The sequence below is a fragment of the Paraburkholderia antibiotica genome (genome assembly GCF_012927125.1).
GTDB classification, from domain to species: Bacteria; Pseudomonadota; Gammaproteobacteria; order Burkholderiales; family Burkholderiaceae; genus Paraburkholderia; species Paraburkholderia antibiotica.
In genome coordinates this window covers 55496-169074 of record NZ_JABBFZ010000016.1, presented here as the reverse complement: position 1 = coordinate 169074, position 113579 = coordinate 55496, and the positions used below count along the sequence as shown (strand labels likewise).

Here is a 113579-nt window from a genome sequence, read left to right as displayed (position 1 = left end):
TGATGGCCGACAACGCCCAGGCCTTTGACTTCCTGCACGGTGTTGTCGCTGTCGGTGATGATCCAATGACGCGCGATCAATTGCGCGGGCACCTGGCCGGTATTGCGGATGGTCAGCGTGTAGGCAAAGGCGTACTGGCGACGCTCCGGGTCCGATTCTTCGGGCAGATATTGCACCTGCGCCGAGACGCTGAATTCGTACTGGCTCATCCTGATTCCGGTGTGGTCAAACGCGAGTGAAAAATCGTGGAAGGCCCCGAACGCCTATGGTTTTGTGGGTACAGCGGCGACTCGGGCGCTCATGGAGTGGCATTCTGCTTGATGCGCGTCATGGCCGCAACAGGGCAAAACCTTTGGCCAGGGCTGCTTCGGACGATAGGACAGACGCGCTTCGCCGCACCGCCTTTTCATGTCGTTTCGCTTACGGCTTTCGCTGCGTTTTGTTCCGCCGTTTCATCATGCCGTTCCGCCATGCCGCTTCGTGCCACTGCCCCGCTTTGTCCACGCGTCGTCCACTCTCTTCGTCCACTTTCACCGCGGGCCGCCTCCTGCGCCCCAGTCCACCCGCCAGCCCAGCCGAAGCTCAACCGGGAACCGCCCGCCGCCGCTCGCCGGCCGACGCCCGCAAAACGGTAAAATGGCGCTTTCCCGCTCGCATCCGCCTCCTGTCATGACGCAATTTCGCATCGCTCCCAGCATTCTGTCCGCCGATTTCGCCCGCCTGGGCGAAGAAGTCCGCAGCGTGGTCGCCGCCGGCGCCGACTGGATCCACTTCGACGTGATGGACAACCATTACGTGCCGAACCTGACCATCGGCCCGCTCGTGTGCGAAGCAATCCGCCCGCACGTCGACGTGCCGATCGACGTGCACCTGATGGTGCGCCCGGTCGACCGCATCGTGCCGGACTTCGCCAAAGCCGGCGCGAACCTGATCAGCTTTCACCCGGAAGGCTCGGATCACATCGACCGCACGCTGTCGCTGATCCGCGACCACGGCTGCAAGGCCGGTCTCGTGTTCAATCCGGCAACGTCGCTGAGCTACCTCGATCACGTGATGGACAAGGTCGACCTCGTGCTGATCATGTCGGTGAACCCCGGCTTCGGCGGCCAGTCGTTCATCCCCGAGGCGCTCAACAAGCTGCGCGAAGCGCGCAAGCGCATCGACGCGTATAAAGAGCGCACCGGCCGCGACATCCACCTCGAAGTGGACGGCGGCGTGAAGGTCGACAACATCGCGGAAATCGCGGCAGCCGGCGCGGACACGTTCGTGGCCGGCTCGGCGATCTTCGGCCAGCCCGATCACAAGGTCGTGATCGACAAGATGCGCGCCGCCCTCGCCGCCGTTCAGCACTAACACCATTCAGCACTAAAACTCCGCATCCGAGCCCGCGCCTCATGACCGCTCCGTACCCCGCCCCAACCTTCACCGGCCCACGCCTCGAAGCCGCGATCATCGACCTGGACGGCACGATGATCGATACCGCCGACGATTTCACCGCCGGCCTGAACGGCATGCTCGCGCAACTCGACGCGGAAGAAACCACGCGCGAGGAAGTGGTCGGCTATGTCGGCAAGGGTTCGGAGCATCTGATCCGCAGCGTGCTCGCGCCGCGCTTCGAGACCGAACATGCGCAGGAGCGCTTCGACGAAGCGCTGGCGATCTACCAGGCCGAATACGCGAAGATCAACGGCCTGCATACCCGCCTTTATCCGGACGTTGAAGCCGGTCTGCGCGCACTGCGCGACGCCGGCGTGAAGCTCGCGTGCGTGACCAACAAGCCGCACCGCTTCGCAGTCGAGCTGCTGCAACAGTACGGACTCGCGCCGTATTTCAGCGTCGTGATCGGCGGCGACAGCCTCGCGAAAAAGAAGCCCGACCCACTGCCGATGCTCACCGCCGCCGCGCAACTGGGCGTCGAACCGCGCGCCACGGTCGCGATCGGCGACTCGGAAAACGATGCGCTGGCGGGCCGCGCGGCCGGCATGGCGACGCTGACCGTGCCCTACGGCTACAACCATGGCCAAGCTATACAAACAATAAAATCCGATGGTATAGTTGCCTCGCTGCTCGACGCCGCCAAGGCGATCGCAGCGCACCAATCCACGACTTAACAGTCCTTCATCCTCATGTTTCTGAACAAAAAACGGAGTCTGATTAGCATCGACCGGGGAGCTTGGCCCTGGCGTCGCTGGTCGCGCTAACCTCGCCTGAGGTACGCTGAAGCCTGTCTTCGGCAACCGTTTTTTGCTTCGCTGCGCTCACGCGCTTTTTCCATCGTCTGATTTTTCGCTGCGGCATCGGCCGATTCGCCTGCGCGTACCCGCAAAGTACCGCTGCGCACTCGCACCGCTTGCACGCGTCGATGGGAGACTCGCGCCGGTCAGTATCATCGTGTCGAGAACGTCGACCCACGCCCTGACCGGAGGCGCCTAGCCCCGCTTTGTCCGACGACCGCTGCCGCCGGACCACCGTACAGGATCGGAACATGACCGAACTCGAATTCCAGTCCCTCGCCAACGAGGGTTTCAATCGCATCCCGCTGATCGCCGAAGCACTCGCCGACCTCGAAACGCCGCTGTCGCTGTACCTGAAGCTCGCGCAAACCGAGCGCAACGGCGCGAACTCGTTCCTGCTCGAATCGGTGGTGGGCGGCGAACGGTTCGGGCGCTATTCGTTCATCGGCCTGCCAGCGCGCACCGTGCTGCGCACGCGCAACGGCGTGTCGGAAGTGGTGCGCGACGGCAAGGTCGTCGAAACGCACGAAGGCGATCCGCTCGCGTTCATCCAGCAGTTCCAGGCACGCTTCAAGATCGCGCAACGCCCGGGGCTGCCGCGCTTCACCGGCGGTCTCGCCGGCTACTTCGGCTATGACGCGGTGCGCTACATCGAGAAGAAGCTCGCGCACAGCGCGCCGAAAAACGATCTGAACCTCCCGGACATCCAACTGCTGCTGACCGAGGAAGTCGCCGTGATCGACAACCTCGCGGGCAAGCTCTATCTGGTGGTCTACGCGGACCCGACCCAGGCCGAGGCCTACACGAAAGCGAAGCACCGTCTGCGCGAATTGCGTCAGCGGCTGCGCGTGACGGTGGAGCCGCCGGTCATCTCGTCCAGCGTGCGCACCGAGATCTACCGCGAATTCGCGAAAGACGATTACCTGGCCGCCGTGCGCAAGGCGAAGGAATACATCGCCGCCGGCGAACTGATGCAGGTGCAGGTCGGCCAACGCCTGACCAAGCCGTACCGCGACAATCCGCTGTCGCTGTATCGCGCGCTGCGCTCGCTGAATCCGTCGCCGTACATGTATTACTACAACTTCGGCGACTTCCACGTGGTCGGCGCGTCGCCGGAAATTCTGGTGCGCCAGGAAAAGCGCGGCGAGGACCGCATCGTCACGATCCGTCCGCTCGCCGGCACGCGTCCGCGCGGCAACACGCCCGAGCGCGACGCCGCGCTCGCCACCGAGCTGCTGAACGACCCGAAGGAAATCGCCGAGCACGTGATGCTGATCGACCTCGCGCGCAACGACGTCGGCCGCATCGCGCAGATCGGCTCGGTCGTCGTGACCGACAAGATGGTGATCGAAAAGTACTCGCACGTGCAGCACATCGTCAGCTCGGTCGAAGGCAAGCTGAAGCCCGAGATGACCAATTTCGACGTGCTGCGCGCGACCTTCCCGGCCGGCACGCTGTCGGGCGCGCCGAAGGTCCGCGCGATGGAACTGATCGACGAGCTCGAACCCGTCAAGCGCGGCCTGTATGGCGGAGCGGTCGGCTACCTGTCGTTCACCGGCGAGATGGATCTGGCCATCACGATCCGCACCGGCGTGATCGCGAACGGCAATCTGTATGTGCAGGCGGCCGCGGGCGTGGTCGCCGATTCGGTGCCGGAATCCGAATGGCAGGAGACCGAGAACAAGGCGCGCGCGGTAATGCGCGCGGCCGAACAGGTTCAAGACGGCCTCGATAGCGACTTCTGACCGGAGACCCACCATGCTGCTCATGATCGACAACTACGACTCGTTCACCTACAACCTGGTGCAGTACTTCGGCGAACTCGGCGAGGACGTGCGCACCTATCGCAACGACGAAATCACACTGGACGACATCGCGAAGCTCAACCCCGAGCGCATCTGCCTGTCGCCCGGCCCGAGCAATCCGCAACACGCGGGCATCACGCTGGACGTACTACGCGAATTCGCCGGCAAGACGCCGATTCTCGGCGTGTGTCTCGGCCATCAGGCGATCGGCGAGGCGTTCGGCGGACGCGTCGTGCGCGCGCAGACCATCATGCACGGCAAGGTCAGCACGATCGAAACCGACTGCAAAGGTGTGTTCGCGGACCTGCCGAAGCACTTCGTCGTGACGCGCTATCACTCGCTCGCGATCGAACGCGAATCGCTGCCCGACTGCCTCGAAGTCTCGGCCTGGACCGACGACGGCGAAATCATGGGTGTGCGTCACAAGGAACTGGCCGTCGAAGGCGTGCAGTTCCACCCCGAATCGATCCTGTCCGAACACGGCCACGCGCTGCTTGAAAACTTCGTCAAGCAATCGAAGCTCGCGACCTCCCGCCACGCCTGATAAGAAGAGAGACGAAAATCATGTCCATTACGCCCCAGGACGCCTTGCAGCGGACCATCGAGCACCGCGAGATTTTCCACGACGAAATGCTGCACCTGATGCGCCTCATCATGCGCGGCGAGCTGTCGCCCGTGATGTCGGCGGCGATCCTCACCGGCCTGCGCGTCAAAAAAGAGACCATCGGCGAAATCACCGCGGCCGCCACGGTGATGCGTGAATTTGCCCGGCATGTGCACGTGCAGGACAACTCGAACTTCGTCGATATCGTCGGCACCGGCGGCGACGGCGCGCACACCTTCAACATTTCCACCGCGACGATGTTCGTGTCGGCCGCGGCCGGCGCGAAGGTCGCGAAGCACGGCAATCGCGGCGTGTCGAGCAAGTCGGGCAGCGCGGACGTGCTCGAAGCGCTCGGCGTCAACATCGATCTGCAACCGGAACAGGTCACGGCGTCGATCGCGGAAACCGGCATGGGCTTCATGTTCGCGCCGAACCATCATCCGGCGATGAAAAACGTCGCGCCGGTGCGCCGCGAACTCGGCGTGCGCACGATCTTCAACATCCTTGGGCCGCTCACCAATCCGGCCGGCGCGCCGAACCAGCTGATGGGCGTGTTCCATGCGGACCTCGTCGGGATTCAGGTGCGCGTGATGCAGCGCCTCGGCGCGAAACACGTGCTGGTGGTGTACGGGATGGACGGCATGGACGAAGTGTCGCTCGGCGGCGCCACGCTGGTCGGCGAGTTGCGCGACGGCGAGATCCGCGAGTACGAGATCCATCCGGAAGACTTCGGCATGCAGATGGTGTCGAACCGCACGCTGAAAGTGGCCAACGCGGACGAATCGAAGACGATGCTGCTCGACGCGCTCGACAACAAGCCGGGCGTCGCGCGCGAAATCGTCAAGCTGAACGCGGGCACCGCGCTCTATTCGGCGAACGTGGCGGACTCGATCGCCGACGGCATCGTGCTCGCGCGCGAAGCGATCGCGAGCGGCAAGGCGCGCGCGAAGGTCGACGAACTGGTGCGCTTCACCCAGCAATTCAAGCAGTAATCACGTAACGAGACATTTATGAGCGATATTCTCGACCGCATCATCGCGGTCAAACGCGAAGAGATTCGAGCGGCCGAACAGAGCGCGCCGCTCGAAGAATTGCGGCTCGAAGCGTCGTCGCGCGATCTGCGCGACTTCGTCGGCGCGTTGCGCGCGAAGCACGCGGCCGGACTGGCCGCGGTGATCTCCGAAGTGAAGAAGGCGAGCCCGTCGAAGGGCGTGCTGCGCGAGAACTTCGTGCCGGCCGAGATCGCGCGTTCGTACGAGAAGCACGGCGCCGCGTGTCTGTCCGTGCTGACCGACGTGCAGTTCTTCCAGGGCAGCGTCGCGTATCTGCAGGAGGCGCGCGCGGCGTGCCAGTTGCCGGTGATCCGCAAGGACTTCATCGTCGATCCGTATCAGGTCGTCGAAGCACGCGCGATGGGCGCCGACGCGATCCTGCTGATCGCCGCCGCGCTGGAGACCGCCGAGATGCAGGACCTCGAAGCGCTCGCGCATTCGCTCGGTCTCGCGGTGCTCGTCGAAGTGCACGACAGTGATGAGCTCAAGGAAGCGCTGACACTGAAGACGCCGCTGATCGGCATCAACAACCGCAATCTGCGCACCTTCGAAACCTCGCTCGACACCACCCTCGGCATGCTCGACGCGATTCCGGACGACCGCATCGTCGTGACCGAATCGGGCATCCTGTCGCGCGAAGACGTCGAGAAGATGCGCGCGCGCGACGTGCATACGTTCCTCGTCGGCGAGGCGTTCATGCGCGCTGAAGAGCCGGGCGTGGAACTTGCGCGGATGTTTTTCTGAGCCTGACGTTTCGTCGTCAGGCAGGAGCAAGGAATTACATCATGGGCATGGAACGCGAAATCAAGCTGGCGCTGCCGGCCGCGCAGGTGCGCTCGGCGACGCAGTGGTTCATCGCGCGCGCGGGCAAGGACGGTGAGGCCATCGAGCTCGTCAATATTTACTTCGATACGCCGCAGTTGACGCTGGCGTCGTCGAAGAGCGCCTTGCGTTTGCGGCAAACGCCGCACGGTTGGCTGCAGACCTTCAAGACCGTCGGTCAGGCGACGAACGGTTTGCATAGCCGGCACGAATGGGAATTGCCGGTGGCGGGCGCGAAGCTCGAAATCGACGCGCTGCTGAACGCGTGCGACGAGCCGGCTGCCGCGCAGGCGCTGAAGCAGGCGGCGCCGTCGCTGATCGAGCTGTTCCGCACCAATTTCACGCGCACGCTATGGCAGCTCGACGTGGACGGCGCGCAGATCGAAGCCGCGATCGATCAGGGCGACGTGTTCGCGAACGTGGATGGCGAGACGCGCCGCGCGCCGATCTCCGAGATCGAACTCGAACTGAAGTCCGGCGACGAAGCGGCGCTTCACACGCTCGCCGCAGAACTCGGCAAACAGATTGCCGGCCTCGCACCGGACAACGTCAGCAAGGCGCAGCGCGGGTATCAGTTGCGGGCGCGAGCGTAGTTGACACTGGCTGGGTCGGGCTTCAGCCTTGGCGGGCGCTTCCAGCACCGCTTTGCGCGGCAGGAAGCCGGATGCCCTGGCAAGCGTCCCTTGGCGCGTGGCCCTTGACGCTCACCAAACTAGAGTCGCTCGGCGCGTTGATGACGGCCCGCGAACTTGAGCCTGGCCGCGTTTGCTGCGACACTTCCCCGCCATGACCTCCGCATCCCGTACCCGCTCCAAGTCGTCGCAGGCATCGTTGTTCGACGATATCGCGCCCGTCTCCACCGACGCCGCCAGCGCCACGACCACCGCGCCCAAGCAGCCGGCAAACGCCGACGCCCCTCCCACGCTCGAAGCCCAATTCGCGGCCCTCCCCGCGGCATGGCGTGCGCACCTGAAACCGTTCATCGACAGCGACGCTTATGCGCCGCTGTGCCGCTTCGTCGACGGTGAGCGCGCGGCCGGCAAAACCATCTACCCAGCCGACGTGTTCCGCGCGCTGCGCCTGACGAGCCCCGACGAAGTCAAAGTCGTGATCCTCGGCCAGGACCCGTACCACGGCGAAGATCGCGGCACGCCGCAGGCACACGGCCTCGCGTTTTCGGTCGCGCCGCACGTGCGCCCGCCGCCGTCGCTGCGCAACATCTTCAAGGAAATCGCCGCGAGCCTCGGCTATGAAGCGCCGCCGCACGGCTGTCTCGACAGTTGGGCCAAACAGGGCGTGCTGCTTTTGAACACGGTGCTGACCGTCGAGCGTGACAGCGCCGCGAGCCACGCGAAGCGCGGCTGGGAGAAATGCACGGACACGCTGATCCACGAACTCGCGACGCGCCACGACGGCCTCGTGTTCATGCTGTGGGGCGCGCACGCGCAGGCCAAGCGCGCGCTGCTCGGCGGCAAGTCGCATTACGTGCTGGAAGCGCCGCATCCGTCACCGCTATCCGCGCATCGTGGCTTTCTCGGCTGCGGGCATTTTGCGAAGGCCAACGAGTATCTGATGCAGCACGGCCACGAGCCGATCGACTGGCGTCTGCCGGACGAAGCGCAAATGCTGGCCTAAGTGCTTGCCAGCGCGCTTGCCTGAGCGGTCAATCCAGGCCGCGATAAAAAACGAAAACGCCACGGATGGGTGCACCATCCATGGCGTTTTTCATTTCACCGCGCGGCGCCGCATCGAAGCGGCACACGCACTGTGCAGCGATTCGACTCGCGCGGCTTAAACCGCGGCGATCGCTTCGCGCGCTGCGCTCAGCGCGGCCGTCGCCGCGTCCGGGCCCATGTTCAGGCCTTCGGCGTAGATGAAGTTCACGTCGGTCATGCCGAGGAAGCCGAGGAAGCTCTTCAGGTACGGCGTCTGGCTGTCGTTCGGGGTACCGAGATACTTGCCGCCGCGAGCCGACACGACGTAGACCTTCTTGCCCGTGACGAGGCCTTCCGGACCGTTCGCGGTGTAGCGGAACGTGATGCCCGCGCGCGCGATGAAGTCAAAGTACGTCTTCAGTTGCGACGAGATGCCGAAGTTGTACATCGGTGCGCCGATCACGATGATGTCGGCGGCTTGCAGTTCGGCGATCAGCGCTTCGCTGCGCGCGGCGATCGCGGCCTGTTCCGGCGTGCGCTGCTCGGCCGGCGTGAAGAACGCGCCGAGCACGGCGTCGTCGAGGTGCGGCAGCGGCTCCGCTTGCAGGTTACGGACGACGACTTGCGCGCCCGGGTTCGACTGTTGCAGCTTCGCGGTCAGCTCGTTCACGAGCAGCGTCGAGTTCGCGCCTTGCGAGCGGGCTGCCGAGTTGATTTGCAGGATCGTGGTCATGGTTTGACTCCAGTAGGGGGCGCGCAGTGTTGCGCGAGTGGAGCCATTGTGTTTTTTTACCGGCCGCCGAAAAAGCCATCCGGCGGCGACGGATTGTTGCATAGGTAGAACAATCCGCCGCCCTCGCCCGTCGATTGGTAACGACAGGGACGACGATCGGCGCCCCGTCACACGGGCCGCGCGGGCCGCGCCGTCCGTCAATCAGTCCGTCAAGCAGCCCCTCAGTCAGCCCAAATCAATCAGCTCGCCAGCCAGCGCTCGCGGGCCTTGCGGCTGGCCGGACGGTTATCGCCGATCGCCAGTTTGTAGCGTGCCACCTCGGGGCCGTCGAGCTTCAGCTGGGCGATGCGCAGCTCGTCGCGGCGGAACGCGTGCACCTCGACTTTCGCGCCCGGCTGATAGCGGCTCAGCAGCGCATCGAGATTGCCGCCGGTCACGCGCAGGCCGTCGAGCGCGATCAGCAAGTCGCCGGCCGAGAAACCCGCCTTCTGCGCGGCGCTGCCCTCGTGCACCGCCGCCAGCGCGCAATCCGCGCCGCCGCGCAACCGCACGCCGAGCGACGGCTTGCCGCTCTTGTCGACGTCCGGCGCGAGCGTCATGCCGAACGGCACGAGCAGCTCGGCGAGCGGCAGATCGCGGGTACCGCGCACGCCCTCGGCGAACAGGTGGGCCAGTTGCGCGCCGGTCGCTTCGGCGAACAGCGCCTCGATCTCGCTTTCCTCGACGCCGACCGGCTTGCCACGGTAAAAATCGCGGCCGAAACGCTGCCACAGCAGACGCATCACATCGTCGAGCGATTTGCGGTTACCGGTCTGCGCGCGAATCGTCAGATCGAATGCGAGCGCGAGCAGCGAGCCCTTCGTGTAATAGCTGACGATCGCGTTCGGCGCGTTCTCGTCCTGCCGGTAATACTTGACCCATGAATCGAACGAGCTTTCGGCGACGCTCTGCTTGAGCCGCCCGCTGCCGCGCTGCACGCCGCCGACCACCTTGCCGAGCAGACCGAAATAGTCGTCCGGCGAGATCACGCCGCTGCGCACGAGGATCAGATCGTCGTAATACGACGTGAAGCCCTCGAACAGCCACAACAGCGACGTGTAGTTCTCGACGCTCAGGTCGTACGGCGCGAACGCGGCCGGCTTGATGCGCTTCACGTTCCACGTGTGGAAGTATTCGTGGCTGCACAGGCCGAGATAGGTCCGATAGCCATCGCTCATCGCGTCGCGGCCCAGCACCGGCAGATCAGTGCGGTTGCAGATCAGCGCGGTCGACGCGCGATGCTCGAGCCCGCCATAGCCATCGGTGACGGCCTGCGTCATGAACACGTAGCGCTCGACCGGCGCCTTCTTCGACTTCGGCTCGAACAGCGCGATCTGCGCCTCGCAGATGCGCTTGAGGTCGCGGCACAACCGCTCCATGTCGAGCCCGATCACGCGTCCGCCGATCACCACATCGTGCGGCACGCCGTGCGCCTTGAATGTCGCCAGCGCGAACTCGCCGAGTGTCACAGGATGGTCGATCAGTTCGTCATAGTTCTGTGCGCGGTACTCGCCGAAACCGTAGCGCTTCGTGCCGCGAGCTTCCGGCAGCGCGGTCGCCACGCGCCAGTTGCGATACGCGGGGCCCTGCGGTTTCTGGATGTCCACCACGCACGGCGCCTCTTCGTGACCGAGCGGTGAAAGAAACACGCTGGTGCCGTTGAAAAAGCCGGTCGTGTCGTCCAGATGCGCGGCGCGTACGGACAGATCCCACGCGTACACCTCGTAGCGCAGCGTCAGCGCGCCTTTCACCGGCGCGGCCTGCCACGTGTACTTGTCGATCTTCTCGACGCGCACCTTGCGGCCCGCGTCGTTCACCGCGCGCAGCGTGACGATGTTGCGTGCGAACTCGCGCACCATGTAGCTGCCCGGAATCCACACCGGCAGCATGAAGCGCTGGCCGGCCGGATCGGGATCGGCCACGGTCACGGTGACTTCGAACAGGTGGGCGGCGGGTTGACTCGGAACGATGGTGTAGCGGATCGGCTTCATCGGCGGCGATTGGGAGTGATTGGGAGAGGTCAGAGAGTGAGGCGAAGAAATGCGGAGCTTGATGCGAAAGGAGGCGCTACGCGCGCCTCCCTTTTTGTCCATGTTGCGCGCCCAGCGGCGTGCAGCGTGACATGCCCTGCCGTGCGTTCAGTGCACCGTGGACAATTCGCGGTCCAGCCGGTCGGCCGGCACCGCGCCGGGCAGGCGGCGACCGTCGGCGAGGAACACCGTCGGCGTGCCTTCCACGTTCATCGCGCGGCCGAGCGCAAGATTCTTGTCGATCACGGCGGTGTCGCAGGTGGCGGCCGCGGTCGGTGCCTGATGGTTCTGCATCCACGATTCCCACGCCTTCGCGCGGTCGGTCGAACACCAGATCGACTTCGACTTGGCGGTCGAATCCGCCGACAGCACCGGGTACAGGAACGTGTAGACCGTCACGTTATCGATCGACTTCAGCGTGGTTTCGAGCTGCTTGCAGTACGGGCAGTTCGGGTCGGAGAACACGGCGATCTTGCGCGAGCCGTTGCCCTTCACCACCTTCACCGCGTTCGCGAACGGCAGGCTCGCGAAATCGATGCGGTTGGTCTCGGACAGGCGCGCTTCGGTCAGGTTCTTGCGCGTCTTCGCATCGACCAGGTCGCCGAGCATCAGGTAATCGCCGCTCGCATCGCTGTAAATAATCTGCGAGCCAAGGTTCACCTCGTAGAGGCCGGCAATCGGCGACTTCGTGATGCTCTTGATCGTCACGTCGGCCAGACGCGTTTGCAGCGTGGCCTTGAGCTTGTCGGTGGTCTGGTCGGCCTGGGCCGAGCAACCGAGCGTGGCGACAGCGATCGCGAGCGCCGCGGCTGCCATGCGGAAGGTCATTTTCATGCTGGAGTCCTGATTCAGTCGCGCATCGTGCGCTTTTTTCACGTTCGGCCGCGCTTTTCCGCCGCGCCTTTCATCGGTGCCGGGGACGGATTGCAACCCGGCGATCCGCTCATGATACCTGCCCCGGCCGTCGTTGGCCGGCCATCGGCTATCTTCACGCCGCCGCGCGCCGACCTGCCTGCGCCTGAATGCTTGACCGAACGCTTAACCGAGCGCGGCCGACACCAGCCAGCGCTTGATGAACGGCTGCGCGCCGACGAACGCCATCCCCGTGTTGCGCACGGCCCGCGCGAGCGGACCGGGCACCGAGAACAGTTTCTGCAAGCCGTCGGTGGCAATCATCAGCGCGCGGATGTCTTCGCGGCGCGCGCGTTCGTAGCGGCGCAGCAGCACCATGTCGCCGAGATCGCGGAACGCTTCCTTGCCAGCAACCGTGCTGGCGAGCGCCGCGACGTCGCGCAAACCGAGGTTCATGCCCTGGCCGGCGAGCGGGTGGATCAGATGCGCGGCGTCGCCGACCAGCGCGACGCGCGGCGCGACCAGCCGGTCCACCGTCTGCAGCGCGAGCGGGAAACCTTGCGCGGGCGTCACGCATTCGAGCGCGCCGAACTGGCCGCCGGTCACGTGCTCCACTTCAGCCGCGAGCCGTTCGGGATCGAGCGCGAGCAACTGCTCCGCGTGCTCGGTGCGCGCCGACCAGACCAGCGAGACATGACCGTCCGGCATCGGCAGCAGCGCGATGATCTCGCCGTCGCGGAACCACTGGTAAGCGGTTTCGCCGTGCGGCTTCGCGGCCTTGAAATTGGCGACCACGCCGGTCTGTTTGTAGTCGCGCCGCACCATCTTCGAGCCGATCTGCGCGCGCACCCACGAATGCGCGCCGTCCGCGCCGACCAGCAGATCGGCGGCCAGCACATTGCCGTTCGCGAGGCCGACGCTGGCGCTATCGGCGCTGAAGTCGAGCGCCTGGGCGCGCGTGTCGATCCACGTGAGGTTCGGCTGGAAGCGCAGCGCCGCATCGAGCGCGCGTTCGATCACCGACGACTCGACGATCCACGCGAGCTGCGGCACCGAAGCCTGGAAGGCGGAGAAATGCAGTTCGGCATGCGCATCGCCGTACACACGCATGTCGTAGACGGGACCGAGCCGCGCATGATCGAGCGCCTGCCAGACCCGCAGCCGCTCGAGCAACGCCTGCGAACTCGACGACAGCGCGTACACGCGCGAGTCGAAGGCCGCGCCGGCGGGCAGTGCCGCGCACGGTTGCGCGAGCAGCGCGACGCGCAGTCCGCCTTGTGTGAGCGCGAGCGCCGCGGTCTTGCCGACAAGCCCGCCGCCGATCACGGCGACATCGAAGGTCTGGTGGTGTGCGTTCATCCGCGCATTATAGCCGCGGGGTTTGCGGGGGACGGATCGACTGGCGCGGCATTTGCGCCTGGATCTGACGAGGCGCATAGCCCCCGTGGCAGGGCTGAAATGGAGTGGCCGGTCTTAATGCGCGGCGGCGCTCGCGGCCAGCGCCGCGTTGGCTTCGCGCGTGCGCATGAAATCCGGATCGGACGACAGGATGCGCCATGCGGCCGCTTCAAGCTGTGCCTTGCGATCGCGCTGATCGCCGCGCACCGCGCAGTCGGGGAACACGCGGTCGAACACGAGCCACAACGAGTCGGAGTCGTTTCTGTCGGCAAACTGCGCGAGATTCGCCCGATCTTCGCTCGACAGGTGGCTCGTCAGGCAATCGATCGTCTGCCGGTCCGTGGTGGCTTGGGCTTCGTCGAAATTCGGCGCCACCCATGCAGCGACCACGCCCACCACGAGCGCAACCACGACCGCGGTTCCCACCCATCCAATCATTCGCACGCTGTTTCCCCGAAAAGTAAGCTCTGCCGGCCTTGGTCTAACGATTCTACAGTGGCTACGGGCAAATGCGCCGACCGGTTCGCCCGGACGAACGGGTTACAATTGCGCCTTCCGTGAAAACGCGCACCCAATCGTCGAGCCCACGCCCCGATCGGGTGACGTGTCCGCTCCGCTGAGCCAGCCGCGCGCCCCGCGCAAAGGCTTTCCGAATCCGCGCGCAGCGTCGAGCGCATCACGCAACCTACATCGATTTACTGAAGGATTTCCATGAGCCTCAAATGCGGCATCGTCGGCCTGCCCAACGTCGGCAAGTCCACCCTGTTCAACGCGCTGACCAAGGCGGGCATCGCGGCTGAAAACTATCCGTTCTGCACGATCGAGCCGAACGTCGGCATCGTCGAGGTGCCGGATGCGCGTCTGAAAGCGCTCGCCGAAATCGTCAAGCCGGAGCGCATCATGCCGGCGGTGGTGGAATTCGTCGACATCGCCGGTCTGGTGGCCGGTGCGAGCAAGGGCGAAGGCCTCGGCAACCAGTTCCTCGCGAACATCCGCGAAACCGATGCGATCACGCACGTGGTGCGCTGCTTCGAAGACGAGAACGTGATTCACGTCGCGAACAAGGTCGATCCGCTGTCGGACATCGAAGTGATCAACACCGAACTCGCGCTGGCTGACCTCGCGACCGTCGAAAAGGCGCTCGCGCGCTACTCGAAGGCCGCCAAGTCGGGTAACGACAAGGAAGCCGCGAAGAACGCGGCGGTGCTCGAAAAAGTCCGCGCGCAGCTCGACCAGGCCAAGCCGGTGCGCGCGCTGCAACTGTCGGAGGAAGAACAGGCGACGCTCAAGCCGTTCTGCCTGATCACCGCGAAGCCGACCATGTACGTCGCCAACGTGAAGGAAAACGGCTTCGAGAACAACCCGCACCTCGACGCGGTCACGAAGTTCGCGGCCGCCGAAAACGCGCCGGTCGTGGCCGTGTGCGCCGCGGTCGAAGCGGAAATCGCCGATCTCGACGAAGCCGACATGGAAGTGTTCCTCGCCGACATGGGCATGGACGAGCCGGGTCTGAACCGCGTGATCCGCGCGGGCTTCCGCCTGCTCGGCCTGCAAACCTACTTCACGGCCGGCGTGAAGGAAGTGCGCGCGTGGACGATCCACGTCGGCGACACGGCGCCGAAGGCGGCCGGCGCGATCCACACCGACTTCGAACGCGGCTTCATCCGCGCGCAGACCATCGGCTTCGACGACTACATCGCGTACAAGGGCGAGCAAGGCGCGAAGGAAGCCGGCAAGATGCGCGCGGAAGGCAAGGAATACGTCGTGCACGATGGCGACGTGATGAACTTCCTGTTCAACGTCTAAGCGCAGCGTCTATCGGGTATTGGCTATCGGGGCCGCCATCGGTGCGGCCCTGTCAGCCGCCGGAAGCCGGCGCGCGCTGCAGCGAGTTTCCTGTCTGAACGATGTGAAATTCAGCCGCGAAATTCAGATGCGGAATCCGCGCTCGCCCGGCCGCACCGGCTCATCTCAAAGCTTCCTCCAGCGCCACCCCGCTGCACTCCCCGCACTCACTTCTGCGGTTCGATGAGCGACCAGCGATCGCTTCCCGCCACGGCTTCTTTCGTCAGCCTGATAAACAGTTGAGTCGCCAGCGAAAGCGGCGCCTCGCTGCGCGTGACCAGTCCAACGGGCGGCATGATCAGATTCATCTCGGTGTGCACGATCCTGAGCGCAGAGAGGCGGTCGAACTCCTCCGCGACCGGTTGAGGGAAGAAACACAGCAGATCCGAGTTCTGGATCAGCGACAGATTCGCCATCACGCTCACCGATTCGACCGCGGGCTGCGGCATCGGCAAACGCTGCGCCGCGAAAAAGCGGTTAATCGACTCCCGCATCGGCGCGCCACGCGCCGGCAAGATCCACTCCGCTTCCGTGAGTTCCTGCGTGGAGGCGACCGGCGTATCGAAGATCGGATGACCGACTCTCGCGACCGTCGCAACCCGCTCGTCATAGAGACTGTCTCTCGTGAGTTTCGGCGACGACGTGTGCTCGGACAGTCGCGCCAGCACGCAATCCACCACGCCGCTCAATAGCGCCTCGATCAGCCACGTGAGGGAACCCTCCTGAAGCTCGATCGTCACTCGCGGCGCCTCTTCCCGCATGGTGCGAACCACGGTACTCAGAAGCGTCGACGTAGCGACAGCCGCCATGCCGACGCGGACCCGTCCGCTCACCCCGAACGCGGCTTCGTCGACATCGGACTTCATGAGGCGAACCTCGCCCAGCATGATCCGGGCGCGATCGATCAGCCGCTCCCCCGCGGCCGTCGGTTCGAGCCCGCTGGCGTCTCTGACGAATATCGGCGCCTCGAACAGGGCTTCGAGCTCCTGAAGCATCTTGCTCGCCCCCGGCTGACTCATCTGCAGCCGTTGGGCTGCCTTGTGGACGCTGCGCTCCTCCGCCAACACCAGCAGAAGCTCGAGATGCTTGATTCGCAACCGAGCAATGACATGCCGTTCGTTCATTCGTCTCCTAATAACCCGTCGTTATCACCCAATAAAGATTGAGTATTTTTGTGTTCCGCAGCGCGCGTTAGATTCCTTACATTCCGCTATCAACCGCATACAGGGACGCCCGTAGACCTGGCAGCATACCCGGCGGCGCTCGCGGAATTCATCGTTCGAATCGTTTCTCCGCAAGACGTTTCGAGCCCTTCGACGCAACCATTCTATACATCCAGTCATGAGAAAAGCCGCGCTGATCCAATCTATCGCCGTGTCGTTCGCGGTGTGCCTGAGCCTCGTTTGCGCCGCCCCCGCCAGCGCCGCCGAAAACGAAATTGCCGTCACGCTCCTCGGCACCGGCACACCGATCCTGAACGTCAACCGGTTCGGCATGAGCACGCTCGTCGAAGCCGGCAAGCAGAAACTGCTGTTCGACGCGGGACGCGGCGCGGCGATCCGCCTTCATCAGATCTCGACGCCGTTGCGCGACCTCGACGCGATCTTCATCACGCATCTGCACTCCGATCATTTGACCGGGCTGCCGGACATCTACGCGAGCGCACCGCTACCGACCGACGACGGCCGTCGCACCAAACCGTTGGAGCTTTACGGCCCGGAAGGCATCGACTCGGTCGCAAACGGCATTCAGACCATGTTCGTCGAGAACAACCGGATTCGCGAAACCGGCAAGGAGGTCGACCCTGCCGCGACGTCGATCAATGCACACACGCTCGCCGCGAAAGGCGGCGTGGTCTACGAGAAAGACGGCGTGGTCGTACGCGCTTTCCTCGTCGATCACGGGCATGTCCACCCGGCCTACGGCTACCGTATCGACTATGCGGGTCGCTCGGTCGTTCTGTCCGGCGACACGACCTACGCGCCGAATCTGGTCGAGAACGCGAAAGGCGCCGACCTGCTAGTGCACTGCGTTTCGGTCGGTAGCCGCGAACTGGAGGCCGCGCATCCGGAGTACGTCAAACACTTTTACGACTATCTGGCGAACCCCGAAATGGTGTCGCGCATCCTCAACGAAACCCATCCCCGCGACGCGGTGCTCTCGCATATCTCGCTGTACAGCCGCGGCAACATCGCGCGAGCGACGGACCAGGAAATCATCGAGCGCATCGGCAGGAAATACGACGGCAAGTTCGTGGTCGGCCAGGACCTGATGCGCTTCGTGGTGTCGGCCAACGGCGTCGCGCGCGTGGCGTACCAACCGGCACAGCGCCAGCTCGAACCCGCCAACTAGGCCATAACGTTCACGGTTTTTTCTGAACGGAAGGAACCGGATCGGCAACGCGAACAGAGCCGCCCTCGTCAGGGGCGGCTTTTTTATGGCTCGCGACAAATTCCGAAGGACTCCTCAGGCGTTGACGAGCGTCGGCCCCGCGTCGGCCCCGCGTTGGCCCCACGTTGACACGCGTCGACCCGCATCGTCGCGATCCGCACACCGCGGCGCACGGGGTTCGTCAGCGCGCATAACAGCGCGTTATCACCTGATGAAAATTGAATATTTTTACGGCTTTTTCCGATCGGTAGATTGCTCGTCATTCCCCATGACACGAGAGAACTACCATGCACAAAGCAGTAAAACTCGCGGCGGCCCTAGTTCTGAGCGCAGCGGCCGCGTCGTCCGCGTTCGGTCAATCGATCAAGGTGACGCTGCTCGGCACCGGCACGCCCATCCTGAACATCAATCGCTTCGGCATCAGCATGCTGGTCGAAGCCGGCGGCCAGAAGCTTCTCTTCGACGCGGGCCGCGGCGTGGCCATGCGGCTGCACCAGGCCAAGGTGCCGCTGAAAGATCTCGACGCCGTGTTCATCAGCCTGATGAACTCCGACCACGTCACCGGCCTGACCGACCTTTACGCATCGGCGCCGCTCCCCACCGACGACGGCCGGCGAACCCAACCCGTCGTCATGTACGGGCCGGACGGCATCGATAACGTCGCCGCCGGTCTGCAGTTGATGCTCAAGGACAACAACCGACTGCGCCTGCTGCAACAGGAAACCAATCCGGGCGCGATCCGCATCGAGGCACACACGACCCATCCGGGCGTGATCTACGAGAAAGATGGCGTCACGGTCAGCGCGTTTCTGATTCAGCACGGCGTTACCCAGCCCGACTACGGCTACCGCGTCGAGTATCAAGGTCACTCGGTCGTCGTCACCGACGACTGTACGTACTCCGAAAACCTCACGCAGCACGCCAAGGGCGCCGACCTGATGGTGCAAAGCGTCGCCATCGCGAGCAAGGAGCTCGAGAAGGCGGACATGGACTACGCCAGCCACTTCTACAGCTATCTCGCCAACCCCGCGACGACCGGGAAGATCTTCACCGAGTCGCGTCCCAAGCTCGCCGTGCTCGCGCACATCTCGCTCTATAGCCGTCACGGGATTCCACGCGCCAGCATGGACGAACTGCGCAGCCGGATCGCCGAGCACTACGACGGCCCCTTCGTGATCGGCGACGACCTGATGTCCTTCGTCGTCGACGCGAGCGGCGTGCATCAGTTGCCGTACGACGCGAACGCCAAATTCAAAGAACCGGCCTGATCGGCTCGCAACCCGCCACCTACTTCAGAGCGTACCAACATGCGAACTTCCTTCACGCCCACTCGCGCGGCCGTGGCCGCCGTCGGCCTCGCCATCGCCTCCTCGGCTCATGCGCAATCGTCGGTAACGCTGTATGGCGTCGCGGACATCGGCATCAACTACTCGTCGAACACGCAAACCTCGGTCGGCGCGAACGGTGTGCCGGTGGGTCACAGTCAGACGTTTATCGCCGACGGCCTGAACGCCGGCAAGATGGGGAGCCGCTGGGGCATCCTCGGCAAAGAAGACCTCAGCGCCGGCCTGCAAGCGGTGTTCAATCTCGAGAACGGCTTCTCGATGGCGAACGGGACGTTCGCACAAGGCGGCGCAGAATTCGGCAGGCAGGCCTGGGTCGGTTTGAAGTCCGACACGCTCGGCATGCTTTCCGCCGGACGGCAGTACGAGTTCACGACCGAGTACGTGGGCGTGCTGTCGGCGGTAACGACATTCGGCGGCGAGTTCTCCACGCACCCGGGAAACGCCGACGGCCTGCTGAACATTCGCCGCGTGAACAATGCGCTCAAGTACCAGAGCCCCGATTTTCACGGCATCAGCTTCGGCACGCTCGTCGGCCTGGGTGGCGTACCTGGCTCGATCTCGCAGAACTCGGTGTTTGGCGGCGGGTTGCGCTACAACGCCGGCGGCTTCGCGGCCGCGGTGAGTTATCTCAACGCACGCAACCCCAATATCTCGGCCTACGGGATCAATCCCAACGCGGGCGGAGTCACGAGCAACAACCTCGGCTCGGCGGGCTCGGCGACGTCGGCGCAATCGGCGCCCATCATCGCGGGATTCGCGTCGGCGAATACGCTGGAGGAAATCGCCGTCGGCGGCACGTACAAGTTTGCCAACGAACAGGTCGGCGCGGTGTTCACCCGAACCGCCTTCAAGGGGCTGGGCAACACGAGTCAATCCGGACCCAATCCGCTGCATTTGCAGGGCAGCGCCAACGTCAGTAACGCGGAAGTCAGCTTCAAGCACAATTTCACGCCAACCCTGTCGGCGGCGGCCGCTTACGACTATGCGTGGGTGTCGAGCGTGGGCAACCTCGGCACGTCGCATTACCACCAGGTCTCCGCGGGTAGCGACTATGCGTTGAGCAAGCGAACCGATCTGTACGTGCTCGCCGCGTGGGAACAGGCGAACGGCACCAACTCGCTGGGCAAACCGGCGGTGGCGCAAATCGGCTTCATGAGCCCGTCGGCGACGAATCACCAGGTTGCGCTGACTGCCGGTATCGCGCATCGGTTCTGAAGGACTGCGCCGCTCTTTCGAGCTTAGGCGCTTCGACCGTTCGGAGTTCGATGCGAAGAAGCGGCGTGGCTTCGATGCGAGAAAACCAGTGACATCGTCATTACGTTAGCGCGCGTGGCCGACCCCAACCCAACGCGCGCAGGCAAGGCGTCCCGGCAGGCGCGGCAGGGCAAACCCAGCCACGCCTGCCCTGTCCGCAAACCCTCAAGGTTTGCGGGCTTTTTTGTTTCCAGACCGGGGCAATGCCACGCGGTGCGCAGCCCTCTTCGTCCCTTGCCGCGAGCTTGCGCACTACTCGCACTACTTCGTCTGCGCGTCGCCTTGCCCGTTCCACGCCTGCGGCGCCGCCTCCTTGCCCGCCACCGAATACAACGCCCCCGGCGCATTCCGCGTGCGTTGAAACTGTTCGAGCGTCTCGCCGCGCATCGCCGCATAGATGTGCAGGTTCGACACGCCCACCACGGCCCCGACCTTTTCCAGCAGGAAGAAAATCACGCCGTAGTGCAGCAGACCCTGCCAGTCGCGACGTCGGAGCAGATCGCGCTCTTCGTCCGAAAGTCCCGCCGCCGCGAAGCTCGCCTCCTGATCGGCGACGAACTGCGCGCGATGCGCGGGCTCGATCATCCGATGCAGATACTCGTTGATCCGCCACGCCTTGACCGCCGTGCCGACCGAAAACGGATGCGTGCCGGCGAGCTTCTCCACGCCGGCCGTCTGCGCGGCCATATGCGCAAGATGGCGCGCGGTGATCGCCGGGTCGGTCGGCGTGTCGTCGAGCGGCTCGTAGATCGCCGTGGCGATGCCGGTCATCGACGGCAAGTAGTACGCACGATGCCGGCACACGATGTTCGCCGGCAGCGCACCGCGCATCGCCAGCCACATGATGACTTCCGCGCCTTCATAGCCACCGCGCGTCGCATATTCGGCGAGCGTGAGCTGGCTCAACTGCTCCGGATCGCGCTCGAACAGATCGAGAAAGCGCGCGTCCCATTCGGTGTTGTTGAACCCCGAGCGCTCGCCATGCACCTGATGCGAAAGGCCGCCGGTCGCCACGATCGCGACCTTCAGGTCTTCCGGATAGCTCTCGATCGCGCGGCGCAGCGCCTGACCGAGCTTATAGAAGCGCTTCGCGCTGGGCACCGGCAACTGCAGGATGCCCATCTGCAACGGCACCAACCTGACCGGCCACGCGGGCTCGTGCGGACACAGCACCGACAGCGGCGAGAAGCAGCCGTGATCGAGCGGCTTGTTCTGGAAGAACGACATGTCGAACTCGTCGGCGACGAGCGACTGGCCGATGTGCGCCGCGAGTCCGGGATGACCGTCGATCGGCGGCAGATCGCGCGCGCCGCCGCCTTCGTCGGCGGTCTGCCATTGCGCGCCGACACCGAGCGCGAACGCCGAGTAATGATCGAAAAAGAACGACGTGATGTGATCGTTGTAGATGTACAGCAGAACGTCCGGGCGCTTAGCCGCGATCCATGCGGTCAGGGGTGCGAAGTTCTCGAAGATCGGGGCCCACGCGGGATCGTTGCGTTTGTCCTTGTCGTAGGCGAAGCCGATCGTCGGCGTGTGGGAGGTGGCGAGGCCACCGATGATGCGTGCCATGCAAAAGCTCCTGCGTCATGTGCTTCGCCGGTGGGCAACCGGCTTTCTCCCGCCGGTCGGGCCGACCGGGCGCAAGCGGGCTGTTTCTGGCGAACCGTTTATCGATGCCCGCACGGTATAAACCCGCTCCAACGCGAGCCACTCAGGGCTATCCCTGGGATGCCTACAGATAGTTTTGACACAGGTCAAACGTCTCGCCGCGTGCCTGGATGAAGCCCCGCGCCTCAAGGCTTTCCGGTCACTCATCGGCGCTTGCACTGAGCCCAGGCGCTGGCACCCGATAAACAGATCGCATGGCCGGATAAGACCGGGCGATGAAAACAGCATATTTCCGTTTCATGACAGCCGATGTTAAATTGCGGCTTCCGGCGCCGGCCATGAGCCGCTAGCGCTGCCCGGCGACCGACGCCGGAATGTCATCGAACACAAATAGAATCGCGCGATTCGCGTCCGCGCCCTTCCGAACCGGAGACAAATCGATGAATTACAAGCCGCTGTTCCGTTCGCTTTCCGTTGCCGCCGTCCTCAGCGTCGGTCTTGCCCAGACCGCTCACGCGGCGACCGAAATCCAGTTCTGGCATGCGATGGAAGCCGCATTGGGCGAACGTCTGAACGACATCGCGAACGACTTCAACAAATCGCAAAGCGACTACAAGATCGTGCCGGTGTTCAAGGGCACCTACGACCAGACGCTCGCGGCCGGCATCGCCGCCTATCGCAGCGGCAACGCGCCAGCCATCCTGCAGGTCTACGAAGTCGGCACCGCGACGATGATGCAGGCCAAAAAGGCCGTCATTCCGGTCACCGAAGTGTTCAAGACCGCCGGCGTGCCGCTCGACCAGAAGGCCTTCGTGCCGACCATCGCAAGCTACTACAGCGACTCGAAAACGGGCGAGCTGATCTCGATGCCGTTCAACAGCTCGACGCCGGTGCTGTACTACAACAAGGACGCGTTCAAGAAGGCCGGGCTCGATCCGAACCAGCCGCCGAAGACCTGGGGCGAACTGCATGCCGACGCGCAGAAGCTGAAGGCCTCGGGCATGTCGTGCGGCTATTCGTCGGGCTGGCAAAGCTGGATTCAGTTGGAGAACTACAGCGCGTGGCACGCGGCGCCGTTCGCGTCGAAGAACAACGGCTTCGACGGCCTCGACGCGCAGCTCGAATTCAACAAGCCGCTGCAGGTCGCGCACATCCAGTTCCTGCAGAGCATGTCGAAGGACGGCACCTTCACCTATGTCGGCCGCAAGGACGAACCAGTGTCGAAGTTCTATAGCGGCGACTGCGGGATCATCACGAATTCGTCAGGCTCGCTCGCGACGATCAAGAAATACGCGAAGTTCAATTTCGGCACCGGCATGATGCCGTACGACGAGAGCGTGAAGGGCGCGCCGCAGAACGCGATCATCGGCGGGGCGAGCCTGTGGGTGCTGTCGGGCAAGGACCCGGCCGTCTACAAGGGCGTCGCGAAGTTCCTCGCGTATCTGGCCACGGCGCCGGTTGCCGCGAAGTGGCATCAGGACACCGGCTATCTGCCGATCACCACCGCCGCGTACGACCTGACGCGCCAGCAGGGCTTCTACGACAAGAACCCCGGCAGCGACACCGCGATCCGCCAGATGATGAACAAACCGCCGCTGCCGTTCACGAAGGGCCTGCGTCTGGGCAACATGCCGCAGATCCGCACCGTGATCGACGAAGAACTCGAACAGGTGTGGGCGGGCAAGAAGACGCCGCAACAGGCGCTCGACTCGTCGGTTGCGCGCGGTGACGACCTGCTGCGCCGCTTCGAGAAATCCGGCAGCAACTAAAGCGGCAAGCCGGGCCCGCAACCGCAGCCGCCCCGTCCGGACGACCCCGCCGGGGCGGGCCAAACGGAGCGGCCCACCAGCCATCACCTGCCAACGATCGATGCCGGCGCGAACGCATCAGCATCGATCGTCGCAGCACACCGTGGAAACTTCGATGGAAAAGCGCTCCCGTTTCGGCACCAGCGCGCTGCCCTACCTGCTGGTCGCGCCGCAGCTGCTCATCACGCTGGTCTTCTTCCTGTGGCCGGCAGGCGAAGCGCTCTGGCAATCGACACAAAGCCAGGACGCGTTCGGCACCTCCAGCGAGTTCGTCGGACTCGCGAACTTCAAGCAGCTCTTCGCCGATCCGCTCTATCTGGCGTCGTTCAATACGACGATCGTGTTCTGCGCGCTCGTCACCGTGTCGGGCCTCGTGATCTCGCTGCTGCTCGCGGTCTGCGCGGATCGCGTGACGCGCGGCAGGAAGGCCTATCAAACGCTGCTGATCTGGCCGTACGCGGTCGCGCCGGCCATCGCCGCGGTGCTGTGGACGTTCCTGTTCAACCCCAGCATCGGCCTCGTCACCTATGCGCTCGCGAAGCTCGGCGTCACGTGGAATCACGCGCTCAATCCGGGCCAGGCGATGTTCCTCGTGGTGCTCGCGTCGGTGTGGCAGCAGATCAGCTACAACTTCCTGTTCTTCTATGCGGGCCTGCAGGCGATTCCGCGCTCGCTGATCGAAGCGGCCGCGATCGACGGCGCGGGCCCGGTGCGGCGCTTCTTCGGTATCGCGTTGCCGCTGCTGTCGCCGACCACGTTCTTCCTGCTGGTGATCAACATCACCTACGCGTTCTTCGACACCTTCCCCGTGATCGACGCCGCGACCGGCGGCGGCCCCGGCCAGGCGACCCGCACGCTGATCTACAAGATCTTCGCCGAAGGCTTCCAGGGGCTCGACATCGGCAGCTCGGGCGCGCAGTCGGTCGTGCTGATGGCCATCGTCGTCGCGCTGACGGTCGTGCAATTCCGCTTCATCGAACGCAGGGTGCAATACTCATGATCGAGAACCGACGCGGTTTCGACCTGTTCTGCCACGCGGTGCTGATCGTCGGCGTCGCGCTGGTGGTGTTCCCCGTGTACGTCGCGTTCTGCGCGGCGACGATGAACTCGCACGAAGTCTTCACGGTGCCGCTGTCGCTCGTGCCGAGCACGCATCTGTTCGAGAACATCGCGACCATCTGGACCCAGGGCACCGGCAACGCGGCGGCGCCGTTCAACCGCATGCTGTTCAACAGCCTCGTGATGGCGCTGGTGATCGCGATCGGCAAGATTTCGGTGTCGATGATCTCCGCCTACGCGATCGTCTACTTCCGCTTTCCGTTTCGTACGGCCGCGTTCTGGCTGATTTTCATCACGCTGATGCTGCCGGTCGAAGTGCGGATTTTCCCGACCGTGCAGGTGGTGTCGTCGATGCATCTGAGCAATACGTACACCGGTCTGACGCTGCCGCTGATCGCGTCGGCCACCGCGACGTTCCTGTTCCGCCAGTTCTTCAAGACGCTGCCGGACGAATTGATGGAGGCTGCGCGCATCGACGGCGCGGGTCCGCTGCGGTTCTTCTGGGACGTCGTGCTGCCGCTGTCGCGCACCACGATGGCGGCGCTCTTCGTGATCACCTTCATCTACGGCTGGAACCAGTATTTGTGGCCGATCCTGATCACGAGCCAGCAGTCGCTGACCACGGCGGTGATCGGCATCAAAGGCATGATCGCCTCGGGCGACACCGCCACCGAATGGCATCTGGTGATGACCGCGACGCTGCTCGCGATGCTGCCGCCGCTCGTCGTCGTGCTGACGATGCAGCGCTGGTTCGTGCGCGGCCTCGTGGATTCGGAGAAGTGAGCGGGCACGTGTCGTCGTTACGTTCGGGCAACGGCGACGCGCTGCGGACGACTTCACGCACTTTCAGACACCTTCAAGCACTCAAGGCAAAGGTTGGAACGGCATGGCTGCACTGACTCTACAAGGCGTCAAAAAAACTTACGACGGCAAACAGTTCATCCTGCACGGCATCGACGTCGATGTGGCCGACGGCGAATTCGTCGTGATGGTGGGACCGTCCGGCTGCGGCAAATCCACGTTGCTGCGGATGGTGGCCGGGCTCGAACGCATCTCCGACGGCAAGATTTCGATTGCCGGCAAGGTCGTCAACGAGCTGGAGCCGAAGGATCGCAACATCGCGATGGTGTTCCAGAACTACGCGCTCTACCCGCATATGAGCGTGGCCGAGAACATGGGCTACGCGCTGAAGATCGCGGGCGTCGAGCGCGCGCAGATCGCCAGACGCGTGGAGACCGCCGCGCAGATTCTCGAACTCGAACCGCTGCTGCAGCGCAAGCCGCGCGAGCTGTCGGGCGGGCAACGGCAGCGCGTCGCGATGGGCCGCGCGATCGTGCGCGAGCCGGCGGTGTTTCTGTTCGACGAACCGCTGTCGAATCTCGACGCGCGTCTGCGCGTGCAGATGCGCCTCGAAATCCAGCGTCTGCATGCGCGCCTCGCGACCACGAGCCTGTACGTCACGCACGATCAGATCGAAGCGATGACGCTCGCGCAGCGCGTGATCGTGATGAACAAGGGCCACGCCGAGCAGATCGGCGCGCCGACCGAAGTCTACGAGCGGCCGGCCACGGTGTTCGTCGCGAGCTTCATCGGCTCGCCGGGGATGAACCTGCTCGACGGCCGCATCTCCGACGACGGTTCGACCTTCGACGTCGCCGGCAACGGTCCGAAGCTGCCGCTCGCGGGCGTGCCGTCGATCGGCCGCGAAGTCGCGCCGGGCCGCGAATGGACGCTCGGTATCCGCCCCGAGCATCTGAGCCCGGGCACGCCGAACGCGCCGCACGCAACGCTCACCGTCGACTCCTGCGAACTGCTCGGCGCGGACAATCTCGCGCATGGTCACTGGGGCAAGCACGACGTGACCGCGCGGCTGCCGCATGCGCATCGTCCGGCAGCGGGCGAGGCGCTGCAGGTCGCGCTGCCCGCGCAGCATCTGCACTTCTTCGATCCGCAGACGGGACGGCGGGTGAATTGATATGGGCGCGGGATGCTATCGGGGTGTCCCGCGTCGCACACGCAGACGCAGTCGCCGCGATCCAGAACAACGAATCACCCACGCCTCAGGGACATCATGACAAGCCTCGCGCCGCGCGCGCTTCGCTCCTATGCGGTCATCGCGGCGCTGCTGCTGGGTGCATCGCCGGCCTTCGCCTACGTCGCGCCGGGCACGAACCCCGACGAATCGAACCTCAGCAACCACAACACCTACACGAATCGCGACGGCAACACCGTGCACGCGCCGGCCCGTTCGCTATCGGGCCAGGTCCCGGAAGGTGCGACCGCGCGCTGCCGCGACGGCAGCTACAGCTTCAGCCGGCATCACAGAGGCACCTGCTCGCGCCATGGCGGCGTCGCACAATGGCTGTGACTGGTGGCAAGACACGCGGTGAGACAAGCCGGGAAGCACGAGCGCGTGAGCGCCGCAACTGAGCCTTCGCAACTGAGCCCCTCCAGTTGAGCCCCTGCAGCGGGACATCTGAGCCTGCACGTAACCAGGCGCCAAACACACCCGCGGCGCGCGGGCCACGCGCAAACCGCCCGCCAGCGCGAGCGCCCCCTGCCGCCCCGCCCCCGCCGCGAAGTACAATGCCACCTGAACCACTGCCGCGCGCGCGAACGTCGTCGAAATCCGCTGCCGCGCCGGCCGGCGCCGGGCACTCAGCCCGGCCCTGACACACCGATTACCCATTCACCCTCGACTGCCCGCCCGCACGCGGCCGGCGTCGTCAACGTCTACTGCAAGCAAATGGCCCAATACGTTTTCACCATGAACCGGGTCGGCAAAATCGTGCCGCCCAAGCGCCAGATCCTCAAAGACATCTCGCTGTCGTTCTTCCCCGGCGCGAAGATCGGTCTGCTCGGCCTGAACGGCTCGGGCAAGTCGACGCTGATTCGCATCATGGCCGGCGTGGATACCGAGATCGAAGGCGAAGCAACGCCGATGCCGAACCTGAACATCGGCTATCTGCCGCAGGAGCCGCAGCTCGATCCGCAGAAGACCGTGCGTGAAGCGGTCGAGGAAGGTCTCGGCGACGTCTTCAACGCGCAGAAGAAGCTCGACGAAATCTACGCGGCCTACGCCGAGCCGGACGCCGACTTCGACGCGCTCGCCGCCGAGCAGGCGAAGTACGAAGCGATCCTCGCGACCTCGGACGGCAGCGCCGAGCAGCAGATCGACATCGCCGCCGACGCGCTGCGTCTGCCGGCCTGGGACGCGAAGATCGAACATCTGTCGGGCGGCGAAAAGCGCCGCGTCGCGCTGTGCAAGCTGCTGCTGCAAAAGCCCGACATGCTGCTGCTCGACGAACCGACCAACCACCTCGACGCGGAATCGGTCGAATGGCTCGAACAGTTCCTGACGCGCTTCCCGGGCACCGTGGTCGCCGTCACCCACGATCGCTACTTCCTCGACAACGCCGCCGAGTGGATTCTCGAACTCGACCGCGGCCACGGCATTCCGTGGAAGGGCAACTACAGCAGCTGGCTCGATCAGAAGGAAGAGCGCCTGAAGCAGGAAGAAGCGTCGGAATCGGCACGCCAGAAGGCGATCAAGAAGGAACTCGAGTGGGTGCGCCAGAACCCGAAGGGCCGTCAGGCGAAGTCGAAGGCGCGTATCGCCCGCTTCGAGGAGCTGAACAGCCAGGACTACCAGAAGCGCAACGAGACGCAGGAAATCTTCATCCCGGTCGGCGATCGACTCGGCAATGAAGTGATCGAGTTCAAGAACGTCAGCAAGTCGTACGGCGACCGTCTGCTGCTCGATAACGTCAGCTTCAAGATTCCGGCCGGCGCGATCGTCGGCATCATCGGGCCGAACGGCGCCGGCAAGTCGACGCTGTTCCGCATGCTGACCGGCAAAGAGCAACCCGATTCGGGCGAGATCGTGAAGGGCCCGACGGTCAAGCTCGCTTACGTGGATCAAAGCCGCGAAGCGCTCGAAGGCACGAAGACCGTGTTCGAGGAAATCTCGGGTGGCGCGGACGTGCTGACGGTCGGCAAGTACGAAACGCCGTCGCGCGCGTACATCGGCCGCTTCAACTTCAAGGGCGGCGACCAGCAGAAGATCGTCGGCAATCTGTCGGGCGGCGAGCGCGGTCGTCTGCATCTGGCGAAGACGCTGATCGCGGGCGGCAACGTGCTGCTGCTCGACGAACCGTCGAACGACCTCGACGTCGAAACGCTGCGCGCGCTCGAAGACGCACTGCTCGAATTCGCGGGCTCGGTGCTGGTGATCTCGCACGATCGCTGGTTCCTCGACCGGATCGCGACGCACATCCTCGCGTTCGAAGGCGACTCGCAGGTCACGTTCTTCGACGGCAACTACCAGGAATACGAAGCCGACAAGCGCGCGCGTCTCGGCGAGGAAGGCGCGCGGCCGAAGCGTCTGCGCTACAAGCCGATCTCGCGTTAAGCGGGTCGCGGGCCTCGTCGTCTGTCCCGCGTTATGGCGGATGGACGGTGAGGCATGCGCGTTGCTTGGGGTCGCGTGGGGCCGGGGGTTCACGCGACCGCTCGCGCGCAACGTGCGCGCAACGTCAGCGCACAGCCCGCGCAAAAGCGGCGCGACGCCCGCCGCCAGGTCGGAAGATGCGCCATTCGCGCAGGCCTGAGCCGGTCATCGATCGGCACACCGCGCGACGCGGTCACGAGGAGACAAGCATGGCGATGTCGAAGGGCAGACGCTGGATCGTCGTCGTGGGCGGCACGTTGCTGGCGTTGCTTCTGATCGCCATCGGCGCGCTGCAATTCGCGCAACAGGAAGTCAAGGATCGCATCAGCGCCGCGCTCGGCCCACTCGGCAGCGCCGAGCGCATCGACGTCGGCCTCACCTCGGTTCACCTCTCCCACGTTCTGCTGAAAGCGCCGCCCGGCTGGCCCGCGGGCGAGCCGCTGCGCGCGGACGAAATCATCATCACGCCCGATGTGCGCGCTCTGCTCGCGCGGCGCATGCATATCCGCGAAGTCGTGGTGCGCGGCTTCGACATGGCCGTTTTGCGCAAGCAGGACGGTTCGCTGAACCTGCTGCCGAATCTGCGTCAGTCGGTGAACAACGCCGATCAGCCGAACCGCGGCGCGCCGGCGTCGGTGCCGAGCGAAAAACAGGTCGACCGGATCCGTTTCGAGCAAGGTAATTTCCATTTCTACGACATGACCGTCGGACCGCCCGCCTTCAAGGTGACGGTCAGCAACGCCAACGCGACGGTCGACAACCTGCATCTGCCGTCGCTCACCGAGCCGACCCAGGTCAGCGTCAACGGCTCGATCAAGGGGCCGACGCATACGGGCACCGTCACGTTCGACGGCTGGATCAGGATCGCCAGTCGCGATTCGCAGACCACCAGCAAACTGCACGGCGTCGACATCGCGATGCTCGATCCGTATCTGCTGAAGAAGGCCGGCACGCGCGCGCAGGTGACGGGCGGCACCGTCGACCTGACGGTCGAATCGACAGTGCGCAACTATCATCTGCACGCCCCCGGCACGGTGACGGTCCACAATCTGCAACTTGCTGAAACCGACAACCCGCTCGAGACCTTCCTCGCGATTCCGACGCACGCGGCCGTCGCCGCGCTGAAGAAGCACAACGGCGACATCACGCTGCATTTCGTGCTCGACGGCGATTTGCGCGATCCGAAGTTCTCGGTGCGCGAAGGTATCCTCACGCGGATCGGCGCGGGGTTTGCGCAAGCGCTGGGGGTGAGCGTGGAAGGGGTCGCGAAGGGTGCGGGCGAGACTGTCAAGGGTCTCGGCAATGCGTTGAAGAATCTGCTGGGGCAGTAGCGGGCGGCTTCAGTTGGTTGAGTTCGAGCCGTCGAATCTGGGCCGATGAGCCGGAGCCGTTGAATCAGGCCGTTTAATTACGGCCCAGGTCCAATCCGGCCCGCCCCGCTCAAACTGGCAGGCCCAACGCCCGCAACCGCGTCGCCGTTTGTGCGGCACTCGTGTGATGCACGCCGTGCCAGCCGAGCGCCGTCGCGGCTTCGGCGTTCTTCGGGTTGTCGTCGATGAAGACCAGTTCGGCGGGCGCGATGCCCGGCAGTTGCGCATCGATCCGGCGACGCATCTCCGCGAAGATCGCCGGATCGGGCTTCACCAGCTTTACCCGCCCCGACACGACAATGTCGCGAAACCGCCGCAGCACCGGATAGTGCTCCCACGCATACGGAAACGTCTCGGCCGACCAGTTGGTGAGCCCGAAGAGCGGCACCTGCGCCGCTTCGAGCCGTTCCATCAGCGCGACGCCGTCGTCGAGCACACCCGCCACCATCTCGTGCCAGCGCTCGTAGAACGCGCGGATCAACGGCGCGTGATCGGGAAACTTCGCGACCAGTTCGTCGGTCGCTTCGACGATCGGCTGACCGCCGTCCTGGCGGATCACCCAGTCCATCGAGCAGACATGCGTGAGGAACCAGCGGCGCTCGGCTTCGTCGGGAATCAGCTGGCCATACAGATACTCGGGATTCCAGTCGATCAGCACGCCGCCGAAATCGAACACCACCGCCTTGATCGCCATGCGCTCTCCATTGGTTCGCCAGTTCAGCAGTTCGCGAGATCGTTTTCCCGTCGCGCCGCTCAGATCGGTTGGGTACGCAGTTCGAGCCACGCCTTCGCGTCGCCCGTCACATGCGGCGCGATGCGCGCGCGCACCGTCTCGTGATACGTGTTGAGCCACGCGCGCTCGTCGTCGCGCAACAGCGACAGCTCGATGCAGCGCGTGTCGATCGGGCAGAGCGTGAGCGTTTCGAACTTGAGGAAATCGCCGAATTCGGTTTTTTCGGCGGCCACGTTCAGCACGAGGTTTTCGATCCGCACGCCCCACTTGCCCGGCCGGTACAGACCCGGTTCGTTCGACGTGATCATGCCCTCCTCCATCGCGGTCCACGGTTCGGCCGGCGCGTAGTGCGAGATCACCTGCGGGCCTTCGTGCACGTTCAGGAAATAGCCGACGCCGTGGCCGGTGCCGTGGCCGTAGTCGGCGCCTGCCTGCCAGATCGGCGCGCGCGCGATCGCGTCGAGCATCGGCGAACGGATGCCGCGCGGGAATTGCGCGCGCGACAGCGCGATCATGCCCTTCAGCACCACGGTGAAATCGCGCCGCTGCTCCGCGCTCGGCGTGCCGACGGGGACGACCCGCGTGATATCGGTCGTGCCGCTCAGGTACTGGCCGCCGGAGTCGATCAGCAGCAGGCCGTTGCCCTCGATCACCGAATGCGACTCTTCCGTCGCGCGGTAATGCGGCATCGCGCCGTTCGCGTTGAAGCCGGCGATCGTCGCGAAGCTCAGCGACACAAAGCCGGGCCGGCGCGCGCGGGCAGCCGTCAGACGTTCGTCGATGGTGAGTTCCGTGATGCGCTCGCGGCCCAGCGCGCTCTCGAACCACGCGAAGAATTCGGCCAGCGCCGCGCCGTCCTGCTCCATCGTCGCGCGCACGTGGGCGGCGTCGGCGGCGGTCTTGCGCGATTTCAGGAAAGTCGACGGATTGACCGCCTCGACAACCTTGACCGTCGACGGCACCGCCTGCAGCGAGCCGTAGGTGATGCGGCGCGGGTCGATCAGCAGCGTGCTGTCGGCCGGCAGCGCGGCGAGCGCGGCGGCGGCTTGCGCATACGGCTCGACGCGGATGCCGTCGCGCGCGAGCACGTCGGCCAGCGCCGGCGACACCTTGCCGTCGGCGATAAACAGCGACACGCGGTCCGCGCCGATCAGCGCATGCGCGACGAATACCGGGTTGTAGCTGACGTCGGCGCCGCGCAGGTTCAGCAGCCACGCGAGATCGTCGAGCGTCGAGATGAAGTGCCACTGCGCGCCCTTGTCGGCCATCGCGCGGCGCACCTGCGCGAGCTTCTCCGCACGCGCGACGCCCGCTTGTGGCACCGCGTGCTCGAACACCGCGTCGGCGGGCAGCGTCGGGCGTTGCGCCCAGATCGCGTCGAACAGATCGACGTCGGTGCGCAGCAGCACGCCGCGCGCGCCGAGCGTCGAACTCAGGGCCCGCGCCGCCGCGACGCCAAGCACCGCGCCGTCGACGCCGACCGTGCCGCCGCGCGCGACGTTCTGCGCGAGCCAGTCGAAATGCGGCGTGGTCAGCTGGCCGCCGGTCATCTTCATCAGCTCGACGCCGGTGCCGGCCAGTTGCGCGCTCGCCTGCTCCCAATAGCGGCTGTCGGTCCAGACGCCGGCGAAGTCGGCGGTCACGACCAGCGTGCCGGCCGAGCCGGTGAAACCCGACAGCCACTGGCGACCCTGCCAGCGTCCGGGCAGATACTCCGACAGATGCGGATCGGCGGACGGCACGAGGTAAGCGGCGATGCCTTCGCGCGCCATCGCGGCACGCAGGCTCGCGAGACGCTCGGGAATGGAGGAGGTTTCGGGAAGTCGGGCGTTCATGGAGTTACCTGCAAAGAATTCATCGATGACTTGAGCGACGGGAAAGGAGGCCGACCGTCACGGCGACGGCAATCAGCGCGACGGCGGTGCACACCGGCCATTCGAGCAGATCGCCGTCATGAAAGAGACCGGTGATGTTGCCGGCCATGCGCGCGACGCTCGCGCCGAGCACCCCGGCAAGCAGCGCAACCCACCAGCGGGCGCGGCTCGCGCGCCGCAACGGATGCAGCCACCAGCCCGCGAGACCGATCGTCACACCGAGTACGAGAATGCCTGGCCAACCCATCAGAAAGGGGCCTCAGAACACAGCAAAAAATTCAACAAAACCAAATTCGGATTCGTCTCATAGGCGAAAGAAGCCGGCAGGGCTAGCATTTTTGCCTCATTAACTATAGAAGTTCAGCACGGCGCTTTCCGCATAGCGGTTGAGTTTAGGGGTCGGGAGTGTGCTTAGGCAAGCTGTAAGGCTTACGAAAAAGCCGGGCTCCCGCTCGTTGCCAGGCTGACGCCCGCCATGCGCATCGCCCTTATCGAGCCAGACGTGCAGCACGCCAAACTGGTCGACCGGCTCATTTTTGCCGGCGGCCATGTCTGCCAGCACTTCACCACGAGTGCTACGTTCCTCCAGCACGCCACGGACGAATTCTTCGACCTGTTGATCACCGAAAGCTGGGCCGGTGACCATTGCGCCGAAGATGTGATCCCGCGCGCACGCTCCATTTTGCCGGGCCTGCCCGTCATGATGCTGATTGCGACACCACGCGAAAGCCAGATCGTCGCCGCGCTGCATGCCGGCGCCGACGACTGCCTGAGCAAGCCGGTGCGCGGCCCCGAAATGCTCGCGCGGGTCGAGGCGCTGCAGCGCCGCGCGGGCCTGCGGCGACCAGCCAATCGGCGCCGCGACGTGATCGGCGGTTATACGTTCGACGCCGCGAGCTTCGCCGTGTCCTTCCGCGACCTCACCGTGATCCTGACGCCGAAGGAGTTCCGCCTCGCGCTGCTGCTGTTCAACAACCTCGCCCGGCCGGTGTCGCGTGCGCACATTCTCGAAACCGTGTGGGCGCGCCGCCGCGACGTGAAGTCGCGCACCATCGACACCCATGCGTCGCGGGTACGCAGCAAGCTGCAACTGCGTCCGGAGCTTGGCTACGCGCTGACGCCGGTCTATGGTTACGGTTACCAGCTCGACGCGATTCCGTCGGAAAGCCTGACCGGCACAAGCTGACGCATGCCCGGTATGTGGCCTGCAGGATGTGAAAATCGTGAAAACGCTATAATATCGGCCTGAACGATAGCACCCCACCATGCAGCTTCTAACGATCGGAATCAACCACCACACTGCGCCTGTCGCCTTGCGCGAACGCGTGGCGTTTCCGCTCGAACAGATCAAGCCTGCGCTGGACACGTTCAAAGGCATCTGGCTGGGCCGCATGGCGCCCAACGCGCCCGAAGCGGCCATTCTGTCCACCTGCAACCGCACCGAACTCTACTGCGCGACCGACGACCTCGCGGCGCGCGAAGCCGCGATCCAGTGGCTGTCGAAGTACCACAATCTCCCGATCGACGAACTCGCACCGCACGTCTACGCGTTGCCGCAGTCCGAAGCGGTGCGCCATGCGTTCCGCGTCGCGTCGGGTCTCGATTCGATGGTGCTCGGCGAAACGCAGATCGTCGGACAGATGAAGGATGCGGTACGCACCGCGTCCGAAGCCGGCGCGCTCGGCACCTATCTGAACCAGCTGTTCCAGCGCACCTTCGCCGTCGCGAAGGAAGTGCGCAGCACCACCGAGATCGGCGCGCAGTCGGTGTCGATGGCCGCTGCGGCGGTGCGCCTCGCGCAGCGCATTTTCGACAAGATCGCGAACCAGCGCGTGCTGTTCATCGGCGCGGGCGAAATGATCGAGTTGTGCGCGACGCACTTTGCCGCGCAGCATCCGCGTGAGCTGGTCGTCGCCAATCGCACCGCCGAACGCGGGCAACGGCTCGCCGAGCGCTTCAACGGCCGCGCGATTCCGCTGTCCGAACTGCCGGCGCGCATGCACGAATTCGACATCATCGTGTCGTGCACCGCGTCCACGCTGCCGATCATCGGTCTGGGCGCGGTCGAGCGCGCGGTGAAGGCACGCCGTCACCGGCCGATCTTCATGGTCGACCTGGCCGTGCCGCGCGACATCGAACCCGAAGCCGGCCAGCTCGAAGACGTGTTCCTGTACACCGTCGACGACCTCGGCGCGATCGTCCGCGAAGGCAATGCGTCGCGCCAGGCCGCGGTCGCGCAGGCCGAATCGATCATCGAAACGCGCGTGCAGAACTTCATGCAGTGGCTCGACGCCCGCAGCATCGTGCCGGTGATCCGTCACATGCACACGCAGGCCGACGCGCTGCGCCGCGCGGAAGTCGAACGCGCGCAGAAAATGCTCGCGCGCGGCGACGATCCGGCCGCCGTGCTCGAAGCGCTGTCGCAATCGCTGACCAACAAGCTGATCCACGGTCCCACGCACGCGCTCAACCGCGCGGACAGCGACAACCGCGACAAGCTGATCGAGCTGATGAGCGGTTTCTACAAACACTCCGGTTCTTCGGAGCGTTAGCGGCGCCTTCCTCGCCGCAGCGTGCGCGCCGCTGTTACGCGGCTCGCAACGTGCTTTCAGTTGGGCCCCTGCCCGTTCCCCTGGCCGCATCCTTTCCGGAGTCCGCTCCGCTACCGCCCGATGAAAACGAGCATGCAACGCAAGCTCGACCAGCTGACCACCCGGCTGGCCGAACTGAACGACCTGTTGAGCCGCGAGGACATCACCGCCAATCTCGACCAGTACCGCAAGCTCACGCGCGAACACGCGGAGCTCGGCCCGGTGGTCGAGCAGTACGGGCTCTGGCGTCAGGCGCAGAACGACGCGGACACCGCGCAGGAGCTGCTCGCCGACGCGTCGATGCGCGATTTCGCCGAAGAGGAAATTCGCTCGGCGCGCGATCGCATGGAAACGCTCGGCGTCGAGCTGCAAAAAATGCTGCTGCCGAAAGACCCGAACGACGAGCGCAACATCTTCCTCGAAATTCGCGCGGGCACCGGCGGCGATGAATCCGCGCTGTTCGCGGGCGATCTGCTGCGCATGTATCTGCGCTATGCGGAGCGCAACCGCTGGCAGGTCGAGATGATGTCGGCAAGCGAATCGGACCTCGGCGGCTATCGCGAAGTGATCGTGCGGATCGCCGGCGATGCCGCGTACTCGAAGCTCAAGTTCGAATCGGGCGGGCATCGCGTGCAGCGCGTGCCGGCCACCGAAACGCAGGGCCGCATCCACACGTCGGCCTGCACGGTCGCGGTCATGCCGGAAGCGGACGAGATCGGCGAAGTCGAGATCAATCCAGCCGATCTGCGCATCGACACATTCCGCGCGTCGGGCGCGGGCGGCCAGCACATCAACAAGACCGACTCGGCGGTGCGCGTCACGCACTTGCCGACGGGGATCGTCGTCGAATGTCAGGACGACCGCTCGCAGCACAAGAACAAGGATCGCGCGCTGAAGGTGCTGGCCGCGCGCATCAAGGACAAACAGACTCACGAGCAGCAGACGAAGGAAGCGGCGACGCGCAAGAACCTGATCGGCTCGGGCGACCGCTCGGAGCGGATTCGCACGTACAACTTCCCGCAGGGGCGCCTCACCGATCACCGCATCAACCTGACGCTGTATCGACTCGACGCGATCATGGACGGCGATCTCGAAGAACTGATCGCGGCGCTCGTCAGCGAGCATCAGGCCGAGCTGCTGGCCTCGCTCGGCGACGCGGACTGACGCGCCGGATGCCTCGATGACGACCCGCGCCTCCACGCCTGCCCCCGTCACGGCCGACGCGCTGCTGCGCGCGTCGCCGCTGCCGCCGCTCGAAGCGCGGATTCTGCTCACGCATGTGCTCGGCTGGCGACGCACGCAGTTGATCACGCGCGGCGACGAGCCGCTGGAATGCGCTAGCGTCGAGCGTTATCGGGCGCTCGAAGCGCGTCGCGCCGCCGGTGAGCCGGTCGCGCAACTGGTCGGCGCGCGGGAGTTTTTCGGGCTCGAATTCGAGGTGACGCCGCATGTGCTGATTCCGCGTCCCGAAACCGAATTGCTGGTCGAGACCGCGCTGGCGGCGCTCGAACATCGCCCGCGTCCGCGCGTGCTCGATCTCGGCACCGGCACTGGCGCAATCGCCGTGGCGCTCGCATCGACGCGGCCCGACGCGCAGGTGTGGGCGCTCGACCGCTCGGCCGACGCGCTCGCGGTCGCCACCCGCAACGGCGCGCGTCTGCTCGACGCCCAACGCCCGGGCGGCGCCATCACGTTCCTGCACAGCGACTGGTACGACGCGCTCGACACCGCGCCGCGCTTCGATGCGATCGTCAGCAACCCGCCGTATATCGCGAGCGGCGATCCGCACCTGCTCGAAGGCGATCTGCGCTTCGAGCCGCGCGGCGCGCTCACCGACGAAGCGGACGGCTTGAGCGCGATCCGCGCGATCGTCGCCGGCGCGCCCGCGCGGCTCGCGGCCGGCGGCGTCTTGTGGATCGAGCATGGTTACGATCAGGCCGAGGCCGTGCGCGCGTTGCTGGGCGCGGGCGGCTTTGCGCAGGTTCGTTCGGAGCGCGACCTCGCCGGCATCGAGCGGATCAGCGGCGGTGTGCTGAGAGAGGATGCGGCCTGAGCGCGACCGTCGCGTTGCCCGGCTGCCTCGTCCGGTAGCTTCGCGAACAAATCCAGCGCCCCGCGACAAGCCCTACAGAAACCCCGCCGCGCGAAGCGGCATCGGCCGTTTGTAGCGAAATCCGCTATCATTTCAGCCTATTCCCTACATATATCGGAACCGCAAGGTCAGTCATGGATACGCAAGAACGCATCAAGCAAATCGTCGACGGCAACAACGTCGTTCTCTTCATGAAGGGCACGGCCCAGTTCCCGATGTGCGGCTTTTCCGGCCGCGCCATCCAGATCCTGAAAGCGTGCGGCGTCGGCGAAATCAAGACCGTCAACGTGCTCGAAGACGACGAAATCCGTCAGGGCATCAAGACGTTCTCGAACTGGCCGACCATTCCGCAGCTGTACGTGAAGGGCGAATTCATCGGCGGCTCGGACATCATGATGGAGATGTACGAATCCGGCGAACTGCAGCAGCTGTTCGCCGCGGCCTGAGCGCCCGGCTTCGCTCCGTTCGCTTCATCAGGCGCCGCCAGCCATGCTGCACACCCGCGCTGCGGCGCCCCGCCGGCTGATCATCGCGATCACCGGCGCCACCGGCGCCATCTACGGCGTCCGGCTGCTCGAAACGCTGCGCCGGCTTGGCGGCGTCGAGAGCCATCTGCTGGTATCCGGCGCAGGCTGGCTCAACATCCAGCACGAACTCCAGTTGAGCAAGGAAGACGTGCATTCGCTCGCGGATGTGGTCCATTCGGTGCGCGATGTCGGCGCGAGCATCGCGTCCGGCTCGTTCGCGACCGACGGCATGGTCGTCGCCCCGTGCTCGATGAAAACGCTGGCGAGCGTCGCGCACGGTTTCGCCGACAACCTCATCACCCGCGCCGCCGACGTCACGCTGAAGGAACGCCGTCGTCTGGTGCTGCTGGTGCGCGAAACGCCGTTCAACCTCGCGCATCTGCGCAATATGACGGCCGTCACCGAAATGGGCGGCGTGATTTTCCCGCCTCTGCCCGCGTTTTATAACCAGCCGGCGTCGATCGACGAAATGGTCGATCACACGGTCGCGCGCGTGCTCGACCTGTTTGCGCTCGGGCCGGCGCTGTCGCCCGCCTGGCAAGGTCTGCGCAGCGCACAAGATTGACAACACCGGCGACACAATCAATTCCGTAGCCGCGCGTTTATGAAATACCCGTGCGGACCTATATTGGTAGCAACCTAATCTCGATGCCGCGTCCGTCCGGCCGCGTTGCTGCCATGAATCGCCTACCTTCCCTGTTCCTGTCTCACGGTGCGCCGACGCTGCCGATCGATCCGTCGATGCCGTCCGCCGAATTCGGCTCGCTTTCCACCCAGCTGCCGCGTCCCGAAGCCATCCTGATGCTGTCGGCGCACTGGTGCACCGCGCAGCCGCTCGCGAGCGTTGCCACGGCGCCCGAGACCATCCACGATTTCTACGGCTTTCCGCGCCAGCTCTACGAGATCCAGTATCCGGCGCCCGGCGCGCCCGATGTCGCGCGTCGCGCCGCCGCGTTGCTCGGCGCGAACGGCATCGCCACGGACGTGGAGCCGCACGGGCTCGACCATGGCGCGTGGGTGCCGATGCTGCTGATGTTCCCGCACGCCGACGTGCCGATCGCGCAACTGTCGATCCAGCCGTATGAAGACGCCGCGCATCACTTCCGCGTCGGCCGGGCGCTGCGCGCGCTGAAAGACGAAGGCGTGATGGTGATCGGCTCGGGCCAGATCACGCACAATCTGCGCGCCGCCGATTTCTCCGCGCGTCCGGAAGACGCCGATCCGCGCGTGAGCGAATTCACCGACTGGTTCGAGCAAAAGCTCGCCGCGCGCGACATCGACGCGCTGCTCGACTATCGCCGTCAGGCGCCGCACGGGGTCCTGATGCATCCGACCGACGAGCATCTGCTGCCCGTCTTCGCCGCGCTCGGCGCCGCGGACGACGACTACTCGCTCGCGATCCAGTCGCTCGGCACCTATCAGCGCTCGCTCGCGATGACGAACTACGTGTTCGGCACCGCCTGATCGAAGCCGGCCGGCGCAAGACAAGCCAAACGCCCCAACGCCCAACAAAAAAGCCCGCCTGATCGCTCAGGCGGGCTTTTTATTTGCCGGACCCTCTACCGCAGGTCCGTCAGAACGACACGACGCTCAGTGCGCGCCGATGCCTTCGAGCACTTCGTCATGCTCTTCACGCTCGTTCAGGTACTCCGAGCGGTAGCCGCTGTTCACGCCCCAGTAGTAGAACACCAGCGAGAAGGCGATCACGACCAGCATGTCCCAGCCGTACGGCAGGATACCGAAGCCGCCGAATTCCTTGCTGCCGATCAGCGACAGCACGGCCATCACCGGCAGATACGCGACCAGCCACCAGGCGGCCTTCAGATCGCGGCCCCAACCCTCGAAACCCGACTTCGCCTGGAAGTAAAAGTACACCGGCAACGCGACGACCATCAGCAGAATGATTTCGCCGGTCAGCGGCCACTTCGCCCAGTACAGGATCAGCGACGCGCAGACGAACGCGAACGGCGCGATCACCTTCATGCCGGCGATCTTCAGCGGGCGTTCGAGATCGGTTGCCGCGCGGCGCAGCGCCATCAGGCTGATCGGGCCGGTCAGGTACGAAATCACCGTCGCGACCGAAATCACCGCCGCGAGCGAGCTCCAGCCGCGGAAGAAGAACAGGAAGATGAACGACACGAACAGGTTGAACCACATCGCCGGACGCGGCACGCCGTAGAACGGATGCACCTGACCGAAGATCTTCGGCATCGTGTTGTTGCGCTCCATCGCGTAGATCATTCGCGTCGTGGTCGCCATATAGGTCGTACCGGTGCCGCTCGGGCTCACGAATGCATCGACGTACAGCAGGACCGCGAGCCAGTTCAGGTTCAGCGCGATCGCCAGTTCCGCGAACGGCGAAGCGAAATTGAAGTGGCGCCAGCCCTTCGCGACGTCGGCCGGGTTCACCGAGCCGATGTAGGCGATCTGCAGCAGCACGTAGATCACCAGCGCGAGCAGGATCGAGCCGATCACCGCGAACGGCACGCTCTTCGCCGGATTGCGTGCTTCACCGGCGAGGTTGATCGGGCTCTGGAAGCCGTTGAACGCGAACACGATGCCGCTCGTCGCCACCGCCGTCAGCACCGCCGACCAGCCATACGGCGCGAACGTGGTGGTCTCGCCGAAGTTCTCGGTGTGAACGCCGGTCGCCATCAGGCCGATGATCGTCGCGCCCGGGATCAGGAACTTGAAGATCGTGATCGCCGAGTTGGCGCGCGCGAACAACTTCACGCCCCAATAGTTGAGCAGGAAGTAAATGACCACGAGCACGGCGGACAGCAATAGCCCGTTCGTGGTTAATGACTCGTTGACAAAGAGCGCACGCGCCCAGTCATAGGGCCATGTACTCATATATTGAATGGATGCTTCGGCCTCGATTGGAATCACCGATACGATCGCGATCCAGTTGGCCCACGCGCTGATAAAACCGACCAGCGCGCCATGCGAGTAGCGCGCGTAGCGCACCATCCCGCCAGATTCCGGAAACATCGCACCGAGCTCCGCGTAGGTCAGCGCAATCGCCAGAATCACGACCGCGCCGATGATCCATGCGCAAATAGCGGCGGGACCGGCAATCTTGGCGGCCTTCCACGCGCCGAACAGCCAGCCCGATCCGATGATCGAGCCCAGACCGGTCAGCATCAGCGCGAATGGCCCGATGTTCCGTTGTATAGAACTTTTCACGTCTTCTCCTAAATCAGAACCATGTCGGCACCGCGTGACATCGCTTGTGGCGGTGGAGACGGGTGGCGCGCATGAAAGCGCGTCGAACGATGCAGAAATAGGTGCAACCGACGCGCGGCGCGTAGTTTAACGGTTGCACCGTGTTACTGCAGCGAAACTGCGGCTCAACTAAGGGTTCTCCCTAGCAAAAAAGTAGTGAGGTCCGCAAGCTTTGTAAGAAACATTCACATCCATCTGGCAAAGTTTCGAGCAGACGGTTGACGTTCGGCCCGATTCGCCGTATAACGTTCGGGCAGGATTTCAAGTGGCGAGTGAAGTGGTTCTTTCGTAGGTCGCCCATCAACGGTACTCCGGTTGGTCCCATTACCCCTTCCTTGATTTTCATGCACCCCGGGCTTCGGCCTTATTTACCATTTTTAGGAACAAGTAATATGGAAACCGGTACCGTCAAGTGGTTCAATGACGCAAAGGGCTTTGGCTTCATCACTCCGGACGGCGGCGGCGAAGATCTGTTCGCGCATTTCTCGGAAATCCGCACGGAAGGCTTCAAGACGCTGCAAGAAAACCAGAAGGTCACGTTCGAAGTGAAGACGGGCCCGAAGGGCAAGCAAGCAGCTAACATCAAGCCGGTGTAAGCGCAGCGCTCCTTCGGGACGCCACAAAAAACCCCGCTTCGGCGGGGTTTTTTATTATCCGTTGTATTTGAGAATCCGCCGATTAACTTTGTCCGGCTTCGCAATACGCGGCGGATTATCGACGGATTATTTTTGATTAACCGAACAGACGTCGGGCATGGATGCCGAGGCCCGTCGCGACGCTGGCAAGACGGTCGCCGAATACCGCTTTCGCGTCCGGAAACGCCGCAGCCAGCGCGCCCGACAGAAACGCGAGGCCGGTCGAGCCGCCGGTGAAATAGATCGCGTCGACATCGCGTGGCGCGACACCCGCTGCCTGCACCGTGTCGCGCGCGGCCTGTACGATACGACGCGTTTCGTCTTCGCCCGCGCCGATCAGTTGCGCTTCGTCAAACGCAAGTCGCAAATCTTCTTCGACTTCGTCGAGATCGATCACCGTCTCGCCGCCTGCCGCCACGCCGATCTTCGCCTCTTCCGCATGCGCGGCGAGCGCGTGGCCGAGACGCTGCTCGACGACGCGCATCAGCCGGTCGTGATGCCGGGTCTCGGAAAAAAGGTGCCGCATCAGGCCCAGTTCGCTGACCCGCTTGGGCGTATAGACGGTATTGATCAGGTGCCAGGTCGCGAGGTCGAAATAGATCCGGTTCGGAATTTCGCGTCCTTGCGGGTCGAGCGTCTGGTAGCCCAGTTCGCGCAGGATCGTCACCAGTTCGACACGGCGGTCGAAATCCGTGCCGGCGACGTGCACGCCATGGTGCGCGAGCACATCGTCCTTGCGCTCGACGCGCTGCATCCGTTCCGGCCCCACACGCACCAGAGAAAAGTCCGACGTACCGCCGCCGATGTCGGCAACCAGCACCAGTCCTTCCTGAGTCAGATGCGATTCGTAGTCGAACGCGGCCGCGATCGGTTCATACTGAAAGTGGATCTCGCGCAGCCCGACGGTGCGCGCGGCGGCTTCGAGCTGCTGCTGTGCCATCTGGTCGGCGCGCGGATCGTCGTCGACGAAAAACACCGGGCGGCCCAGCACCGCGCGGTCGATCGCACCGCCCGCGCTGGTTTCGGCGCAGCGCTTCAGATGATTCAAAAAGGTCGCGATCACGTCGGTGTATTTGATCGCGCTGCCGTCGCCGAGGTCGGTCGTGTTCTCGGCGAGAGGCGAGCCGAGGATGCTTTTCATCGAGCGCATCAACCGGCCGTCGAAGCCGTCGATATAGGCCGCGAGCGCCGCGCGCCCGAATTCGGTGGTGTCTTCGTCGGTATTGAAGAACACGGCGGTGGGCAGCGTCGTGTACGCGCCCTCGACCGGCGCCAGCCTCAGTTGTGCACCGTCCGGAATCGCGACAGCCGAGTTGGAAGTGCCGAAATCAATCGCGCAATAGTTCATGGCAGGAATCGCCGCTCACGGCTGGCGCGGACAGAAAGGGGAGCGGCTTTGTATCACGAAAACTCCGACGGTATCAACTGAGGCGGCCAGGACCGCGGCGGTATCGTTTGAAATCTGGCCGGCGGAACGGCGATTGCTTGCCCGCACATTCCCGCCCGAATACGCCGCCAGCGTTTGCCAACAAGGAGACTTTGCGCAATGAGCGTGCCGCCGACCGCCGCCATGAACGATACGACCCGCAACCCGACCGCCACGCTCATCGAAACCGATCTGCCGTCGCGGCTCGACCGTCTGCCGTGGGGACGCTTTCACACGCTGATCGTCGTCGCGCTCGGCGTGACATGGCTGCTCGACGGGCTCGAGGTGACGCTGGCCGGCGCGGTCGCGAGCGCGCTGAAAACGAGCCCGGCGCTGCGCTTCTCGAATGCCGACGTCGGCCTCGCCGGCAGCGCGTACATCGCCGGCGCGGTGCTCGGCGCGCTTGGCTTCGGCTGGCTGACCGACCGGCTCGGCCGCCGCAAGCTCTTTTTCATCACGCTGGCGCTGTATCTGGCCGCGACCGCGGCGACCGCGCTGTCGTGGAATCTCGCCAGCTTCATGCTGTTCCGCTTTCTGACCGGCGCGGGCATCGGCGGCGAATACACGGCGATCAATTCGACGATCCAGGAATTCACGCCGGCGCGCGTGCGCGGCTGGACCGATCTCGGCATTAACGGCACCTTCTGGGTCGGCGCGGGACTCGGCGCGGCCGGCTCGCTGGTGCTGCTCGATCCGAACCTGCTGCCCGCCGACTGGGGCTGGCGCGCGTGCTTTTTCATCGGCGCGGTGCTCGCGCTGGCGATCCTGCCGATGCGCATCTGGGTCCCCGAAAGCCCGCGCTGGCTGCTCACGCATGGCGACGAACGCGACGCGCGCGCAATCGTCGAGGGCATCGAGACGCGTTTTCGCGCCGACGGCCACAGGCTCGCCGACGACGCCCTCACCCGCCTGTGTCTGCGCGCGCGTCAGCACACGCCGTTGCGCGAGGTGTTTCACACGCTTTTCAACGTGCACCGACGCCGCGCGCTGGTCGGTCTCACGCTGATGACCGCGCAGGCGTTCTTCTACAACGCGATCTTCTTCACTTATGCGCTGGTGCTGACCGACTTCTATCACGTGCCGGGCGACGACATCGGCTGGTATCTGCTGCCGTTCGCGCTCGGCAATTTCCTCGGGCCGCTGGTGCTCGGCCGGCTGTTCGACGTGATCGGGCGGCGCAAGATGATCGCTACGACCTACGCGATGTCGGCGCTCCTGCTGACGGTGTCCGGCTATCTGTTCGAGCAGCAGTTGCTCACCGTCGTCACGCAGACGATCGCGTGGATGGTGATTTTCTTCTTCGCGTCGGCAGCCGCGAGTTCCGCGTACCTGACGGTCAGCGAATCGTTCCCGCTCGAAATCCGCGCGCTCGCGATCGCCGTGTTCTACGCGTTCGGCACCGCGCTCGGCGGCATCATCGGGCCGGCGTTTTTTGGCCGGCTGATCGATACGCAGCAGCGCAGCGAAGTGTTTTCGGGTTATCTGGTAGGGTCCGCGCTGATGCTGGCGGCTGCTGTCGTCGCGGCGATCTGGGGTGTCGACGCGGAGCGCAAATCGCTCGAACACGTGGCGGCGCCGCTATCGAGCGTGGTCGACGATGTGGACGATGCGGCCACCAGATAAAAAACGCGCGGACCGGGCCGCGCGTTCATCGGCGTTTGAGGCCCTGCTTTGGCGGCCGGCTCGCCGTTCGCAAAGTCACGCGGCCCGTGCCGCGCGCCCATCGCTCAAAACGCCTTCTTCCAGCCGCCGCCGTACGCGATTTCCGCGAGCGCCGCGCGCTGACGCGGCGCCTTCTCTCGCTCGCGCAATACCGGGTCCAGCTTATCGACGTCGCCGTAATGGCCAAGCGAAATCATCGCGATCGGTTCGACGTCGTTCGGCAGTTCGAAGCTCGTGCGGAACGCGTTCACGTCGAAGCCGCTCATCTGGTGCGCGGCGAGGCCGAGCGCGTGAGCCTGCAGCACCAGCGACATCGCCGCCGCACCCGCATCGTATTGCGCGCAGCGATTCACGTCGCCCTTGTTGGTCAGCGTGTGCGCGGTCACCGCGATCAGCACCGGCGCGGGCGCGTTCCAACCCTGGTTGAACGGCACCAGCGTAGCGAACGCCTTCTTGAACGCCACTTCGTCGACGCTGCGATCGAACACCAGGAAACGCCACGGCTGCGCGTTATACGAAGACGGCGCCCAGCGCGCCGCTTCGAGCACGGCACGCAACTGGTCGCGGCTCACCGGTTCGCTCGAATACGCGCGCGGGCTCCAGCGGCCTGCGATCAGTTCGTGAATGGCAACTTCGGTTGAGGCGGGTTTATTGGTCATGCGCTTCTCTCGATGGAAATTCATGATCGCCGGGCGGCTGCCCGGGGCCACATAGGATAACGGGCTTCGGCGCGCGCTCCAACCCGCGGTGAGGCGCGATGCGGGCGGTGGGGCAAAAAAGGACGGCCCCGTTGTGGGGCCGTTTGTGATTGCGTCTGCCGTTGCGTCATTCGTGCGATCGTTGCGGCGCCAGCGGCTCCGCGTGCGTCAGATCGCCTGCGGCGTCGGCACCTTCGCCGGACGGTTGATACGCAGCACGATCACCGCGGCCACAAGACACAAGCCGCCGGAAATCATCGACGCCACCGTGTAGGTGCCGAGACTCGCGCGCAGCATCCCCGCGCCGAGCGCCGCGAACGCCGCGCCGAGCTGGTGGCCGGCCACCACCCAGCCGAACACGATCGGCGCCGACTCCTTGCCGTAGACGTCGGTGGCAAGACGCACGGTCGGCGGCACGGTGGCGATCCAGTCGAGGCCGTAGAACACCGCGAACAGCGGCAACCCGAAGAAGTCGATACCGAACGCGTGCGGCAGATACATCAGCGACAGCCCGCGCAGCCCGTAGTACCAGAACAGCAGCACGCGGCTATTGAAGCGGTCCGACAGCCAGCCCGACAGCGTCGTGCCGAACAGATCGAACACGCCCATCGCGGCGAGCAGCGACGCGCCCTGCACTTCGGTCATCCCGTAGTCGCCGCACATCGCGATCAGGTGCGTGCCGACATAGCCGTTGGTGCTCGCGCCGCAAATAAAGAAGCTGAAGAACAGCAGCCAGAAGTCGCGCGTCTTGCTCGCCGACGCGAGCGTGCCGAACGCGATCGCGAGCGGATTCTGCTTCGTCATGGTGGTGGTGATCGGCGCGTCGTGCGGCTCGCCGTACGGACGCAGCTTCATGTCGGCCGGATGCTCGGGCAACAGGAACGCGACGAGCGGAATCACGACGGCCGCCGCGAGCGCGACGACCCACACCACCTGGCGCCAGCCGTAATGCTCGGCGATCGCCGCGAGCAGCGGCAGGAACACCAGCTGGCCGGTCGCCGAACTGGCGGTGAGGATACCCATCACGAGGCCACGGCGCGTGGTGAACCAGCGCGTCACAACCGTCGCCGACAGCGACAACGCCGCCACCCCGGTCGAGCCGCCGACCATCACGCCCCAGATCAACACCATCTGCCACGGGTGGCTCATCAGCGAAGACAGCGCGACGCCCGCGGCCATCGTGCCGAGCGCGGCAAGCAGCGTCGGCCGCACGCCGAAGCGCTGCATCGCGGCGGCCGCGAACGGCCCCATCAGCCCGTACAACGCGATGTTCACGGAAATCGCGAGCGAAATCGTCGCGCGACTCCAGCCGAATTGGTGTTCGAGCGGCACCATCATCACGCTCGGCGTCGCGCGCGTGCCCGCCGCCGCGAGCAACACCAGGAACACCACGGCGACGGTCAACCAGCCGTAGTGAAAACGTCCGCCTATCAGTCTCGCAGCCCAGTTCATCGGTTCTCCAATCGACGCATCATGGTGGTGACGTCGTTCGTATTATTACGGCTTCGGTAAATGACTTGTGACTGGTCTGTCACAATAGTGTTGCGATCTTAGTTACCGCTCGGTAACATGTCAAGGCGTCAATTTTATTCGGGTGACTTTCCATGTCCGACAACGAAACCCTCAAGCCGGCCGTCCCCGGTGCCCCCCGCGCCCGGCGTGCGCGCGGCGCCCAGACCGCCGGGCCGGAAGCGCAGCAGCATCTGTTGCGCGCCGCCAGCGAATTGTTCTATCGCGAAGGCGTGCGCAGCGTCGGCGTCGATGCTGTGGTCGAGCGGGCGGGTGTCAACAAGATGAGTCTGTACCGGCAGTTTTCGTCGAAGGACGAACTGGTGATGGCTTATCTGGAGCGTAAGGACGAGCAGTTTTTCGGCTACGTCGAGGCGAGCTTCGCGAAGCATCCCGGCGAGCCGGCGAAGCAGCTTCAGCAGTATTTCGACGACCTCGCGGCACGCGCGTCGATCGAGGATTACCGCGGCTGCCCGTTCGTGAACGTATCGGTCGAATTTCCGGACACCGCGCATCCGGCGCGGCAGTTCGTGTTCCGCAACAAGCAGCGTCTGATGGCGCGCCTGCTCGAACTGGCGACAGCCGCCGGCGCCGACGCGCCGGACGCGCTCGCCAACGCGCTCGGCTTGCTGATCGAAGGCGTGTACGCGGCGAGTCAGACTTACGGGCCAGGTTGCGGCCCGATCCTCGCCGCGCCGAAGGTGGCCGCGCAACTGATCGCGGCGGCTTGCGGTGGTGCGTCGGCGCGCTGAGGCGGATCGCTGAACCACCTCGTTAAGCGACTCGCCAAGCGACCCGTTAAACGGCTTGCCGAACCGCCTCGATTAAAATCACGCTTTTCCCCGCCGCGTCCGTCCGCCATGCCGTTGCCCGCCGAATCCCACGATGCCGTTATCGCCGCGACCCGTCACTGGCTGACGGAGGCCGTGATCGGACTGAACCTGTGTCCGTTCGCGAAGGCGGTGCATGTGAAGGGGCAGATCCGCTACGCGGTCAGCGACGCCGACACGCTCGAAGCCGTGCTGACCGATCTGGAAGCCGAGCTGCAGACGCTCGTCGCAGCCGATCCCGCCGCCGTCGATACCACGCTGCTGATCCTGCCGCGCGCGCTCGGCGACTTCCTCGATTTCAACGATTGTCTGTACTTCGCCGATCGGCTGATCCGGCAACTGCGGCTCGAAGGCATCGTCCAGATCGCGAGCTTTCACCCGCAGTACCAGTTCGAAGACAGCGCGCCCGACGATATCGAGAACTACACGAATCGCGCGCCCTATCCAATCCTGCATCTGCTGCGTGAGGACAGTATCGAACGGGCGGTGCAGGCGTTTCCCGATGCGGAAGATATCTACGAGCGCAACCAGGAGACGTTGCGGCGCATCGGCCGCGCAGGCTGGGATGCGCTGATGAAGCGGGAAGACTGACAGCGGTAGAACTGCTCGCGGCTAACGCTTCAGGCCGGCGCGAAGAAGCGCTCTTTCAACGCGTCGAGCCCGAGCGTTTCCAGCACTTCGCCGAGCCGCTCGGTCGGCCGACGCCGCGGCAGATCCTTGTACTGCGCAATGATCAGCTCGTTTTTCATCGAATGTTCCCAGCCGACCAGCTCGGTCACGCTGACCTGATAGCCATGCGCTTCCAGTTGCAGGCAGCGCAGCACGTTGGTGATCTGGCTGCCGAACTCGCGCGTATGCAACGGATGCCGCCAGATTTCCGTCAGCGCATTCTTCAGCGACCGGCCCTTGTTCTGGCGCAGCACACCCGCGACCTCGGCCTGGCAGCACGGCACGACGACGATGTATTTGGCGTGTTTTTCGAGCGCGAAGCGGATCGCGTCGTCGGTGGCGGTGTTGCATGCGTGCAGCGCGGTCACGATGTCGATTTCGGCGGGCAGACGCGTCGACGTGATCGAGTCCGCGACCGACAGATTCAGGAACGACATCCCCTTGAAGCCGAGCCGCGCGGCCAGCTCTTCTGACTTCGTCACCAGCTCTTCGCGCGTTTCAATGCCGTAAATGTGCGACGCCCCACCAGCGGCATCCTGAAACTCCTTGAAAAATAAGTCATACAGAATAAAACCGAGGTATGACTTGCCGGCGCCGTGATCGACGAGCGTCAGCGCGCCCTGCTGGTCCTTCAGCTCCTTGAGCAGGGGCTCGATGAACTGGAACAGATGGTAGACCTGCTTGAGCTTGCGACGGCTGTCCTGATTCATCTTGCCGTCGCGCGTGAGGATATGAAGCTCCTTCAGCAGTTCGACGGACTGGTTGGGACGGATTTCGTGGGTTTTACCGGACATCGTGTTGGATCGGCATCAATCGCAGCGCGAACGTGCGACAGATGACGGAAAAAGAGAAAAGTTACTGTCAGTTTACCCAAAGTGCGGCCCTCCCAGCGAGCGAGCCGTGCGGATCGTGCGAGACAGGCCTTCAACCTGGAACACTTCCTGCTCGAAAAGCTTCACGCGGAAACGGTTTCGGGACTGACCGAAGCCAGCCTGCGCACCGGCCCGAAGCGCGAGCACAGGCCGTGTCGCCGAAAAAAGGAGGCGGTCCGGCCCGCGACGCCGGACCAGCATGTGGGGAGGGCGACCCCGGAACAAGGGTCGAATGTTACGTAACCAGCCGTGCGCCGAGATCGCAACCGGACGCGCGCAGGGATGATGAAAGAAGAGGCGGCGATGGATACGGTACCGAACGGAAACGTCGAACAGAAATTTCAGGAAATGATGGCGAAGCTCACCGCGACGCCGGCCTGGTCGGAGAAGCAGCAACTCGAACTGGAGATGGCGCGTGACATCTCCACCGAAATGCTGCGGCTCGCCGAGGTGATGCGCGACGGCAACGTCGACCTCGAGACCTGCCTGACGATGCTCAAGTACGCAAAAGTGCTCGACTTCGTGATGACGACGCTCGCGTCGCGGCGCGATATCAAGCCGCAAACGCTGCGGGTCATCTTCAAGCTCGCCGGCCTGAAGGTCGACGAAGCCTATCCGGGTTAGTTGACGGGTAGCCGACTGCGAATGCTTGCCAACTCCGCTCGGGATCGCCTGGTCGTGTGCACGGCCTGATCCCGAGATCACCGCGCGCGGGCGGCCGCCTCAAGCCGCTCGCAACGCGGACTACTCCTTCCCTCTCCCCTCTCTTCGCAACGATTTCCTACGCACGCGGCGCCTCGACGGGCGGCGTCCCGTCATGAAACAGCGTCTTCAGTTGCGCGCGCAATTCCGGCGAATCCGCATGCTTGTGCACGCTCACCGCGTGCTGGACGGCGGCTTCGAGCAGTTCGCCGTCGCTATCGGCCGATAGCGCGACGGTGCAGCCCATTTCGCTCGGAAACTCGCGACAGTCGATGTATTTGCGGGTCATGGCAACCTCCTTGATCAGACGATCGACCCTTCCATCGATTTAAATGCGCGCGAGACGCGTCGACCGCCCGATAGGAGCGGCAGCGTGATGACGGCCGCGTATCGGGAGGCCTGCACGGATACGGGATTTAACGCGGGAAGCGACGCGAACGGCGTCCGATGAAGGGGATTCGAAAAGTATAGTTCGCGGGTTTGACGGGCGGCGTCGTGCCGCTAATCCTCGACGACGCCACGCACGCCGGAATCGAGTCTTTTCCGGCCTGGGCGTGTTGCCGGCATGTTTGCAGCGTGTTGCGCGCCGCGTAGTGCCTTGGCTCGGCCGTGAGGTCCGGTCGCGAAGTCCGGCGCAATCCGCCCGGCTTCGGCGCCGTTTGCCCCGTGCCGCGCACGGTGTGACAATAGCGCCCTTCGCGCCGCCCGCTCATCCAGTCGGTCCGACGCGCCGTCTGTTCCTCCGCCCGATCCGCAGAACCCCATGTCCTCCTCGCTCGATTTCGCCCGCGTCGCCGTGATCGGCGGCGGCCCCGCCGGCCTGATGGCCGCCGAGACGCTCGCCCGGCGCGGCGTGCAAGTCCACGTGTACGACGCGATGCCGTCGGTCGGCCGCAAGTTCCTGATGGCGGGCAAAGGCGGCATGAACATCACGCATTCGGAGCCGCTCGCACCGTTTCTCGATCGCTATGGCGCGCGCCGCGACCAGATCGCGCCGCTGCTCGATGCTTTCGGTCCCGATGCGTTACGCGCATGGCTGCACGAACTCGGTGTCGAGACGTTCGTCGGCAGCTCGGGGCGCGTGTTTCCGTCCGACATGAAGGCCGCGCCGATGCTGCGCGCGTGGCTGCATCGGCTGCGCGAGGCGGGCGTGCAATTCCATATGCGTCACAAGTGGATCGGCTGGAGTGAAGCGGCTGACGACGACACTGCCGCGCACGTGTTGCGCTTCGCCACGCCCGACGGCGAACGCACGGTGAGTTGCGACGCAGTCGTGTTCGCGCTTGGCGGCGCCAGCTGGCCTCGCCTCGGCTCCGACGCCGCATGGGTCCCGCTGATGGCCTCGCGCGACGTGCCCGTCGAGCCACTGCGACCCGCGAACTGCGGCTTCGACGCCGACTGGAGCCCCTATCTGCGCGAGCGTTTCGCCGGTCAGCCGATCAAGCCGGTCGCGATCTCACTCATCGATATAGACAAAAAAGTCCACAATCGACAAGGTGAAATACTTCTGACCGAAACGGGCCTCGAAGGGAGTCTGATCTACGCGTTGTCGGCGCCGATCCGCGAGCGGATTCTGGCCGACGGAGCGGTGACGATCGCGCTGGATCTCGCGCCAGGCTTACCGCTCGAACGCGTCGTCGAGGAAGTGACGCGGCCGCGCGGTTCGCGCTCGATCGCAAGCCATCTGCATGGCCGGATCGGGATTGGCGGCGTCAAGCTGGCGTTGCTGCACGAGATTTTGCCGAAGGACGCATTCGCCGACACGCTCCGTCTCGCGCACACGATCAAGGCGCTGCCGGTGCAGCTGCTGCGCGCGCGGCCGATCGACGAGGCGATCAGCACCGCCGGCGGAATTCCGTTCGAGGCGCTGAGCGACAGTCTGATGATCGAGCGGATGGCGGGCGCGTTCTGCGCAGGCGAAATGCTCGATTGGGAAGCACCGACGGGCGGTTATCTGCTGACCGCGTGTTTTGCCAGTGGGTTGGTGGCTGGGCGTGGCGTGGGGGCGTATCTGGAGGCGCGTGCTTGAGAGGTGACGCGGGGTGTGACACGCTCGCGCGGTTTCTGGAAGTGATGAGCGCTGTTTAAGGCCGGAGGGCGGCGAAGCTGCGACGCTGTTTAGCTGCTATGCGGTACGGCCCTGGAGCCATGAAGCCCCAACCTCACGAAGCCTCCGCAATCGTAAAACCTCAAAGCCGCACAACCGCGAGGCAGCGAGGCGTTTTTCATCCCGCCCCGCCACCCACGCCCACCCTCACCGCACCTTAAGCCGCCACAACGACGTCACCTCCGCGGCCCGCGCCGTATGCAGCGGATCGTTCTGATCGCTCGCCTTCGGATGGCGCGGCCGGATGTCCTCACGCCCCGCGACGCTCAACCCCGCGTTCTCGATCGCCGCCAGCAGCCACTCGCGCGTGCGCAGGCCCAGGTGCTCGGCAAAATCCGAAATGATTAACCAGCCCTCGCCGCCGGGCGTCAAATGATCCGCGAGTCCGTTCAGGAAGCCGAGCAACATGCGGCTGTCCGGATCGTAGACGGCGTATTCAAGCGGCGACGCCGGCCGCGCCGGCACCCACGGCGGATTGCAGACGACGAGCGGCGCCCGGCCGTCGGGAAACAGGTCCGTCTGCACGACCTCGACCTGCGCACCATAACCGAGCCGCGTGAGATTCTCGCGAGCACATGCGAGCGCGCGCGGATCCTGATCGGTGGCGACGATCCGCTGCACGCCGCGTTTGGCTAGCAGCGCGGCCAGCACGCCGGTACCCGTGCCGATATCGAACGCCAGATCGAGCGACGGCAACGGCGTGCGCGCAACCAGATCGACATACTCGCCGCGCACCGGCGAAAACACCCCGTAGTGCGGATGAATGTGCTCGCCGAGCGCCGGAATCTCGACGCCCTTCTTGCGCCACTCGTGCGCGCCGATCAACCCCAGCAGTTCACGCAGCGACACCACCGACGCCTCACCGCTCGCCGGACCATACGCTTCGACGCAGGCCTGCTGCACGTCGGGCGCGCGGCGCAACGGAATGGCGTAAGCGCCGTCGAGCGGAATCAGGATCATGCCGAGCGTGCGCGCGCGTTGCGACTGCGCCTGACGATGCAGGTTGAACGCATCGAGCGGCGTCGCGCCGTGCTTGCGCGGCTTGCGTTCGAGTCGGCGCGTGACCGCCTGCAGCAGCTGGCGCGCGTTCTGGAAGTCGCCGTGCCACAGCAGCGCGGTGCCTTCGCAGGCGAGTCGATAGGCCGAATCGGCGGTGGTGCGGTCATCGGCAACGACGACGCGCTTCGGCGGCGGCACGGCCGCCTCGGAACGCCAATGCGCGGTGCGCGGGCCGTCGGCTTCGGGCCAGGTGATAGATGCGGGGCTGGTCATGGTGAGATGAGATCGATGTTGCGTTGCCGGCGACAGAAGCCGCGAGAGCGGGCCGGCACGTCCGCTAGCCACATGGCCATAACGGACGACGCCCGAATGGTACCGCACCGAAGCCACGCCGATTCACGCTGATGCATGCGCTGGCGCACTCTCAATGGTGAGACACAAATTCCATAAATTCAGACAATATTGTCTATAAAAGACAAGGTGAAATAGATAGCGTGATTTTTAGAGCCTTCTGCTGCCTCACCTCTCCGAAATAATTTGTCGACTGTCAAATGTAAAAAATTAGGCATGCCTAAAAATAGACAAAAATATCTACGATAGACAAGGTGAAATAGATAGCGTGATTTTTGGTCCTTTGCGAGACTCACCCTCCCAGGGTGAGCCCGCCCAGTAAGGGTTTCGCACCGATCGACCATTTCGCGCGGGCGCCAGAAACGCAAAAAGCGCCGTCGAATCCGATGGCGCTTTTTATTGCGCGTGGCTGCTTCGGCCACGCGGACACCACGCCGACGGGCCCAGGCCCGTCGGCGCCGAACCGCATCAGCCGGTCAACACCGAGTTGTAGGTGGTCCCCGCGATCACCACGTTGTTCAGCGTGATGCCGTTGGTGTTGACCACGAACAGCGGCCCCGGCACCGTCGACGATGCCGGCCCCGTGCAGACCGGTGTGCCCAGGTTGCAGTCGGAAATCGTCACGCCGGTAATCGGCGACACCGTCGGCACGGGCAGCGGGCCGTTGTAGTCGGCGGACACCGGGCCTTGCGCGACGATCGCCTGGAAGCACGAGTTCGAGCCAGCGGTGAAGCCCGACGTCATCGCATACGTGACGCTGCCCGACACGTTGGTCGCGTTCACGTTCGAGATGTTGACGTTGTTGATGGTCGCCGGATTCCAGCGCACCGCGTCGCCCGACGGGCTGTAGTCGCAGTCGAACGTGATGAGGCCGCCCTGCCCCGTCGACGGATTGCTCACCAGACCGACCGTGCCCGAGCCCGCGACCGAACCCGGCACGCCCGAACCCAGCGCGCCGCCGCCGAACTTGCCCGCGAGGTTCACGCCATTGGGCAGCGTCACGCCGTTGATCCACACGTTGTTGATGAAGCCGCCGCGATTCATGTTGGTCTTGAAGCGCAGCGCGATATTGAGCGGATTGCTCGCCCAGTTTTCGTTTTGCATCGTCAGGTTGCGCGCGTAGACATTCTCGACGCCCGCGCTCATTTCACTGCCGATCGTCAGACCGCCGTGGCCGCTTTGCATCGTGCAATTCTGCACGACGATGTTCTGCATCGGGCCGTATTCGGTGTCGAGGCACTTGCCGGATTTGATCGCGATGCAGTCGTCGCCGGTGTTGAACTGGACGTTCTGCACCAGCACCGTGTTGCACGCGTCCGGGTCGAAGCCGTCGTTGTTCGGGCCGACGCTGTCGGCGAACACACCGTCGATCACCACGTTCGAGCAGGCGGTCGGATGGTGCTGCCAGAACGGCGTGTTCTGCGTGTGGTAGTTCTGCAGCAGCACATTGGTGCAGCCGATCAGCTCGACCATGCACGGGCGCAGGTAGTGGCCGTTGCCGAACACGCGGTTCAGCACCGGCACGCCGAGTTCGGACAGCGCCGGCAGATAGTTCTGATCCTGCTGCCAGCTCGAGCTGGTCAGCAGCGTCATCAGCGTCGTCGTCAGGCCGTCCTGGTTCGTGAACGACACGTTGGCCTTCGGATTGGTGATCTGCGACGCCGGCAGGCTCGTCAGCGCGACGTTGTTCGTGTTCGTGAATGCCTGCGACGGCGTCGACGAACCGGCGCAGCCGTATTCGCTAGTCGTGCCCTTGAAGGTCCACCAGCACGAAGTCGGCGCCTGGGTGCTCAGCTGGATCGGCGTCATCGCCTGGCCGTTCAGCACGCAGGTGTTGTCGTCGGCGGTGACGGCGATGTTTTTCTGCTGATACGCGTAGATCGGCGAACCGAAGTTCAGGCAGTCGTTGGCCTGCCAGCGGGTCCAGTACAGATTGCCGTTGGCGGTCGGGTACGGGCCGCTCTTCGCGTAGTCGGCGGGGTTCGGGCTGAAATAGATCGTACAGCCCGAGCTCAGGTGGAAGTTCACGTTGCTCAACAGCACGATCGGGCCGCCGCAATACCAGTTGCCGGCCGGCACGACCACCCGGCCGCCGCCGGCCTGGTTCGCGGCGCGGATCGCGGCATTGAACGCGGAGCACGAGTCGTACGCCGACGACGTGTAGTCGCACGGCACCATGATGTTCGAGCCGGGACTTTGCAGGTCATTGGTCGGATGCGCGGTCTGCTCGGAGCCGCCCGTCACCCACGGAATCGTGCCGCCCGGCCAGGCGGTCGACTGGATCAGTGCGGCCGCCGGCAGCGCCTGCGCGCCATAGGTCGCCACCTGGAAATCGACTGACGGGAACATCGACGGTGTGATGTTCGCGAGTTTGTTGATGATCGCGGTGGCCTGGCCGTTGGTGCCCCAGATCGGATCGGCGTCCACGGTGGTCGGCGTGCTCGTGGTGGGCGGCGTGCTGCTGCCGCCGCTCGCGGCCGGCGCGCTCGTCGAGCCGCCGCAACCGGGCAAGCCCGCCAGCAGCCCGGCGCCCGCCGTGACGCCGGCGAACGCGAGAAAGCTGCGCCGAGCCGGCGATTGCGGATGTGCCTGCTGCGCGTCGTTGCGTGAATCTTCGACTTTCCTCGACATGAACCCTGTCTCCTATGAGCCTGCGTGTTGTGACGCGCCGCAGTCGTTGCCAGCGCGGGTATCTTTACCGCCATCTTGTAAGACGACGTACAAATTCTCTCTATTTTTCGTCTCAGAAAACGCGATGAGGACAGCGTTTTCTCTCGGCAAAATTTTCTGTTTTCCTGGTAAATAGAGGGTATACGGATTTTCCCTCGGATCTTCGCTGATGTAAGACATACGATAACTTAGAAGGAAATCAGTGCAGGAACCTGTATTTTCAAAACCGAAGGAAGATAGAATTTTTTTGAAAGAAATACGAAAGATAAGGTCGAGAAAAACGGGAAGCGGCACGCGCAGGAAATTGCGTCGTTGAATGCGCAATTGCAGGCGACGCACGCTCAGCTCGCCGCACAAAACGCCCAGATGCTCAATTCGGTCCGGCAGCACGCACCGCCTCAGGTCACGCCGATCCAGCAGCCGGGTAGCGGAGACGTTCGCTGCATCAGCACGGGTATTTATACGAACTGCCGGTATTAAGGGGCGTGATTTCCCTGAGCCCCTACGGGGAAAAAGCGGCGCCAGAAACAAAAAACCCCGTCAGACGATGTCTGACGGGGTTTTCGGGTAATGCTGGGTACAACTGAAAACTAACTGGTGCCGGCTGCAGGACTCGAACCCGCCACCTCATGATTACAAGTCAAGCGCTCTACCTGATGAGCTAAGCCGGCATGAGGCCGTGATTCTACTTCATTTCACGATCTTAAGGCGAGCCCTTCCGCCGCCTTTCGAGCCGTCGTCATCGGGCTGCGGCTTGCTCACCGTTTCGCCGTCGCTGTCCGCGGCCGGTTCGGCCGGCACACTCTCGAGCGCGCGCGGGGCGGCCGGCGTGTCGGCTTCGTCGGTAGCGTCCGCGCCGGAATCCTGTGCCTCACCGCCCGCCGATTCGACCGGGAACGCCATCCCCTGGCCGTTCTCGCGCGCGTAGATCGCGAGAATATTGGCGATCGGCACTTCGATCTTGTGCGACTTGCCGGAGAAGCGCGCGTTGAACTCGATCCATTCGTTGCCCATCTGCAGCTGGCTGGTCGCCTCGAAGCTGATGTTCAACACGATCTCGTTGTCGCGCACGAACTGGCGCGGCACGCGCGTCTGATTGTCGACGCGGACCGCGATGTGCGGGGTGTAGCCGTTATCCGTGCACCATTCGTAGAGCGCGCGCAGCAGATAAGGCTTCGTGGAAATCTCTTGCATCAACAGTCCTCTTGCGGGCGCGGGCACGCATCAGGACGATGCGGCGCCCGCGCTCCAAAGCCAAACTCAACGACGCATCACCTTTTCCGACGGCGTCAGCGCTTCGATATAAGCCGGGCGGCTGAAAATGCGCTCGGCGTACTTCATCAGCGGCGCGGCGTTCTTCGACAGCTCGATGCCGTAGTGATCCAGACGCCACAGCAGCGGCGCGATCGCGACGTCGAGCATCGAGAATTCTTCGCCGAGCATGTACTTGTTCTTCAGGAAGATCGGCGCGAGTTGCGTCAGACGATCGCGGATCGCGAGACGTGCCTTCTCGTGATTCTTTTCCGCAGCCTTGCCCTTTTCGTTTTCGAGCGTGCCGACGTGGACGAACAGCTCTTTCTCGAAGTTGAGCAGGAACAGGCGCGCGCGCGCACGCTGCACCGGATCCGCCGGCATCAGTTGCGGATGCGGGAAGCGCTCGTCGATGTACTCGTTGATGATGTTCGATTCGTACAGAATCAGGTCCCGTTCGACGAGAATCGGCACCTGACCATACGGATTCATCACGGCGATGTCTTCCGGCTTGTTGAACAGGTCGACGTCGCGGATCTCGAAGTCCATGCCCTTTTCGAACAACACCAGGCGGCAACGCTGGGAGAACGGGCAAGTAGTGCCGGAATACAGAACCATCATGTTTACATTTCCTCAAAAAGCTGAAGGGCCAGCGCGCGGAAAAACCGTTCAGCAGGTCTTTCCTGGCGCCGGCCCCACGCCGTGATGCGGCGTGATTATTTGATATGTTTCCAGTACGCGGCGTTCAGTCGCCAGGCGAAAAAGCTCAGGATACCGAGGAACATCAGCACCCACACGCCAAGTTGCTTGCGGGTTTGCTGAGTCGGTTCGGACATCCATGACAGGTACGACACGAGGTCGGCCACAGCAGAATCATAATCTACCGGCGACATCGTTCCCGGAGTGAGCTGCTGGAAACCAAGGAATTTGTGTACCGTTTCGCCGGTTTTTTCGTCGGTTTCGTCGCCGAACTTCGCCGCACGCTGCCCCTGAAGCTGCCACAGCACGTGAGGCATGCTCACGTTTTCATACACCAGATTGTTCCAGCCGGTCGGCCGCGTATCGTCGCGATAGAACGTGCGCAGATACGTGTACAGCCAGTCCCGTCCGCGCGCCCGCGCCTCCACCGACAGATCCGGCGGCGTCGCGCCGAACCACGTTTTCGCGTCGTCCGGGCGCATGGCCACGGTCATCGTGTTGCCGATCTTGTCGGTGGTGAACAGCAGATTCGCCTGGATTTCGTTCGGCGAAATGCCGAGATCGGTCAGGCGGTTGTAGCGCATCAGGTTCGCGCTGTGACAATTCAGGCAGTAGTTTACAAACAATTGCGCGCCACGCTGCAAAGAAGCGAAATTGTTCGTGTTGTCGGGTGCGCGGTCGAGCGGAAAATTCTCGTCCGCGTGGGCAGGAGCGGCCAGCAGCGCGAGCACCGTCGCGCCGACCAGCGCGCACGTCGAAAGCAGTTTTTTCATCTTCGTGTTCTCCTGGCTCGCGATTAGTGAGGCTTGAACCGCACCCGCTCCGGCGGCTGCTTGAACGTGCCAAGCCTCGTCCAGAACGGCATGCCGAGGAAAAACGCGAAGTAAATCAGCGCGCAGACCTGGGCGATCAGCGTGGCGACCGGCGATGGCGGCCGCGTGCCGAGGAAGCCGAGCGTCAGGAACGCGATCACGAAGATGGCGTAGAACACCTTGTGGAAAAACGGCCGGTAGCGAATCGACCTGACCGGCGACTGGTCGAGCCACGGCAGGAAGAACAGCGAAATCACCGCGCTGCCCATCACCACCACGCCCCAGAACTTCGACTCGGTGAAGGCCATCGCCAGAATCACCAGCACCGCGAGCACCGGCAGGCCGAGCTTCCACTTGCCGCGCGCCTTCACCAGCGCCAGCAGGCCGAGCAGCCCGATCACAATCATCAGCACAATCTTGAACGGGTCGGTGGTCGCGCGCAGCATCGCATAAAAAGCGGTGAAGTACCAAACCGGCGCAATTTCCGGCGGCGTTTGCAGCGGATTAGCGGGAACGAAGTTGTTCGCTTCGAGGAAGTAGCCGCCCATTTCCGGCGCGAAGAAGATGATCGCCGCGAAAATCAGCAGGAACACCGTCACGCCCATGAAATCGTGCACCGAGTAGAACGGGTGAAACGGGATGCCGTCGAGCGGCTTGCCGTCCGGGCCCTTCTTCGCCTTGATCTCGATGCCGTCCGGGTTGTTCGAGCCGACTTCGTGCAGCGCGACCAGGTGCGCGATCACGAGGCCGACCAGCACCAGCGGAATCGCGATCACGTGAAACGCGAAGAAGCGGTTCAGCGTGACATCCGAGACCACATAGTCGCCGCGAATCCACAGCGACAGATCCGGCCCGATGAACGGAATCGCCGAGAACAGGTTCACGATCACCTGCGCGCCCCAGAACGACATCTGGCCCCACGGCAGCAGGTAGCCGAAGAACGCCTCGGCCATCAGACACAGGAAGATCAGGCAGCCGAAAATCCACACCAGCTCGCGCGGCTTGCGATACGAGCCGTACATGAGCCCGCGGAACATGTGCAGGTACACGACGACGAAGAACATCGACGCGCCCGTCGAGTGCATGTAGCGGATCAACCAGCCCCACGGCACCTCGCGCATGATGTACTCGACCGACGCGAACGCGAGCGTCGCATCGGGCTTGTAGTTCATCGTCAGGAAGATGCCGGTGACGATCTGGTTGACCAGCACCAGCAGGGCAAGCGAACCGAAGAAGTACCAGAAGTTGAAGTTCTTCGGCGCGTAGTACTCGGAAACGTGCTTCTTCCACGTCGCCGTCATCGGGAAGCGCTGGTCGATCCAACCCGCCAGCCCGGTCGTCTCTACTTCGTGTTCGCTCGCCATTACGCTTCTCCTTTCTCGTCTTTCCCGATCACGAGGGCCGTCGGCGACGTGAACATGAAGCGCGGGATGTCGAGGTTTTGCGGGGCGGGTTTGTTCTTGAAGACGCGGCCGGCCATGTCGTAGGTCGAGCCGTGGCAAGGACACAGGAAGCCGCCGGGCCAGTCGTCGGGGAGATTGGGCTGCGGGCCCTCCTGAAAGCGCGGCGTCGGCGTGCAGCCCAGATGCGTGCAAACGGCGACGGCGACGAGCAGGTGCTTGTTCTCGGCACGCGAACGGAATTCGTTGTTGCAGTAGTCCGGCAACGGCATCGAGAACGGATTCAGCGAGTGGGGATCCGCCAACTGGCTATCGGCTTTCTGAACATCGGCGAGCATGCGGTCCGTGCGGTTGATGATCCACACCGGCTTGCCGCGCCAGGCGACCGTCATCATGTCGCCGGGCTTCAAACTGCTGATATCGACTTCGACCGGGGCACCGGCTGCCTTGGCCTTTTCGGATGGTGCAAACGAACTAACAAAGGGTACGACAACGGCAACACCTCCTATGCCGCCTGCTACGGTCGTCGCTACCAGCCAGTTACGGCGGCTGCCATCGACGCGTTCCTCTTCTTTGTCTCGCATCACACGCCCCACTTCTGAGTTGGATTTTTCCTTCACGTCGCTTCTACCGCCGCTAGTTTGCTCGAATGGAGTCGCCATTTACAAGGGCCGATTGCCAAAAACCGTGCGAAGCCCTTGATAACTCAGGGTTTGTCCGTACCGATCGCAAACTTTTTCGCACCTCCTTTTAAGCGCCTTCTTCGCTATTCATGCGCTTTTCTTCGTTAATGCAATTTGCAATTCAAACGGGATTGGGGATATCGATAAAGAGGTGTTCGATATCGAACGATTCGGACAGGTGCTTGCCCACCGCCTGCACGCCGAAGCGCTCGGTCGCGTGGTGGCCGGCCGCGAGAAACGCGACGCCGCTCTCCGCCGCCGTGTGCATCACCGACTCCGACACTTCGCCGGTCAGATAGACGTCGGCGCCGGCGTTGATCGCCGCGTCGAACATGCCTTGCGCGGCACCCGTGCACCAGCCGACACGGCGCAGCTCCATGTCCGGATCGCCGAACACGAGCGGCGCGCGGCCCAGCGTCTGCTCGATTTCCGCGGTCAGGTGCGACAGCGTGATCGGCATCGGCAGGGTGGCGAGCCAGCCGAGGTCGTTGTCGCCGAAACGGGCATCGCTGATCCAGCCCATCTTCTCGCCGATCTGCGCGTTATTGCCGAGCTCGGGGTGATCGTCGAGCGGCAGATGGTAGGCGAACAGGTTCAGGTCGTTCGCGATCAGCAGCTTCAGGCGCGCGTGTTTGCGGCCGGTGATCTGCGGCGCCTCGTTGCGCCAGAAGTAGCCGTGATGGACCAGCACGGCGTCCGCGCCCCACTCGAGCGCGGCCTCGAGGAAGGCCACCGAAGCGGTCACGCCGGTCGCGAGTTTGTTGACCCGGCGACGTCCCTCGACCTGCAATCCGTTCGGGCAATAGTCCTTGAAGCGCGCGGTTTCAAGGAGATTGTTCAAGTACAATTCAAGTTCGATCCGATCCATATAGACCTCTAGTCTTCAGATGCTTAGACGCTTTTGGCTGTTATTTGCCCAAGCGGTGACTGTGCTGTTGGCGCTAATGTTCATCATTGCGACCCTCAAACCGCAGTGGCTGCAGCGTCAAGGGCAGTTCGGCAAGCAGCTCGCCGAACCGATCGTCGCGCTGCGGGAAGTGGCGCCGGGCATCAGTAACGGCCATGCCGAAGCGTCCTATGCGGACGCGGCGCAAAAGGCCATGCCCGCGGTCGTCAACGTGTTCTCCAGCAAGGACGGTTCACTGCCTCCGGACCCCCGCGCGAAAGACCCCCTGTTCCGCTACTTCTTCGGCGATAGAAACAATCGCAAGCAGCAGGAGCAGCCGGCGTCGAATCTCGGCTCAGGGGTGATAGTGAGTTCGGAAGGTTACATTCTAACGAACCAGCACGTGGTGGACGGCGCCGATCAGATCGAGGTTGCGCTGGCGGATGGCCGCACCTCCAGCGCGAAGGTGATCGGCATCGATCCCGAAACCGATCTGGCCGTGCTGAAGGTCAACCTGACCCATCTGCCCACCATCACGCTCGGCCGGATGGACCAGGCCCGTGTCGGCGATGTCGTGCTCGCGATCGGCAATCCGTTCGGCGTCGGCCAGACGGTGACGATGGGCATCGTCAGCGCGCTCGGGCGCAACCACCTCGGCATCAATACGTTCGAAAACTTCATCCAGACCGACGCGCCGATCAATCCCGGCAACTCCGGCGGAGCGCTGGTCGACGTGAACGGCAATCTGCTCGGCATCAACACCGCGATCTATTCACGCTCGGGCGGCTCGCTCGGCATCGGCTTCGCGATTCCGGTATCGACCGCGCGCAGCGTGCTCGAAAGCATCATCACCACCGGCACGGTCACGCGCGGCTGGATCGGCGTCGAACCGCAGGACGTGACGCCGGAAATCGCCGAGTCGTTCGGGCTCGAGCAGAAGTCCGGCGCGATCGTCGCGGGCGTGCTGAAGAGCGGCCCGGCGGATCGCGCGGGCATCAAGCCCGGCGACGTCCTGATGAGCGTGAACGGCCAGGAAATCACCGACACCACGCGTCTGCTGAACGTGATCGCGCAGATCAAGCCAGGGACGTCGGCGAAGGTGCATCTCGCGCGCAAGGGCCGTCAGCTCGATCTCGACGTCACCATCGGCAAGCGCCCGCCGCCGCCGAAGCAGGCGGAAGACGACAACGGCGGCGACCAGCCGGACGACGAAGGCGGTTGATCCGCTTGCAGCGGTCGTCACGAACGAAGAAACAGCGCCAATGAAAAAGGGCAGTCCGTAATGGACTACCCTTTTCGCTTGCGCCACGCCGCCTCAATTTACTCGCGCAATGCCTATCGGTTTTCCGGTCGGGAGTTCAGGTCGGCGGCGGACTCGCATCCTCGACCACCGGCGGCTGCTTGCCGATGAACAGACGCGCGGCAATGATCCCGGCCTCGTACAGAATGATCAGCGGCACCGCGAGGATCAGTTGCGAAAACACGTCCGGCGGCGTCACCACCGCCGAAATCACGAACGCGCCGACGATCACGTACGGCCGGATTTCCTTGAGCTTCTTCAGCGTGACCACGTTCATGCGCACCAGCAGCACGACGACGATCGGCACCTCGAAGGTCACGCCGAATGCAATGAACATCGTCAGCACGAAGCTCAGGTAATTGTCGATGTCGGTGGTCATCTCCGCGCCGAGCGGCGCGTTGTAGTGCGCCATCACGCGGAAGATGGTCGGAAACACGACGAAGTACGCGAACGCCATGCCGCACAGGAACAGCGTATAGCTGCTCGCCACCAGCGGCGCGACCAGCTTCTTTTCGTGCTGATACAGCCCCGGCGCGACGAACGCCCAGATCTGGTACAGCACGACCGGCAACGCGATCACGAACGCGACCAGCATGGTCACCTTCATCGGCACGAAGAACGAGCCGGTGACGTCGGTGACGATCATCTTGCCGTCTTTCGGCAGGTTCTGCATCAGCGGTCGCGCGAGCAGCCGGAAAATGTCCGGCGCCCAGTACACGAGCCCGATGAACACGACGATGACCGCGAGACCCGCCCGGATGATGCGGTCACGCAATTCGACGAGGTGGGAAATGAAGGTCTCTTCGGCGCCTTCGTTCTGGGATTGCTGGGGGTCGCTCACACCGGCCCTCGGTTAGAGATTGTCGCTCTGATCATCAGAAGAACCGCGTCGGACGACGCAGGTTGACGGGCGTGTGACGCGCGACGCGCGCGGCACCCGACTGCACGCGCGTGCGGCGCAGGCTCGCACGCTTGTACCAGGTGGGCATGGCGCTCTGCCTGACGCGCCAGTTCTTGCGTTTGGGTGCCGCAGCCGGCGTGCTGATCGGCCACGACGTGCCGCTCGCGCTGCCGCTGCCGACATCCTCGAGCGTGCCGCCGGCGATGCTCGGCGAGACCGACGAGCCGCTATTCCACGCGTCGTTCAGCTCGCTCTCATGTTTGCGCAGATTGTCGTGCACCGTGCTTTCGACGTTGCTCGCGGCTTTCTCGAACTCGGTCTTCATGCGCCGCAGTTCGTCGAGTTCGATTTCGCGCGTGACCTCGGCCTTCACGTCGTTGATGTACCGCTGCGCGCGGCCGAACAACGCGCCCGCCGTACGCGCGACACGCGGCAGGCGCTCAGGTCCGAGGACGACCAGCGCGACGACGCCGATCAGCGCCATCTTGGTGAGACCGAGATCCAGCATGAAGTGGAATGTCCGTCAGTAACGCGGGAACGGCGTGAACGCCGCGGCTTAGCGGAAGTCGCTCGATTGCTGCGTCTTTTCCTTCGCTTCGACGTCCACCGCGCCGTTGCGCGGCAGTTCGCGCTGCTGCTGCGAATCAGCCGACGGCGACTCCGCTTCCTTCATGCCTTCCTTGAAGCCCTTCACCGCACCACCCAGATCGCTGCCGATGTTGCGCAGTTTCTTCGTGCCGAACACGAGCGCCACGATCAACAACACGATCAACCAATGCCAGATGCTCAACGAACCCATGACTACTCTCCTTAACCTCGGCACCGCGTTGCGATGCGATCAATTTCGTGCGCCTTGCGGCGTAATCCGAAGCGCGAGCGCTTCTCGTCCCCATCTATTCCTACGTTACCGCAGACCGCGTCGCCTCGCAGGCAACGCATCCGTCGGCACCACTCCCGCCATTGTGGCCGGCCATCGCGTCGAGGTTATTACACTGCGGTAAAAACAACGGCTGCGTTATTGTGGCCGACCAAAAATTCGTCGCGGTTCGCGCGCATGACGCGCATCACGCGTTGCGCGCCGGACGAACCACGCGCGGCGCTCAGCCCATGCGTTGCCAGGGGCGCGGTCCCGCGAGAATGTGCGCGTGCAGGTGATAGACCTCCTGCCCGCCGCCCGGACCGGTATTGATTACCGTGCGAAAACCCGTCTCGCCGCCGGTGTACGCGACGCCCAGCTGATCGGCCAGACGCGCGGTCAGGACGAGCATTCTACCAAGCAGAGGCGCGTCGCTTTCGGTGCAGTTCGACAGCGTCGCGATGTGCTTGCGCGGAATCACCAGCACATGGGTTTCGGCCGCCGGGCGGATGTCGCGGAAGGCGACGAACTCGTCGTCTTCATGAACTTTGGTAGACGGGATTTCGCCAGCGGCGATCTTGCAGAAAAGGCAGTTCGGATCGTGACTCATCGTATTCCTGACGCGGTATGACTGAAGCGCAAAGCCTCACGCGACGTGGTCCGACCCGAGAGCCGGCCCGCTGAAACGGGCCGGAGGGCGCTCAGACCCAGCCACGCGGATTCGCGAACGGCTTGTTATCGTACAGATACAGCCAGCCTTTGATAATACGGTACAACATCCAGATGCTGACGGCCCACAGCACCGGAATGCCGATCAGAACGAGCAGCAGCAACGCGCCGATCGCATAACCGACGAGGCCCAGCCAGAACGTGCGGATCTGCCATTCGAAGTGGGCTTCGTACGGCGTGCCGGCTACGTCCGGGCGCTTGATGTAGTTGATGATGATCGCAATCAGAATGGTCAGCCCACCGGTCAGCCAGTGGACTGCATAGAGCGCGTACAGCACGTGCGTCAGCGTGCGCAGGCTCCGTTCGCGCTCAGGTTCCAGCGCGTTGCGATAGACCGGCGGCGGATAGCTTCCTTGCGACTGTTCCATGCTTGCATCCTCCCAAAGGTGCGTTTATCGCAATATGGGTGCCGGCGCGCGCGACTTCAAGCGAAAACAGGCCCGAACGCGCGCAAACGGCAGAAGCCGCCCCGCCGCACCCGGCACGGCGCCGCTGCCTCCGTGCGTGCTCAGTCGCCGTTCTGCTCGCGCTCGCGGCTCTTGCGCAGCGCCTTTTCCTCGATCCCCGACAGCCCCTCGCGACGCTCGAGTTCGGCGATCACTTCAGCCGGGCTCAGATCGAAATGCGACAGCATCACGAGGCAGTGAAACCACAGATCCGCGACTTCGCCGACCAGCGCCTTCGGCGCGCCGCCGTGACGCGTATCCTTGGCCGCCAGCACGACTTCGGTGGCTTCTTCGCCGATCTTCTTCAGGATCGCGTCATCGCCCTTGTGGAACAGGCGCGACACGTACGAAAGGTCCGGATCGCCGCCTTTGCGGCCGTCGATCACCGCCGCGAGGCGCAGCAGCGTGTCCTTCGTGGAGGCGGACGAAGTGTCGGACAGGTTTTGCGTGGATTGCGTCATTTGTAGATGTGTTCGGGGTCTTTCAGCACGGGATCGACGGCATGCCAGTCACCGTCGTCCACCGAGCCTTCGAATTTCTGGAAAAAGCACGAGTGGCGGCCGGTATGGCAGGCGATGCCCGACACCTGCTCGACCTTCAGCAGCACGACGTCTTCGTCGCAATCGAGCCGCACTTCATGCACGTGCTGCACGTGGCCCGACTCCTCGCCCTTGAACCACAGGCGCTGGCGCGAGCGCGAGAAGTACACCGCGCGGCCGGTCTCGATGGTCTTCGCCAATGCTTCGCGGTTCATCCACGCGAACATCAGCACGTCGTTGGTCGACGCTTCCTGCGCGATCACCGGCACGAGGCCGTTCGCGTCCCACTTGACCTTGTCGAGCCAGTTCACTGCCGAGGGATTCGTCACGTCACAACCTCACCGAAATGCCCTGGTCGGCCATGAAACGCTTGGCCTCGCCGACCGTGTGTTCGCCATAGTGGAAAATGCTCGCGGCGAGCACCGCATCCGCGTGGCCTTGCGTGATGCCGTCGGCCAGATGCTGCAGGTTGCCGACGCCGCCCGAGGCGATCACCGACACCGGCACCGCGTCCGACACCGCGCGCGTGAGCGCGAGGTCGAAGCCACTCTTGGTGCCGTCGCGATCCATGCTGGTCAGCAGGATTTCGCCGGCGCCGAGCTCGGCCATCTTGCGCGCCCACTCGACTGCATCGAGGCCCGTAGCCTTGCGACCGCCATGCGTGAACACTTCCCAGCGCGGCGTTTCGCCGTCGGCCGACACGCGCTTCGCGTCGATCGCGACGACGATGCACTGCGAGCCGTATTTGTCGGTGGCGTCCTTCACGAGCTGCGGATTCGCGACCGCCGACGAGTTCATGCTGATCTTGTCCGCGCCCGCGTTCAGCAGGCGTCGCACGTCTTCGACCGCGCGCACGCCGCCGCCGACCGTCAGCGGAATGAACACCTGCGAGGCGACCGCCTCGATGATCGGCAGGATCAGGTCGCGCTGATCGGAGGTCGCGGTGATGTCGAGGAAAGTGAGTTCGTCGGCGCCCTGATCGTCGTAGCGACGCGCGATTTCGACCGGGTCGCCCGCGTCGCGCAGTTCGACGAAGTTGACGCCCTTGACCACGCGGCCGGCGGTAACGTCGAGACAGGGGATGATGCGTTTAGCTAGAGCCATGATCTTGCAATTCTGCCAATACCGCTGATGAGGCCGCCTGCTTGCGGGCAAGCGGCACGGTGTCGGCGCGACAGGTTGCGTCGCGCCGCGAGTGGAATGCAGGCCGGAGGCTGGCCGAATGCCGGCGAAGACCGGGTCCGTGATCGGGCGACGTGCAACGCGGACAGGCTAGCGTTCGGATGAGCGCCGCGAGCCCGCAGCAGCGCCACACCCACACCGCAACCCGGCCCAACGGCTCAATGGGCCAGCGCAGTCAGCCCGACGCGCCCAGCCGTCGAGCGAAGTCCTCGCTCGACCCGGTCACACGCTTAAGCGTCGTCCGCTTCGCGCAGCTTGTCCGCGAGCGTTTGCGCGGCCGCGAAATCGAGGTCGCCCGAGTAGATCGCACGACCGCAGATCACGCCTTCGATGCCCTCGCCTTCGACTTCGCACAGCGATTCGATGTCCGCGAGGTTCGACAGACCGCCGCTCGCGATCACCGGAATCTTCACCGCGCGCGCGAGGCGCACCGTCGCTTCGATGTTGATGCCCTGCAGCATGCCGTCGCGGCCGATGTCGGTATAGATGATCGACTCGCAGCCGTAATCCTCGAACTTGCGCGCGAGGTCGGCCACTTCGTGACCGGTCAGCTTGCTCCAGCCGTCGGTCGCGACCTTGCCGTCCTTCGCGTCCAGACCGACGATGATGTGACCGCCGAACGCCGTGCAGGCGTCCTGCAGAAAGCCGGGGTTCTTCACCGCCGCGGTGCCGATGATCACGTACGACAGACCGTCGTCCAGATAGCGCTCAATCGTGTTCAGGTCGCGAATACCGCCGCCCAGCTGAACCGGAATTTCGCCGCCCACTTCGTCGATGATCGCGCGGATCGCATCGCCGTTTTTCGGCTTGCCGGCGAACGCGCCATTCAGATCGACCAGATGCAGACGACGCGCGCCGCGGTCGACCCAATGTCGGGCCATTGCCGCCGGTTCCTCGGAGAAAATCGTCGCCTGGTCCATATCGCCCTGTTTGAGGCGTACACACTGACCATCTTTCAGGTCGATGGCGGGAATCAGCAGCATAGCAATCGGGTGTTGTCTGGGAGTGGGTTGAGGGTCGGCGGCAGCGGCTGGAGAGCCAGCCCGCTATCGCGCCGTTTCGCTAGTTTAGTACAAGTCTTTCGGCGCTCTAGCGACGCGCCGGTCTGAAACGAAACCGCGATGCCGCGCTTTTGACGCGGGGCAACGGGATGCGGGAAAGGGTTCACGGGTTCCAGTGCACGAAGTTGCGATACACGCGCAAACCCGCGTCGGCGCTCTTTTCCGGGTGGAATTGGGTGGCGAAGATGTTATCCCGCGCTACCGCCGAGGTAAAGGGCACGCCGTACACCGTTTCGCCCGACGTATGCGCCGGGTTGCCGGGCACCACGTAATAGCTGTGCACGAAGTAGAAGAACGCGTTGTCGGCGACGCCGTCCCACAGCGGATGCGGTTGCGCCTGACGCACGCGGTTCCAGCCCATCTGCGGGACCTTGAAGCGCGAGCCGTCGTCCTGCACCTGGCCTTCGAGCTCGAAGCGCACCACCTTGCCGGGCAGCAGGCCGAGGCCCGGCGTGTCGCCTTCGGCGCTCCAGTCGAACAGCATCTGTTCGCCGACGCACACGCCCATCAAAGGTTTGCTGCGCGACGCCTCGACGACCGCTTCCTGCAAGCCGGACGCGCCGAGACTGCGCATGCAGTCGGGCATCGCGCCCTGCCCGGGCAATACGACGCGGTCGGCCGCGCGGATCGCTTCGGGCCGGTCGACGATGGCCACGTCCGCTTCGGGCGCGGCCTGGCGCAACGCCTGGGCCACCGAGCGCAGGTTGCCCATTCCGTAATCCACAATCGCTATCGAAGTTTTCATTTCAGGTTTGGCCGCCCGGCCTTCAATCCATCGACGCCGCCGCGCGGCGTCGAGCGACACTGGCCGGCCCGCATGATGCTGCCGGACGGCCCCGTTCGAGGTGAATGGCTGAAGACGCTAACGGCGCTGAAAAACGTTAGAGGCTGATTAAAGGCTGCCCTTGGTCGACGGAATCTGTCCGGCCGCGCGTTCGTCCATCTCGACGGCCATGCGCAGCGCGCGCCCGAACGCCTTGAACACGGTCTCGAGCTGATGGTGCGCGTTGATGCCGCGCAGATTGTCGATGTGCAGCGTCACGCCGGCGTGGTTCACGAAGCCGCGGAAAAATTCGATCGACAGGTCGACGTCGAACGTGCCGATGCGCGCACGGGTGAACGGCACGTGGAATTCGAGGCCCGGACGGCCAGAAAAATCGATCACGACGCGCGACAGCGCTTCGTCGAGCGGCACGTACGAATGGCCGTAGCGGCGGATGCCCTTGCGATCGCCGATCGCCTTCGCGACGGCCTGGCCGAGCGTAATGCCGGTGTCTTCGACCGTATGGTGGTCGTCGATATGCAGATCGCCATGCGCTTCGATCTCGAGGTCGAACAGCCCGTGGCGGGCGATCTGGTCGAGCATGTGGTCCAGGAACGGCACACCGGTGGCCAGCTTCTGCTGACCGGTGCCGTCCAGGTTGATCTTCACACGGATCTGCGTTTCGCTGGTGTTGCGAACGACTTCCGCAAGGCGCATGGTAATTCCTCGAATCTGACTAGAAAGCGCTAGTAGTGTGGGATGGAAAAACGACCGGCCGCGCGACGATTGGGGATCGGCGCGGCCGCCTCGCGCCGCCGCTCAGCGCAGCACGAGTTTCAGGCCGGCGAGCAACTGGGCGTTTTCGTCCGGCGAACCGACGGTCAAACGCACGCAATTAGCCAGCAATGGATGCATTTTACTCACGTTTTTGATCAGAACCCGCGCCGTCAGCAGGGTTTCGAACAGCACGGACGCATCGGGCACGCGCACCAGCAGGAAGTTGCCGGCGCTCGGGAACACTTCGGCGCCCGGCAGCGCGGCCACGGCCTGCGCGAGTTTCGCGCGTTCGTCGCGCAATTGCGCGGCCTGCGCGTCGAGCACGCCGACGTGGTCGAGCAGAAAATCGGCGGCGGCCTGGGTCAGCACGTTGGTGTTGTACGGCGGACGCACCTTGTCGAATTCGGTGAGCCACGCGGGCTTGCCGACCAGATAGCCGAGGCGGATGCCGGCGAGGCCGAGCTTCGACACCGTGCGCATCACGACGACGTTGTCGAACTGATCGGCGCGCGGCAGCCAGCTCTTCTGCGCGAACGGCTGATACGCCTCGTCGATCACGACAAGGCTCTTGTCCGCGGCGGCAATGATGCGCTCGATGTCGGCATCGTCGAACAGCGTGCCGGTCGGGTTGTTCGGATACGCGAGATAGATGATGGCCGGCTCGTGCTCGGCGATCGCCGCGAGCATCGCGTCGGTATCGAGCGTGAAATCGGCCTTGAGCGGCACGCCGACGAATTCGAGATTCGCGAGCTTCGCCGACATCTGATACATGACGAACCCCGGCACCGGCGCGAGCACCTTCGCGCCCGGCTTTGCGCACGCAACCGACACGATGCTGATGATTTCATCCGAACCGTTGCCGAGCAGCACGTCGCAGCCCGCCGGCACGCCCATCACGTGGCGAATCCGTTCGATCAGCGCTTCGGGGCGCGGCGCCGGATAGCGGTTCAGCGCGACGCCGGCCAGACGCTCGCCGAGATGCGCGGCGAGTTCCGGCGGCAGCGGAAACGGGTTTTCCATCGCGTCGAGCTTGATGAAGCCGGTGGCGTCCGGAACCGGGTAGCTCGTCATTGCGAGCACGTCGCGGCGGATGATGTCTTGAGGTGTCGTCATAGTTCGGGGGCCGGGCCGCGCGGAAAACGCCGGCCCGGTTGTCGGCGGCACGGGGCCGCGCTGGTTGGTCTCTGGTCTCTGTTGTCGTTATTGAACGGGCGAACGGTGCGCGATCCGTCGCACGGGCGGGAACCCGCGCGACCAGCATGGGCAGTGGTCCGCGCTGGCGGTGGGCGCACGGATCATGCTCGACGCATGTTTTGCCGCTACCCTCGCCGCTTGCGCGGCTTCCCGCTGGCCGCTAGTGCTTCACGCGCCGCCGCTGCCGGTCATGCGCGTCAACCGCGTTCGTTGTTGTTCTGCCGCATCCGGTATTCGGCGCTGCGCGCATGCGCCTGCAGACCTTCGCCGTAGGCGAGTTCAGCAGCGATCTCGCCGAGCGTCTGCGCGCCTTCCGCGCTGACTTCGATCAGGCTCGAACGCTTGAAGAAGTCGTAGACGCCGAGCGGCGACGAGAAGCGCGCGGTACGCGAAGTCGGCAGCACGTGATTCGGGCCCGCGCAGTAATCGCCGAGGCTCTCGCTCGTGTAGCGGCCAAGGAAGATCGCGCCGGCGTGGCGGATCTGCTGCGCCCATTGATGCGGCTCCAGCGCCGAGATTTCGAGATGCTCGGGCGCGATGTCGTTGGCGATCGCGCAGGCTTCGGCCATGTCGCGCACCTTGATCAGCGCGCCGCGATTCTCGAGCGACGTGCGGATCACTTCGTGACGCGGCATGGTGGACAGCAGTTCGTCGATCGCTTCGTGCACGCGCGCGATGAACGCGTCGTCCGGGCACAGCAGGATCGACTGCGCGAGCTCGTCGTGCTCGGCTTGCGAGAACAGGTCCATCGCGACCCAGCGCGGGTCGGTCGTGCCGTCGCACAGCACGAGAATTTCCGACGGTCCCGCGATCATGTCGATGCCGACCGTGCCGAACACGCGACGCTTCGCCGACGCGACGTACGCGTTGCCGGGACCGCAGATCTTGTCGACCGCGGGAATGGTCTGCGTGCCGTACGCGAGCGCGCCGACCGCCTGCGCGCCGCCGATCGTGAACACGCGGTCCACGCCGCCGAGCAGCGCCGCGGCCAGCACCAGCGGATTCTTCACGCCGTCGGGCGTCGGCACCACCATCACGATCTCGCGCACACCGGCAACCCGCGCCGGAATCGCGTTCATCAGCACCGACGACGGATACGCCGCCTTGCCGCCCGGCACATAGATGCCCGCGCGATCGAGCGGCGTGACCTTCTGGCCAAGCACCGTGCCGTCGGCCTCGGTGTACTGCCAGCTATGGCTGCCGCATTCGATCTTCTGCTTCTCGTGATAGCCGCGCACGCGCGCCGCCGCCGCTTCGAGCGACGCACGCCGCTTCGGCTCGAGGCTTTCGAGCGCCGCTTCGAGTTCGGCCATCGGCAGTTCGAGTCCGGCGACGCTCTGCGCGTCGAGCCGGTCGAAGCGGTTCGTGTACTCGAGTACCGCCTCGTCGCCGCGCGCCTTCACGTCGTTCAGAATCTGTGCGACCGAGCGCTCGATGGCTTCGTCTTCGCTCGCCTCGAACGCGAGCACCGCGTGCAGCGACTTGTGGAAGTCGGGAGCGGTGGAATCGAGTTTGCGAATCTTGATAGACATACAGGTATCCGTTTCGGTAAGGCGCGCTTGAGCTACGTGGTCAAAGTGCCGTGTCGGTCAGGCCGCGGGAGCGCCCGGTTTCAACGACGCGCTGGCGAACGCATCGAGAATCGGTCGCAAGGCGGCACGCTTGAGCTTCAGCGCCGCCTGGTTCACAACGAGGCGCGACGAAATCTGCATGATCTCTTCCACCTCGACAAGATTGTTCGCACGCAGCGTATTGCCCGAACTGACCAGGTCGACGATCGCGTCGGCGAGACCGACCAGCGGCGCCAGCTCCATCGAACCGTACAGCTTGATCAGGTCGACGTGCACCCCCTTGGCGGCAAAATGCTCACGTGCGGTTTCAACGTACTTGGTCGCGACGCGCAGACGCGCGCCCTGGCGCACCGCGTTCGCGTAATCGAAACCCGCGGCCACCGCGACCGACATGCGGCAGCGCGCGATGTCCAGATCGACCGGCTGATACAGGCCGCTGCCGCCATGCTCGAGCAGCACGTCCTTGCCGGCCACGCCGAAGTCGGCCGCGCCGTACTCGACATAGGTCGGCACGTCGGTCGCGCGCACGATGATCACGCGCAGGTTCGGGTCGGTGGTCGGCAGGATCAGCTTGCGCGACGTTTCCGGATCTTCCGCGACTTCGATGCCGGCCGCCGCGAGCAGCGGCAGCGTTTCCTCGAAGATACGCCCTTTCGACAGCGCGAGCGTGAGCGGCGCGCTCACCGCCGGCGACGACGACGTTTGCGGCATCGAACTCATGCCTCGCTCCCGGACACGCGACGCACCTTCGCGCCGATCGCGTTGAGCTTCGTTTCCATGCGGTCGTAGCCGCGATCGAGGTGATAGATACGGTCGATCAGCGTTTCGCCCTCGGCGCGCAGCGCGGCGATCACGAGACTCGCGGACGCGCGCAGGTCGGTGGCCATCACCTTCGCGCCGGAGAGCTTCTCGACGCCGGTGACGAGCGCGGTGTTGCCGTCGATCGTGATGCTCGCGCCGAGGCGGTTCAACTCCTGCACGTGCATGAAGCGGTTCTCGAAGATCGTCTCGACGACCTGCGCGGTGCCGTCCGCGATCGTGTTCAGCGCCATGAACTGCGCCTGCATGTCGGTCGGGAACGCCGGGTATTCGGAAGTGCGGAAAGTGACCGCGCTCGGGCGCCTGTCCATGCGCACGCGCATCCAGTCGTCGCCTTCCTCGACCGTCACGCCCGCTTCGCGCAGTTTTTCGGTGACGGCTTCGAGCAGTTGCGGACGCATCTTGCGCAGCGTGACGTCGCCACCGGCCGCCGCGACCGCGCACAGGAACGTGCCTGCTTCGATGCGGTCCGGAATCACCGCGTGCTTCGCGCCGTGCAGCTTGTCGACGCCCTGGATCACCAGACGGTCCGTGCCGATGCCGTCGATCTTCGCGCCCATCGCGACGAGCAGATGCGCGAGGTCGACCACTTCCGGCTCACGCGCGGCGTTCTCGATGATCGTCTCGCCGTCGGCCAGCACCGCCGCCATCAGCAGGTTCTCGGTACCGGTCACGGTGATCATGTCGGTAACGATGCGCGCGCCCTTCAGACGCTTCGCGCGCGCTTCGATGAAGCCGTGCTCGATCGTGATCTCGGCGCCCATCGCCTGCAGGCCCTTGATGTGCTGGTCGACCGGCCGCGCGCCGATCGCGCAGCCGCCCGGCAGCGACACGCGCGCATGACCGAAGCGTGCGACGAGCGGACCGAGCACGAGGATCGACGCGCGCATGGTCTTCACCATCTCGTACGGCGCGACGAGGTTGTCGACCGTCGACGCGTCGAGCGCGACGCGGCCCTCGGCCGCTTCGATGCGCACGCCCATCTGGCCGAGCAGCTTGAGCATGGTGCGCACGTCCTGCAGATCCGGCACGTTCTCCAGATGCACCGGCTCGGCGGAGAGCAGACCCGCGCACAGGATCGGCAACGCCGCGTTCTTCGCACCCGAGACGACCACTTCACCGGAGAGCGGGTAGCCCCCTTCAATGATGAGTTTATCCATGCCTGTCGGTTCCTGATCGGCCCGGTTCGCGCCCGGACCTGCCTTGTCTGTGTTCGGCGCGCCGCTGGCAGCGTCGCGCCCTTCCTGTGTAATTCGCACTAAATTTCCAGATTTACGCGTTCTGCCATTCGGCGGGCGTCAGCGTCTTCATGCTGAGCGCGTGGATTTCTTCGCGCATGCGGTCGCCGAGCGCCGCGTACACGAGTTGATGGCGTTGGATCAGGCGCTTGCCTTCGAAGTTCGGCGAAACGATCGTCGCAAAGAAATGCTGACCGTCACCTTCGACCTCGAGATGCTCGCACGCGAGTCCAGCCGCGATGTACTGTTTGACCTGTTCAGGAGTCGGCAACATAAGAAGCTCCTCGTCAGTGGCGCAGCTTGTAGCCGGTGGCGAGCATGCGCATCGCCACGATAGCCAGCACCACGAAGAAACCGGCGACGATCGCGAGACTCACCAGCGGGTCGATATCCGACACGCCGAAGAAGCCGTAGCGAAAGCCGTCGATCATGTAGAAAAAGGGATTGAGCCGCGACACTTCGCGCCACACCGGCGGCAGCGTATGGGTCGAGTAGAACACGCCCGACAGGAACGTGAGCGGCATGATCAGGAAGTTCTGGAACGCGGCGAGCTGGTCGAACTTCTCGGCCCAGATGCCGGCGATCAGACCGAGCGTGCCGAGAATCGCCGCGCCGAAAATCGCGAACAGGATGATGTAGAGCGGCGCGCTGAAGGCGAGCGGCACGAACCAGATCGTCACGATGAACACGCCGAAGCCGACGCACAGACCGCGCGCGCAGGCCGCGAGCACGTAGGCCGCGAACATCTCGTAGTGCGACAGCGGCGGCAGCAGCACGAACACGAGGTTGCCGGTGATCTTCGATTGAATCAGCGAAGACGAGCTGTTGGCGAACGCGTTCTGCAGCACGCTCATCATCACGAGGCCCGGAATCAGGAAGCTCGTGTACTCGACGCCCGGATAGACCTGCACATGGCCGCGCAACGCGTGACCGAAGATGGTCAGGTACAGCAGCGCGGTGATGACCGGCGCGAGCACGGTCTGGAACGACACCTTCCAGAAACGCAGCAGTTCTTTGTAGAACAGCGTGCTAAATCCACTGTACCCGCTCATGCAAGCCCCTCGATCACTTCCGGACCGTTCATCACCTGAACGAATACGTCTTCGAGGTCGGCCTTGCGGACCTCGATTTCTTCGAATGTACAACCGGCCGCGCGACACTGCGCGAGGATCCGCTCGACGTCGTCGTAGCTCGTCAGACGCAGCAGATGCTGGCGGCCGTTACCGTTGGCCGCGCTGCTTTCCGCTTCGAGCGGACGCAGCTCGGCGGGCAGCACGCCCTGCGCGAAGCGCACGAACAGCTGCATGCCGGCGAAGCGCTGCAGCAGCGTGCTGGTGCGATCGAGCGCGACCACCTCGCCACGACGCAGCATCGCGATGCGGTCGCACAGCGATTCGGCTTCTTCCAGATAGTGCGTGGTCAGCACGATCGTGTGACCTTCGCGATTCAGGCGCGAGATGAATTTCCACAGCGTCTGGCGCAACTCGACGTCGACGCCCGCGGTCGGCTCGTCGAGCACGATGACGGGCGGCCGGTGCACCAGCGCCTGCGCGACCAGCACACGGCGCTTCATGCCGCCCGACAGCGCGCGCATGTTGGCGTCGGCTTTGTCGGTGAGATCGAGATTGGCCATGATCTCGTCGATCCACGCGTCGTTATTGCGCAGACCGTAGTAGCCGGACTGGATGCGCAGCGTTTCGCGCACGGTGAAGAACGGATCGAACACGAGTTCCTGCGGCACCACGCCGAGCGCGCGGCGCGCATTGCGGAAATCGCCGACGACGTCGTGACCACGCACCGCGATGCTGCCTTCGTCGGCGCGCGCGAGACCCGCGAGGATACTGATGAGCGTCGTCTTGCCCGCACCGTTCGGACCGAGCAGTCCGAAGAACTCGCCTTCTTCGACCGTGAGGCTGACGCCCTTGAGCGCCTGCAAGTCCTTGTAGCGCTTCTTGACGTTACGAATTTCTATGGCTGACATGACTATGGGCCGCGTGTGTCGCGGCGCCTAAAGTAGCCCCGATAGAGCCTGGGGACGAGCAAATGCTGGAAGAAACGGCATCGAGGCCGATTCGGGGCCAGTTCAGCGCCCCAAAAAAACGTTTGATTATAGGGCAAAAACTGACACCCCCGGCCCGGCCGGAAGGAGAGGAACGACGCTAGTTGAGCGTCAATGTCGCGCCGACGCAACCATGCTGGCGGTGGCGGAAGTCAGGAGAGTATCGACGCCGTAGGCCTGCGCGAGGCTGGCGAGACCAGCCGGCAGATTGACGATTTCGAATTCGACGCCGCGCGCGGTGGCGGCCCGCACCCACGCGAGCAGCACCGCGAGCGCGGACGAATCGAATTGCGTGAGCGGCGCGCAATCGACGCCGCCCGCGCCCGCCGCGATGCGTTGCAAACCCGCCTCGAGCGCGGCCTTCGCGCTCTCGTGGGTCAGCGTCGCGCCGCTGTCGAAGCGGTTCGCGACCGGGTTCAGCACTTCGCTCACGACTGCTTGCCCGCGGCGAGTTGCTGGTTACGCTGGGTGAGGAACTGGATCAGACCGTCCACGCCCTTCTGCTGGATCTGCTCGTTGAACTGCTGCTGATACGCCTGGATCAGCCATGCGCCGAGCACGTTGATGTCATACACGCGCCAGCCTTGCGGCGTCTTGTACAGGCGGTAGTCGAGCTGGATCGGCTGACCGTTGTTCATCACGACCGAGCGCACCACCGTGTCGGTGTCGTCCGGATTCATGCGGAACGGCCGGTACTGGATCTGCTGGTCGCGCACCTGGGCGAGCGCACCCGAATACGTGCGGATCAGCAGCATCTTGAACTGCTCGACCACCTGGTCCTGCTGCTGCGGTGTCGCGGCGCGCCAGTTACGGCCCATCGCGAGTTGCGTGGTGCGGCGGAAATCGGTGTACGGCAGGATCTTTTCGTTGACGAGACGCGTGATGTGCGAGATGTCGCCCTGCTGGATCGACTTGTCATCGCGAATCTGGTCGATCACCTGCTGGGTGACGGTCTTGACCAACACGTCCGGCTGGCTGGTGTCGACGGTTTGTGCCAAAGCGCCTGCGCTAACGAACGAAAACAACGCCGCAAACAGCGGAATCAGGAAGAATTTTTTCATATCGAGCCTTGCCTCAAAAATAGTGCAACCGGTGAAACCGACCTTACCACGCGAGTTCGACGGCAATCCATGCGCAAACTGCGAGAGTCGTATCGATCTGTTACGGCTGCACGTTCAACGCAACTTGAAAGACGGGAAGTTGAAACGCGAAGGCGGCACCAACTGGCCAGCCGGAATCTGCGTGTTGGCGGGATTGCCGTTCTCGTCGAGCAACGGCGTTGTAGCGCTGCCGGACGCGGCTTCAGGCGCCGAGGCGCCCTGCGCCGGCGTGGCCGCAGCCGCGCCCGACGCCGGCAGCGCCTTCGCAGCACCCTGCGTGCCCGCGGCGCCTGCCGTGCCGGTCGCGACACCGGAGTCGTCGTCGTACTTCGGCAGCGGCGCTTCCTCGTCGTAGCTCGGCAGATCCTGCGGACGCCGCCGGTTATCCGACAGCAGATACTGGCGACGCTGCAGATACGCGTTGCGCACGAACGAGTATTTATCCAGCGCCGCGCCTTCCAGCACGTCGCTCGCGCCGAGCAGGTTCGCGCGCGTATTGACCACGTTCAGGCCGTATAGCGCCCAGCTCAGGCCCGGCGGATCGATGTAGCTGATCGGGTTCACGTAGTAGTTGCCGAGCGAGCCGACCGCATCACGCACGGTACTCGGGCCGAACAGCGGCAGCACCAGATACGGCCCCGCCGGCACGCCATAGTGGCCCAGCGTCAGACCAAGGTCGTTCTCGTGCTTCGGCAGCTTCGCGAGCGTCGCGACGTCGAACAGGCCGCCGACACCGAACACCGTGTTGATCACGATCCGCATGATGTCCGACACGCCGTCGGCGATCCGCAGCTGCAGCAGGTTGTTCGCCGCGATGTAGACGTCGCCGATGTTCGAGAAGAAGTTCGTCACGCTGTCGCGCACCGGCTGCGGCGTGGCCCAGACGTAACCCTTCGCGACCGGCTTCAGCGCGTACTGGTCGATCTTGTCGTTGACGGTGAAGATCGTGCGGTTCAGTCCTTCGAATGGGTCGCCCTTGGTCGGCGTCTGCACGGTGGTGCAGCCGGCGAGCAGCGCCGCCGCTACCGCGAGCTTGCCGAACTGTAGGACGCGCGCACCGCTGCGCGGGGTCTGCAGTGTCGTCTGCATCGTAATTCTCCTTATTGGCCCTGACCGGCACTGCCGGCGGCGGGCGCGCCGGGCGCCGGAGTCGCCGCCGGTGCGGCGGGTTTCGCCGCGCCGGAATCCGCAGCCTTGCTATACAGGAACTGACCGATCAGGTTTTCCAGCACGATAGCCGATTGCGTCATCGAAATCGTGTCGCCCGCCTTCAGCATTTCCGAGTCACCGCCCGGCTCCAGCCCGATGTATTGCTCGCCGAGCAGGCCCGAGGTCAGGATCTTCGCCGACGTGTCTTTCGGAAACTGATATTGCCTGTCGATATTGATCGTGACCAGCGCCTGGTACGTGTTGCTGTCGAAGCCGATCGAGGCGACCCGGCCGACCGTCACGCCCGCGCTCTTCACCGGCGCGCGCGCCTTCAGCCCGCCGATATTGTCGAACTTGAGCTTGACCGGGTAAGTCGGCTGGAACGACAACGAGCTCATGTTGCCGGCCTTCAGCGCGAGAAACAGCAACGCCACGAAACCCAGCACCACGAACAGGCCGACCCAGAAGTCGAGAGCATTCTTTTTCATCGTCATCCCAAAGTGAATCCGCCGCGCCGCCGCTTCCCGCCGCGCGCGGCGCATCGTGCGCCGCCGGCAGCCGCCGCGCTGCGCGGTCTTAGCTGAACATCAGTGCGGTCAACAGGAAGTCGAGGCCCAGTACCGCGAGCGATGCGTACACGACCGTGCGAGTCGTCGCGCGCGACACGCCTTCCGGCGTCGCCTTCGCCTCGTAGCCCTGAAACAGCGCGACGAAGGTCACCGCGAGGCCGAACACCACGCTCTTGACGACCCCGGCGCCGATATCGCGCCACACGTCGACACCGCCCTGCATCTGCGACCAGAACGCGCCGGCATCGACGCCGATCAGCAGCACGCCCACCACATAACCGCCCAGAACGCCGACCGCGCTGAAGATCGCGGCGAGGATCGGCATCGAAATAATGCCCGCCCACAGACGCGGCGCGATCACGACCTTGACCGGATCGACCGCCATCATTTCCATCGCGGTGAGTTGCTCGCCCGCCTTCATCAGACCGATTTCGGCGGTCAGCGAGGTGCCCGCGCGGCCGGCGAACAGCAGCGCCGTCACGACCGGCCCGAGCTCGCGTACGAGCGACAGCGCGACCAGCAACCCGAGCGCCTGCTCGGAGCCGTAGCGATTTAGCGTGTAATAGCCCTGCAGACCCAGCACGAAGCCGACGAACAGCCCCGACACCGCGATGATCACCAGCGAATAATTACCGACGAAGTGGATCTGCTTCGTGACAAGACGCGGCCGGCGCAGCAGCGGGAAGAATTCGAGCACCAGCCGGAGGAAAAAACGCGTCGCGTAGCCGGCCGTGCCGAGCCCGCCGAGCACCGAGCGACCAATCGCACTGATCATGACCGGCCTCCGCCGATGCCGAAATCCGCCGCCAGCGGCGTCTGACTCGGATAGTGGAATCTGAACGGCCCGTCAGGCGCGCCGTCGATAAATTGCCGGACCGTCGGGTCCGTCGATGCGCGCAGCTCGTCCGGCGTGCCCTCGGCGAGCACGCCGCCGTTGGCGAGAAAGTACACGTAGTCCGCGATCGCGAACGATTCCGGCACGTCGTGCGTGACGAGGATCGAGGTCGCGCCGAGCGCCTGGTTCAGCGTGCGGATCAGGTTCGCGGTGATGCCGAGCGAGATCGGATCGAGACCGGCGAACGGTTCGTCGTACATCATCAGTTCGGGGTCGAGCGCGATGGCGCGCGCCAGCGCCACGCGCCGCGCCATGCCGCCCGAAATCTCCGACGGCAGCAGGTCGCGCGCGCCGCGCAGCCCGACCGCGTTGAGCTTCATCAGCACAAGGTCGCGCAGCAATTCTTCGGGAAGATCGGTGTGCTCGCGCAGCGAGAAGGCGACGTTTTCGAACACCGACATGTCGGTGAACAGCGCGCCGAACTGGAACAGCATGCCCATCTTGCGACGCAGCGCGTAAAGACCTTCGCGCGTCTGCGCGCCGACGTCCTGCCCGTGGAACAGCACCTGGCCGCGCTGCGCGCGGACGAGGCCGCCGATCAGGCGCAGCACCGTGGTCTTGCCGCAACCCGAGCCGCCCATGACCGCAACGACCTGACCGCGCCGGAAGCGCAAATTCAGATTCGACAGGACGAGCCGATCGCCGTAACCAAAGTCGACGTCACGCAGCTCGAGTAGGGTCTCGGGAGAGGAAGGCACCAAACTGACAATCCTTTTACAGGGAAGGCCGAATTATAGGGCCACCCTGCAAAAGCTGCCGTGAGGTGTCCCTTTCCTTTGACGATGCCTGACGATTATTGCGTAAACGTGTGTTGCAGCGCAGAAACCGCGGCAGCCGGGTCGGCCGCCTCCGTCACCGCGCGCACCACCGCCGCGCAGCCGACGCCCGTCGCGAGCACGTCCGGCAGCACCTGCAGATCGATTCCGCCGATCGCGACGAGCGGCACCACGCCGTCGAGCAGCCGCACATAGCGCGCGAGACGCTTCAGGCCCTGCGGCGCGGTCGGCATCACCTTGGTCGTGGTCGGAAACACCGCGCCCAGAGCAATGTAACTCGGACGGAAATGTAGCGCCTTCAGCATTTCGTAGAAACCGTGCGTCGACAGACCGAGCCGGATACCCGCGTCGGCGAGCGCCGCCAGATCCGCCGTGTGCACGTCTTCCTGGCCGAGGTGCACGCCGTACGCACCGGCTTCGAGCGCCGCCTGCCAATGATCGTTGATGAACACCTGCGCGTCGTGCGCGCGGCCGGCCGCCACGCAGCGAGCGATTTCGCGCTTCAGCTCGTCGGCGGGTTCGGCCGATTTGCGACGCAGCTGCGTCGTCTTCACGCCGAAGCCGACCACCCGTTCGACCCAGTCCGCGGTCGGCAGCACCGGATACAGGCCGAGCCTGTCGGGGCAACGCGGGAACGCCTGCGCCGGCGCGGCCGGCAGGCCGGTCAGGCGCGGAAAGCGGGTAAGGTCGGACGGGAACGCGTCGTCGGCGCGGGTTTCGTCGCCGTCGCGCCACGCGAGCGCGAGCGTCAACGCGTCGTGCGGATCGAAACCGCAGTCGAGGAACGCGGCCAGCGCGGCAATCCAGTCTTCCGCCAGATGGCCTTCGAGGCCGTACTTTTTGCCGCCCAGATGCAGCGTCGCGCGATTTTCCGCGGCGACGATCACCCCCGCGCCCTGCGTCAGCCAGCGCGCCATCTGCTCGCCGTGCTGCTGAGCGTCGGCGATCACGATCAGGTCGCCGCCGTTCGGTGCGTCCGGCGCGGTCAGGCAGAGGCGCCACGGCGCGTGGGTCGGCGGCCAGTCGCCGAGACGGGCGCGAATGCGCTCGGTCGCTTCGACCAGTTCGTCGGCCGGCGGCCAGAACAGGTCACGATTCTTCAAAGTCAGCGACTGGGTCATGCCGCACCTCCATCCTGATGCCAGAACGGCATGCCGACCACCGGCGTGCTCGCGTGCGCGCTCTCGCGCTCGGCCATCGGCCCCGCCAGATAGGCCTCGCGCCCCGCCTCGACGCCGAGCGCGAACGCGCGCGCCATCGCGTCGGGGTGCGTGGCCTGCGATACCGCCGTGTTCAGCAGCACGCCGTCGAAGCCCCACTCCATCACCTGGGCCGCATGCGACGGCACGCCGAGCCCGGCGTCGACGATCAGCGGCACGTCCGGCAGCCGCTCGCGCAATACGCGCAGCCCGTACGGATTGATCACGCCCTTGCCGGTGCCGATCGGCGCGCCCCACGGCATCAGCGCCTCGCAGCCGGCGTCGAGCAGACGACGGCCGATCACCAGATCCTCGGTGCAATACGGCAGCACCTTGAAGCCGTCCTTGACGAGCCGCGCGGCGGCCTCGATCAGGCCGACCGGGTCGGGCTGCAGCGTGTAGTCGTCGCCGATCAGTTCGAGCTTGATCCACTCGGTCTCGAAGATTTCGCGCGCCATGTGCGCGGTCGTCACCGCTTCGTCGACGGTCAGGCAGCCCGCCGTGTTCGGCAGGAGCGGCACGCCGTGGCGCTTGAGCAGATCGAAGAAGCCGGCTTCGGCGTTGCCTTCGTTCATCTGGCGGCGCAGCGCGACGGTCACCATGCCGGGGCGTGCGGCGTCGATCGAATCGGACAGCGACTGCAGCGACGGATAGCGCGAGGTGCCGAGCAGCACGCGACTCGCGAAGGGTTGACCGTACAGCGTGAGCGCGTCGGCGGTCTCATGAGAAGTCATTTGCATCATCCTGGTTGGCCGCGGCGGGGTTGCATCGGGCTTTTACAGCAGCCGTTCGATCGATCTGTTTACATCGACCTGCTTGCAGCCGCGGCTTTGCGGCAAAGGGTTGGCGGCGATCGTTGGCGGCCGCCTGTCAGCGGCAAGCTGGCGCCAAACGCGCTCAGCCGCCCGCGACCGGTTGCACAACGTCGAGCCGGTCGCCCGCTTGCAACGCGCGCGCCGAATGCTGGGTACGCGCGACGAAATCGCCGTTCAGCGCGACCGCGAACGGCGGACGCGCGCCATAGGCGGCGAGCGCATCGGCGACAGTCGCGCCTTCGGGCAGCGACAACGGCTTCTGATTGATATGAATGTCCATGGTGTTCGAATACGGTTCAATCGAGGGCGAAAGCGGCAAGGCGGGCGGCGCAATGACGCGCGACGCTCAAGCCGGCTCCCGCGCGAAATCCTGCTGGAACAGCTCGCTCCAGCGCGCGTCGCGTCGCCAGCCGGCGAACGCATCGGCATCGCCGACGCGGCCGTCGAGCAACGCGTTGGCAAAACGCACGGCTTCATCGGCGACTTCGGGCGCAATCATATAGCCGTGCCGGTACAGGCCGTTCACGCGCAACGTGCGCGCGCCGTCCCACAGCAGCGCGGGACGATGGTCCGGCAAGGTCGGTCGACACTGCGAGTTCAGCTCGAGAATGCGCGCCTCGCCGAAACCGGGATGCACGGAGAACGCCGCGCTCAGCAGCTCAAGCGCCGAGCGCACGCTGACCGGCGACATGTCCTCCCCTTCGACCTCGGTCGCGCCGATCACGTACAGGCCGTTCTGCTTCGGCGCGATATAGAGCGGGTAACGCGGATGCAGCAGCCGCACCGGGCGGCTCAATTGCAGACCCGGCGCGTGCACGCGCGCGACTTCGCCACGGATGCCGCGCAGCGTCGGCAGCACCGGCTTGGCGCCGAGGCCGCGGCAGTCGATCGTGATACCGGCGTCCGGCAGCGAGGTGGCGTCGACCGGCGTATTCCAGTGCGTGTCGACGCCGCGTTCGGCGAGGCCCGCGGCCAGCGCGGCGAGCACCTGACGGTTGTCGAGCTGGCCTTCGCGCGGCAACAGCCAGCCCTGGTTGAAGCGCCCGGCCAGCGCGGGTTCGGCCGCGCCCAGTTGGGCCCCAGCCAGCGCGACGAAGCCGCCGTCGAGCAACTCGGCCGGCGCGTTCGAGCGCACCCGGCGCTCGAACAGCGGCGCCTCGGTGCGGTCGGCGTGATGCCAGACCACCAGCGTGCCGTTGCGCTGGAAAAACACCGGCTCCGGCAGTTCGGCGAGCACGTTCGGCCAGCTTTCGAGCGAACTCGCGCCGAGCCGCGTGATCAGCAGTTCGGCGCTCGCGGCTTCGGCGAGCGGCGCGAGCATCGCCGCGGCCACCCACGCGGCGGCCTGCGAGCCGGCGGCATCGCCACGTTCGTAGAGCGCCACGCGATGCCCTTCGCCGGCAAGCCGCCACGCGACCAGCCGGCCGCACAGGCCCCCGCCGAGCACGGCGAAATCGGGTCGGGAAGAGCGGTTCATCGCGCACGCTCCATGTCGCAAGTCAGACAGGAGCGGCAGACAACGCCGATGCGGCACGCTGCGCCGGAGGCGACGTGACGAAGGGAACAATACATAACTGAAGAATAGGCGGTCATCGAGTCCTTTCCGTACGGCTCAAAACGCACGTACCCAGGACGAAACCGGCGGGTGAAGCCGGCCGGGCATCATGCGCGCGCTTTTGCGGTCGCCGCCCGGCGGGGAATGGAAGACAGGTTGCTTCCGGAAACTTCCCGCGCCGGTATTACCCGGATCGGGTGCAAAGGGTCTCTCTCAGCCTCGCCGCCGCGGATCGGAATCACGCCGGCAGTGTGCGAAGCACCCCTGTTTCGTCGAAAGGCCATTAGACCATAAAACGCGCGACGGCCGCAAACCAGCGCCCCGACGCCCGCTGCAGCCTTCCCATGCCGTGGCGCTGCCGCTCGCATCGCTGATCCGCACCTTCTTTCGCGCCCTCGCTGCGGACGCGCGCGCCGCTCTGGCACAATGCCGTGACCAGCTGCCGCGCAGGTACGATGCGTACTACGCGGTACGGTGCGAACGGCGTACGGCGACGCGTATGGGAAGGCATCACGCTGCGCGCGACGGCGGTATCGAGGCAGACGTATCGAGGCAAACGTCGGGGCAGCTCCGGAACAACCCCAGGCCCCGGACGCGGACGGCGAAAATTAATTTCCGCTTAAGGGCGCGCCGCCAGAATCGGCGCTCGCCGGAACGGCCGGACGCCCGAGCGGGCGTGTCGGCCGGACTTCGGCAACCGGCAGTGAATCGGTAACACCCGGCAACACCCTGCAGCAACCGGCAGCGGACCAGCCATGGCACCACGGCGCGCAGATACGCAGTTCATCGCGCCACGGCCCGCCGCGACTCGGGCCGCCCGGACCGACGCACCGGATCGGCGCGTTGGGCCAGCACTTCATCAGGACGCTCATGACACCAAATACTTCCGCCAGCCCCGCGCTGCCGCCCGACGAAAAGGTCTCCGCCTGGAGCCTGATCAAGCCTTACTGGGTCTCCGAGGAACGCCTCGTTGCGTGGGGGCTGCTCATCACGATCGTCGTGATGAACCTGACCATCGTGGGCATCAACGTGCGCCTGAACCGCTGGAGCGCGGACTTCTACAACGCGCTGCAGGCCAAGAACGTGCACGATTTCCCGCACCTGCTGATGGTCTTCACCGGGCTCGCGTTCGCCTTCATCATCCTCGCGGTCTATCGGGGCTATCTGCGCCAGATGCTCGGTTTCCGCTGGCGCCAGTGGCTGACCACACGCTATCTGAACGAGTGGCTCAACGACAGCGCGTTCTACCGCATCGAGCGCGACCGTCTCGCCGACAACCCCGACCAGCGGATCAGCGACGACCTGCAATCGTTCGCGACCAGCACGCTGTCGCTGACGCTCGACCTGTTGTCCACCGTCGTCACGCTGGTGTCGTTCATCACGATCCTGTGGTCGCTGGCCGGCGCGCTGTCCATTTCACTCGGCGGCGTGCCGCTGCACATCCCCGGCTACATGGTGTGGGCCGCCGCGCTCTACGCGGTGATCGGCTCGCTGGTCACGCAGAAGGTCGGCCATCCGCTCGTGTCGATCAACTATCAGGCACAGAAAGTCGAGGCGGATTTCCGTTTCGGCCTGATCCGGCTGCGCGAGAACGCCGAGCAGATCGCGTTCTACAACGGCATGGAAACAGAGAAGACCAACGCGCACACGTTGTTCGGCCGCATCCGCGACAACTGGTGGCAGGTGATGAAGTACACCAAGCGCCTGACCTTCGTGCTGAGTTTCTACGGCCAGATCGCGATCATCTTCCCGATCGTGGTCGCCGCGCCGCGCTACTTCGCGGGCGCCTTCACGTTCGGCGTGCTGATGCAGATTTCGAGCGCGTTCGGCACCGTCAGCGATTCGTTCTCGTGGTTCATCAACAGTTATACGAGCCTCGTCGAATGGCGCGCGACCGTGAACCGGTTGCGCGAATTCAAGCGCATCATGCACGCGCCGCGTCTGAAGGAATCGGTGTCGCCGGCCACCGAGCACGGCGGCATCAACCTGCATTTCGTCGACGCCAACTCGCTCTCCACCGACAACCTCAAGCTCGCGCTGCCGAACGGCAACCCGTTGTCGAGCATCCGCGATATCGCGATCCGGCCGGGTTCGCGCTGGCTCGTGCGCGGTCCGTCGGGCGCCGGCAAGAGCACGCTGATGCGCGCGCTCGCGGGCCTGTGGCCGTTCGGCGACGGCTCGATCGACGCGCCGGTCAACGCGCGCATGATGTTCATCCCGCAGGTCAGCTACATGCCGATCGGCACGCTGAAGGCGGCGCTCGCGTATCCGTCGGCGGCGGATACGTATAGCGACGAAGAGTGCCGCGAAGCGCTCGTCGTCTGCCATCTGTCGGAATACGCGGACCGTCTGCAGGAATCGGCGCACTGGACCCGCGTGCTGTCGCCGGGCGAGCAGCAACGCTTCGCCGGCGCGCGCGTGCTGCTGCACAAGCCCGACTATCTGTTCCTCGACGAAGCGACCAGCGCGCTCGACGCGGACAACGAAGCGCGGCTCTATCGCCTGTTCACCGAGCGGCTGCCGAAGGCGGCGATCGTCAGCGTCGCGCATCGCGAATCGCTGGCGGCGTTCCACGACGAAACGCTCGACGTCGAACGCTCGCGCGAAGCGGTAGCCGCCTGAGCGGCGCGAGCGGCGCCGCAACGAGCACTGCGGCAAGCACCGCAGTAAGCACACTAGCAAGCGCCACAACAAGCGCCACAACAAGCACCGCAGCGAGCGACACCATGAGCGAACGCACCGGCGATCTCCCTCCCCCCGGCGCCGCCGGCAGCACGGCGGCTTCGGCAAACGGTGGCGCGAGCCGCGCCGTCCCACGCGTCGTGCTGATCACCGGCGCCGGTTCCGGCATCGGCGCGGCGCTGGCCCGCCGCCTCGCCGCACCGTCCACCTCCCTGATGCTGCATGCACGCGGCGCCGACGACGCCTCCCGGCAACGGCTCGTGCAGGTCGCCGCCGACTGCACGGCCAGCGGCGCGCGTTGCGCGACGGTGTTCGGCGACCTCGCCGAGCGCGGTGCGGCCGAGCACGTGGTCCATCAAACGCTCGCGAGTTTCGGCGCACTCGATCAACTGGTCGCGAACGCCGGGCACGCGCAGCGCCAAACGCTCGCCGCGCTCGACCCCGACAGTTTCAACGCCAGCTTCGCCGCGATGCCGGCCGCGTTCGCCGCACTGCTGCGTCGCGCGATGCCCGCGCTCGAAACCTCGAAGCGCGGCCGCGTGATCGCGTTGAGTTCGTTCGTCGCGCATCGCTATCGCGCGGATACGCCGTTCGCGGCGACGGCGGCCGCGAAGGCCGCGCTCGAATCGCTCGCGAAAACGGCGGCCGCCGAACTCGCGCCGCTCGGCGTGACCGTCAATTGCGTGGCCCCCGGCTATACGCTCAAGGATCGCGGCCCCAGTGCCGATAACACGGCAGTATGGGCACACGCGGTCGCCGCGACGCCACTCGGCCATGTCGCCGAACCCGCCGACGTCGCCGCGCTGATCGCGTTCCTGCTGTCCGACGAAGCGCGCCACATCACCGGCCAGGTGATCCATATCGACGGCGGTCTGACGCTCGGTTGAGCCGCCACGCCACGACACACCACACCACGCCTCGCTTCGCGCCGCAGGCAAGCCGGCGCAACATCCTGAAAGACACGCGAAGACTTCGAAAGCATTTGCGAAGCGGGCAAGCTGTTCCGCGCTTTGAAAATGTCCGGCGGAAGCGACGATAGTCGTGCGGGCTGCGCCATGCGCCAGCCCTCACGTCATTCACCGCAACCGCTCTTCGGACTCCTCGCCCATGTCATTCGCTCGCCGTTCCTCTCCTTTGTTCTCGCGCGTCGCGCTCGCCTGCGGCGCGGCACTGCTGTTGTCGAGCGTCGCCGACGCCGCGCAAACGGCCGCCCCGAATCAGCCCGCCGACATCTGCGCGGCACTCACGCAGATCGTCGACGCCAGCGATTTCCGCCACCTGCCGGACGAGAGCGCCGCGCAACTGCCGGGCGTCTCGACCGCCGACGATTGCCGCGCGAGCCCGCACGCGTACGACTGCCACTGGCGCGCGCACTGGCAAGCCGACGGCGCCGTCAACGATCCGCTCGAAGAACTCGGCGCCGACATCGCCGCGTGTTTTCCGCGCGTCGTGCACGACGTCAACACGCCGGTGCGCCAGCACTTCATCGTCACCACCGATACGCGTCGGGTGAACGTCACCGCAAGCGTGCAGGGGCCGAACGAACTGCGCCTGCGCGTGACCCGCTAAGCGCACGCAATCGCCGCTTCCGATGACTCGCCGCACTTGCCGCACTTGTCGACCACGACCGGGCGCTGACTCATGACTTCGTTGCCGACCCTGCGTGCATCTGCCGGCTTGCGTGCTTCCGAAGCCGAAGCGCAGCGGTCGTGCCGTTCTTGCGGTTCCACGCATGCGGTGAACGCCGGCGCGGCGTCGCGCAGCGCATCGCTATCGCTCATCGCGCGACGTCGTGGCGCGCGCGTCACGCTCGCTTGCGTCGCCGCCGCGCTGACGCTCAGCCTCGACGGCTGCGCGTGGACGCTGATCCAGGCCGCCGACGCCACCGGCTCCGTGATCCAGGCCGGCTATGCGATCGCGTCGAACTACTCGTCGCCGACCTTTGTCAACGGCCGGCCCGCGGATGTGCGGCACGTGTGCATCGAGGTGAACCCGACGGTGTCGGTCGGCGATTTCGTGCCGGCGCTGCAACTGGCGCTCGATAAGCGCGGCATTCATTCGGACGTCTACAACCCGGGCACTTCGCCTGCCGGTTGCGAGGCGCGACTCGTCTACAACGCCGCGATCGACTACGGCCGCCGCTCGTTCAGCGACGCGTCGATCCAGTACCTGTCGATCATCGATCTGACGCTGATCCAGGACGGCCGGATTCTGGTCACCGCGCGCTATCAGACCGGCGGCCTCAACACCGACCGCTTCTCGTCGGCATCGGTGAAACTCGGTGGGCTGATCGAGCGGATGGTCGTCGATCGAACCGATTTCGCGCGCCAGACCTCGCAGACGCTGCAAACTTCGCAGGCCTATCCGCCCAGCAACTAGGCAGCGGATCGTGCGGCGTCATTCCACCGAGCCCCCACCAACGGTGTCTCTCAACCCGGCGCGCACGCAACTTTCGCAGTCTTACTCCGGAAAGTATTCGAAAGCAGTGCGCGCTTTGCGCGGCTCGCGCGCATCACTAAGATGACCTGAATGAACCAGACCATTCTGATCGTCGACGACGATCCCGTCGTACGCAATCTTGTCAGCGATTATCTGCAGGGCCGCGGTTTCAAGGTCGCCACGCTCGAACACGGCCTCGCGCTGCAGCGCCGATTGCAGGAGGAACGTCCCGCGCTCATCGTGCTCGACATCATGATGCCGGAGCTCGACGGAATCAGCGCGCTGCGCGCGTTGCGCGTCGCCGGCGACGACATTCCCGTGATCCTGCTGACCGCGCGCGCCGATCCGATCGATCGCGTGATCGGCCTCGAACTCGGCGCCGACGATTATCTCGGCAAGCCGTTCGAGCCGAGCGAACTCGTCGCGCGCATCCGCACCGTGTTGCGGCGTCGCGGCGCGATTGCGCCAGGCGCACCGGAGCAGCGCGCGCCCTACCATTTCGGCCGCTTCGAAGTGAACTTCCCCGCGCGCGAACTGCGTCGCGACGGCGAACGCATCACGCTGCGCTCGAGCGAATTCGCCATACTGAAGGTGTTCGTCACGCACGCGATGACCGTGCTCACGCGCGCGCAACTGCTGGAAAAACTGCACGGCAATAGCGAAACGCACCGCAACCGCAGCCTCGACGTATCGATCTGGCGTTTGCGCCGGCTGATCGAAGTGGACCCGTCCGAGCCGCGCTACGTACAGACGGTGTGGGGACGCGGTTACGTATTCGTGCCCGACGGCGAAATCGGCGCGGCCGAGCGCGGGCTCGCGCCGCCGCTCAGTTAGCACGCTCAGTTAGCGCTCAGAACGTCAGCACGCTCAGAAACATGCGCTGCAGCCAGCCCATCGTCGTCGCGTCGCTCACCATGCCGACGCCTGCCTGCTCGATGCGCGCATTCGCGACCTTGCTCGACGCGACGTAGTTGCCTGCTTCGATATCCTTAGGATTGACGATGCCCGACAGCCGCAGACGATCGCGGTTGCCGCTCATCGCGATCACCTTCTCGCCGGACACCACCAGATTGCCGCCCGACACGGTGCCGATCACGGTCACCGCGAGCGTGCCCGTCATGCCGCTGATGTCGCTGACACTGCCCTGCCCTTTGTAGTCGGTGCTGGCTGAACCGATGTTGAACAGCCGCGCGAGGCGTGCGGCTGCGTTGGTCGACTGATCGGCGGCGGTCGCGGTAATGCTGCTCGCGCGGCTCGCCGACGCATTCGCGCTGTTGTTACCGCTATACGATTCGGCGAGACGAATGGTCAGCACGTCGCCGATATGCTGCGCACGCGGCGTTTCGTACAGCAGCAGCGGCGCACCGGCCTGATAGATCGCGCCTTGCGTGTTGACGTTCAGCGGCGCGGACGCGAGCGGCGGCGCCATCGGCGTATCGACGATCGAATCGGAGCGCGTGCTCGAACATGCAGCCAGACTGGCCACGAGCGCGGCGGCAAAACCGCCCTTGAAATTGAAAGCGCGCGCGGCACGCGGCGCGAGAGTGTGACGTAGCGCGATCAAGCTGGCTCCGTGGCGAAAAAGATGAAATGAAATCGACGCGCAACGGCGCTAGCGCCATCGTTGGCCGTGCGCGAACACCTGCGTCCGACGCTCAGTCCTGCCAGGCAATCGTCAGCCGGCATCGGTGCCGCTCGCCTGCCACTGCCGCACGACCGCCTTCATCCACGCATCGGAGCCCTTCAGCAGATACGTGAGCGTGCCGTTGCGGCTGCCGGGCAGAAAGCACAGCGTGATCGAACTGGCGGCGTTTTCCCACACGTACATCGGCATCGCACCGGGCGACGCCGCGTTGCGCGTCGCGAGATGCGGTGGCCCGTAGCGCTCTTCGAGCGCGTCGCGCAGATCCTCGGCGGTCAACTCGTCGATCACGAACGACATCTCGTACAGACGCAACGCGCCCTGCCCGTCGATACGCGCAAAGCGCAGCACATGCTCAAGCGCCGGCGCGCCATCGACCACCGCTTGCGACAGCGCCCAACGTTCGTCGTCGCGATGCGCCCAGCGGCACGCGACGCTCAGGCTGTCGCGCGACTTCAGCCGCATGCCGAGCGCACCGGCCTGCACGTCGGTCTCGCAGATCGGCACGCTGCCAAGCGGCGTCGCGCGCACCGTCGAACTCGCGCGGAATTCGTCGATCGTGGTGCCGAGCGCGACGCCGCGAAACGCGAACGGCGCGTCCGGCGAGCGCCGCGCGAAATTGGCGGAAGCGCTATTCGATGCCGCGTTGGCCGCCTTCGTCTCGCGCGCGACGGGTTGCGCCTGCGTGCTCAATGCAACGACGCCGAGCAGCGCCCATGTAGAAGCCATCCGGGTGAGCGTCATGATTCAATCGATCGCCGATGCGCACATGTCGAACGGAGTCGCCGCCGCATGACCGACGACCGGCAGCACCTTGAGCGTTGCCGACGTGACCCGGCACGGCAGCGCGGCGACGCCGCAACCGCCGAGCGGCAGCAGGGCCGCGCCGCACACGAGCCACCTCGCGGCACGCAGCCACGGTTCGGGAGTTCTTGCTAACGACACGCGAACCTCGCCGATTCACGCGGTAGTGTTGATCACATGACCGAGCAACCCGACGCCCGACACGTGCTGGCTGGCTTGCGGCTGCGTGGTGCCTTCGCGCGATGCCGTAGCGGTCTCGGCGTGACCTGAGCTAGTGGCCTTTTCCGTGGCCGGTGTAGCGGACGTGGCGGACGTTGCCGCCCGCGTGGAAAGGGACGTAGAAAATGGCGTGGAACTGAGCGTGTTCTGGATCGTCATGATGGGCCTCGCGGAGCGCGCATTCGTTGCGCGCCGGTGTCGATTGAACGCCGCACGCCGTGGTCCGATGCAACGAACCCGGAACCGGACTCAGACCCGGCATGCGGCGCGGCGTGCTGCAAACGAATGATCCCGCCGCGCACTTGCCGACGATGCGCGAAGCAGGCCGCGCTTTCGGCTGGTTGTTACGAAGCGTTCCGGGTGCTTGCAAGGGCTTTCCGCCGCTTTCCAGCTGTTGTCGTCGCGCGCCGCCATTGCCGCGCTTGATAGCCGTCACGCGGCAAGGCTCGCCGGCGCGCCGCGCGCTCGCGCCGGTTTCAGGGAGCCGAATAGAGCAGTGCTAAAGTAGGCGCTCGCTCTTCGCCGCGATGCTCGTGCGCGAGCCCGCCGACGCCGCGCCCACACCGTAAGCATCGGTAAGGAATCGCCCGGTCGTGTGCCGGGCGCACCAGTCTAGAATTTGGCCATGAATCCACAGGTCCTTATCGTCGACGACGATCCGGTCGTACGCGATCTGCTTTGCAAGTTTCTGCAATCGAACGGCTTCGATGCGTCCGTGCTGCACGACGGCACCCATCTGCAGCGTCGTCTCGAGCGCGAGCGCCCGTCGGTCGTCGTGCTCGACATCATGATGCCGAACACCGACGGCCTGCGTGCGCTCACCGCGCTGCGCGCCGCCGGCGACGACATCCCGGTGATCTTCGTGACCGCGCGCGGCACGGTGGCCGACCGCATCGTCGGACTATCGCTTGGCGCGGACGACTATCTGACCAAGCCGTTCGACCCGCGCGAGCTGCTCGCGCGCATCCAGACGGTGCTGCGCCGGCGCGGGCCGCCTACCACCAGCGCGCCCGAAGCCCGCAAGCGCTATCGCTTCGGCCCGTTCGAACTCGACTTCGCAACCCGCGCGCTAAGCCGCGACGACACCAAGCTGCCGCTGCGCGACAGCGAATTCGCGCTGCTGAAAATCTTCGTCAACAATCCGTACAAGGTGCTGTCGCGCGTGCTGATTCACGACCTCGTGCATCGCGACAACCTCGCGTTCCGCGACCGCAGCCTCGACGTGCCGATCTGGCGCCTGCGCCGCGTGATCGAGGACGATCCGTCCAACCCGTGCTACGTGCAGACGGTGCGCGGCAAGGGCTACGTGTTCGTGCCCGACGCGAACGGCACGCCGTTCGAGGACGACACTGCCCCGAGCGCATGAAAAATCCGCTGAACACGCTGTTCGGCAGAATGGCGTTACTGTCGGCGGCGGTGCTGTTCGCCATTCAGGCGAGCTGGTTCGTGCTGGTGGCGATGCAACCGCCGCGGCATGAAATCGACGGCTTCGCGCGCGGCATTCTGCTCGTGCTGCAGGCCATCAACGGCGAGCCAATCAAGGGGGCCGCGCTCGCGCCGGCGATGCGCGTGCATCTGGTGCCGACCTGGAACATGCCGACCAGCGTGCATCTGCGCGAGCCCAACGATCGGATGCTGGTGGAGCTGAGCCGGCATCTGCGCGAAAACCTGCCGCCCGGCACGCAGATCGCCGTCGACGATCTGCGTCCGCCGCAACTATGGGTGCTGTTTCCCGGCAAATCGAACTGGGTCGTCGTGCCGGTCGACGTCCCGCCGCCGCCGCGCTTTCTGATCGAAGCCGTCTCGATGCTGCTCGCCGCGCTGATCCTGTCGCTGTTCGCGGTGTGGCAGATGCAGCGGCCGCTGTCGCGCGTCGCCGATGCGTCGCGCGCGTTCGGCTCGGGCGGGCGGCCCGAACCGGTGCCGGTGCAAGGTCCGCGCGAATTGCGCGATCTGATCGGTTCGTTCAACGACATGATGCGGCGCCTGAACGAAGCCGGTGACGATCAGGCGGTGATGCTCGCTGGGGTCGCGCACGATCTGAAGGCGCCACTCACGCGCCTGAAACTGCGCGCGAGCGTGCTGGTCGACGAAAGCGAGCGCGCCGGCCTGATCCGCGACGTCGACTCGCTGACCAACATCGTCCAGCAGTTCCTCGAATTCGCGGGCCAGTCGGCGGATGCCGGGCCGCCCGTCGAGGTCGACGAGTTCCTGCGCGAGCAGTTCTCTTCCGGCGATCACGTCGATGTCGCCGACACGTCGGAAACCGCGGAAGCTTCGGAAACGGCAGAAGCCGCACAAACCGCCGACCCCGCCGAAACCCCACTGTTCGCGCTCGATCTGCGCGCCGGGCCGGCGTTCACGCTGCCGCGCACGCTGCTCGACCGGCTCGTGACGAACCTCGTCGACAACGCGCTCGAACACGGGATGCCGCCGGTGGAGATCACGACCGCGCGCAACGACCGTCACTGGATCATCGGCGTGCGCGACCACGGCGCCGGCATTCCCGACGACCGCATCGCCGCCGCGATGAAGCCGTTCGTGCGACTCGACGCCGCGCGCGGCGGTGAAGGCCATTGCGGACTCGGCCTCGCGATCGTCGCGCGGCTCGCGCACGATCGCGGCGGTCGCTGTCACGTGCGCAATCACGCGCGCGGCGGGCTCGACGTGCAGATCGAATTGCCGGTGGCGGCGGTGGAGACGTAACGAAAGGGGAAGGTGGCGACGGCGCGAGTCATCGCGAATGCGGCGCACGCGAACCACGCACGGTGTGCGGTAACGGTGCGAGTCGGTGGCAACGGTGACGGAAGTGGCCGAAGCGGCGGCAGTGGACACGTGGCGCGACGCACGCGCTTACCTGCCCTTACCGCAAGGACTCCCGCGATACGAGCGGCCTTATAGTCGTCCTCGGCAACCTCGATGCCGCCCTTCTCCGTCCGCCCGCACCTCTGGGGCGGACTTTTTTTGCGCGGCATCCAGCGCGACGTGTGAGCAAAAGAGAAAGAACGGCGCGGGAAGAACAACGAAAAAAGAACAGCGCCTCAACGCACGAGACGATTGTGCAGCGTATCGATCGTCGACTGCGACAGACCGAGGCCCAGCGTCAGATAGCCGACCATCGTGCCGTAGCTCGCCTGCACCTGATCGAAGCCCGCCTGCAGATAGTTTTCGTCGACCTTGAGCAACGGCGTCTCGACCGTCGCGACGGCCACGCCGTCCTGCGCGCGCAGCGTGGCGGTTCGCGCGGCGATCGATTGCGCGAGGTAGACGTTGCTCAGCAGATAGTCCTGCATGATCACGTCGAGCGGCACGTTGGCGATGCTGAGCAGCAGCGCCGCGACCCAGCCCGCGCGATCCTTGCCCGCGTTCGAATGGAATAGCTGCACGCCGCTACCGTCGGCGAGCGCGGTGAGCAGCGCGCCGTACGCGGCCCGCTGCGCGCCGCCCGTCACGTACGCGCGCGCCTGCGCCTGCATGAAGCCGACGGCGTCCGCGACCGTGTCGACGCTGGGCTCGGCGAAGTCGCTGGTGCCGAGCACGTTCAACGTGGACGACGATGCGCCGGCCGGCAGCACGTCGGCGGTACGCGCAATTTCGCCGGGCGTGCGCAGATCGTAGACCGACACGATGCCGAGCTTGTCGAGCGTCGCGGCGTCCGTGCCGCTCAGCGTCAATGCGTTCGCGCGATAGAACACGCCACGGCGCATCTGCTTGCCGTCGACGGTCAGATAGCCGGCGCCCGCGCCGCCGAGATCGCGGAAATTGCTGACCGACACGAGACGCGGCGTGTCCGACTGATCGGCCTCGAGACTGCCGCCGCACGCGGACAGCAAGGTGCTGCCGAAGCCCGCGGCCAGCAGCGCGCCGGCCGAGCTTGCCGTGCCCTTCAGGAACCGCCGCCGCGCCGCCGAGGTTGCGCCCGCAACGCCGGCGTCCGCGTGCACGGTCGTGCTCGCGGCCACGCGCAACGGCGAACGGAATTTCGCGGCTAAAGGCATCGGGACGGTATCGGGGACGGCAGGCGTAAGCCCAGATTAAGGGAAGGATTCAGGGCAGCCGGGGCTGCACGCGCAGTTTAACGTTCGCCGATAAGTTTTGCGTTACATCGTAGTAGTTGGTAAGGAAAAAAGAGGGCCGGTTTGGTCGGGCCGATACCGAGCTTTGCCGCCCGTTATCTCCCTTTGCGGCCCGTCACCGCCCATCACCGCCCGTTACGAAAGGCCTACGCGACTCGCGAAGCCGCTCCCTTATCAGCCATGCCCCGACTGCACCGCACCGCGATATTTCCCAACCGCCTTCCGTTCGCTTGCGTTTCCTTCGCGACTGTTACCGCGCCCCGCCATTTTTGACCACGGCTGGCCGCGCGGCATCAGGCGCCCTTAGAATACAAACGCCCTCCCATCGAGCCCCGCAGGCGAAAAAAACCTGGAGACCACAACAAAACATGTCTTCTCTCCAATGGTTCACCGAGCTGTCCTCCCGCGAGCGCCGCACGCTGTACGCCGGCTTCGGCGGTTATGCGATCGACGCGTTCGACTTCATGATCTACTCGTTCCTGATTCCGACGCTGATCGCGACGTGGGGAATGAGCAAAAGCGAAGCCGGCATGATCGCGACCAGCTCGCTGATTTCGTCGGCCATTGGCGGCTGGCTCGCCGGCATCCTTGCCGATCGCTACGGCCGCATCCGCGTGCTGCAATGGACCATCGCCACCTTCGCGATCTTCACGTTCCTGTCGGGCTTCACGCAGTCGTTCTGGCAGTTGCTGACCACACGCACGCTGCAAGGCCTCGGCTTCGGCGGCGAATGGTCGGTCGTGACGATCATGATGGCCGAGACGATCCGCTCGCCGCAGCATCGCGCGAAAGCGGTCGGCACCGTGCAGAGCAGCTGGTCGTTCGGCTGGGCGGCCGCGGCGATCGTCTACTGGGCGGCGTTCGCGCTGCTGCCGGAAGAGTACGCGTGGCGCGCGTGCTTCTGGGTCGGCCTGCTGCCCGCCGCGTGGATCATCTATATCCGCCGCAACGTCAGCGATCCGGAGATTTTCCTCGCGACGCGTCGCGCGCGCGAAAGCGGCTTCAACACGTCGCATTTCATGCAGATCTTCTCGGCCGCGCATCTGAAAACGACACTGCTCGGCAGCGCGCTGTGCAGCGGCATGCTCGGCGGCTACTACGCGATCACCACATGGCTGCCGACCTATCTGAAGACCGTGCGGCATCTGTCGGTGTTCAATACCAGCGGCTATCTGATCGTGCTGATCGTCGGCTCGTTCGCCGGTTACATCGTCGGCGCGATTCTGTGCGACCGGATCGGCCGGCGCGCGTCGTTCGTACTGTTCGCGATCGGCTCGTTCGTGCTCGGCATGGTCTACACGATGCTGCCGATCACCGACACGATGATGCTCGCGCTCGGCTTTCCGCTCGGCATCGTCGTGCAGGGGATTTTCGCGGGCATCGGCGCGTATCTGTCGGAGCTGTATCCGAACGAGATTCGCGGCTCGGGACAAGGCTTCTGCTACAACCTCGGACGCGGCGTCGGCTCGTTCTTTCCGATTCTCGTCGGCACGCTCGCACAGACGATGACGCTCGTGAAGGCGATGGGTATCGTCGCGGGCTCGGGCTATCTGCTGGTGATCGTCGCCGCGCTGTGCCTGCCTGAAACGAAAGGCAAGGTGCTCGGGGCGACCGGCTCCGCCGCCTGAGCGCCCGACCGCCTCCCGAACCGTAGCTCCACTACCACATGCAAACGATCGTTCTCGGCGGCGGCGTGATCGGCGTCGCCACGGCTTTTTACCTGTGCCAGCAAGGCTGCGACGTCACGCTGATCGAGCGCGAACCCGACGTCGCCCTGTCCACCAGTTTCGGCAACGCCGGCGTGATCGCGCCGGGCTATGTGACGCCGTGGGCCGCGCCCGGCATGCCGACCAAGATCCTCAAGTACCTGTTCAAGCCGGCCTCGCCGCTGATCTTCCGACCCACGCTCGATCCGGCCCAATGGCGCTGGATCGCGCGCTGGCTGCGCGAGTGCGAGCTCGAACGTTTTCGCGTCAACAAGCAGCGGATGCAGCGCATCGCTTACTACAGCCGCGCGTGTCTGCACGAATTCCGCGGCCACCATCCGTTCGATTACGGCCGCAGCCAGGGCTATCTGCAACTGTTTCGCAGCGCGTACGACGTCGAACTCGCACAGCCGGCGCTTGCGGTGCTGCGCGACGCGGGCATCGCGCATCGGGAAGTCAGCGCCGCGCAGTGCGCGGTGATCGAGCCGGGGCTGCGCTGGGCTGCCCAGCCGCCGTTCTCCGGCCTCTACCTGCCCGACGACGAAGCCGGCGACTGCGCGCGCTTCACCCGCGAACTGCGCGCGATCTGCGAGCGCAACGGCGTGCGCTTTCGCTTCGACACGCGCGTCACGTCGCTCGATGTCGAAGGCGCGACGGTGCGTGGCGTGCGCATTCGCAGCGAACGCGGCGACGAGACCTTGCGCGCGGATGCGGTGGTGGTCGCGCTTGGCGTCGATAGCGCGGCACTGCTCGCGCCGCTCGGCGTGAAGGTGCCGCTCTATCCGGTCAAGGGCTACTCGGCGACGCTGCCCGTCATCGATGAAGAAAAAGCGCCGCGCGCCGCGTTGATGGACGAGTCGCTGAAGACGGCGATCACGCGCTTCGGCAACAACCTGCGCATCGCGGGCACGGCGGAGTTGGGCAATCGCGAAACCACGCTGCGCGAGCAGGCGCTGCAAACGCTGCTGAAGGTGCTGCGCGACTGGTTCCCGCACGCGACCAATCCGGACTCCGCGCACTTCTGGGTCGGCCGCCGACCGATGACGCCCGATGGCGCGCCGCTGCTCGGCCCGTCCGGCATCGAGAATCTCTGGCTGAACCTCGGGCACGGCTCGACGGGCTGGGCGATGTCGATGGGTTCGGGGCGGGTGGTCGCGGATCTGATCGCGCAACGTCAACCCGAAATCGATCTCGATGGGCTGACGCTCGCGCGTTACGGAAAATAAGCGGGCAACGGCTCGCGCGAGCAGCCGCTCACGCACCGCTCGTGGGCCGCTCATGCATCGCTCACAGCCCGCCCCCACAGCCTGCACCGGCCATAAAAAAACCGGGCTGCCTTCTCAGGCCAGCCCGGTTTCTTTTTCTACAGCTTCGCTCTACCGCTATCAGTGCCTACATTGGACACCTTGTCGTCTCCACGCCTTCCTGCAAAAAACGTGAGCGGCCGGCGCGAGCCGGCCTGAAGACGCTTAACGCGGCAGTTCCGAATGACCCATCAGGAACGCGTCGACCGAACGTGCGCACTGACGGCCTTCGCGGATCGCCCACACCACCAGTGACTGGCCGCGGCGCATATCGCCCGCCGTGAAGACCTTGTCCACCGACGTGTAGTACGCCTTGTCGCCTTCGGTCGCGGCGCGCACGTTGCCGCGCGCATCCTTGTCGACGCCGAACGCTTCGAGCACCGGCGAGACCGGCTGCGTGAAGCCCATCGCCAGCAGCACCAGATCGGCCTTCATTTCGAATTCCGAGTTCGGCACTTCGACCATCTTGCCGTCCTTCCATTCGACGCGCGCGGCGATCAGCTTCTCGACCTTGCCGTTCTTGCCTTCGAGGCGCTTGGTCGCGACCGCCCAATCGCGCTCGCAGCCCTCTTCATGCGACGACGACGTGCGCAGCTTGATCGGCCAGTACGGCCACACGAGCGGCTTGTTCTCTTCTTCCGGCGGCTGCGGCAGCAGTTCGAACTGCGTGACGCTCTTCGCGCCGTGACGATTCGACGTGCCGACGCAGTCCGAACCCGTATCGCCGCCGCCGATCACGACGACGTGCTTGCCCTTCGCGAGCAACTGGTTCGTCAGCTTGTCGCCGGCGTTGACCTTGTTCTGCTGCGGCAGGAATTCCATCGCGTAGTACACGCCTTCGAGCTCGCGGCCCGGCACCGGCAGATCGCGCGGCGTTTCCGAACCGCCAGCGATCACGACCGCATCGAACTGTTCGTTCAGCTCGGCCGGCGTGATGGTTTCCTTCGCCGTGTTGCCGATGTACGCCGGCAGCGAATCCGGCTTGCCGATGAACACGTTGGTGCGGAACGTCACGCCTTCCGCTTCCATCTGGCGCATGCGGCGGTCGATCTGCCACTTCTCCAGCTTGAAGTCGGGGATGCCGTAACGCAGCAGGCCGCCGATGCGGTCGTTCTTCTCGAACACCGTCACGTCATGACCGGCGCGCGCGAGCTGCTGCGCGGCCGCGAGACCCGCGGGGCCCGAACCGACCACGGCGACCTTCTTGCCGGTCTTGTGCTTCGGCGTTTGCGGCTCGACCCAACCTTCGGTCCAGGCTTTATCGATGATTGCGTGCTCGATCGACTTGATGCCGACCGGGTCGTTGTTGATGCCGAGCGTGCACGCCGCTTCGCACGGTGCCGGGCAGATGCGGCCCGTGAACTCGGGGAAGTTGTTGGTCGAGTGCAGCACCTCGATCGCGCTCTTCCAGTCCTGACGGAACACCAGGTCGTTGAAGTCCGGGATGATGTTGTTGACCGGGCAGCCGTTGTTGCAGAACGGGATGCCGCAGTCCATGCAACGTGCGCCTTGAATCTTCGCTTCGTCGTCGGTCAGTGCCGCGACGAATTCCTTGTAGTGCTTCACACGCGTGAGCGGAGCTTCGTACGTCTCGTGGCGACGTTCGAACTCGAGAAAACCGGTTGCCTTGCCCATGTGGTTCTCTTCTCTATCTGTATCGAGGGGTAATCTGGACCCGCCGCGCGTCGACTGTTCGAGACGCGGCGGGTACGGCTAAATGCGACTTCCGTGACGGCGGCTTAAGCGGCAAGCACTTCCTTGCTCGCCTTCTTCGCGGCGAGTTCGCCGAGCGCACGCTTGTATTCGGTCGGGAACACCTTCACGAACTGACGGCGAGACGCGTCCCAGTTTTCCAGCAGCGCCTTCGCGCGCGGCGAACCGGTGAACTGGAAGTGACGCTCGATGAGACCGCGCAGCAGCGCTTCGTCGGTCGTCGCGCAGTGCCACAGGCCCTTGTCGACCGTGCGTTCCTGTTCGGCCTGTTGCAGCACCGGCTCGAGCGCGACCATCGACTTGTTGCACTTGCCCGCGAACGTGCCGTCCGGATCGAACACATACGCGACGCCGCCCGACATGCCGGCCGCGAAGTTCCGGCCGGTTTCGCCGAGCACCACCACCGTGCCGCCCGTCATGTATTCGCAACCGTGGTCGCCGGTACCTTCGACAACCGCCGTCGCGCCCGAGTTACGCACGCAGAAACGCTCGCCCGCGACGCCGCGGAAGAACGACTCGCCTTCGATCGCGCCGTACATCACCGTGTTACCACAGATGATGTTCTCTTCGGACTTGCCGCGGAAATCGTTGGTCGGACGGATGATGATGCGGCCGCCCGACAGGCCCTTGCCGACGTAGTCGTTGCCGTCGCCGACCAGATCCAGCGTCACGCCCTTCGCGAGGAACGCGCCGAAGCTCTGACCCGCGGTGCCCTTCAGCTGGATGTGGATCGCGTCGTCAGCCAGACCGTCGTGACCGTACTTCTTCGCGATCGTGCCCGACAGCATCGCACCGACCGTACGGTTGACGTTGCGCACCGGCTGGATGAACGACACGTGCTCGCCCTTCTCGATCGCGGCCTTCGCCTTCTCGATCAGCGTGTGATCGAGCGCGCGGTCCAGACCGTGGTCCTGCACGTCGACGTGCTTGCGCGCGACTTCGGCCGGCACTTGCGGCTGATAGAACACGCGCGAGAAGTCGAGACCCTTCGCCTTCCAGTGCTCGACGCCCTTCTTCGTGTCGAGCAGTTCGGCTCGGCCGATCAGGTCGTCGAACTTGCGGATACCGAGTTGCGCCATGATTTCGCGCGCTTCTTCCGCGACGAAGAAGAAGAAGTTCACCACGTGTTCCGGCTGGCCCTGGAACTTCGCACGCAGCACCGGATCTTGCGTCGCGACGCCGACCGGGCAGGTGTTCAGATGGCACTTGCGCATCATGATGCAGCCTTCGACGACGAGCGGTGCCGTCGCGAAGCCGAATTCGTCCGCGCCGAGCAGCGCGCCGATCACGACGTCGCGGCCGGTCTTCATCTGACCGTCGGCCTGCACGCGGATGCGGCCGCGCAGCTGGTTCAGCACCAGGGTCTGCTGCGTTTCCGCGAGACCCAGTTCCCACGGCGTGCCCGCATGCTTGACCGACGACAGCGGCGACGCGCCGGTGCCGCCGTCATGACCGGCGATCACGACGTGGTCGGCCTTCGCCTTCGCGACACCCGCGGCAACCGTACCGACGCCCGACTCCGACACCAGCTTCACCGAGATGCTCGACGACGCGTTCACGTTCTTCAGATCGTGAATCAGCTGCGCCAGATCTTCGATCGAGTAGATGTCGTGGTGCGGCGGCGGCGAGATCAGGCCGACGCCCGGCACCGAGTAACGCAGCTTGCCGATGTAGTCCGACACCTTGTGGCCCGGCAGCTGACCGCCTTCGCCCGGCTTCGCGCCCTGCGCCATCTTGATCTGGATCTGATCGGCCGACGCGAGGTACTCCGCCGTCACGCCGAAGCGGCCCGACGCGACCTGCTTGATGCGCGAGCGCAGCGAATCGCCTTCCTTCAGCGGAATGTCGACGATCACTTCGTCGCCGATCACGGACTTCATCGTGTCGCCGTTCTTGATCGGAATGCCGCGCAGTTCGTTGCGGTAACGGTTCGCGTCTTCGCCGCCTTCACCGGTGTTCGACTTGCCGCCGATGCGGTTCATCGCGACGGCGAGCGTGGCGTGCGCTTCGGTGCTGATCGAGCCCATCGACATCGCGCCGGTCGCGAAACGCTTGACGATGTCCTTCGCCGATTCGACTTCGTCGAGCGGAATCGCCTTGGCCGGATCGATCCTGAATTCGAACAGGCCGCGGAAGGTCATGTGACGCTTGGTCTGATCGTTGATCAGATGCGCGTATTCCTTGTACGTCTGGTACGAGTTGCTGCGTGCCGAGTGCTGCAGCTTGGCGATCGCATCCGGCGTCCACATGTGTTCTTCGCCGCGCACGCGGTACGCGTATTCGCCGCCCGCGTCGAGCATGTTCGCGAGGATCGGGTTATCGCCGAACGCATCGCGATGCAGACGGATCGCTTCTTCCGCGACGTCGAACAGGCCAATGCCGCCGACCTTCGACGAGGTGCCGTAGAAGTACTTTTGCACCAGATCCGAGGCGAGACCGACCGCTTCGAAAATCTGCGCGCCGGTGTACGACATGTAGGTCGAAATGCCCATCTTCGACATGACCTTCTGCAGGCCCTTGCCGACTGCCTTGGTGAAGTTGTAGACCGCCTTCTCCGCCGACAGGTCGCCCTTCAGGCCGGCCGCGAGCTGGCCGAGCGTTTCCATCGCGAGGTACGGGTGCACGGCTTCCGCGCCGTAGCCCGCGAGCAGCGCGAAATGGTGCGTCTCACGCGCCGAGCCGGTTTCGACGACCAGACCCGTGCTCGTGCGCAGACCTTGCTGCACGAGGTGCGTGTGGATCGCGGCGGTAGCGAGCAGCGCCGGAATCGCGACGTTGTCGCGGTCGGTCTTGCGGTCCGACACGATCAGCATGTTGTAGCCGGACTTGACCGCATCGACGGCTTCCGCGCACAGCGACGCGAGGCGCGCTTCGATGCCTTCCTTGCCCCAGGCGACCGGATAGCAGATGTTCAGTTCGTACGAGCTGAACTTGCCGCCGGTGTACTGATCGATCGCGCGGATCTTCGCGATGTCCTTGAAGTCGAGCACCGGCTGCGACACTTCGAGACGCATCGGCGGGTTGATGTTGTTGGTGTCGAGCAGGTTCGGCTTCGGGCCGATGAACGACACGAGCGACATCACCATGTTTTCACGGATCGGGTCGATCGGCGGGTTCGTGACCTGCGCGAACAGCTGCTTGAAGTAGTGGTACAGCGTCTTGTTCTTGTTGGACATGACCGCGAGCGGCGAGTCGTTGCCCATCGAGCCGACCGCTTCTTCGCCGGCTTGCGCCATCGGCGCCATCAGGAACTTGAGGTCTTCCTGGGTGTAGCCGAACGCCTGCTGACGATCCAGCAGCGCAGCGGCTTCGCGGCGTTCGGTCGCGACGTCTTCGGCCTTCGGCTCGATCTCGTCGAGCTTGATGCGCACGGCGTCGATCCAGCTCTTGTACGGCTTGGCGTTCGCGAGGTTGTCTTTCAGTTCCTTGTCGTCGATGATGCGGCCGTGTTCCATGTCGATCAGGAACATCTTGCCCGGCTGCAGACGCCACTTCTTGACGATCTTCGATTCGGGGATCGGCAGCGTGCCGGCTTCCGACGCCATGATGACGAGGTCGTCGTCCGTGACGATGTAGCGCGCCGGACGCAGACCGTTACGGTCGAGCGTCGCGCCGATCTGACGGCCGTCGGTGAACGCGATCGCGGCGGGACCGTCCCACGGCTCCATCATCGCGGCGTGGTATTCGTAGAACGCTTTGCGGTTCTCGTCCATCAGCGTGTGCTGTTCCCAGGCTTCCGGGATCATCATCATCATTGCGTGGACGAGCGGGTAGCCGGCCATCACCAGCAACTCGAGACAGTTGTCGAACGATGCCGTATCCGACTGGCCCGGGTAGATCAGCGGCCACAGCTTCGGCAGGTCGTCGCCGAGCACGTGCGAAGCGATCGCGCCGGTCCGCGCGTTCAGCCAGTTGACGTTGCCCTTCACCGTGTTAATTTCACCGTTGTGGGCGATCATCCGGTACGGGTGAGCCAGTTCCCACGCCGGGAACGTGTTGGTCGAGAAGCGCTGGTGCACGAGCGCGAGCGCCGAGACGACACGCTCGTCCTGCAGGTCGCGGTAGTACACGCCGACCTGGCCGGCCAGCAGCAGACCCTTGTAGACGACCGTGCGCGCCGAGCACGACGGCACGAAGTATTCCTTGCCGTGCTTGAGCTTGAGCGCCTGAATACGGTGGCTCGCGGTCTTGCGGATCACGTACAGCTTCCGTTCGAGCGCGTCGGTCACCATGATGTCCTTGCCGCGGCCGATAAAGATCTGGCGGATCAGCGGCTCGCTCGCCTTGACGGTCGGCGAAATCGGCATGGTGTGGTCGACCGGCACGTCGCGCCAGCCCAGCACGACCTGGCCTTCGGCCTTCACCGTACGTTCGAGCTCCTGCTCGCAGGCGAGGCGCGACGCGTGTTCCTTCGGCAGGAACACCATACCGACGCCGTATTCGCCGTAGGGCGGCAACGTCACGCCCTGCTTGGCCATTTCGTCGCGATAGAAGCCGTCCGGGATCTGGATCAGGATGCCCGCGCCGTCGCCCATCAGCGGATCGGCGCCGACGGCGCCCCGGTGGTCGAGGTTTTCGAGAATCTTCAGGCCCTGCTGGATGATCTCGTGGCTCTTCTGACCCTTGATGTGAGCGACGAAGCCGACGCCGCACGCGTCATGCTCGTTCTGCGGGTCGTACAGACCTTGGGCGGCGGGAACCGGGTGAATCGGTTGCTGGTGATCGTTCATGGGGACACCGTCTGTGAGGGGCCGGACAGGCCGTTAAAACCGTTTTTCTATTGCCGCAGTGCGTATTGCAACCGCGACGACGCTGTGCCCGCAGCGGGACTGCGAGTATCAAAAAGCGTCGGAAATCGGAATATACGCGACGAATCAATGGAATAGCAAATAAAACCTGATTATCGAACCCCATTTATCAAAATGGTGCATTGCGGCTTATTTTTATTAGTGCCATATCAAAATGGGGCAAAAGAAAACGGCATACGCGATGCCGTCTTCATGCAGCCCCTTGATGCGAAACGCTAATTTCGAATTTAGCGTCGCTCTATTGGGTGTGCGGTGTTTCCCGTATCTTGCGCGGCCGACCCCGCGGCAGCGGCGAAACACGCCGGTTTGCGGCCCGCGCCGCCCACTCCCGATAGGTGTCGCTGCCGAGTACCCAGCCCTTCAACGTGGCCTGCTGGAGTTGGCTGGCTTCGCGCTCGTCGAGCGGCTGCTCGCATAGCTCACGGTACGCGCGCTGCCGCTCGAACGGCGTATTGCCGAGCGACCAGTAGAGGGGATGATCGGTAATGAGGCTGTCGAGGGTAAGACCGATGTGATGCCGGTAACTCGACCAGCGATAATCCTCCGGCGCATTGACCAGCTGCGCGCGCACCGGGCACATCTCGACCACGCGACTCGCCAGCAGGAAGTAACGCTCGCCTTCGATCACGGTGGCGCGATAGCGGCCTTCCCACAAGGTGCCGCGACGCGCGTAGCGCCGGTTGAAATGCGCGACGTAGCGTCGGCCGACTGCCTGCATCGCCTTGGGCAGACTCGACTCCTCGGTGGGCGTGACGAGCAGTTGCACGGCGCCCGGCATCAACGCATAAGCGTGAATCGAAAGATGGTGATCCCGCGACGCCGCCTTCAGACAGTCGATGAAAAGCTCGTAGTCCTGGTCGTCGACGAAAGCGGGCTGCTGGTCCAGCCCGCGAAGGATGACGTGCTGCGGCTGGTCGGGGACATAAAGACGTGCAAGCCGTGCCATGCTGGAGTGTCCAAATAGTCAGTCGCGTTGGTATATACCCGAAGGTCCGAAGAACCGCATGCGCTCAAGGTTCCGCGCCAAGCGGGCAAGCCAGAAACCGCGCGGTGCTTAGGGAGAAAACTCTAACCGCCGCGTATGGTTTGTTTCAAACGTTGTAGTCATAATGAGCGGGCCTTTTTTGGAGGAGCACATATGAAATTAAAACAGGCCGTATCGGGGATGGCGGTGTTAGCCTGCATGAGCACGGCAGCGCATGCGCAATCGGCCGGCAGTTTCTACGTCACGACAGGCTGGTTCCATCTTGCGCCGCAATCGAGCAGCGACCCGCTAACGGTGACCAGCATCGGGGGGACCCCAACTCATATCACCGAACCTAACACCGGCGCTTCACTGAGTTCGGCCGACACCATCGGTTTCACTGCCGGTTACTTCATTACCGACCACATCGCCACCGAGTTCGTGCTGGGCTACCCGCCTTCTTTCGACCTCTACGGCACGGGCAATCTCGAGCAGTTCGGCAAAATCGGTCAGGCAAAACAGTGGAGCCCGACTCTGCTGTTCAAGTACTACTTCAATGCTCCCACCGCTGCGTTCCGGCCGTATCTCGGCGTCGGTGTGAGCCGCATCTGGTTCACGGACGAAAAGATCACCAACGGCGCATTCGAAGCCAACGTTCTGCATGGTCCGACCAGTGTCACGACGGATAGTTCGTGGGAACCGGTGTTTAATGCAGGCTTCACTTACGCGTTCAACCAGCACTGGTTCGCCGGCGTATCGATCTCCTACCTGCCGCTCAGCACCACCGCGAAACTGAACTCGGCATCGACCACGCCGGTCGGCACGCTGAACGTGCAATCGCAAACCAAGATCAAGCTGAACCCGATCGTCACCTACGTCAACATCGGTTACCGTTTCTAACGCTTCGCATTACCAGGGAGCTTAAATTAGGGTAGTCGAATTTTCGCGGGCTGCAACGCCGTCATCGAGTCGATGGCGGCGTTTTCATTTGTGCTGCCAGCCGGCGGCCCATGTGCTACGCGCCTTTGTAAATTTGACTCGGGTCGGGCCTGCGCCCGTGCAATATCTGCTGACGATAAATGCGTCGTCATTGAGCTGTCGAGCGTGCCCTCAGGGGCGCGCCGGGTGTGGCATCGAAGTTGCGTTCTGATGGCGTTTCCTGGCGCTTCGCGCGCCGTCACGCGATACTGCGTCTGCGGATACCGTATCCGCGCGACGAAGCGCGGGGCCTTTCACACTCATCGACGGAGCGACCATGACAGCACTTCCGAATACGAGAGACGCCCTCGGCGAATCCTGGACCAGCGCGAGCCGCCGCGCGCGACGCATCGCCCGCCACAGCCGCCACGCCGCCGAAGATATCGCGGTCGAACTGCGCACGCTGCTGTCGGAACTCGAATCGACGCTCGCGGACGGCACCCAGGCCGACGCCGTCGAGTTGCGCGGCAAGCTGCGCAAGCAGCTCGACTCGGCGCGCTCGCGCCTGAACGACACGCGCGACGCAATGCGCGAACGCGCGGGCGTCGCCATCTCCGGCGCCGACGACTACGTGCATGAAAACCCGTGGCAGACGATTGCGATCGTCGGCGGCCTTGCGCTGATTGCCGGTGCGCTGTTCGCGTCGCGCTCGCGCTGACGTCAGGCCACCTCGCGCCGACCTCAGGCGCCGACGTAACGTGTGCTCGGCAGGTGACGACAGGCGGCCCGGCGAGGCCGCCTAGTTATCGTCGATCACGAAGAGCCGCTGATACTCCTTCACCGCGTAGCGATCCGTCATCCCCGCGATGTAATGCGCGATCAGACGCGGCTGGCGCGCCGTCTCGGCCGCCTGATAGGCGGGCGGCAGCAGCCGCGGGTCATCGGTGAACGCGTCGAACAGCCCGACCACCACGCGGCGCGCCTTGTTGGCCATGCGCATCACCCGATAGTGGCGGTACAGATTCTTGAACAGAAAGCGCTTGAGCGCCGCGGCCTGCGCGGCGATCGTGTCACTGTGCGCGACCAGCGGGGGCGCGGCGCGCACGTCGTCGAGCGAGGCCGGCGCGTAGCGAACCAGGTTGAGCCGCGTCGTCTCGATCAGATCAACGATCAGCGTATTGATCACGCGCCGCACCGTCTCGTGAATCAGCCGGCGCCCTTCTATCTTCGGGTAGTCGACTCGCGCGGCCTCGTAGTGGGTCTGCCAGAGCTCGACTTCGGCAAGCTGTTCGAGCGACAACAGGCCGGAGCGCAAACCGTCGTCGACGTCGTGATTGTTGTACGCGATCTCATCTGCGACATTGGCGATCTGCGCTTCGATCGACGGCTGCCGCCCTTCGAGAAAGCGCTCGCCGAGCGCGCCGAGCCGCCGCGCGTTGTCGCGCGAGCAATGCTTGAGGATGCCCTCGCGCGTTTCGAAGCAGAGGTTCAGGCCGTTGAACGCACCGTAGTGCTCTTCGAGTTCGTCGACAACCGCGAGGCTCTGCAGGTTGTGCTCGAAGCCGCCGTGCTCGCGCATGCATTCGTTGAGCGCGTCCTGGCCGGCGTGGCCGAAAGGCGTGTGGCCGAGATCGTGCGCCAGAGAAATCGCTTCGACGAGGTCTTCGTTGACGCGCAGATTGCGCGCGACCGAACGCGCGATCTGCGCGACTTCGAGGCTGTGCGTCAGGCGTGTACGGAACAGGTCGCCCTCGTGATTGACGAACACCTGGGTCTTGTATTCGAGCCGGCGGAACGCGGTCGAATGGACGATGCGGTCGCGGTCGCGCTGGAATTCGGTGCGCGCGCTGGGCGCGGCTTCCGGATAGCGACGTCCACGCGACTGACTCGAATGCGCGGCGTACGGCGCGAGATGCGCTTCGAGCGCCTCCTGGGTCGGCGCGGCAACGGCCGCCGGCTCGGCGGCGGCATCGGCCGGGAAATCCGCGGCAATGGCAGTGGCGCTGCTTGCGCCGTGGGCGGCCGCTACGCGCGCCGCCGGGTCATGCTTGAGGTCGTCGCTGCGCCTGTCAGTCACCAGGTTCTCCGAAACATGGACGGCGCCTCGTCACGCGGGTGCGCGCTGCGCGGCAGCAAAGCCGCGCCACGTCTAGACGGCGGCCGCCAGTGTCGCATGCACCTCGGCGTCGGGCGCCCGAGTGATCAGCGTCTCACCGAAACGCTTCAACAGAATGAACTTGATCGCGCCGGCTTCCGCTTTCTTGTCGACCTGCATCAGTTCGACGTAACGGTCCGCGCCGAGTGCCGGCGCGCGGGTCGGCAGATGCGCGGCGAGCACCACGTCGACGAGCCGCTTGCGCGACGCTTCGTCGAGATGGCCGAGGCGCACCGACAGATCCGCCGCCATCACCATCCCACAGCCGACTGCCTCGCCGTGCAGCCATTCGCCGTAGCCGAGCCCGGCTTCGATCGCATGGCCGAACGTGTGGCCGAAGTTGAGGATGGCGCGCAGGCCGCCTTCGCGCTCGTCCTGCGCGACCACCGACGCCTTGATCTCGCACGAACGCTTGACCGCCTCGGTGAGCGCGGCCGGTTCGCAGCGATTGAGCGCTTCGATATTGGCTTCGATCCAGCTGAAAAACCCGGCATCCGCGATCGCGCCGGTCTTGATGACCTCGGCGACGCCGGCCGCCAGTTCGCGCCCGGGCAGCGTGCGCAGCGCGCCGATGTCGGCGATCACCGCCTGCGGCTGGTAGAACGCGCCGATCATGTTCTTGCCGAGCGGGTGATTGATGCCGGTCTTGCCGCCCACCGACGAATCCACCTGCGACAGCAGCGTGGTCGGCACCTGAATGAACGGCACGCCGCGCATGTAGCAGGCTGCGGCAAACCCCGTCATATCGCCGATCACGCCGCCGCCGAGCGCGATCAGCGTGGTCTTGCGATCCGCGCGCGAGCCGAGCAGCGCGTCGAAGATCAGATTCAGCGTTTCGAGATTCTTGTGCGCCTCGCCGTCCGGCAGCACGACGGTGGACACCTGCTTGTTCAGCGGCGCGAGCGCCGCGCGCAACGTGTCGCCATAAAGCGGATCGACCGTGCTGTTGGTGACGATCGTGACCGAGCTGCCGGCGATGTGCGGCGCGAACAGCGCGGTCTGGCCGATCAGATCGGCACCGATATGGATGGGGTAGGCGCGCTCGCCCAGTTCAACGTTGACGGTGATCATACGGTCCATTATGACGCAGGATGTTTGGCGACGCCGGCCATCTCGAGCTGCATCAGAACCATGTTGACGAGTCCGTTGACCGAAGGCCGGCCGGTTTCAATCACGAAATGCGCACATTCGCGATACAGCGGATCGCGCACCTCGTACAGCTGTTCGAGACGCGCCTTCGGGTCTTCCGTCTGCAGCAGCGGGCGATTCTTGTCGCGCCGCGTACGCAGCCACAGGTCGTGCGGATTGGCCCGCAGATAGATCACGAGGCCGCGGCTTTTCAGGGCTTCGCGGTTTTCCGGCCGCAGCACGGCGCCGCCGCCGGTCGCGAGCACGATGTTGTCGCGCCCGGTGAGCTCAGAGATCACGCTCGCCTCGCGGTCGCGAAACCCGGTTTCGCCCTCCAGCTCGAAGATCACCGGAATGCGGGCGCCCGTACGCGCCTCGATTTCATGGTCGGAATCGAAGAACGGGCGCTCGAGACGGCGCGCAACCGCCCGACCCACAGTGGTTTTCCCTGCCCCCATGAGCCCTACGAAAAAAACATTGGCGTGTGCGTCCCGCGCTTGCAACGGTGTCCTCTGGCTAATCCGGTGTAGTTCGTGCCGCAGCTTACTGGCAAAGCGGCTGCCTTGTCGAGCCTGCGTGCCGCCGGAGGCCGGCGGCACGGGTTGGCCTTGATGTGCCCCAATCATGTGACCCAATAACGTGCCCTAATTTTCGCGCACCACCCGCGGCGTGATGAAAATGGCCAGTTCGGTACGCTGGTCGCGATGGGTCCGGTTGCGAAACAGCGCGCCCAGAACCGGTATTTTTCCGAGGATGGGCACCCGATCCTCGTCGTCCCGGTCGTCGGCCGCGTAAATCCCGCCGATCGACACCGTACCACCATCGTCGATTTCGACGCGCGTTTGCACGTGCTTGGTGTTGATCGCCGGCCCGGCATCGGTCTGTTCGCCGACGCTGTCCTTCGCGACGTCGAGATCCAGCACCACGCGGCCGTCCGGCATGATCTGCGGCTCGACCTCCAGTTTGAGCGTCGCGCGGCGAAACTGCACGCCCGAGACGCCCTGCTGGACCTTGGCCTGATACGGCAACTCGGTGCCCTGCTCGACGACCGCCTTCATCCGGTCAGCCGTGACGACGCGCGGACTGGAAACGATTTTCCCACGTCCCTCGGCCTCGAGCGCCGAAAGCTCGAGGTTCAGCAGCCGCGTGGCACCCGCGGCGAACAGCGTCAGGCCGGCGGTCGCGGCGTCGAAGCCGGAGATCGGCCGGGCCGACAGATCGTAGACGGTGCCGTCCGAGCCGCCGGTCAGCCCCCGCGCGGTGCCGTCCG

General features: G+C 64.7%; 110 protein-coding genes, 1 tRNA gene and 1 riboswitch (2 of these 112 running past the window's edge). Of the genes, 44 read left to right on the top strand and 67 right to left on the bottom strand.

What is annotated here, in order from left to right; all coding sequences use genetic code 11:
* Positions 1-209, bottom strand: the 5' portion of a protein-coding gene (gene apaG, locus HHL14_RS23960; RefSeq protein ID WP_169500064.1) for a Co2+/Mg2+ efflux protein ApaG. The gene continues 166 nt to the left of window position 1, outside the view; the window shows 209 of its 375 coding nt (coding positions 1-209); the start codon lies at positions 207-209; its stop codon lies off the left edge, out of view.
* Between the two features lie 460 nt (positions 210-669).
* Between apaG and rpe the strand changes: the two genes are divergently transcribed.
* The 8 genes from rpe to HHL14_RS23920 all read left to right on the top strand — a co-directional run bounded on the left by rpe (position 670) and on the right by HHL14_RS23920 (position 8152).
* Complete coding sequence (gene rpe, locus HHL14_RS23955; RefSeq protein WP_169500063.1) at positions 670-1353, top strand: ribulose-phosphate 3-epimerase; 684 nt, start codon at positions 670-672, stop codon at positions 1351-1353.
* A 41-nt stretch (positions 1354-1394) separates the two neighbouring features.
* Positions 1395-2111: a phosphoglycolate phosphatase gene (locus tag HHL14_RS23950; protein ID WP_169500062.1), complete on the top strand. Its 717-nt coding sequence runs from the start codon at positions 1395-1397 to the stop codon at positions 2109-2111.
* A gap of 374 nt (positions 2112-2485) precedes the next feature.
* Positions 2486-3979 carry an anthranilate synthase component I gene (gene trpE, locus HHL14_RS23945; RefSeq protein WP_169500061.1) on the top strand — a complete coding sequence of 498 codons (1494 nt, stop codon included), beginning with the start codon at positions 2486-2488 and terminating at the stop codon, positions 3977-3979.
* Between the two features lie 13 nt (positions 3980-3992).
* A complete protein-coding gene (locus tag HHL14_RS23940; RefSeq protein WP_169500060.1) occupies positions 3993-4583 on the top strand; it encodes an aminodeoxychorismate/anthranilate synthase component II in 591 nt (196 codons plus the stop codon).
* Positions 4584-4603: 20 nt separating this feature from the next.
* Positions 4604-5635 (top strand): anthranilate phosphoribosyltransferase, encoded by a 1032-nt coding sequence (trpD, locus tag HHL14_RS23935; protein WP_169500059.1) that lies wholly within the window; start codon positions 4604-4606, stop codon positions 5633-5635.
* 18 nt (positions 5636-5653) lie between these two features.
* Positions 5654-6439: an indole-3-glycerol phosphate synthase TrpC gene (gene trpC / locus HHL14_RS23930; RefSeq protein WP_169500058.1), complete on the top strand. Its 786-nt coding sequence runs from the start codon at positions 5654-5656 to the stop codon at positions 6437-6439.
* A gap of 41 nt (positions 6440-6480) precedes the next feature.
* Positions 6481-7110: a CYTH domain-containing protein gene (locus tag HHL14_RS23925; protein ID WP_169500057.1), complete on the top strand. Its 630-nt coding sequence runs from the start codon at positions 6481-6483 to the stop codon at positions 7108-7110.
* A gap of 193 nt (positions 7111-7303) precedes the next feature.
* Positions 7304-8152 carry a uracil-DNA glycosylase gene (locus tag HHL14_RS23920; protein ID WP_169500056.1) on the top strand — a complete coding sequence of 283 codons (849 nt, stop codon included), beginning with the start codon at positions 7304-7306 and terminating at the stop codon, positions 8150-8152.
* Between the two features lie 156 nt (positions 8153-8308).
* On the opposite strand, the gene HHL14_RS23915 is transcribed toward HHL14_RS23920, so the two are convergent.
* The 5 genes from HHL14_RS23915 to HHL14_RS23895 all read right to left on the bottom strand — a co-directional run bounded on the left by HHL14_RS23915 (position 8309) and on the right by HHL14_RS23895 (position 13650).
* Complete coding sequence (locus HHL14_RS23915; RefSeq protein ID WP_169500055.1) at positions 8309-8905, bottom strand: FMN-dependent NADH-azoreductase; 597 nt, start codon at positions 8903-8905, stop codon at positions 8309-8311.
* 239 nt (positions 8906-9144) lie between these two features.
* Positions 9145-10935, bottom strand: coding sequence for a M61 family metallopeptidase (locus tag HHL14_RS23910; RefSeq protein ID WP_169500054.1), 1791 nt, complete (start codon positions 10933-10935; stop codon positions 9145-9147).
* A gap of 147 nt (positions 10936-11082) precedes the next feature.
* Complete coding sequence (locus HHL14_RS23905) at positions 11083-11808, bottom strand: DsbC family protein (protein WP_169500053.1); 726 nt, start codon at positions 11806-11808, stop codon at positions 11083-11085.
* A 204-nt stretch (positions 11809-12012) separates the two neighbouring features.
* Positions 12013-13185, bottom strand: a complete 1173-nt coding sequence (locus HHL14_RS23900) for a UbiH/UbiF family hydroxylase (protein WP_169500052.1) — start codon at positions 13183-13185, stop codon at positions 12013-12015.
* 114 nt (positions 13186-13299) lie between these two features.
* Positions 13300-13650, bottom strand: a complete 351-nt coding sequence (locus tag HHL14_RS23895) for a hypothetical protein (protein ID WP_329601719.1) — start codon at positions 13648-13650, stop codon at positions 13300-13302.
* A gap of 285 nt (positions 13651-13935) precedes the next feature.
* Here HHL14_RS23895 and ychF point away from each other — a divergent pair, with 285 nt between their 5' ends.
* Positions 13936-15030 carry a redox-regulated ATPase YchF gene (gene ychF / locus HHL14_RS23890; RefSeq protein WP_169500051.1) on the top strand — a complete coding sequence of 365 codons (1095 nt, stop codon included), beginning with the start codon at positions 13936-13938 and terminating at the stop codon, positions 15028-15030.
* 206 nt (positions 15031-15236) lie between these two features.
* On the opposite strand, the gene HHL14_RS23885 is transcribed toward ychF, so the two are convergent.
* Entirely contained in the window at positions 15237-16193 is a 957-nt protein-coding gene (locus HHL14_RS23885; RefSeq protein WP_169500050.1) for a LysR family transcriptional regulator, read from the bottom strand.
* 217 nt (positions 16194-16410) lie between these two features.
* Between HHL14_RS23885 and HHL14_RS23880 the strand changes: the two genes are divergently transcribed.
* From HHL14_RS23880 to HHL14_RS23870, 3 genes are all read left to right on the top strand, one after another.
* On the top strand, positions 16411-17421 hold the full coding sequence (locus tag HHL14_RS23880) for an MBL fold metallo-hydrolase (protein ID WP_169500049.1): 1011 nt from the start codon (positions 16411-16413) through the stop codon (positions 17419-17421).
* Positions 17422-17828: 407 nt separating this feature from the next.
* Positions 17829-18728, top strand: a complete 900-nt coding sequence (locus tag HHL14_RS23875) for an MBL fold metallo-hydrolase (RefSeq protein WP_329601718.1) — start codon at positions 17829-17831, stop codon at positions 18726-18728.
* A gap of 39 nt (positions 18729-18767) precedes the next feature.
* On the top strand, positions 18768-20021 hold the full coding sequence (locus HHL14_RS23870) for a porin (protein ID WP_169500047.1): 1254 nt from the start codon (positions 18768-18770) through the stop codon (positions 20019-20021).
* 300 nt (positions 20022-20321) lie between these two features.
* Here HHL14_RS23870 and HHL14_RS23865 read toward each other — a convergent pair whose 3' ends face one another.
* Entirely contained in the window at positions 20322-21629 is a 1308-nt protein-coding gene (locus HHL14_RS23865; RefSeq protein WP_169500046.1) for a gallate dioxygenase, read from the bottom strand.
* A 479-nt stretch (positions 21630-22108) separates the two neighbouring features.
* Between HHL14_RS23865 and ugpB the strand changes: the two genes are divergently transcribed.
* From ugpB to HHL14_RS23830, 7 genes are all read left to right on the top strand, one after another.
* Positions 22109-23437, top strand: coding sequence for a sn-glycerol-3-phosphate ABC transporter substrate-binding protein UgpB (gene ugpB, locus HHL14_RS23860; protein WP_169500045.1), 1329 nt, complete (start codon positions 22109-22111; stop codon positions 23435-23437).
* 154 nt (positions 23438-23591) lie between these two features.
* The gene (ugpA, locus tag HHL14_RS23855) at positions 23592-24476 is read left to right on the top strand and encodes a sn-glycerol-3-phosphate ABC transporter permease UgpA (RefSeq protein ID WP_169500044.1); all 885 of its coding nucleotides are present in this window, start codon (positions 23592-23594) and stop codon (positions 24474-24476) included.
* Positions 24473-25318, top strand: a complete 846-nt coding sequence (ugpE, locus tag HHL14_RS23850) for a sn-glycerol-3-phosphate ABC transporter permease UgpE (RefSeq protein WP_169500043.1) — start codon at positions 24473-24475, stop codon at positions 25316-25318. The genes ugpA and ugpE overlap by 4 nt, the downstream gene beginning before the upstream one ends.
* A gap of 103 nt (positions 25319-25421) precedes the next feature.
* Positions 25422-26510 carry a sn-glycerol-3-phosphate import ATP-binding protein UgpC gene (locus HHL14_RS23845; protein WP_169500042.1) on the top strand — a complete coding sequence of 363 codons (1089 nt, stop codon included), beginning with the start codon at positions 25422-25424 and terminating at the stop codon, positions 26508-26510.
* Between the two features lie 96 nt (positions 26511-26606).
* Positions 26607-26903, top strand: a complete 297-nt coding sequence (locus tag HHL14_RS23840) for a DUF3761 domain-containing protein (protein ID WP_169500041.1) — start codon at positions 26607-26609, stop codon at positions 26901-26903.
* A 378-nt stretch (positions 26904-27281) separates the two neighbouring features.
* Positions 27282-28946 (top strand): energy-dependent translational throttle protein EttA, encoded by a 1665-nt coding sequence (gene ettA, locus HHL14_RS23835; RefSeq protein WP_169500040.1) that lies wholly within the window; start codon positions 27282-27284, stop codon positions 28944-28946.
* 248 nt (positions 28947-29194) lie between these two features.
* Positions 29195-30316, top strand: a complete 1122-nt coding sequence (locus tag HHL14_RS23830; protein ID WP_169500039.1) for a DUF748 domain-containing protein — start codon at positions 29195-29197, stop codon at positions 30314-30316.
* Positions 30317-30425: 109 nt separating this feature from the next.
* On the opposite strand, the gene HHL14_RS23825 is transcribed toward HHL14_RS23830, so the two are convergent.
* Genes HHL14_RS23825 through HHL14_RS23815 form a run of 3 tightly spaced genes read right to left on the bottom strand, consistent with a single transcriptional unit; the run spans position 30426 to position 33209 of the window.
* The gene (locus HHL14_RS23825) at positions 30426-31049 is read right to left on the bottom strand and encodes an HAD family hydrolase (protein ID WP_169500038.1); all 624 of its coding nucleotides are present in this window, start codon (positions 31047-31049) and stop codon (positions 30426-30428) included.
* A 59-nt stretch (positions 31050-31108) separates the two neighbouring features.
* Positions 31109-32923 carry an aminopeptidase P family protein gene (locus HHL14_RS23820; RefSeq protein WP_169500037.1) on the bottom strand — a complete coding sequence of 605 codons (1815 nt, stop codon included), beginning with the start codon at positions 32921-32923 and terminating at the stop codon, positions 31109-31111.
* 19 nt (positions 32924-32942) lie between these two features.
* Positions 32943-33209, bottom strand: a complete 267-nt coding sequence (locus HHL14_RS23815; protein ID WP_169500036.1) for a hypothetical protein — start codon at positions 33207-33209, stop codon at positions 32943-32945.
* Between the two features lie 228 nt (positions 33210-33437).
* Between HHL14_RS23815 and HHL14_RS23810 the strand changes: the two genes are divergently transcribed.
* The 7 genes from HHL14_RS23810 (at position 33438) to HHL14_RS23780 (ending at position 39636) form a co-directional block, all read left to right on the top strand.
* The gene (locus tag HHL14_RS23810) at positions 33438-34148 is read left to right on the top strand and encodes a response regulator transcription factor (RefSeq protein WP_169500035.1); all 711 of its coding nucleotides are present in this window, start codon (positions 33438-33440) and stop codon (positions 34146-34148) included.
* Between the two features lie 79 nt (positions 34149-34227).
* Entirely contained in the window at positions 34228-35514 is a 1287-nt protein-coding gene (gene hemA, locus HHL14_RS23805; protein ID WP_169500034.1) for a glutamyl-tRNA reductase, read from the top strand.
* A gap of 120 nt (positions 35515-35634) precedes the next feature.
* Positions 35635-36717 carry a peptide chain release factor 1 gene (prfA, locus tag HHL14_RS23800; protein ID WP_169500033.1) on the top strand — a complete coding sequence of 361 codons (1083 nt, stop codon included), beginning with the start codon at positions 35635-35637 and terminating at the stop codon, positions 36715-36717.
* A 16-nt stretch (positions 36718-36733) separates the two neighbouring features.
* On the top strand, positions 36734-37606 hold the full coding sequence (prmC, locus tag HHL14_RS23795; RefSeq protein WP_169500032.1) for a peptide chain release factor N(5)-glutamine methyltransferase: 873 nt from the start codon (positions 36734-36736) through the stop codon (positions 37604-37606).
* Between the two features lie 173 nt (positions 37607-37779).
* Entirely contained in the window at positions 37780-38091 is a 312-nt protein-coding gene (gene grxD, locus HHL14_RS23790) for a Grx4 family monothiol glutaredoxin (RefSeq protein WP_169500031.1), read from the top strand.
* A 46-nt stretch (positions 38092-38137) separates the two neighbouring features.
* Positions 38138-38737, top strand: a complete 600-nt coding sequence (locus HHL14_RS23785) for a UbiX family flavin prenyltransferase (RefSeq protein WP_329601723.1) — start codon at positions 38138-38140, stop codon at positions 38735-38737.
* Positions 38738-38850: 113 nt separating this feature from the next.
* Positions 38851-39636: a DODA-type extradiol aromatic ring-opening family dioxygenase gene (locus tag HHL14_RS23780; RefSeq protein WP_169500029.1), complete on the top strand. Its 786-nt coding sequence runs from the start codon at positions 38851-38853 to the stop codon at positions 39634-39636.
* Between the two features lie 126 nt (positions 39637-39762).
* On the opposite strand, the gene HHL14_RS23775 is transcribed toward HHL14_RS23780, so the two are convergent.
* The gene (locus HHL14_RS23775; RefSeq protein ID WP_169500028.1) at positions 39763-41358 is read right to left on the bottom strand and encodes an APC family permease; all 1596 of its coding nucleotides are present in this window, start codon (positions 41356-41358) and stop codon (positions 39763-39765) included.
* Positions 41359-41789: 431 nt separating this feature from the next.
* Here HHL14_RS23775 and HHL14_RS23770 point away from each other — a divergent pair, with 431 nt between their 5' ends.
* Positions 41790-41993 (top strand): cold-shock protein, encoded by a 204-nt coding sequence (locus HHL14_RS23770; protein ID WP_007180251.1) that lies wholly within the window; start codon positions 41790-41792, stop codon positions 41991-41993.
* Positions 41994-42129: 136 nt separating this feature from the next.
* Here HHL14_RS23770 and HHL14_RS23765 read toward each other — a convergent pair whose 3' ends face one another.
* The gene (locus HHL14_RS23765; RefSeq protein WP_169500027.1) at positions 42130-43380 is read right to left on the bottom strand and encodes an Hsp70 family protein; all 1251 of its coding nucleotides are present in this window, start codon (positions 43378-43380) and stop codon (positions 42130-42132) included.
* Positions 43381-43578: 198 nt separating this feature from the next.
* Here HHL14_RS23765 and HHL14_RS23760 point away from each other — a divergent pair, with 198 nt between their 5' ends.
* Positions 43579-45081: an MFS transporter gene (locus HHL14_RS23760; RefSeq protein WP_169500026.1), complete on the top strand. Its 1503-nt coding sequence runs from the start codon at positions 43579-43581 to the stop codon at positions 45079-45081.
* Positions 45082-45185: 104 nt separating this feature from the next.
* On the opposite strand, the gene HHL14_RS23755 is transcribed toward HHL14_RS23760, so the two are convergent.
* Both HHL14_RS23755 and HHL14_RS23750 read right to left on the bottom strand, forming a co-directional pair.
* Positions 45186-45779, bottom strand: a complete 594-nt coding sequence (locus HHL14_RS23755) for a nitroreductase family protein (RefSeq protein WP_206002482.1) — start codon at positions 45777-45779, stop codon at positions 45186-45188.
* Between the two features lie 207 nt (positions 45780-45986).
* Positions 45987-47270: an MFS transporter gene (locus HHL14_RS23750; protein WP_169500024.1), complete on the bottom strand. Its 1284-nt coding sequence runs from the start codon at positions 47268-47270 to the stop codon at positions 45987-45989.
* Positions 47271-47422: 152 nt separating this feature from the next.
* On the opposite strand from HHL14_RS23750, the gene HHL14_RS23745 reads away from it, so the two are divergent.
* Both HHL14_RS23745 and HHL14_RS23740 read left to right on the top strand, forming a co-directional pair.
* Complete coding sequence (locus tag HHL14_RS23745; protein ID WP_169500023.1) at positions 47423-48079, top strand: TetR/AcrR family transcriptional regulator; 657 nt, start codon at positions 47423-47425, stop codon at positions 48077-48079.
* 108 nt (positions 48080-48187) lie between these two features.
* Entirely contained in the window at positions 48188-48748 is a 561-nt protein-coding gene (locus HHL14_RS23740; RefSeq protein WP_169500022.1) for a DUF1415 domain-containing protein, read from the top strand.
* 29 nt (positions 48749-48777) lie between these two features.
* On the opposite strand, the gene HHL14_RS23735 is transcribed toward HHL14_RS23740, so the two are convergent.
* A complete protein-coding gene (locus HHL14_RS23735) occupies positions 48778-49620 on the bottom strand; it encodes a class I SAM-dependent methyltransferase (RefSeq protein WP_169500021.1) in 843 nt (280 codons plus the stop codon).
* A gap of 381 nt (positions 49621-50001) precedes the next feature.
* Between HHL14_RS23735 and HHL14_RS23730 the strand changes: the two genes are divergently transcribed.
* Positions 50002-50322, top strand: coding sequence for a type II toxin-antitoxin system HicA family toxin (locus HHL14_RS23730; RefSeq protein ID WP_169500079.1), 321 nt, complete (start codon positions 50002-50004; stop codon positions 50320-50322).
* A 157-nt stretch (positions 50323-50479) separates the two neighbouring features.
* Here the strand turns inward: HHL14_RS23730 and HHL14_RS23725 are convergent, their stop codons facing one another.
* The gene (locus HHL14_RS23725; protein WP_169500020.1) at positions 50480-50689 is read right to left on the bottom strand and encodes a DUF1059 domain-containing protein; all 210 of its coding nucleotides are present in this window, start codon (positions 50687-50689) and stop codon (positions 50480-50482) included.
* Between the two features lie 474 nt (positions 50690-51163).
* Between HHL14_RS23725 and HHL14_RS23720 the strand changes: the two genes are divergently transcribed.
* Positions 51164-52429: a TIGR03862 family flavoprotein gene (locus HHL14_RS23720; RefSeq protein ID WP_169500019.1), complete on the top strand. Its 1266-nt coding sequence runs from the start codon at positions 51164-51166 to the stop codon at positions 52427-52429.
* A gap of 225 nt (positions 52430-52654) precedes the next feature.
* Here HHL14_RS23720 and HHL14_RS23715 read toward each other — a convergent pair whose 3' ends face one another.
* The 10 genes from HHL14_RS23715 to HHL14_RS23670 form a co-directional block, all read right to left on the bottom strand.
* Positions 52655-53779, bottom strand: coding sequence for a methyltransferase (locus HHL14_RS23715; protein ID WP_169500018.1), 1125 nt, complete (start codon positions 53777-53779; stop codon positions 52655-52657).
* A gap of 546 nt (positions 53780-54325) precedes the next feature.
* Positions 54326-56488, bottom strand: coding sequence for a glycoside hydrolase family 28 protein (locus HHL14_RS23710; RefSeq protein ID WP_169500017.1), 2163 nt, complete (start codon positions 56486-56488; stop codon positions 54326-54328).
* Positions 56489-56500: 12 nt separating this feature from the next.
* Positions 56501-56917, bottom strand: a complete 417-nt coding sequence (locus HHL14_RS23705; protein WP_169500016.1) for a hypothetical protein — start codon at positions 56915-56917, stop codon at positions 56501-56503.
* Positions 56918-57122: 205 nt separating this feature from the next.
* Positions 57123-57198, bottom strand: a tRNA-Thr gene (locus tag HHL14_RS23700).
* Between the two features lie 19 nt (positions 57199-57217).
* The gene (locus HHL14_RS23695) at positions 57218-57721 is read right to left on the bottom strand and encodes a ClpXP protease specificity-enhancing factor (protein WP_169500015.1); all 504 of its coding nucleotides are present in this window, start codon (positions 57719-57721) and stop codon (positions 57218-57220) included.
* A gap of 66 nt (positions 57722-57787) precedes the next feature.
* Entirely contained in the window at positions 57788-58399 is a 612-nt protein-coding gene (locus tag HHL14_RS23690) for a glutathione S-transferase N-terminal domain-containing protein (protein WP_006052302.1), read from the bottom strand.
* 95 nt (positions 58400-58494) lie between these two features.
* Positions 58495-59250 carry a cytochrome c1 gene (locus HHL14_RS23685; protein WP_169500014.1) on the bottom strand — a complete coding sequence of 252 codons (756 nt, stop codon included), beginning with the start codon at positions 59248-59250 and terminating at the stop codon, positions 58495-58497.
* 23 nt (positions 59251-59273) lie between these two features.
* A complete protein-coding gene (locus tag HHL14_RS23680; RefSeq protein ID WP_169500013.1) occupies positions 59274-60653 on the bottom strand; it encodes a cytochrome b in 1380 nt (459 codons plus the stop codon).
* Complete coding sequence (gene petA, locus HHL14_RS23675; protein ID WP_169500078.1) at positions 60653-61273, bottom strand: ubiquinol-cytochrome c reductase iron-sulfur subunit; 621 nt, start codon at positions 61271-61273, stop codon at positions 60653-60655. The genes HHL14_RS23680 and petA overlap by 1 nt, the downstream gene beginning before the upstream one ends.
* A gap of 220 nt (positions 61274-61493) precedes the next feature.
* Positions 61494-62240 (bottom strand): Nif3-like dinuclear metal center hexameric protein, encoded by a 747-nt coding sequence (locus HHL14_RS23670; protein ID WP_169500012.1) that lies wholly within the window; start codon positions 62238-62240, stop codon positions 61494-61496.
* A 19-nt stretch (positions 62241-62259) separates the two neighbouring features.
* Here HHL14_RS23670 and HHL14_RS23665 point away from each other — a divergent pair, with 19 nt between their 5' ends.
* Positions 62260-63480: a Do family serine endopeptidase gene (locus HHL14_RS23665; RefSeq protein ID WP_169500011.1), complete on the top strand. Its 1221-nt coding sequence runs from the start codon at positions 62260-62262 to the stop codon at positions 63478-63480.
* Positions 63481-63616: 136 nt separating this feature from the next.
* On the opposite strand, the gene tatC is transcribed toward HHL14_RS23665, so the two are convergent.
* The 28 genes from tatC to HHL14_RS23525 form a co-directional block, all read right to left on the bottom strand.
* Positions 63617-64399 carry a twin-arginine translocase subunit TatC gene (gene tatC / locus HHL14_RS23660; RefSeq protein WP_169500010.1) on the bottom strand — a complete coding sequence of 261 codons (783 nt, stop codon included), beginning with the start codon at positions 64397-64399 and terminating at the stop codon, positions 63617-63619.
* Positions 64400-64433: 34 nt separating this feature from the next.
* Positions 64434-64967: a Sec-independent protein translocase protein TatB gene (tatB, locus tag HHL14_RS23655; protein ID WP_169500009.1), complete on the bottom strand. Its 534-nt coding sequence runs from the start codon at positions 64965-64967 to the stop codon at positions 64434-64436.
* A 48-nt stretch (positions 64968-65015) separates the two neighbouring features.
* Complete coding sequence (gene tatA / locus HHL14_RS23650; protein WP_169500008.1) at positions 65016-65258, bottom strand: Sec-independent protein translocase subunit TatA; 243 nt, start codon at positions 65256-65258, stop codon at positions 65016-65018.
* A 301-nt stretch (positions 65259-65559) separates the two neighbouring features.
* A complete protein-coding gene (locus HHL14_RS23645) occupies positions 65560-65925 on the bottom strand; it encodes a histidine triad nucleotide-binding protein (RefSeq protein WP_007180216.1) in 366 nt (121 codons plus the stop codon).
* A gap of 91 nt (positions 65926-66016) precedes the next feature.
* Positions 66017-66412: a DUF4870 family protein gene (locus HHL14_RS23640; protein WP_169500007.1), complete on the bottom strand. Its 396-nt coding sequence runs from the start codon at positions 66410-66412 to the stop codon at positions 66017-66019.
* 140 nt (positions 66413-66552) lie between these two features.
* Positions 66553-66951 (bottom strand): phosphoribosyl-ATP diphosphatase, encoded by a 399-nt coding sequence (locus HHL14_RS23635; RefSeq protein WP_169500006.1) that lies wholly within the window; start codon positions 66949-66951, stop codon positions 66553-66555.
* On the bottom strand, positions 66948-67358 hold the full coding sequence (hisI, locus tag HHL14_RS23630) for a phosphoribosyl-AMP cyclohydrolase (protein WP_169500005.1): 411 nt from the start codon (positions 67356-67358) through the stop codon (positions 66948-66950). The genes HHL14_RS23635 and hisI overlap by 4 nt, the downstream gene beginning before the upstream one ends.
* A 1-nt stretch (position 67359) precedes the next feature.
* The gene (hisF, locus tag HHL14_RS23625; protein WP_169500004.1) at positions 67360-68133 is read right to left on the bottom strand and encodes an imidazole glycerol phosphate synthase subunit HisF; all 774 of its coding nucleotides are present in this window, start codon (positions 68131-68133) and stop codon (positions 67360-67362) included.
* Between the two features lie 308 nt (positions 68134-68441).
* Complete coding sequence (gene hisA / locus HHL14_RS23620; protein ID WP_169500003.1) at positions 68442-69194, bottom strand: 1-(5-phosphoribosyl)-5-[(5-phosphoribosylamino)methylideneamino]imidazole-4-carboxamide isomerase; 753 nt, start codon at positions 69192-69194, stop codon at positions 68442-68444.
* Between the two features lie 181 nt (positions 69195-69375).
* Entirely contained in the window at positions 69376-70017 is a 642-nt protein-coding gene (gene hisH / locus HHL14_RS23615) for an imidazole glycerol phosphate synthase subunit HisH (RefSeq protein ID WP_169500002.1), read from the bottom strand.
* 147 nt (positions 70018-70164) lie between these two features.
* Positions 70165-70752 carry an imidazoleglycerol-phosphate dehydratase HisB gene (gene hisB / locus HHL14_RS23610; protein ID WP_169500001.1) on the bottom strand — a complete coding sequence of 196 codons (588 nt, stop codon included), beginning with the start codon at positions 70750-70752 and terminating at the stop codon, positions 70165-70167.
* A gap of 102 nt (positions 70753-70854) precedes the next feature.
* Positions 70855-71925 (bottom strand): histidinol-phosphate transaminase, encoded by a 1071-nt coding sequence (hisC, locus tag HHL14_RS23605; RefSeq protein ID WP_169500000.1) that lies wholly within the window; start codon positions 71923-71925, stop codon positions 70855-70857.
* 278 nt (positions 71926-72203) lie between these two features.
* Positions 72204-73538: a histidinol dehydrogenase gene (gene hisD, locus HHL14_RS23600; RefSeq protein ID WP_169499999.1), complete on the bottom strand. Its 1335-nt coding sequence runs from the start codon at positions 73536-73538 to the stop codon at positions 72204-72206.
* 57 nt (positions 73539-73595) lie between these two features.
* Positions 73596-74297 (bottom strand): ATP phosphoribosyltransferase, encoded by a 702-nt coding sequence (gene hisG, locus HHL14_RS23595; protein WP_169499998.1) that lies wholly within the window; start codon positions 74295-74297, stop codon positions 73596-73598.
* A complete protein-coding gene (gene murA, locus HHL14_RS23590) occupies positions 74294-75655 on the bottom strand; it encodes a UDP-N-acetylglucosamine 1-carboxyvinyltransferase (RefSeq protein ID WP_407945300.1) in 1362 nt (453 codons plus the stop codon). Before murA ends, hisG begins: the two co-directional genes overlap by 4 nt.
* A gap of 13 nt (positions 75656-75668) precedes the next feature.
* Positions 75669-75908: a BolA family protein gene (locus HHL14_RS23585; protein WP_008918725.1), complete on the bottom strand. Its 240-nt coding sequence runs from the start codon at positions 75906-75908 to the stop codon at positions 75669-75671.
* A 13-nt stretch (positions 75909-75921) separates the two neighbouring features.
* A complete protein-coding gene (locus HHL14_RS23580) occupies positions 75922-76686 on the bottom strand; it encodes an ABC transporter permease (protein WP_169499996.1) in 765 nt (254 codons plus the stop codon).
* Positions 76683-77615 carry an ABC transporter ATP-binding protein gene (locus tag HHL14_RS23575; RefSeq protein ID WP_169499995.1) on the bottom strand — a complete coding sequence of 311 codons (933 nt, stop codon included), beginning with the start codon at positions 77613-77615 and terminating at the stop codon, positions 76683-76685. Before HHL14_RS23575 ends, HHL14_RS23580 begins: the two co-directional genes overlap by 4 nt.
* A gap of 189 nt (positions 77616-77804) precedes the next feature.
* A complete protein-coding gene (locus tag HHL14_RS23570; RefSeq protein WP_169499994.1) occupies positions 77805-78125 on the bottom strand; it encodes an STAS domain-containing protein in 321 nt (106 codons plus the stop codon).
* Positions 78122-78754 (bottom strand): MlaC/ttg2D family ABC transporter substrate-binding protein, encoded by a 633-nt coding sequence (locus tag HHL14_RS23565; protein ID WP_169499993.1) that lies wholly within the window; start codon positions 78752-78754, stop codon positions 78122-78124. Before HHL14_RS23565 ends, HHL14_RS23570 begins: the two co-directional genes overlap by 4 nt.
* A gap of 114 nt (positions 78755-78868) precedes the next feature.
* The gene (locus HHL14_RS23560; protein ID WP_169499992.1) at positions 78869-79882 is read right to left on the bottom strand and encodes an MlaA family lipoprotein; all 1014 of its coding nucleotides are present in this window, start codon (positions 79880-79882) and stop codon (positions 78869-78871) included.
* An 11-nt stretch (positions 79883-79893) separates the two neighbouring features.
* Positions 79894-80436: an outer membrane lipid asymmetry maintenance protein MlaD gene (gene mlaD, locus HHL14_RS23555; RefSeq protein ID WP_206002481.1), complete on the bottom strand. Its 543-nt coding sequence runs from the start codon at positions 80434-80436 to the stop codon at positions 79894-79896.
* Positions 80437-80518: 82 nt separating this feature from the next.
* Positions 80519-81286 (bottom strand): lipid asymmetry maintenance ABC transporter permease subunit MlaE, encoded by a 768-nt coding sequence (gene mlaE, locus HHL14_RS23550; protein ID WP_169499990.1) that lies wholly within the window; start codon positions 81284-81286, stop codon positions 80519-80521.
* On the bottom strand, positions 81283-82104 hold the full coding sequence (locus tag HHL14_RS23545; protein ID WP_169499989.1) for an ABC transporter ATP-binding protein: 822 nt from the start codon (positions 82102-82104) through the stop codon (positions 81283-81285). Before HHL14_RS23545 ends, mlaE begins: the two co-directional genes overlap by 4 nt.
* Positions 82105-82199: 95 nt before the next feature.
* Positions 82200-83303 carry a thiamine phosphate synthase gene (thiE, locus tag HHL14_RS23540; RefSeq protein ID WP_169499988.1) on the bottom strand — a complete coding sequence of 368 codons (1104 nt, stop codon included), beginning with the start codon at positions 83301-83303 and terminating at the stop codon, positions 82200-82202.
* Positions 83300-84115: a thiazole synthase gene (locus tag HHL14_RS23535; protein ID WP_169499987.1), complete on the bottom strand. Its 816-nt coding sequence runs from the start codon at positions 84113-84115 to the stop codon at positions 83300-83302. Before HHL14_RS23535 ends, thiE begins: the two co-directional genes overlap by 4 nt.
* Before the next feature lie 163 nt (positions 84116-84278).
* Positions 84279-84476, bottom strand: coding sequence for a sulfur carrier protein ThiS (thiS, locus tag HHL14_RS23530; protein ID WP_169499986.1), 198 nt, complete (start codon positions 84474-84476; stop codon positions 84279-84281).
* Positions 84477-84542: 66 nt separating this feature from the next.
* Positions 84543-85673 (bottom strand): FAD-dependent oxidoreductase, encoded by a 1131-nt coding sequence (locus HHL14_RS23525; RefSeq protein ID WP_169499985.1) that lies wholly within the window; start codon positions 85671-85673, stop codon positions 84543-84545.
* A gap of 231 nt (positions 85674-85904) precedes the next feature.
* Positions 85905-86027: riboswitch (TPP riboswitch) on the bottom strand.
* Positions 86028-86621: 594 nt separating this feature from the next.
* On the opposite strand from HHL14_RS23525, the gene HHL14_RS23520 reads away from it, so the two are divergent.
* The 5 genes from HHL14_RS23520 to HHL14_RS23500 all read left to right on the top strand — a co-directional run bounded on the left by HHL14_RS23520 (position 86622) and on the right by HHL14_RS23500 (position 91706).
* Positions 86622-88373, top strand: a complete 1752-nt coding sequence (locus HHL14_RS23520) for an ABC transporter ATP-binding protein/permease (RefSeq protein ID WP_169499984.1) — start codon at positions 86622-86624, stop codon at positions 88371-88373.
* A 104-nt stretch (positions 88374-88477) separates the two neighbouring features.
* Positions 88478-89320 carry an SDR family NAD(P)-dependent oxidoreductase gene (locus tag HHL14_RS23515; protein ID WP_230413169.1) on the top strand — a complete coding sequence of 281 codons (843 nt, stop codon included), beginning with the start codon at positions 88478-88480 and terminating at the stop codon, positions 89318-89320.
* Between the two features lie 220 nt (positions 89321-89540).
* Positions 89541-90002 (top strand): hypothetical protein, encoded by a 462-nt coding sequence (locus HHL14_RS23510; RefSeq protein WP_169499983.1) that lies wholly within the window; start codon positions 89541-89543, stop codon positions 90000-90002.
* A 210-nt stretch (positions 90003-90212) separates the two neighbouring features.
* Positions 90213-90812, top strand: a complete 600-nt coding sequence (locus HHL14_RS23505; protein ID WP_169500076.1) for a hypothetical protein — start codon at positions 90213-90215, stop codon at positions 90810-90812.
* Between the two features lie 150 nt (positions 90813-90962).
* On the top strand, positions 90963-91706 hold the full coding sequence (locus HHL14_RS23500) for a response regulator (protein WP_169499982.1): 744 nt from the start codon (positions 90963-90965) through the stop codon (positions 91704-91706).
* Between the two features lie 16 nt (positions 91707-91722).
* On the opposite strand, the gene HHL14_RS23495 is transcribed toward HHL14_RS23500, so the two are convergent.
* From HHL14_RS23495 to HHL14_RS23480, 4 genes are all read right to left on the bottom strand, one after another.
* Positions 91723-92358 carry a flagellar basal body L-ring protein FlgH gene (locus HHL14_RS23495; RefSeq protein WP_169500075.1) on the bottom strand — a complete coding sequence of 212 codons (636 nt, stop codon included), beginning with the start codon at positions 92356-92358 and terminating at the stop codon, positions 91723-91725.
* A gap of 189 nt (positions 92359-92547) precedes the next feature.
* Positions 92548-93258 carry a hypothetical protein gene (locus HHL14_RS23490; protein WP_169499981.1) on the bottom strand — a complete coding sequence of 237 codons (711 nt, stop codon included), beginning with the start codon at positions 93256-93258 and terminating at the stop codon, positions 92548-92550.
* Between the two features lie 3 nt (positions 93259-93261).
* Positions 93262-93459, bottom strand: coding sequence for a DUF6726 family protein (locus tag HHL14_RS23485; RefSeq protein ID WP_169499933.1), 198 nt, complete (start codon positions 93457-93459; stop codon positions 93262-93264).
* A gap of 130 nt (positions 93460-93589) precedes the next feature.
* Positions 93590-93973: a hypothetical protein gene (locus HHL14_RS23480; RefSeq protein ID WP_169499980.1), complete on the bottom strand. Its 384-nt coding sequence runs from the start codon at positions 93971-93973 to the stop codon at positions 93590-93592.
* A gap of 189 nt (positions 93974-94162) precedes the next feature.
* Here HHL14_RS23480 and HHL14_RS23475 point away from each other — a divergent pair, with 189 nt between their 5' ends.
* Positions 94163-94903: a response regulator gene (locus HHL14_RS23475; protein WP_169499979.1), complete on the top strand. Its 741-nt coding sequence runs from the start codon at positions 94163-94165 to the stop codon at positions 94901-94903.
* Positions 94900-96243 carry an ATP-binding protein gene (locus tag HHL14_RS23470; RefSeq protein WP_169499978.1) on the top strand — a complete coding sequence of 448 codons (1344 nt, stop codon included), beginning with the start codon at positions 94900-94902 and terminating at the stop codon, positions 96241-96243. Before HHL14_RS23475 ends, HHL14_RS23470 begins: the two co-directional genes overlap by 4 nt.
* A 335-nt stretch (positions 96244-96578) precedes the next feature.
* On the opposite strand, the gene HHL14_RS23465 is transcribed toward HHL14_RS23470, so the two are convergent.
* Entirely contained in the window at positions 96579-97535 is a 957-nt protein-coding gene (locus HHL14_RS23465) for a tyrosine-protein phosphatase (protein ID WP_169499977.1), read from the bottom strand.
* A gap of 446 nt (positions 97536-97981) precedes the next feature.
* Between HHL14_RS23465 and HHL14_RS23460 the strand changes: the two genes are divergently transcribed.
* Both HHL14_RS23460 and HHL14_RS23455 read left to right on the top strand, forming a co-directional pair.
* The gene (locus HHL14_RS23460) at positions 97982-99241 is read left to right on the top strand and encodes an MFS transporter (protein ID WP_169499976.1); all 1260 of its coding nucleotides are present in this window, start codon (positions 97982-97984) and stop codon (positions 99239-99241) included.
* A 38-nt stretch (positions 99242-99279) separates the two neighbouring features.
* Positions 99280-100545, top strand: a complete 1266-nt coding sequence (locus HHL14_RS23455) for a D-amino acid dehydrogenase (RefSeq protein ID WP_169499975.1) — start codon at positions 99280-99282, stop codon at positions 100543-100545.
* A gap of 243 nt (positions 100546-100788) precedes the next feature.
* Here HHL14_RS23455 and HHL14_RS23450 read toward each other — a convergent pair whose 3' ends face one another.
* From HHL14_RS23450 to HHL14_RS23440, 3 genes are all read right to left on the bottom strand, one after another.
* A complete protein-coding gene (locus HHL14_RS23450; protein ID WP_169499974.1) occupies positions 100789-102258 on the bottom strand; it encodes a glutamate synthase subunit beta in 1470 nt (489 codons plus the stop codon).
* A gap of 104 nt (positions 102259-102362) precedes the next feature.
* Positions 102363-107066 carry a glutamate synthase-related protein gene (locus HHL14_RS23445; protein ID WP_169499973.1) on the bottom strand — a complete coding sequence of 1568 codons (4704 nt, stop codon included), beginning with the start codon at positions 107064-107066 and terminating at the stop codon, positions 102363-102365.
* Between the two features lie 316 nt (positions 107067-107382).
* Positions 107383-108090, bottom strand: a complete 708-nt coding sequence (locus tag HHL14_RS23440; protein WP_169499972.1) for a transposase — start codon at positions 108088-108090, stop codon at positions 107383-107385.
* Between the two features lie 192 nt (positions 108091-108282).
* On the opposite strand from HHL14_RS23440, the gene HHL14_RS23435 reads away from it, so the two are divergent.
* Positions 108283-109008, top strand: coding sequence for an OmpW/AlkL family protein (locus HHL14_RS23435; RefSeq protein ID WP_169499971.1), 726 nt, complete (start codon positions 108283-108285; stop codon positions 109006-109008).
* A 355-nt stretch (positions 109009-109363) separates the two neighbouring features.
* A complete protein-coding gene (locus HHL14_RS23430; protein WP_169499970.1) occupies positions 109364-109744 on the top strand; it encodes a DUF883 family protein in 381 nt (126 codons plus the stop codon).
* Between the two features lie 81 nt (positions 109745-109825).
* Here the strand turns inward: HHL14_RS23430 and HHL14_RS23425 are convergent, their stop codons facing one another.
* From HHL14_RS23425 to HHL14_RS23410, 4 genes are all read right to left on the bottom strand, one after another.
* Positions 109826-111019, bottom strand: coding sequence for a deoxyguanosinetriphosphate triphosphohydrolase (locus HHL14_RS23425; RefSeq protein WP_329601721.1), 1194 nt, complete (start codon positions 111017-111019; stop codon positions 109826-109828).
* Between the two features lie 156 nt (positions 111020-111175).
* Positions 111176-112261 (bottom strand): 3-dehydroquinate synthase, encoded by a 1086-nt coding sequence (gene aroB, locus HHL14_RS23420; protein ID WP_169499968.1) that lies wholly within the window; start codon positions 112259-112261, stop codon positions 111176-111178.
* The gene (locus HHL14_RS23415) at positions 112261-112812 is read right to left on the bottom strand and encodes a shikimate kinase (protein ID WP_169500074.1); all 552 of its coding nucleotides are present in this window, start codon (positions 112810-112812) and stop codon (positions 112261-112263) included. The genes aroB and HHL14_RS23415 overlap by 1 nt, the downstream gene beginning before the upstream one ends.
* A gap of 141 nt (positions 112813-112953) precedes the next feature.
* Positions 112954-113579 carry the 3' portion of a type IV pilus secretin PilQ gene (locus HHL14_RS23410; RefSeq protein WP_169499967.1) on the bottom strand. It continues 1090 nt past the right edge of the window, so the window shows 626 of its 1716 coding nt (coding positions 1091-1716); its start codon lies beyond the right edge, outside the window — the gene reads right to left on this strand; the stop codon is at positions 112954-112956.

Bases quoted from the DNA above. Each gene is read 5' to 3' on its own strand.
- HHL14_RS23880 (WP_169500049.1), top strand. From the start codon at position 16,411: ATGAGAAAAGCCGCGCTGATCCAATCTATCGCCGTGTCGTTCGCGGTG.
- HHL14_RS23635 (WP_169500006.1), bottom strand. From the start codon at position 66,951: ATGACGCAATCCACGCAAAACCTGTCCGACACTTCGTCCGCCTCCACG.
- hisH (WP_169500002.1), bottom strand. From the start codon at position 70,017: ATGAAAACTTCGATAGCGATTGTGGATTACGGAATGGGCAACCTGCGC.
- HHL14_RS23925 (WP_169500057.1), top strand. From the start codon at position 6,481: ATGGGCATGGAACGCGAAATCAAGCTGGCGCTGCCGGCCGCGCAGGTG.
- HHL14_RS23510 (WP_169499983.1), top strand. From the start codon at position 89,541: ATGTCATTCGCTCGCCGTTCCTCTCCTTTGTTCTCGCGCGTCGCGCTC.
- mlaD (WP_206002481.1), bottom strand. From the start codon at position 80,436: ATGACGATGAAAAAGAATGCTCTCGACTTCTGGGTCGGCCTGTTCGTG.
- HHL14_RS23470 (WP_169499978.1), top strand. From the start codon at position 94,900: ATGAAAAATCCGCTGAACACGCTGTTCGGCAGAATGGCGTTACTGTCG.
- HHL14_RS23490 (WP_169499981.1), bottom strand. From the start codon at position 93,258: ATGACGCTCACCCGGATGGCTTCTACATGGGCGCTGCTCGGCGTCGTT.
- HHL14_RS23780 (WP_169500029.1), top strand. From the start codon at position 38,851: ATGAATCGCCTACCTTCCCTGTTCCTGTCTCACGGTGCGCCGACGCTG.
- HHL14_RS23735 (WP_169500021.1), bottom strand. From the start codon at position 49,620: ATGTCCGGTAAAACCCACGAAATCCGTCCCAACCAGTCCGTCGAACTG.
- HHL14_RS23580 (WP_169499996.1), bottom strand. From the start codon at position 76,686: ATGAGCGGGTACAGTGGATTTAGCACGCTGTTCTACAAAGAACTGCTG.
- trpD (WP_169500059.1), top strand. From the start codon at position 4,604: ATGTCCATTACGCCCCAGGACGCCTTGCAGCGGACCATCGAGCACCGC.
- HHL14_RS23515 (WP_230413169.1), top strand. From the start codon at position 88,478: ATGAGCGAACGCACCGGCGATCTCCCTCCCCCCGGCGCCGCCGGCAGC.
- HHL14_RS23520 (WP_169499984.1), top strand. From the start codon at position 86,622: ATGACACCAAATACTTCCGCCAGCCCCGCGCTGCCGCCCGACGAAAAG.
- grxD (WP_169500031.1), top strand. From the start codon at position 37,780: ATGGATACGCAAGAACGCATCAAGCAAATCGTCGACGGCAACAACGTC.
- hisC (WP_169500000.1), bottom strand. From the start codon at position 71,925: ATGACGACACCTCAAGACATCATCCGCCGCGACGTGCTCGCAATGACG.
- HHL14_RS23845 (WP_169500042.1), top strand. From the start codon at position 25,422: ATGGCTGCACTGACTCTACAAGGCGTCAAAAAAACTTACGACGGCAAA.
- HHL14_RS23815 (WP_169500036.1), bottom strand. From the start codon at position 33,209: ATGGGTTGGCCAGGCATTCTCGTACTCGGTGTGACGATCGGTCTCGCG.
- HHL14_RS23690 (WP_006052302.1), bottom strand. From the start codon at position 58,399: ATGATGGTTCTGTATTCCGGCACTACTTGCCCGTTCTCCCAGCGTTGC.
- tatA (WP_169500008.1), bottom strand. From the start codon at position 65,258: ATGGGTTCGTTGAGCATCTGGCATTGGTTGATCGTGTTGTTGATCGTG.
- HHL14_RS23900 (WP_169500052.1), bottom strand. From the start codon at position 13,185: ATGAACGCACACCACCAGACCTTCGATGTCGCCGTGATCGGCGGCGGG.
- HHL14_RS23810 (WP_169500035.1), top strand. From the start codon at position 33,438: ATGCGCATCGCCCTTATCGAGCCAGACGTGCAGCACGCCAAACTGGTC.
- ugpB (WP_169500045.1), top strand. From the start codon at position 22,109: ATGAATTACAAGCCGCTGTTCCGTTCGCTTTCCGTTGCCGCCGTCCTC.
- HHL14_RS23940 (WP_169500060.1), top strand. From the start codon at position 3,993: ATGCTGCTCATGATCGACAACTACGACTCGTTCACCTACAACCTGGTG.
- hemA (WP_169500034.1), top strand. From the start codon at position 34,228: ATGCAGCTTCTAACGATCGGAATCAACCACCACACTGCGCCTGTCGCC.
- HHL14_RS23760 (WP_169500026.1), top strand. From the start codon at position 43,579: ATGAGCGTGCCGCCGACCGCCGCCATGAACGATACGACCCGCAACCCG.
- HHL14_RS23910 (WP_169500054.1), bottom strand. From the start codon at position 10,935: ATGAAGCCGATCCGCTACACCATCGTTCCGAGTCAACCCGCCGCCCAC.
- HHL14_RS23500 (WP_169499982.1), top strand. From the start codon at position 90,963: ATGAACCAGACCATTCTGATCGTCGACGACGATCCCGTCGTACGCAAT.
- HHL14_RS23585 (WP_008918725.1), bottom strand. From the start codon at position 75,908: ATGTTGCCGACTCCTGAACAGGTCAAACAGTACATCGCGGCTGGACTC.
- HHL14_RS23720 (WP_169500019.1), top strand. From the start codon at position 51,164: ATGTCCTCCTCGCTCGATTTCGCCCGCGTCGCCGTGATCGGCGGCGGC.
- HHL14_RS23825 (WP_169500038.1), bottom strand. From the start codon at position 31,049: ATGGCGATCAAGGCGGTGGTGTTCGATTTCGGCGGCGTGCTGATCGAC.
- HHL14_RS23830 (WP_169500039.1), top strand. From the start codon at position 29,195: ATGGCGATGTCGAAGGGCAGACGCTGGATCGTCGTCGTGGGCGGCACG.
- HHL14_RS23430 (WP_169499970.1), top strand. From the start codon at position 109,364: ATGACAGCACTTCCGAATACGAGAGACGCCCTCGGCGAATCCTGGACC.
- HHL14_RS23710 (WP_169500017.1), bottom strand. From the start codon at position 56,488: ATGTCGAGGAAAGTCGAAGATTCACGCAACGACGCGCAGCAGGCACAT.
- HHL14_RS23885 (WP_169500050.1), bottom strand. From the start codon at position 16,193: ATGAACGAACGGCATGTCATTGCTCGGTTGCGAATCAAGCATCTCGAG.
- HHL14_RS23695 (WP_169500015.1), bottom strand. From the start codon at position 57,721: ATGCAAGAGATTTCCACGAAGCCTTATCTGCTGCGCGCGCTCTACGAA.
- aroB (WP_169499968.1), bottom strand. From the start codon at position 112,261: ATGGACCGTATGATCACCGTCAACGTTGAACTGGGCGAGCGCGCCTAC.
- HHL14_RS23755 (WP_206002482.1), bottom strand. From the start codon at position 45,779: ATGACCAATAAACCCGCCTCAACCGAAGTTGCCATTCACGAACTGATC.
- mlaE (WP_169499990.1), bottom strand. From the start codon at position 81,286: ATGATCAGTGCGATTGGTCGCTCGGTGCTCGGCGGGCTCGGCACGGCC.
- HHL14_RS23765 (WP_169500027.1), bottom strand. From the start codon at position 43,380: ATGAACTATTGCGCGATTGATTTCGGCACTTCCAACTCGGCTGTCGCG.
- ugpE (WP_169500043.1), top strand. From the start codon at position 24,473: ATGATCGAGAACCGACGCGGTTTCGACCTGTTCTGCCACGCGGTGCTG.
- thiS (WP_169499986.1), bottom strand. From the start codon at position 84,476: ATGGACATTCATATCAATCAGAAGCCGTTGTCGCTGCCCGAAGGCGCG.
- prfA (WP_169500033.1), top strand. From the start codon at position 35,635: ATGAAAACGAGCATGCAACGCAAGCTCGACCAGCTGACCACCCGGCTG.
- ugpA (WP_169500044.1), top strand. From the start codon at position 23,592: ATGGAAAAGCGCTCCCGTTTCGGCACCAGCGCGCTGCCCTACCTGCTG.
- hisD (WP_169499999.1), bottom strand. From the start codon at position 73,538: ATGTCTATCAAGATTCGCAAACTCGATTCCACCGCTCCCGACTTCCAC.
- HHL14_RS23840 (WP_169500041.1), top strand. From the start codon at position 26,607: ATGACAAGCCTCGCGCCGCGCGCGCTTCGCTCCTATGCGGTCATCGCG.
- rpe (WP_169500063.1), top strand. From the start codon at position 670: ATGACGCAATTTCGCATCGCTCCCAGCATTCTGTCCGCCGATTTCGCC.
- hisA (WP_169500003.1), bottom strand. From the start codon at position 69,194: ATGCTGCTGATTCCCGCCATCGACCTGAAAGATGGTCAGTGTGTACGC.
- HHL14_RS23950 (WP_169500062.1), top strand. From the start codon at position 1,395: ATGACCGCTCCGTACCCCGCCCCAACCTTCACCGGCCCACGCCTCGAA.
- tatB (WP_169500009.1), bottom strand. From the start codon at position 64,967: ATGCTGGATCTCGGTCTCACCAAGATGGCGCTGATCGGCGTCGTCGCG.
- petA (WP_169500078.1), bottom strand. From the start codon at position 61,273: ATGCGAGACAAAGAAGAGGAACGCGTCGATGGCAGCCGCCGTAACTGG.
- HHL14_RS23685 (WP_169500014.1), bottom strand. From the start codon at position 59,250: ATGAAAAAACTGCTTTCGACGTGCGCGCTGGTCGGCGCGACGGTGCTC.
- HHL14_RS23575 (WP_169499995.1), bottom strand. From the start codon at position 77,615: ATGTCAGCCATAGAAATTCGTAACGTCAAGAAGCGCTACAAGGACTTG.
- HHL14_RS23870 (WP_169500047.1), top strand. From the start codon at position 18,768: ATGCGAACTTCCTTCACGCCCACTCGCGCGGCCGTGGCCGCCGTCGGC.
- HHL14_RS23865 (WP_169500046.1), bottom strand. From the start codon at position 21,629: ATGGCACGCATCATCGGTGGCCTCGCCACCTCCCACACGCCGACGATC.
- HHL14_RS23770 (WP_007180251.1), top strand. From the start codon at position 41,790: ATGGAAACCGGTACCGTCAAGTGGTTCAATGACGCAAAGGGCTTTGGC.
- HHL14_RS23565 (WP_169499993.1), bottom strand. From the start codon at position 78,754: ATGAAAAAATTCTTCCTGATTCCGCTGTTTGCGGCGTTGTTTTCGTTC.
- HHL14_RS23560 (WP_169499992.1), bottom strand. From the start codon at position 79,882: ATGCAGACGACACTGCAGACCCCGCGCAGCGGTGCGCGCGTCCTACAG.
- HHL14_RS23460 (WP_169499976.1), top strand. From the start codon at position 97,982: ATGTCTTCTCTCCAATGGTTCACCGAGCTGTCCTCCCGCGAGCGCCGC.
- HHL14_RS23440 (WP_169499972.1), bottom strand. From the start codon at position 108,090: ATGGCACGGCTTGCACGTCTTTATGTCCCCGACCAGCCGCAGCACGTC.
- HHL14_RS23455 (WP_169499975.1), top strand. From the start codon at position 99,280: ATGCAAACGATCGTTCTCGGCGGCGGCGTGATCGGCGTCGCCACGGCT.
- HHL14_RS23750 (WP_169500024.1), bottom strand. From the start codon at position 47,270: ATGAACTGGGCTGCGAGACTGATAGGCGGACGTTTTCACTACGGCTGG.
- HHL14_RS23915 (WP_169500055.1), bottom strand. From the start codon at position 8,905: ATGACCACGATCCTGCAAATCAACTCGGCAGCCCGCTCGCAAGGCGCG.
- hisB (WP_169500001.1), bottom strand. From the start codon at position 70,752: ATGCGCCTTGCGGAAGTCGTTCGCAACACCAGCGAAACGCAGATCCGT.
- hisF (WP_169500004.1), bottom strand. From the start codon at position 68,133: ATGGCTCTAGCTAAACGCATCATCCCCTGTCTCGACGTTACCGCCGGC.
- HHL14_RS23435 (WP_169499971.1), top strand. From the start codon at position 108,283: ATGAAATTAAAACAGGCCGTATCGGGGATGGCGGTGTTAGCCTGCATG.
- hisG (WP_169499998.1), bottom strand. From the start codon at position 74,297: ATGAGTTCGATGCCGCAAACGTCGTCGTCGCCGGCGGTGAGCGCGCCG.
- prmC (WP_169500032.1), top strand. From the start codon at position 36,734: ATGACGACCCGCGCCTCCACGCCTGCCCCCGTCACGGCCGACGCGCTG.
- HHL14_RS23665 (WP_169500011.1), top strand. From the start codon at position 62,260: ATGCTTAGACGCTTTTGGCTGTTATTTGCCCAAGCGGTGACTGTGCTG.
- ychF (WP_169500051.1), top strand. From the start codon at position 13,936: ATGAGCCTCAAATGCGGCATCGTCGGCCTGCCCAACGTCGGCAAGTCC.
- HHL14_RS23645 (WP_007180216.1), bottom strand. From the start codon at position 65,925: ATGAGTCACGATCCGAACTGCCTTTTCTGCAAGATCGCCGCTGGCGAA.
- HHL14_RS23820 (WP_169500037.1), bottom strand. From the start codon at position 32,923: ATGAACGCCCGACTTCCCGAAACCTCCTCCATTCCCGAGCGTCTCGCG.
- HHL14_RS23715 (WP_169500018.1), bottom strand. From the start codon at position 53,779: ATGACCAGCCCCGCATCTATCACCTGGCCCGAAGCCGACGGCCCGCGC.
- trpC (WP_169500058.1), top strand. From the start codon at position 5,654: ATGAGCGATATTCTCGACCGCATCATCGCGGTCAAACGCGAAGAGATT.
- trpE (WP_169500061.1), top strand. From the start codon at position 2,486: ATGACCGAACTCGAATTCCAGTCCCTCGCCAACGAGGGTTTCAATCGC.
- thiE (WP_169499988.1), bottom strand. From the start codon at position 83,303: ATGACCCAGTCGCTGACTTTGAAGAATCGTGACCTGTTCTGGCCGCCG.
- ettA (WP_169500040.1), top strand. From the start codon at position 27,282: ATGGCCCAATACGTTTTCACCATGAACCGGGTCGGCAAAATCGTGCCG.
- HHL14_RS23725 (WP_169500020.1), bottom strand. From the start codon at position 50,689: ATGACCCGCAAATACATCGACTGTCGCGAGTTTCCGAGCGAAATGGGC.
- HHL14_RS23905 (WP_169500053.1), bottom strand. From the start codon at position 11,808: ATGAAAATGACCTTCCGCATGGCAGCCGCGGCGCTCGCGATCGCTGTC.
- HHL14_RS23670 (WP_169500012.1), bottom strand. From the start codon at position 62,240: ATGGATCGGATCGAACTTGAATTGTACTTGAACAATCTCCTTGAAACC.
- HHL14_RS23535 (WP_169499987.1), bottom strand. From the start codon at position 84,115: ATGACTTCTCATGAGACCGCCGACGCGCTCACGCTGTACGGTCAACCC.
- HHL14_RS23450 (WP_169499974.1), bottom strand. From the start codon at position 102,258: ATGGGCAAGGCAACCGGTTTTCTCGAGTTCGAACGTCGCCACGAGACG.
- HHL14_RS23445 (WP_169499973.1), bottom strand. From the start codon at position 107,066: ATGAACGATCACCAGCAACCGATTCACCCGGTTCCCGCCGCCCAAGGT.
- HHL14_RS23465 (WP_169499977.1), bottom strand. From the start codon at position 97,535: ATGCCTTTAGCCGCGAAATTCCGTTCGCCGTTGCGCGTGGCCGCGAGC.
- HHL14_RS23640 (WP_169500007.1), bottom strand. From the start codon at position 66,412: ATGGAACAGTCGCAAGGAAGCTATCCGCCGCCGGTCTATCGCAACGCG.
- HHL14_RS23525 (WP_169499985.1), bottom strand. From the start codon at position 85,673: ATGAACCGCTCTTCCCGACCCGATTTCGCCGTGCTCGGCGGGGGCCTG.
- HHL14_RS23745 (WP_169500023.1), top strand. From the start codon at position 47,423: ATGTCCGACAACGAAACCCTCAAGCCGGCCGTCCCCGGTGCCCCCCGC.
- HHL14_RS23730 (WP_169500079.1), top strand. From the start codon at position 50,002: ATGGATACGGTACCGAACGGAAACGTCGAACAGAAATTTCAGGAAATG.
- HHL14_RS23920 (WP_169500056.1), top strand. From the start codon at position 7,304: ATGACCTCCGCATCCCGTACCCGCTCCAAGTCGTCGCAGGCATCGTTG.
- HHL14_RS23475 (WP_169499979.1), top strand. From the start codon at position 94,163: ATGAATCCACAGGTCCTTATCGTCGACGACGATCCGGTCGTACGCGAT.
- HHL14_RS23680 (WP_169500013.1), bottom strand. From the start codon at position 60,653: ATGGCGAGCGAACACGAAGTAGAGACGACCGGGCTGGCGGGTTGGATC.
- HHL14_RS23740 (WP_169500022.1), top strand. From the start codon at position 48,188: ATGCCGTTGCCCGCCGAATCCCACGATGCCGTTATCGCCGCGACCCGT.